Annotated in this window: 108 protein-coding genes, 6 tRNA genes, 3 rRNA genes and 1 pseudogene (2 of these 118 cut by a window edge); 70 read left to right on the top strand and 48 right to left on the bottom strand. The window is 38.3% G+C overall.

Annotation, left to right across the window (positions count from 1 at the left end):
• A protein-coding gene (locus ACY45D_RS03510) for a GGDEF domain-containing protein (protein ID WP_463108462.1) crosses the window boundary here: on the top strand, positions 1-116 show its end. The gene continues 727 nt to the left of window position 1, outside the view; the window shows 116 of its 843 coding nt (coding positions 728-843); its start codon lies off the left edge, out of view; its stop codon occupies positions 114-116.
• A 29-nt stretch (positions 117-145) separates the two neighbouring features.
• Here ACY45D_RS03510 and ACY45D_RS03515 read toward each other — a convergent pair whose 3' ends face one another.
• From ACY45D_RS03515 to ACY45D_RS03540, 6 genes are all read right to left on the bottom strand, one after another.
• Positions 146-559, bottom strand: coding sequence for a roadblock/LC7 domain-containing protein (locus tag ACY45D_RS03515; RefSeq protein ID WP_463108463.1), 414 nt, complete (start codon positions 557-559; stop codon positions 146-148).
• Between the two features lie 8 nt (positions 560-567).
• Entirely contained in the window at positions 568-1,101 is a 534-nt protein-coding gene (locus tag ACY45D_RS03520; RefSeq protein ID WP_463108464.1) for a GTP-binding protein, read from the bottom strand.
• 14 nt (positions 1,102-1,115) lie between these two features.
• Complete coding sequence (locus ACY45D_RS03525; RefSeq protein ID WP_463108465.1) at positions 1,116-2,090, bottom strand: hypothetical protein; 975 nt, start codon at positions 2,088-2,090, stop codon at positions 1,116-1,118.
• Between the two features lie 458 nt (positions 2,091-2,548).
• On the bottom strand, positions 2,549-3,208 hold the full coding sequence (locus ACY45D_RS03530) for a hypothetical protein (RefSeq protein WP_463108466.1): 660 nt from the start codon (positions 3,206-3,208) through the stop codon (positions 2,549-2,551).
• Positions 3,209-3,223: 15 nt separating this feature from the next.
• Positions 3,224-3,664, bottom strand: a complete 441-nt coding sequence (locus ACY45D_RS03535; RefSeq protein WP_463108467.1) for a ClpXP protease specificity-enhancing factor — start codon at positions 3,662-3,664, stop codon at positions 3,224-3,226.
• A 26-nt stretch (positions 3,665-3,690) separates the two neighbouring features.
• Positions 3,691-4,344: a glutathione S-transferase N-terminal domain-containing protein gene (locus ACY45D_RS03540; RefSeq protein ID WP_463108468.1), complete on the bottom strand. Its 654-nt coding sequence runs from the start codon at positions 4,342-4,344 to the stop codon at positions 3,691-3,693.
• Positions 4,345-4,467: 123 nt separating this feature from the next.
• Between ACY45D_RS03540 and ACY45D_RS03545 the strand changes: the two genes are divergently transcribed.
• Positions 4,468-4,908: a hypothetical protein gene (locus ACY45D_RS03545; protein WP_463108469.1), complete on the top strand. Its 441-nt coding sequence runs from the start codon at positions 4,468-4,470 to the stop codon at positions 4,906-4,908.
• A gap of 142 nt (positions 4,909-5,050) precedes the next feature.
• Here the strand turns inward: ACY45D_RS03545 and rpsI are convergent, their stop codons facing one another.
• Together rpsI and rplM are read right to left on the bottom strand one after the other, a co-directional pair.
• Positions 5,051-5,437: a 30S ribosomal protein S9 gene (gene rpsI, locus ACY45D_RS03550; RefSeq protein ID WP_010113617.1), complete on the bottom strand. Its 387-nt coding sequence runs from the start codon at positions 5,435-5,437 to the stop codon at positions 5,051-5,053.
• A gap of 12 nt (positions 5,438-5,449) precedes the next feature.
• On the bottom strand, positions 5,450-5,878 hold the full coding sequence (gene rplM, locus ACY45D_RS03555; RefSeq protein ID WP_002117832.1) for a 50S ribosomal protein L13: 429 nt from the start codon (positions 5,876-5,878) through the stop codon (positions 5,450-5,452).
• 397 nt (positions 5,879-6,275) lie between these two features.
• Between rplM and pdxA the strand changes: the two genes are divergently transcribed.
• The 3 genes from pdxA to ACY45D_RS03570 are packed head-to-tail and all read left to right on the top strand — an operon-like array spanning position 6,276 to position 8,934.
• Positions 6,276-7,244, top strand: a complete 969-nt coding sequence (gene pdxA, locus ACY45D_RS03560) for a 4-hydroxythreonine-4-phosphate dehydrogenase PdxA (RefSeq protein ID WP_463108470.1) — start codon at positions 6,276-6,278, stop codon at positions 7,242-7,244.
• 19 nt (positions 7,245-7,263) lie between these two features.
• Positions 7,264-8,076 (top strand): 16S rRNA (adenine(1518)-N(6)/adenine(1519)-N(6))-dimethyltransferase RsmA, encoded by an 813-nt coding sequence (gene rsmA / locus ACY45D_RS03565; protein ID WP_463108471.1) that lies wholly within the window; start codon positions 7,264-7,266, stop codon positions 8,074-8,076.
• Complete coding sequence (locus ACY45D_RS03570; RefSeq protein WP_463108472.1) at positions 8,077-8,934, top strand: symmetrical bis(5'-nucleosyl)-tetraphosphatase; 858 nt, start codon at positions 8,077-8,079, stop codon at positions 8,932-8,934.
• A gap of 215 nt (positions 8,935-9,149) precedes the next feature.
• On the opposite strand, the gene ACY45D_RS03575 is transcribed toward ACY45D_RS03570, so the two are convergent.
• Positions 9,150-9,602: a DUF2147 domain-containing protein gene (locus ACY45D_RS03575; RefSeq protein WP_463108473.1), complete on the bottom strand. Its 453-nt coding sequence runs from the start codon at positions 9,600-9,602 to the stop codon at positions 9,150-9,152.
• A 221-nt stretch (positions 9,603-9,823) separates the two neighbouring features.
• On the opposite strand from ACY45D_RS03575, the gene ACY45D_RS03580 reads away from it, so the two are divergent.
• Positions 9,824-10,675 (top strand): hypothetical protein, encoded by an 852-nt coding sequence (locus ACY45D_RS03580; protein ID WP_463108474.1) that lies wholly within the window; start codon positions 9,824-9,826, stop codon positions 10,673-10,675.
• A gap of 127 nt (positions 10,676-10,802) precedes the next feature.
• Here ACY45D_RS03580 and ACY45D_RS03585 read toward each other — a convergent pair whose 3' ends face one another.
• The 5 genes from ACY45D_RS03585 to hflX form a co-directional block, all read right to left on the bottom strand.
• Positions 10,803-11,252 (bottom strand): DUF2147 domain-containing protein, encoded by a 450-nt coding sequence (locus tag ACY45D_RS03585; protein ID WP_463108475.1) that lies wholly within the window; start codon positions 11,250-11,252, stop codon positions 10,803-10,805.
• Positions 11,253-11,626: 374 nt separating this feature from the next.
• Positions 11,627-12,073 (bottom strand): DUF2147 domain-containing protein, encoded by a 447-nt coding sequence (locus ACY45D_RS03590; protein ID WP_463108476.1) that lies wholly within the window; start codon positions 12,071-12,073, stop codon positions 11,627-11,629.
• A gap of 90 nt (positions 12,074-12,163) precedes the next feature.
• Positions 12,164-12,832, bottom strand: coding sequence for an LrgB family protein (locus ACY45D_RS03595; RefSeq protein ID WP_463108477.1), 669 nt, complete (start codon positions 12,830-12,832; stop codon positions 12,164-12,166).
• A gap of 9 nt (positions 12,833-12,841) precedes the next feature.
• Positions 12,842-13,213 carry a hypothetical protein gene (locus ACY45D_RS03600; RefSeq protein ID WP_463108478.1) on the bottom strand — a complete coding sequence of 124 codons (372 nt, stop codon included), beginning with the start codon at positions 13,211-13,213 and terminating at the stop codon, positions 12,842-12,844.
• A gap of 43 nt (positions 13,214-13,256) precedes the next feature.
• On the bottom strand, positions 13,257-14,588 hold the full coding sequence (gene hflX, locus ACY45D_RS03605; RefSeq protein ID WP_463108479.1) for a ribosome rescue GTPase HflX: 1,332 nt from the start codon (positions 14,586-14,588) through the stop codon (positions 13,257-13,259).
• 475 nt (positions 14,589-15,063) lie between these two features.
• Between hflX and ACY45D_RS03610 the strand changes: the two genes are divergently transcribed.
• Complete coding sequence (locus ACY45D_RS03610; protein WP_463108480.1) at positions 15,064-15,876, top strand: lysophospholipid acyltransferase family protein; 813 nt, start codon at positions 15,064-15,066, stop codon at positions 15,874-15,876.
• A 23-nt stretch (positions 15,877-15,899) separates the two neighbouring features.
• On the opposite strand, the gene ACY45D_RS03615 is transcribed toward ACY45D_RS03610, so the two are convergent.
• Positions 15,900-17,531 (bottom strand): phospholipase D family protein, encoded by a 1,632-nt coding sequence (locus tag ACY45D_RS03615; protein ID WP_463108481.1) that lies wholly within the window; start codon positions 17,529-17,531, stop codon positions 15,900-15,902.
• A 94-nt stretch (positions 17,532-17,625) separates the two neighbouring features.
• On the opposite strand from ACY45D_RS03615, the gene ACY45D_RS03620 reads away from it, so the two are divergent.
• A complete protein-coding gene (locus ACY45D_RS03620; RefSeq protein WP_463108482.1) occupies positions 17,626-18,636 on the top strand; it encodes a metallophosphoesterase in 1,011 nt (336 codons plus the stop codon).
• 10 nt (positions 18,637-18,646) lie between these two features.
• Here ACY45D_RS03620 and ACY45D_RS03625 read toward each other — a convergent pair whose 3' ends face one another.
• Positions 18,647-19,168, bottom strand: coding sequence for a hypothetical protein (locus ACY45D_RS03625; RefSeq protein ID WP_463108483.1), 522 nt, complete (start codon positions 19,166-19,168; stop codon positions 18,647-18,649).
• A 214-nt stretch (positions 19,169-19,382) separates the two neighbouring features.
• Between ACY45D_RS03625 and ACY45D_RS03630 the strand changes: the two genes are divergently transcribed.
• The 9 genes from ACY45D_RS03630 (at position 19,383) to ACY45D_RS03670 (ending at position 24,698) form a co-directional block, all read left to right on the top strand.
• Positions 19,383-19,751 (top strand): ribonuclease E inhibitor RraB, encoded by a 369-nt coding sequence (locus ACY45D_RS03630; protein WP_463108484.1) that lies wholly within the window; start codon positions 19,383-19,385, stop codon positions 19,749-19,751.
• Positions 19,752-20,210: 459 nt separating this feature from the next.
• Positions 20,211-20,657, top strand: a complete 447-nt coding sequence (locus ACY45D_RS03635) for an SRPBCC family protein (RefSeq protein ID WP_463108485.1) — start codon at positions 20,211-20,213, stop codon at positions 20,655-20,657.
• Positions 20,658-20,793: 136 nt separating this feature from the next.
• Positions 20,794-21,147: a DUF488 domain-containing protein gene (locus tag ACY45D_RS03640; RefSeq protein WP_463108486.1), complete on the top strand. Its 354-nt coding sequence runs from the start codon at positions 20,794-20,796 to the stop codon at positions 21,145-21,147.
• Between the two features lie 89 nt (positions 21,148-21,236).
• Positions 21,237-21,581, top strand: coding sequence for a zinc ribbon domain-containing protein YjdM (locus ACY45D_RS03645; protein ID WP_463108487.1), 345 nt, complete (start codon positions 21,237-21,239; stop codon positions 21,579-21,581).
• Positions 21,582-21,866: 285 nt separating this feature from the next.
• Complete coding sequence (locus ACY45D_RS03650; protein ID WP_463108488.1) at positions 21,867-22,208, top strand: YegP family protein; 342 nt, start codon at positions 21,867-21,869, stop codon at positions 22,206-22,208.
• Between the two features lie 344 nt (positions 22,209-22,552).
• Positions 22,553-22,723 carry a hypothetical protein gene (locus ACY45D_RS03655; RefSeq protein WP_463108489.1) on the top strand — a complete coding sequence of 57 codons (171 nt, stop codon included), beginning with the start codon at positions 22,553-22,555 and terminating at the stop codon, positions 22,721-22,723.
• Positions 22,724-22,728: 5 nt separating this feature from the next.
• The gene (locus ACY45D_RS03660) at positions 22,729-22,926 is read left to right on the top strand and encodes a nuclear transport factor 2 family protein (RefSeq protein WP_463108490.1); all 198 of its coding nucleotides are present in this window, start codon (positions 22,729-22,731) and stop codon (positions 22,924-22,926) included.
• A 192-nt stretch (positions 22,927-23,118) separates the two neighbouring features.
• Positions 23,119-24,288 carry a low temperature requirement protein A gene (locus ACY45D_RS03665; RefSeq protein WP_463108491.1) on the top strand — a complete coding sequence of 390 codons (1,170 nt, stop codon included), beginning with the start codon at positions 23,119-23,121 and terminating at the stop codon, positions 24,286-24,288.
• 5 nt (positions 24,289-24,293) lie between these two features.
• Entirely contained in the window at positions 24,294-24,698 is a 405-nt protein-coding gene (locus ACY45D_RS03670; RefSeq protein ID WP_463108492.1) for an NUDIX hydrolase, read from the top strand.
• Between the two features lie 80 nt (positions 24,699-24,778).
• Here ACY45D_RS03670 and ACY45D_RS03675 read toward each other — a convergent pair whose 3' ends face one another.
• The 3 genes from ACY45D_RS03675 to ACY45D_RS03685 form a co-directional block, all read right to left on the bottom strand.
• Positions 24,779-27,163: a glucose/quinate/shikimate family membrane-bound PQQ-dependent dehydrogenase gene (locus ACY45D_RS03675; protein ID WP_463108493.1), complete on the bottom strand. Its 2,385-nt coding sequence runs from the start codon at positions 27,161-27,163 to the stop codon at positions 24,779-24,781.
• 156 nt (positions 27,164-27,319) lie between these two features.
• Positions 27,320-28,570 carry a carbohydrate porin gene (locus ACY45D_RS03680; RefSeq protein ID WP_463108494.1) on the bottom strand — a complete coding sequence of 417 codons (1,251 nt, stop codon included), beginning with the start codon at positions 28,568-28,570 and terminating at the stop codon, positions 27,320-27,322.
• A 441-nt stretch (positions 28,571-29,011) separates the two neighbouring features.
• Positions 29,012-30,130 (bottom strand): CaiB/BaiF CoA transferase family protein, encoded by a 1,119-nt coding sequence (locus ACY45D_RS03685; protein WP_463108495.1) that lies wholly within the window; start codon positions 30,128-30,130, stop codon positions 29,012-29,014.
• Between the two features lie 210 nt (positions 30,131-30,340).
• Here ACY45D_RS03685 and ACY45D_RS03690 point away from each other — a divergent pair, with 210 nt between their 5' ends.
• From ACY45D_RS03690 to ACY45D_RS03720, 7 genes are all read left to right on the top strand, one after another.
• Positions 30,341-31,351, top strand: coding sequence for an AraC family transcriptional regulator (locus ACY45D_RS03690; protein ID WP_463108496.1), 1,011 nt, complete (start codon positions 30,341-30,343; stop codon positions 31,349-31,351).
• A 182-nt stretch (positions 31,352-31,533) separates the two neighbouring features.
• Positions 31,534-32,001 (top strand): GNAT family N-acetyltransferase, encoded by a 468-nt coding sequence (locus tag ACY45D_RS03695; RefSeq protein ID WP_463108497.1) that lies wholly within the window; start codon positions 31,534-31,536, stop codon positions 31,999-32,001.
• 18 nt (positions 32,002-32,019) lie between these two features.
• Positions 32,020-32,538 (top strand): GNAT family N-acetyltransferase, encoded by a 519-nt coding sequence (locus ACY45D_RS03700; RefSeq protein WP_463108498.1) that lies wholly within the window; start codon positions 32,020-32,022, stop codon positions 32,536-32,538.
• 320 nt (positions 32,539-32,858) lie between these two features.
• The gene (locus tag ACY45D_RS03705; RefSeq protein ID WP_058870228.1) at positions 32,859-34,064 is read left to right on the top strand and encodes an acetyl-CoA C-acetyltransferase; all 1,206 of its coding nucleotides are present in this window, start codon (positions 32,859-32,861) and stop codon (positions 34,062-34,064) included.
• An 11-nt stretch (positions 34,065-34,075) separates the two neighbouring features.
• Positions 34,076-36,208: a 3-hydroxyacyl-CoA dehydrogenase NAD-binding domain-containing protein gene (locus ACY45D_RS03710; RefSeq protein ID WP_463108499.1), complete on the top strand. Its 2,133-nt coding sequence runs from the start codon at positions 34,076-34,078 to the stop codon at positions 36,206-36,208.
• Positions 36,209-36,510: 302 nt separating this feature from the next.
• Positions 36,511-37,413 carry an alpha/beta hydrolase gene (locus ACY45D_RS03715; protein ID WP_463108500.1) on the top strand — a complete coding sequence of 301 codons (903 nt, stop codon included), beginning with the start codon at positions 36,511-36,513 and terminating at the stop codon, positions 37,411-37,413.
• A gap of 539 nt (positions 37,414-37,952) precedes the next feature.
• A complete protein-coding gene (locus tag ACY45D_RS03720; RefSeq protein ID WP_463108501.1) occupies positions 37,953-38,948 on the top strand; it encodes a DUF2804 domain-containing protein in 996 nt (331 codons plus the stop codon).
• 76 nt (positions 38,949-39,024) lie between these two features.
• On the opposite strand, the gene ACY45D_RS03725 is transcribed toward ACY45D_RS03720, so the two are convergent.
• Positions 39,025-39,900, bottom strand: coding sequence for a metal-dependent hydrolase (locus ACY45D_RS03725; protein ID WP_463108502.1), 876 nt, complete (start codon positions 39,898-39,900; stop codon positions 39,025-39,027).
• Positions 39,901-40,213: 313 nt separating this feature from the next.
• Positions 40,214-41,089 (bottom strand): metal-dependent hydrolase, encoded by an 876-nt coding sequence (locus ACY45D_RS03730; protein ID WP_463108503.1) that lies wholly within the window; start codon positions 41,087-41,089, stop codon positions 40,214-40,216.
• Positions 41,090-41,248: 159 nt separating this feature from the next.
• On the opposite strand from ACY45D_RS03730, the gene ACY45D_RS03735 reads away from it, so the two are divergent.
• The gene (locus tag ACY45D_RS03735; protein WP_463108504.1) at positions 41,249-42,283 is read left to right on the top strand and encodes an AraC family transcriptional regulator; all 1,035 of its coding nucleotides are present in this window, start codon (positions 41,249-41,251) and stop codon (positions 42,281-42,283) included.
• Between the two features lie 100 nt (positions 42,284-42,383).
• Here the strand turns inward: ACY45D_RS03735 and ACY45D_RS03740 are convergent, their stop codons facing one another.
• Positions 42,384-43,715 (bottom strand): Na+/H+ antiporter NhaC family protein, encoded by a 1,332-nt coding sequence (locus tag ACY45D_RS03740; RefSeq protein WP_463108505.1) that lies wholly within the window; start codon positions 43,713-43,715, stop codon positions 42,384-42,386.
• Between the two features lie 360 nt (positions 43,716-44,075).
• Between ACY45D_RS03740 and trpA the strand changes: the two genes are divergently transcribed.
• The 4 genes from trpA to ACY45D_RS03760 are packed head-to-tail and all read left to right on the top strand — an operon-like array spanning position 44,076 to position 48,089.
• Positions 44,076-44,879, top strand: coding sequence for a tryptophan synthase subunit alpha (gene trpA / locus ACY45D_RS03745; protein WP_463108506.1), 804 nt, complete (start codon positions 44,076-44,078; stop codon positions 44,877-44,879).
• On the top strand, positions 44,876-45,772 hold the full coding sequence (accD, locus tag ACY45D_RS03750) for an acetyl-CoA carboxylase, carboxyltransferase subunit beta (protein ID WP_463108507.1): 897 nt from the start codon (positions 44,876-44,878) through the stop codon (positions 45,770-45,772). Before trpA ends, accD begins: the two co-directional genes overlap by 4 nt.
• A complete protein-coding gene (gene folC, locus ACY45D_RS03755; protein WP_463108508.1) occupies positions 45,769-47,058 on the top strand; it encodes a bifunctional tetrahydrofolate synthase/dihydrofolate synthase in 1,290 nt (429 codons plus the stop codon). Before accD ends, folC begins: the two co-directional genes overlap by 4 nt.
• On the top strand, positions 47,049-48,089 hold the full coding sequence (locus ACY45D_RS03760) for an SPOR domain-containing protein (protein ID WP_463108509.1): 1,041 nt from the start codon (positions 47,049-47,051) through the stop codon (positions 48,087-48,089). Before folC ends, ACY45D_RS03760 begins: the two co-directional genes overlap by 10 nt.
• A 27-nt stretch (positions 48,090-48,116) precedes the next feature.
• Here the strand turns inward: ACY45D_RS03760 and ACY45D_RS03765 are convergent, their stop codons facing one another.
• The 6 genes from ACY45D_RS03765 to ACY45D_RS03790 all read right to left on the bottom strand — a co-directional run bounded on the left by ACY45D_RS03765 (position 48,117) and on the right by ACY45D_RS03790 (position 52,016).
• Complete coding sequence (locus ACY45D_RS03765; RefSeq protein WP_463108510.1) at positions 48,117-48,707, bottom strand: dual specificity protein phosphatase family protein; 591 nt, start codon at positions 48,705-48,707, stop codon at positions 48,117-48,119.
• 2 nt (positions 48,708-48,709) lie between these two features.
• Positions 48,710-49,519 carry an MBL fold metallo-hydrolase gene (locus ACY45D_RS03770; RefSeq protein ID WP_463108511.1) on the bottom strand — a complete coding sequence of 270 codons (810 nt, stop codon included), beginning with the start codon at positions 49,517-49,519 and terminating at the stop codon, positions 48,710-48,712.
• A 109-nt stretch (positions 49,520-49,628) separates the two neighbouring features.
• Positions 49,629-50,090 carry a hypothetical protein gene (locus tag ACY45D_RS03775; RefSeq protein ID WP_463108512.1) on the bottom strand — a complete coding sequence of 154 codons (462 nt, stop codon included), beginning with the start codon at positions 50,088-50,090 and terminating at the stop codon, positions 49,629-49,631.
• An 18-nt stretch (positions 50,091-50,108) separates the two neighbouring features.
• Complete coding sequence (locus ACY45D_RS03780) at positions 50,109-50,369, bottom strand: hypothetical protein (protein ID WP_463108513.1); 261 nt, start codon at positions 50,367-50,369, stop codon at positions 50,109-50,111.
• A gap of 104 nt (positions 50,370-50,473) precedes the next feature.
• The gene (locus tag ACY45D_RS03785) at positions 50,474-51,091 is read right to left on the bottom strand and encodes an L-threonylcarbamoyladenylate synthase (RefSeq protein ID WP_463108514.1); all 618 of its coding nucleotides are present in this window, start codon (positions 51,089-51,091) and stop codon (positions 50,474-50,476) included.
• A 262-nt stretch (positions 51,092-51,353) separates the two neighbouring features.
• Positions 51,354-52,016, bottom strand: coding sequence for an elongation factor P hydroxylase (locus ACY45D_RS03790; protein WP_463108515.1), 663 nt, complete (start codon positions 52,014-52,016; stop codon positions 51,354-51,356).
• Positions 52,017-52,113: 97 nt separating this feature from the next.
• On the opposite strand from ACY45D_RS03790, the gene ACY45D_RS03795 reads away from it, so the two are divergent.
• The 7 genes from ACY45D_RS03795 to ACY45D_RS03825 all read left to right on the top strand — a co-directional run bounded on the left by ACY45D_RS03795 (position 52,114) and on the right by ACY45D_RS03825 (position 56,709).
• Positions 52,114-52,677 (top strand): YceD family protein, encoded by a 564-nt coding sequence (locus ACY45D_RS03795; RefSeq protein WP_463108516.1) that lies wholly within the window; start codon positions 52,114-52,116, stop codon positions 52,675-52,677.
• Between the two features lie 74 nt (positions 52,678-52,751).
• On the top strand, positions 52,752-52,937 hold the full coding sequence (gene rpmF, locus ACY45D_RS03800) for a 50S ribosomal protein L32 (protein ID WP_004922151.1): 186 nt from the start codon (positions 52,752-52,754) through the stop codon (positions 52,935-52,937).
• A 164-nt stretch (positions 52,938-53,101) separates the two neighbouring features.
• Entirely contained in the window at positions 53,102-54,088 is a 987-nt protein-coding gene (gene fabD / locus ACY45D_RS03805) for an ACP S-malonyltransferase (RefSeq protein ID WP_463108517.1), read from the top strand.
• Positions 54,085-54,819, top strand: coding sequence for a 3-oxoacyl-ACP reductase FabG (fabG, locus tag ACY45D_RS03810; protein ID WP_463108518.1), 735 nt, complete (start codon positions 54,085-54,087; stop codon positions 54,817-54,819). Before fabD ends, fabG begins: the two co-directional genes overlap by 4 nt.
• Positions 54,820-54,906: 87 nt before the next feature.
• Entirely contained in the window at positions 54,907-55,143 is a 237-nt protein-coding gene (gene acpP, locus ACY45D_RS03815; protein WP_004723957.1) for an acyl carrier protein, read from the top strand.
• A 245-nt stretch (positions 55,144-55,388) separates the two neighbouring features.
• On the top strand, positions 55,389-55,862 hold the full coding sequence (gene lysM / locus ACY45D_RS03820; protein ID WP_010113715.1) for a peptidoglycan-binding protein LysM: 474 nt from the start codon (positions 55,389-55,391) through the stop codon (positions 55,860-55,862).
• Between the two features lie 244 nt (positions 55,863-56,106).
• Entirely contained in the window at positions 56,107-56,709 is a 603-nt protein-coding gene (locus tag ACY45D_RS03825) for an OB-fold protein (protein WP_463108519.1), read from the top strand.
• 102 nt (positions 56,710-56,811) lie between these two features.
• On the opposite strand, the gene ACY45D_RS03830 is transcribed toward ACY45D_RS03825, so the two are convergent.
• Both ACY45D_RS03830 and ACY45D_RS03835 read right to left on the bottom strand, forming a co-directional pair.
• Entirely contained in the window at positions 56,812-57,417 is a 606-nt protein-coding gene (locus ACY45D_RS03830; protein WP_463108520.1) for a DUF805 domain-containing protein, read from the bottom strand.
• 260 nt (positions 57,418-57,677) lie between these two features.
• Entirely contained in the window at positions 57,678-58,319 is a 642-nt protein-coding gene (locus ACY45D_RS03835; RefSeq protein WP_463108521.1) for a peroxiredoxin, read from the bottom strand.
• Positions 58,320-58,653: 334 nt separating this feature from the next.
• Here ACY45D_RS03835 and secA point away from each other — a divergent pair, with 334 nt between their 5' ends.
• The 8 genes from secA (at position 58,654) to ACY45D_RS03875 (ending at position 65,082) form a co-directional block, all read left to right on the top strand.
• The gene (gene secA / locus ACY45D_RS03840; RefSeq protein WP_463108522.1) at positions 58,654-61,371 is read left to right on the top strand and encodes a preprotein translocase subunit SecA; all 2,718 of its coding nucleotides are present in this window, start codon (positions 58,654-58,656) and stop codon (positions 61,369-61,371) included.
• Between the two features lie 145 nt (positions 61,372-61,516).
• Entirely contained in the window at positions 61,517-61,906 is a 390-nt protein-coding gene (locus ACY45D_RS03845) for a hypothetical protein (protein WP_463108523.1), read from the top strand.
• A gap of 179 nt (positions 61,907-62,085) precedes the next feature.
• Positions 62,086-63,306, top strand: a complete 1,221-nt coding sequence (argJ, locus tag ACY45D_RS03850; protein ID WP_463108524.1) for a bifunctional glutamate N-acetyltransferase/amino-acid acetyltransferase ArgJ — start codon at positions 62,086-62,088, stop codon at positions 63,304-63,306.
• Positions 63,307-63,450: 144 nt separating this feature from the next.
• Positions 63,451-64,518, top strand: a complete 1,068-nt coding sequence (gene nadA / locus ACY45D_RS03855) for a quinolinate synthase NadA (RefSeq protein WP_463108525.1) — start codon at positions 63,451-63,453, stop codon at positions 64,516-64,518.
• 151 nt (positions 64,519-64,669) lie between these two features.
• Positions 64,670-64,746, top strand: a tRNA-Pro gene (locus ACY45D_RS03860).
• A 48-nt stretch (positions 64,747-64,794) separates the two neighbouring features.
• A tRNA-Arg gene (locus ACY45D_RS03865) sits at positions 64,795-64,871 on the top strand.
• A 42-nt stretch (positions 64,872-64,913) separates the two neighbouring features.
• Positions 64,914-64,989: transfer RNA gene (locus tag ACY45D_RS03870), tRNA-His, on the top strand.
• 16 nt (positions 64,990-65,005) lie between these two features.
• Positions 65,006-65,082 (top strand) — tRNA-Pro (locus tag ACY45D_RS03875).
• A gap of 168 nt (positions 65,083-65,250) precedes the next feature.
• Here the strand turns inward: ACY45D_RS03875 and ACY45D_RS03880 are convergent.
• The 3 genes from ACY45D_RS03880 to ACY45D_RS03890 are packed head-to-tail and all read right to left on the bottom strand — an operon-like array spanning position 65,251 to position 67,389.
• Entirely contained in the window at positions 65,251-65,730 is a 480-nt protein-coding gene (locus ACY45D_RS03880; protein WP_463108526.1) for an OmpA family protein, read from the bottom strand.
• A 26-nt stretch (positions 65,731-65,756) separates the two neighbouring features.
• The gene (locus ACY45D_RS03885; RefSeq protein ID WP_463108527.1) at positions 65,757-66,974 is read right to left on the bottom strand and encodes a sensor domain-containing diguanylate cyclase; all 1,218 of its coding nucleotides are present in this window, start codon (positions 66,972-66,974) and stop codon (positions 65,757-65,759) included.
• 4 nt (positions 66,975-66,978) lie between these two features.
• Positions 66,979-67,389, bottom strand: coding sequence for a YfiR family protein (locus ACY45D_RS03890; RefSeq protein WP_463108528.1), 411 nt, complete (start codon positions 67,387-67,389; stop codon positions 66,979-66,981).
• A 641-nt stretch (positions 67,390-68,030) separates the two neighbouring features.
• Here ACY45D_RS03890 and ACY45D_RS03895 point away from each other — a divergent pair.
• From ACY45D_RS03895 to ACY45D_RS03920, 6 genes are all read left to right on the top strand, one after another.
• A 16S ribosomal RNA gene (locus ACY45D_RS03895) occupies positions 68,031-69,567 on the top strand.
• Positions 69,568-69,626: 59 nt separating this feature from the next.
• Positions 69,627-69,703: transfer RNA gene (locus ACY45D_RS03900), tRNA-Ile, on the top strand.
• A gap of 66 nt (positions 69,704-69,769) precedes the next feature.
• Positions 69,770-69,845 (top strand) — tRNA-Ala (locus ACY45D_RS03905).
• A 379-nt stretch (positions 69,846-70,224) separates the two neighbouring features.
• Positions 70,225-73,115, top strand: a 23S ribosomal RNA gene (locus tag ACY45D_RS03910).
• Between the two features lie 167 nt (positions 73,116-73,282).
• Positions 73,283-73,397: ribosomal RNA gene (rrf, locus tag ACY45D_RS03915) — 5S ribosomal RNA — on the top strand.
• Together the 16S, 23S and 5S rRNA genes with 2 tRNA genes alongside form the textbook arrangement of a ribosomal RNA operon.
• A gap of 228 nt (positions 73,398-73,625) precedes the next feature.
• The gene (locus ACY45D_RS03920) at positions 73,626-74,576 is read left to right on the top strand and encodes a GGDEF domain-containing protein (RefSeq protein WP_463108529.1); all 951 of its coding nucleotides are present in this window, start codon (positions 73,626-73,628) and stop codon (positions 74,574-74,576) included.
• Positions 74,577-74,649: 73 nt separating this feature from the next.
• On the opposite strand, the gene ACY45D_RS03925 is transcribed toward ACY45D_RS03920, so the two are convergent.
• The gene (locus ACY45D_RS03925; RefSeq protein ID WP_463109420.1) at positions 74,650-78,060 is read right to left on the bottom strand and encodes a DEAD/DEAH box helicase; all 3,411 of its coding nucleotides are present in this window, start codon (positions 78,058-78,060) and stop codon (positions 74,650-74,652) included.
• 192 nt (positions 78,061-78,252) lie between these two features.
• Between ACY45D_RS03925 and ACY45D_RS03930 the strand changes: the two genes are divergently transcribed.
• Together ACY45D_RS03930 and ACY45D_RS03935 are read left to right on the top strand one after the other, a co-directional pair.
• The gene (locus ACY45D_RS03930) at positions 78,253-79,416 is read left to right on the top strand and encodes an acyl-CoA dehydrogenase family protein (RefSeq protein ID WP_463108530.1); all 1,164 of its coding nucleotides are present in this window, start codon (positions 78,253-78,255) and stop codon (positions 79,414-79,416) included.
• Positions 79,417-79,495: 79 nt separating this feature from the next.
• On the top strand, positions 79,496-80,665 hold the full coding sequence (locus ACY45D_RS03935; RefSeq protein WP_463108531.1) for an acyl-CoA dehydrogenase family protein: 1,170 nt from the start codon (positions 79,496-79,498) through the stop codon (positions 80,663-80,665).
• A 68-nt stretch (positions 80,666-80,733) separates the two neighbouring features.
• Here the strand turns inward: ACY45D_RS03935 and ACY45D_RS03940 are convergent, their stop codons facing one another.
• From ACY45D_RS03940 to ACY45D_RS03965, 6 genes are all read right to left on the bottom strand, one after another.
• Positions 80,734-81,471 (bottom strand): hypothetical protein, encoded by a 738-nt coding sequence (locus tag ACY45D_RS03940; RefSeq protein WP_463108532.1) that lies wholly within the window; start codon positions 81,469-81,471, stop codon positions 80,734-80,736.
• Between the two features lie 15 nt (positions 81,472-81,486).
• A complete protein-coding gene (locus ACY45D_RS03945; protein ID WP_463108533.1) occupies positions 81,487-82,104 on the bottom strand; it encodes a DUF6915 family protein in 618 nt (205 codons plus the stop codon).
• A 65-nt stretch (positions 82,105-82,169) separates the two neighbouring features.
• The gene (locus ACY45D_RS03950; RefSeq protein ID WP_463108534.1) at positions 82,170-82,571 is read right to left on the bottom strand and encodes a hypothetical protein; all 402 of its coding nucleotides are present in this window, start codon (positions 82,569-82,571) and stop codon (positions 82,170-82,172) included.
• A gap of 44 nt (positions 82,572-82,615) precedes the next feature.
• Positions 82,616-83,104, bottom strand: coding sequence for a GNAT family N-acetyltransferase (locus tag ACY45D_RS03955; RefSeq protein ID WP_463108535.1), 489 nt, complete (start codon positions 83,102-83,104; stop codon positions 82,616-82,618).
• Positions 83,101-83,700, bottom strand: coding sequence for a TetR/AcrR family transcriptional regulator (locus ACY45D_RS03960; RefSeq protein WP_463108536.1), 600 nt, complete (start codon positions 83,698-83,700; stop codon positions 83,101-83,103). Before ACY45D_RS03960 ends, ACY45D_RS03955 begins: the two co-directional genes overlap by 4 nt.
• Positions 83,701-83,736: 36 nt before the next feature.
• Entirely contained in the window at positions 83,737-84,249 is a 513-nt protein-coding gene (locus tag ACY45D_RS03965; protein WP_463108537.1) for a hypothetical protein, read from the bottom strand.
• A 170-nt stretch (positions 84,250-84,419) separates the two neighbouring features.
• Between ACY45D_RS03965 and ACY45D_RS03970 the strand changes: the two genes are divergently transcribed.
• The 7 genes from ACY45D_RS03970 to ACY45D_RS04000 all read left to right on the top strand — a co-directional run bounded on the left by ACY45D_RS03970 (position 84,420) and on the right by ACY45D_RS04000 (position 94,103).
• Entirely contained in the window at positions 84,420-86,207 is a 1,788-nt protein-coding gene (locus ACY45D_RS03970) for an acyclic terpene utilization AtuA family protein (protein WP_463108538.1), read from the top strand.
• Positions 86,208-86,346: 139 nt separating this feature from the next.
• Positions 86,347-87,258 carry an SDR family oxidoreductase gene (locus tag ACY45D_RS03975; RefSeq protein WP_463109421.1) on the top strand — a complete coding sequence of 304 codons (912 nt, stop codon included), beginning with the start codon at positions 86,347-86,349 and terminating at the stop codon, positions 87,256-87,258.
• On the top strand, positions 87,255-88,868 hold the full coding sequence (locus ACY45D_RS03980) for an acyl-CoA carboxylase subunit beta (protein ID WP_463108539.1): 1,614 nt from the start codon (positions 87,255-87,257) through the stop codon (positions 88,866-88,868). The genes ACY45D_RS03975 and ACY45D_RS03980 overlap by 4 nt, the downstream gene beginning before the upstream one ends.
• A gap of 119 nt (positions 88,869-88,987) precedes the next feature.
• Positions 88,988-90,145, top strand: coding sequence for an acyl-CoA dehydrogenase family protein (locus ACY45D_RS03985; protein ID WP_463108540.1), 1,158 nt, complete (start codon positions 88,988-88,990; stop codon positions 90,143-90,145).
• Between the two features lie 13 nt (positions 90,146-90,158).
• Positions 90,159-90,989: an enoyl-CoA hydratase/isomerase family protein gene (locus tag ACY45D_RS03990; RefSeq protein WP_463108541.1), complete on the top strand. Its 831-nt coding sequence runs from the start codon at positions 90,159-90,161 to the stop codon at positions 90,987-90,989.
• A gap of 79 nt (positions 90,990-91,068) precedes the next feature.
• On the top strand, positions 91,069-93,009 hold the full coding sequence (locus tag ACY45D_RS03995; RefSeq protein ID WP_463108542.1) for an acetyl/propionyl/methylcrotonyl-CoA carboxylase subunit alpha: 1,941 nt from the start codon (positions 91,069-91,071) through the stop codon (positions 93,007-93,009).
• Between the two features lie 428 nt (positions 93,010-93,437).
• On the top strand, positions 93,438-94,103 hold the full coding sequence (locus ACY45D_RS04000) for an RluA family pseudouridine synthase (protein ID WP_463108543.1): 666 nt from the start codon (positions 93,438-93,440) through the stop codon (positions 94,101-94,103).
• 76 nt (positions 94,104-94,179) lie between these two features.
• Here ACY45D_RS04000 and ACY45D_RS04005 read toward each other — a convergent pair whose 3' ends face one another.
• A complete protein-coding gene (locus tag ACY45D_RS04005) occupies positions 94,180-95,490 on the bottom strand; it encodes an MFS transporter (protein WP_463108544.1) in 1,311 nt (436 codons plus the stop codon).
• A 137-nt stretch (positions 95,491-95,627) separates the two neighbouring features.
• Positions 95,628-96,272 carry a PAQR family membrane homeostasis protein TrhA gene (gene trhA, locus ACY45D_RS04010; protein ID WP_463108545.1) on the bottom strand — a complete coding sequence of 215 codons (645 nt, stop codon included), beginning with the start codon at positions 96,270-96,272 and terminating at the stop codon, positions 95,628-95,630.
• A 100-nt stretch (positions 96,273-96,372) separates the two neighbouring features.
• Between trhA and ACY45D_RS04015 the strand changes: the two genes are divergently transcribed.
• The 4 genes and pseudogenes from ACY45D_RS04015 (at position 96,373) to ACY45D_RS04030 (ending at position 99,300) form a co-directional block, all read left to right on the top strand.
• Positions 96,373-97,602 (top strand): class I SAM-dependent methyltransferase, encoded by a 1,230-nt coding sequence (locus ACY45D_RS04015; protein WP_463108546.1) that lies wholly within the window; start codon positions 96,373-96,375, stop codon positions 97,600-97,602.
• Between the two features lie 11 nt (positions 97,603-97,613).
• Positions 97,614-98,042: pseudogene (locus tag ACY45D_RS04020) on the top strand (GNAT family N-acetyltransferase).
• A gap of 23 nt (positions 98,043-98,065) precedes the next feature.
• Positions 98,066-98,728, top strand: coding sequence for an HAD family hydrolase (locus ACY45D_RS04025; RefSeq protein ID WP_463108547.1), 663 nt, complete (start codon positions 98,066-98,068; stop codon positions 98,726-98,728).
• Between the two features lie 206 nt (positions 98,729-98,934).
• Positions 98,935-99,300, top strand: a complete 366-nt coding sequence (locus ACY45D_RS04030) for an SseB family protein (protein WP_463108548.1) — start codon at positions 98,935-98,937, stop codon at positions 99,298-99,300.
• 8 nt (positions 99,301-99,308) lie between these two features.
• On the opposite strand, the gene ACY45D_RS04035 is transcribed toward ACY45D_RS04030, so the two are convergent.
• The 4 genes from ACY45D_RS04035 to ACY45D_RS04050 all read right to left on the bottom strand — a co-directional run bounded on the left by ACY45D_RS04035 (position 99,309) and on the right by ACY45D_RS04050 (position 104,191).
• Positions 99,309-100,235 (bottom strand): tRNA dihydrouridine synthase, encoded by a 927-nt coding sequence (locus ACY45D_RS04035; protein ID WP_463108549.1) that lies wholly within the window; start codon positions 100,233-100,235, stop codon positions 99,309-99,311.
• 234 nt (positions 100,236-100,469) lie between these two features.
• Entirely contained in the window at positions 100,470-101,165 is a 696-nt protein-coding gene (locus ACY45D_RS04040; protein ID WP_463108550.1) for a hypothetical protein, read from the bottom strand.
• Positions 101,166-101,506: 341 nt separating this feature from the next.
• Positions 101,507-102,961, bottom strand: a complete 1,455-nt coding sequence (locus tag ACY45D_RS04045) for an aldehyde dehydrogenase family protein (RefSeq protein ID WP_463108551.1) — start codon at positions 102,959-102,961, stop codon at positions 101,507-101,509.
• Between the two features lie 420 nt (positions 102,962-103,381).
• Positions 103,382-104,191: a cytochrome C assembly family protein gene (locus ACY45D_RS04050; protein WP_463108552.1), complete on the bottom strand. Its 810-nt coding sequence runs from the start codon at positions 104,189-104,191 to the stop codon at positions 103,382-103,384.
• Between the two features lie 144 nt (positions 104,192-104,335).
• On the opposite strand from ACY45D_RS04050, the gene ffh reads away from it, so the two are divergent.
• Positions 104,336-105,742 (top strand): signal recognition particle protein, encoded by a 1,407-nt coding sequence (gene ffh, locus ACY45D_RS04055; protein WP_296281169.1) that lies wholly within the window; start codon positions 104,336-104,338, stop codon positions 105,740-105,742.
• 220 nt (positions 105,743-105,962) lie between these two features.
• The gene (locus ACY45D_RS04060) at positions 105,963-106,562 is read left to right on the top strand and encodes an alpha/beta hydrolase (protein WP_463108553.1); all 600 of its coding nucleotides are present in this window, start codon (positions 105,963-105,965) and stop codon (positions 106,560-106,562) included.
• Between the two features lie 49 nt (positions 106,563-106,611).
• On the opposite strand, the gene ACY45D_RS04065 is transcribed toward ACY45D_RS04060, so the two are convergent.
• Entirely contained in the window at positions 106,612-107,346 is a 735-nt protein-coding gene (locus ACY45D_RS04065; RefSeq protein ID WP_463108554.1) for a type III pantothenate kinase, read from the bottom strand.
• Positions 107,347-107,377: 31 nt separating this feature from the next.
• Positions 107,378-108,133 (bottom strand): biotin--[acetyl-CoA-carboxylase] ligase, encoded by a 756-nt coding sequence (locus tag ACY45D_RS04070; protein WP_463108555.1) that lies wholly within the window; start codon positions 108,131-108,133, stop codon positions 107,378-107,380.
• A gap of 29 nt (positions 108,134-108,162) precedes the next feature.
• On the opposite strand from ACY45D_RS04070, the gene ACY45D_RS04075 reads away from it, so the two are divergent.
• The 5 genes from ACY45D_RS04075 to ligA form a co-directional block, all read left to right on the top strand.
• Positions 108,163-108,966 carry a sulfite exporter TauE/SafE family protein gene (locus ACY45D_RS04075; RefSeq protein ID WP_463108556.1) on the top strand — a complete coding sequence of 268 codons (804 nt, stop codon included), beginning with the start codon at positions 108,163-108,165 and terminating at the stop codon, positions 108,964-108,966.
• Between the two features lie 157 nt (positions 108,967-109,123).
• The gene (locus ACY45D_RS04080) at positions 109,124-109,819 is read left to right on the top strand and encodes a GntR family transcriptional regulator (protein WP_463108557.1); all 696 of its coding nucleotides are present in this window, start codon (positions 109,124-109,126) and stop codon (positions 109,817-109,819) included.
• A 27-nt stretch (positions 109,820-109,846) separates the two neighbouring features.
• Positions 109,847-113,299: a chromosome segregation protein SMC gene (smc, locus tag ACY45D_RS04085; RefSeq protein ID WP_463108558.1), complete on the top strand. Its 3,453-nt coding sequence runs from the start codon at positions 109,847-109,849 to the stop codon at positions 113,297-113,299.
• A gap of 1 nt (position 113,300) precedes the next feature.
• Positions 113,301-114,335: a cell division protein ZipA C-terminal FtsZ-binding domain-containing protein gene (locus ACY45D_RS04090; protein WP_463108559.1), complete on the top strand. Its 1,035-nt coding sequence runs from the start codon at positions 113,301-113,303 to the stop codon at positions 114,333-114,335.
• Between the two features lie 83 nt (positions 114,336-114,418).
• Positions 114,419-115,343, top strand: the start of a protein-coding gene (gene ligA, locus ACY45D_RS04095; protein ID WP_463108560.1) for an NAD-dependent DNA ligase LigA. 1,106 nt of this gene lie beyond the right edge of the window; only the first 925 of its 2,031 coding nucleotides appear in the window; the start codon lies at positions 114,419-114,421; its stop codon lies beyond the right edge, outside the window.

Below are 115,343 nucleotides of genomic sequence, written 5' to 3' on the forward strand. Positions count from 1 at the left end.
GTGTTTATGCCGAGCTACCCGATAATCTAGATGAGGCAACCCATCAAGCTGATCAACTGATGTATCAGTCAAAAACTCGAGGTAAGTCTCAGACCACTATTTTTGCGCAAATATAGATCTATTGAAAAAGATTGATATTTGTACTTTACAGGTCTTGTTGAACAATCGCCTGACTGGCTTCTTTTAAATGATACAAAAGCTGTCCTAGCAATACATCTCTTGAACTGAGTGTAACGATGATCATGGGGTGTTTTGTACAAGGAACTGAGGTCAAAATCGCTTTACCATTTTCAGCATCCAAAGTTACACTTTGACAACCTGTTAAATTAATTTCCCCTAGAAAAGCGCTGACCATTGCCAAAATTGAACTACTTACAGCGGCAAGTTTACTGGAGTGGAATTGATGACGCTTACTGATCGAAGCCAATTCAAAACCATCCGTTGAACAGATCATGATGAATTCAATGTTATTCACATTGCTCAAGATTTGTTGAATCTGGTTTTTGGCAAATGCGACCAATGTCGCTGGAGCTGTGCGTGTTTCAAGTGCATTGATCATATAAATTCCTATAAATATTTTGTTTCTAAAGAGATAATGAGTGTTTCTAGGAGTAATAAAACGTCAGTTTTTTTACGTGCATCTACAAAAAAGATAGGAAAATTTAAGTTTCTATTCATTAAAGCTTGTCGATATTGGTGCGTTGATGTGCTAATCGCTTCATCAATATGGGTAATGCCAATGACGATATTTTCACTGTATTGTCTAAAGGTATCTAAATAATAATCTAATTCATCCAAGGGTGCTTTTAGACTATGATCGATCAGCAAAATCGTTCCAATCGCACCTTTACAAATGACACCCCACATAAAATCAAAGCGTCCCTGACCTGGTGTGCCATAGAGTCCGACTTTATTGCCATCGTCTAAAGTAATTTCACCATAATCAATACCAACAGTGGTATTGAGTTTTTTATGGCTATGATCATCCGTATTAAATGCCTCTGTTGCAAGGACTGGAACTTCAGATAATGATTTTATGGCTTCTGTTTTACCTGCTCCCATTGAGCCTGCAAAGACAATTTTGTACTTTTGAATAATCATAATAGATCTCAATATTAGAATTTAAATCTGGTTTTTAATTTCCCAAAAAGACTTTTTAAAAAGCCTTGGTTCTCAGTTTGATTCTCTGTGCTGGATGCTTGATTAAAATGGCAGTCTTTTAATGAAATTAATTCAGCATTATTAATGGCTAAATTTGCAGCAATAAAATGCTGTACGGTATGAATGGGAATATTTAATTTATTTGCAACATGCTGTATTTCTGCACCTAAAATAAAACATGCTGAAAGTTGTAATAAAATCTTTTTATCCGCCATATTGGGTTGAGGCCAAAAATTTAATCGGTAGGCTTCATCTTGTGATGGCGTCGTGATTATATAGGGGTTCTGCCAAATTAAATTAAAGAGCCAGTTTTCTAGATTATGATGTTGCTTACGAGAAACTTTGATAAAGTCGGTTGTTGTTGCAGCAGCATACTGTATAGAAAGATCGGTTTTATAGGCTTCACGTGTGGGTTCTAACCATGCCAAATGAGCATGATGATCGATAATGGCCAAAGTACCAAATTGATCATTGATCAGAATCTTACGGATTTCTTGTTGGTAAATGTCCGTAAAAAAGGCAACATCTTTAATCTCTAAATCCTGCTCAGCAGGGCCGTCATCGTATAGAGCCTGTGGTTTTTGCTCAATTTGGCTAGAACGATTCAGTAATTTAATATTGACCCAATCTTTGAGTGTTAGTTCGTCATGGATCGGTAAGCACAGTAAGTTTTCATCTATGCATCCAGCTTGTTCACTATGTTTTGAAATTTTTAAATACGGTATTTTTTTATTCTGAATAATATTTTGAATATTGTCATGTTCAAAGAAATGCTCATTAATTAAAATGCAGTTTATATTTTGATCCGAAATATTTGTCCAATTTATACCAATATTATTGGGCAAGATTTTTCTTAAGCGCATTTTAAGTTCATCTGAGGTGGTTAAACCTAAGCCCGAGATTGCGATATTGATACATTGATTGTTCATAATACCACTTATCTTTGAATAAAAATTTCAAGGTGTATGTTAACTAAAATGGTTAAGTAAAATTAATTGCAAATCTGCTCGTTTTAATAAAATGTGCTTGCGCCATTTTTGTTTAAGTATTGGAAATATGACTGTTTTGTTACCTCCATCATTATTTTTCTTAAATAAATTATTAATTTAATATTAATAGTTTATCTTTTTTCTTGTCTTAAATTAACATTGCTTATTGTCGAAAATCTATAAGCCAATCACATTAAATTGATAAGTTATTTGATATAATAAAATGCAAATTAAGTTTATTTTAATTTTAATAGGGTGTATTTGTATTTAAATTCTATATTCTTATTATATTGGTGATTTTAATCACGTAATATGATTATATTTACTTAAGTAATTTTATGATGAAAAAAAGCGATCATAAAGATCGCTTTTAATTGTTTATCCATCATATTTCAGTTTTAAGCAAAAATCTTAGTTGCCGCTTCAAAAAGAATATATAACACCACCAATGCAACGATAGGTTCTGCAATTTTTGCCCAATTTGGATTGATGGTTTTGACTTCAACCGCAGCATGGTGATCTATATGTGTATCAGATTTTTGAACATTGACCATTTGATTAAACTCCTTCATCGTTTCCTCTAATGATATCTCTTCTTCGAGCACAGGTTGAGAGCCAATCAGTTCTACAAGTTCATTTGTTGACCAAACCCAATCTTTTGCTTGTCCAGACAAGTGCTCTATTTGGCCAATGACCAGTTCTCGTAAACCTCTTTTGCCTAAACTTCCTGCTGTATCTAACTGTTTTAATTCAGCGATTTGTAATTCGAGAATTTCAGTCGTGGCAGATTCAAGTAAAGATTTATCTAAACTGGATAAATTTTGTTTAGATGTGGTTAGATGTCGAGCAATCTCTTGGGTATAGAGATGATCTTGTGAAAGTATTTCTTGGTAGAGTGCATCATCATTTTGACGCCACAAGCTGATCAGTTTGCCTAAAGTCAACGCATTGATTTCTTCAATATGAATCTTACGCTGTTCAGCATCTAATTGAGATAAGAGCTGAGGCTTTTGAATCTTAATCTGCTCAGCAAAGTATTGTACGAGATCAAAAGCCATTTGGTATTCCTTCTTCTATTCTAAAATTCTTAAACTTGGTTTTTTCTTTGGTGTATCTGTAGTGCTTTCTGATGATTCACTACTATTTGATTTTAAAGCATCTTCATCCATTTGCACATTGGCATATTCGTCAGGATCAAAGAATAAACCTTGTCCATTTTCACGTGCATAGAGTCCTAATACCGCATTCATAGGAACATAAATGTCTTTAGAGACTCCACCAAAACGTGCTGAAAATGTGACTGACTCATTGCTAATATTTAGCATATGCACAGCATGTGGCACGATATTTAAAACAATTTGACCCTCTTGTACAAATTGTTGAGGTACATCTGTATAAGGTTTGGTTGCATCAACCAAAAGATAAGGGGTTAAATTGTTATCGCAAATCCATTCATAAATTGCACGTGCTAAATATGGTCGAGTGGGCGTTACGTTTAGTTCTTGTTCAGACATTGGAAAATACTCTGTTGATTGGCAATCTAGGACTTTGCTAACAATTCACTATATCGGTTCTGTTCTTTTAAAGTCATGGACTTCAAAAAAGCAGGACGGCTAAAAATTCGTTGGCAATATAGCAAGATTGGACGGCATTGCTGTTTAGGTAGCTCAATTCCCATATGCTTTAACCGTATGAAAATTGGCGCTAACATGCAATCTAAAATTGTAAAGTTCTCAGACATAAAATAAGGATAATGCTGAAATAGGGGCGTGAGGGAGATTAAAGTATCTCGTAATTGCTTTTGTGCTTTTTGAGTTGCAACACGGTCTAAAGTATCTGGATGACGCAACATAATGTCTGCAAGTCTTAACCAATCTTGTTCTAAGCGCCAAATATATTGTCTTTGCTCTGCTCGGGGAGCAGGCGCATCTGCATATAACTTATTTTGACGATAACGATCATCTATATATTCAGAAATAATTGCAGTATTGAAAAGTTTTAAATCATTTTCTATCAGCATGGGAAGCTGATTATAGGGATTCAGGCTCGCCAAATCCTCATCATCTTCTTCTACAAGAATTAAGTGATGTTTAATCTGCTTTTCGGTGAGTAAAAATCTAATCCAGTGTGAACGAAAGTCATCCTCATGGCTATACAACGTAATCCCTTGTTGAGGTGCATTTTCGACTGACATATTCCAAAACTTGGTTAAGTGAATAGCGTAGAATACTAAAAATAGACAATAAAATCATCTTAACTTTAAGATGTTTATGATCAGTATCAATCTAAAAATAGAATTCAAAATCGGGGTGTAATCATGAGTTTAGTAAAAAAATTAATGAAATCAGTCATTCTTGTTTTTTTAATGATGAATATTTCAAATAGTTATGCGAAAAAGCAACAATCGGCTGAACGTGTAGAACAAGCTCAGGCTGCTATTTCTGTTGAGGAAGCTGCATGTTTAGTTGATGAGGCTTGTGATGTTGCTACAGCGGTACCAGAAGACGAAATGTATGGAGGCATTAAACAAGAATATGTTGTAAAAGGATGCAAAGTCACGATTTATAATGATGGGCCAGTGAAAATGGTTGATGAAAAAACAGATGAACCGTGTGATGCACCGCTTCCAAAGGATCATCAATTCTCTCAAGAAATACGTACCTATGAAGAGGATGGTTGCATGATAAGTGAACAAGTGACTGTTGATGGCGCTGCTGATGCAACAATGGATTGTTCAAAAAGTACCAAGCGTAAATAATCTTTAAGATAGAAATAACTGCAACGAATCAAGTTTAAACGAATCAAACTAAAAACGAGTTTAAGTAGTAAAAGGTTGATAAAAATAGCGCATAAAAAACCTCGGAAAATTCCGAGGTTTTTTGTCCGATTCGGTAAACGAATTAACGTTTAGAGAATTGAGGACGTTTACGCGCTTTACGTAAACCAAGTTTCTTACGTTCAACTTCACGAGCATCACGAGTAACGAAACCAGCTTGACGAAGAGCAGGTTTTAAAGTTTCGTCAGCAGCGATTAATGCACGAGTAATACCGTGACGGATAGCGCCAGCTTGACCACCGATACCACCACCAGCAACAGTGATGTAAAGGTCATACTTTTCAGTAGCGTCTAAAAGCTCAAGCGGTTGACGAACAACCATACGAGCAGTTTCACGACCGAAGTACTGTTCAAGAGTACGGTTGTTAATTACGAGTTTACCAGTACCAGCTGATAGGAAAACACGTGCAGTTGCGGTCTTACGGCGACCTGTACCATAATTAGTAGCCATGTGCAGTATCCCTTAGATGTCCAAAACTTGTGGCTGTTGCGCAGCATGCGGATGCTCAGTACCAGCATACACTTTCATTTTTTTGATCATTGCATAACCAAGAGGACCTTTTGGCAACATACCTTTAACTGCTTTTTCAAGAACAGCTTCAGGTTTGTGAGCAATTAACTTCTCGAAGTTAGTCTCACGGATACCACCAGGGAAACCAGTATGGCGATAGTATTTCTTATCAAGTGATTTTTTACCAGTCACTTGAACTTGCTCTGCATTGATAACAACGATGTAATCACCAGTGTCAACGTGCGGAGTATAAGAAGTTTTGTGCTTACCGCGTAAACGACGAGCGATTTCAGTCGCAAGGCGACCTAAAGTTTTGCCAGAAGCATCAACAACGTACCAGTCGTGTTGAACTTCAGCAGGCTTAGCGCTGAGAGTTTTCATTAAACCACTACCTATTATAGTTGGTTTGGACTATGGAAGCTGTCCAAACAAAAAGGAGACCGAATTCTATCTGAAAGTGAGAAGAATCACAATCAAAATATAGAATTTCAGGTGCATTATTATATGTGGATTTTGGCTAAATTGAAAGTCACTTATCTTAGTTTATTGCCTGATTAGGAATTACAGCCACTAGAGAGTGTGGTTAGCGTGTTAATTGAGGCTAACTGTATGGACATGGTCTATTGAATGAATACTGATTCGCCCATTCACGAATCTATTGGCATTTTATGGAAATAAGACAGAGATGTAAAATGTTGCGCTTAGCGATCATATTGTTCATAGGATGCCGATGGAATTAGGTATAAAATAGGTCAAAATAAATTTGAAAGTAAGGCACATGCTTCCATTATATGTTACCAGTGGTGAACCCGCAGGAATCGGCCCAGATATTTGTTTAAATCTGGCTGACCGTATAGATGAGCGTCCAATCGTGGTTTTGGCTGATCTCGAGATGCTCAAGCAACGTGCAGAAATTTTGCAAAAGGCGATTAATTTTGTTGAATATAATGGGCAAACCGAATCTTCAATTCAGGGTGAGCTTTATGTGGAGCATGTGCCTTTAAACCAAGCCGTGGTTCTAGGTGAATTAAACCCTCAAAATTCTGCTTATGTTTTAGAGCAATTACGCCGTTCTGCTGATTATGCCATGTCGGGTAAAAGTGTTGGTGTTGCCACTGCACCTGTACAGAAATCAGTGATTAATGATGCTGGCATTCATTTCAGTGGGCATACTGAGTATTATCAAGAGTTTGCTGGTGTAGATCGTGTTGTGATGATGCTGGCAACCAAAACATTAAGAGTTGCATTAGCGACCACACATTTACCTTTACGTGATGTTGCAGATGCGATTACCAAACAACGATTGCACCAAGTCATCGACATTCTCATTCACGATCTAAAAACCAAATTTAAAATCAATCATCCCCGTATCTTGGTTTGTGGCTTAAATCCGCATGCAGGTGAGGGGGGGTATTTAGGACATGAGGAAATCGATACGATTAATCCTGTATTGGAAGATTATCGTGCGCAAGGCATTGATATGAGTTTGAGTATGCCAGCAGATACGCTATTCACCCCTGAAAATTTGAAAAATGCAGATGCAGTTTTAGCGATGTATCACGATCAAGGCTTACCTGTGTTAAAATCCCAAGGATTCGGTGAAGCCATTAATATTACTTTAGGTTTGCCATTTATTCGGACATCAGTCGATCACGGAACAGCGCTCTCCCTCGCAGGTACTGGCCTTGCAAAAGGTTCAAGTTTGCATGTCGCTGTCGATTTAGCACTTGATCTTGCTCGCAATTAATTCACGTTGGAACTTTTTTATGTATCAAATTAATGCCTTAAACCCAAAAGATGAAGGGCATCATACGCGTAAGCGTTTTGGTCAAAACTTTTTACATGACCAACGTGTAATTGCCAAAATTGTACGTTCTGTGGCGCCTCGTTCGGGCGACAATATTGTTGAAATTGGCCCAGGTTTAGCCGCTTTAACATCCCCTTTGATTGGTGAATGTGATGCTTTAACAGTGGTTGAGCTAGATCGTGATTTGGCCGCTGGTTTACCCGGTCGTGTACCTCATCCTGAGCGTTTAACCATTATTGAAACAGATGCATTAAAGTATGATTTTACTGAACTCTTTCAGGAAGGTCGTCCTTTACGTGTTGTAGGTAACTTACCTTATAATATTTCTACGCCATTGTTATTCCACCTTTTGGAATTTGGTGGCAAAGTCAAAGACATGCATTTCATGTTGCAAAAAGAAGTGGTGGATCGAATTACGGCTTCTCCAAATACGAAAGAATATGGTCGTTTATCCGTCATGATCCAGTATTTCTGTAAACCGACTTTTTTATTTGAAGTACCACCAGGTTCATTTAATCCACCGCCAAAAGTAACGTCTGCTGTGTTCCGCTTAGAACCTTATGTTGAGAAGCCAATTGTTGCTAAAAATGAGAAAGCTTTGGCTCGTTTAGTTTCGCATGTCTTTACTCAGCGTCGTAAAACTTTGCGTAATAGTTTAAAAGGCATGTTAGCGGAAGATGGTTTTGAAAAAGCAGGTGTAGATCCGATGGCTCGTCCAGAAACACTTAGCTTGGCTCAGTTTGTTGCATTGTCAGATCAAATGGTGGCTTAAATGACCCATGAGAATATTCGCTATAATTATGTCATTGGGGATGTGCAAGGTTGTTTTGAAGCCCTGAAAGCCTTACTCAAAGAAATCCAGTTCGATGCAGATCAAGACTTTATTTGGTTTGCAGGGGATTTAGTGGCACGTGGTGAAAATTCTGTTGGGGCATTACGTTTTATCAAAAAGCTTGTAGACCGTGGTGTAGCCGCAACAGTTTTGGGCAATCATGACCTGAATTTACTGGCTGTGGCACGTGGTATTAAAAAAGCCAAAGATAAAGACAAAATTGATGATGTGATTCACGCACTTGAAAGTGACGAGTTGATTGATTGGCTACGCAAACAACCGCTATGTCTATTTCCAAATGATCAAACTATTTTGACTCATGCAGGTGTGCCATGTATTTGGAATGCACAGCAAACAGCTGAACTGGCTCAAGAAGTTGAAGCTGTTTTGAGAAGTGATCATTTTGACATTTTAGATGCATTCTTAAAAGCAATGTATGGCACTCAACCTGATCTATGGACGGAAGATTTAACTGGAAATGATCGATTGCGTTGTATTACCAATTATCTGACTCGGATGCGTTTAAGCGATGCACATGGTCGTTTAGAGTTTAGTTTTAAAGATGCTTTGGATGAGCCAATGCCTCAAGGTTTTAAACCTTGGTTTGAATTTGAATCTGAAACAGCGAAAACGCATCAAATTATTTTTGGACATTGGGCTGCCTTAGAAGGTAAAACGATCAATGCTCAAATCCAAAATGTAGATGGTGGCTGTGTTTGGGGGCATCAATTGATTGCTTATAGACTTGAAGATAAAGAAGTTTTCAGTGTAGATAATCCAATGTTTAGCTCGTTTTAAGATCATTCTGTACCTCGTGAAAAATACCCAATGAATTCATTGGGTATTTTGCATTGTGATGATCAAAATACGATTGATCCCCTGCTGTATAGCACTCTTGTGTTAAGTGATTTATATTTCTTTTTATGACACTTTTTAAGTGTGAGATGAATTGATGTTTAAAGCAATATCATCAGTATTTACCTCTTTTTAATGTCCATTTGGCAGATTTTTAGTTACTTTTCTCTAACCCATGTTTGTGTTCTACCGATCGCTTGAATCCCAATATATCCGTGTACTCGAATATTATTACCATTTGAACTCAATTTGATATTCACTTTATAGAGTTTACCCGAAAGTGGATCTACGATTTGCCCATTTCCAAATTGATTTGGTTTGACTTCTTTTACTTTAGAAAAGATCGTCATCCCTAAAATAGGTTTATTTTTCAATGCACCTGTACATTTTGTGCAAAATTCTTGAGGTTTATAACCTGCACTTGGTGTAACTTTAATAATCGTGCCAGAGTATTCACCCAGAGCATCTTTTTTTATTTCAATTAAGGCTTTAGGTGCATTGGTTTTATCGTCAATACTTTGCCAAATACCGACAATATCCTGAGCAAAACTATTTTGTATGAATAAACCAAACATTATGCTAATAGATGCAACTTTTACATCATTATTCATTTTAAGTATCTCTTATGATTTTTGTATAAAAATTAGCATATTTAATTAAAAATGCAAAATAAATCACGATAAAATGCATGTTTTATTAAATTTAATTTACAAATGCTTATTTGGTGGCAAATTACACATTCTTATTGAAAGACTGCTTTGAGATGATGTTGAATCGTTGAATGATTTAGATTAAATTCAGTGGGATATAAAATCATGGAAAATGAGAAAAGATGTTATCTACTGAACAATTAAAAACGATTTATCCACTAATTGTAACGCCCAGCCATGATGGTAAATTTTTTCATAATTATGTCATTTCATTATTAAATTTTTTACATGAAGCGAATCGAATCGGAATGTCGACACAATATTTATTGATGCAAGGTGAAAGCTTAATTACCCGTGCAAGAAATAATTGTGTAGCCACTTTTTTAGAAAATCCTGAATGGACGCATTTGTTTTGGATTGATTCAGATATTGGTTTTACAGCAGATGCTGCCTTGCGCTTATTACAGTCTGATTATGATATTGCAGCAGGTGTCTACCCACTTAAAAGAGAAGATTGGCCTGCTGAAGGTTTGCCACAAGGGATGACTTTCGCCGAGTTTCTAGCGAATTATCAACGATATACTGTAAATGCTCGTGTGCAAGGTGATGCTGATCATCTCGATATTACGATCTTGGACAATGGCTTTATTGAAATGAGTGAAGCACCAACTGGTTTTATGGTGATTAAACGTGCCGTGTTTGAAAAAATGATGCAAGCCTATCCTGAGTTAAAATACACCCCTGATTCGGTTGGTGTTGAAAACAAAGGTCTGCATTATCGTTTATTTGATGTGATGGTTGACCCTGAAACAGGGCGTTATTTATCTGAGGATTATGGTTTCTGCCGCTTGTGGGAAAAACTTGGGGGTAAGATTTTTATCGATGCAACTTCAAACCTAACTCACCAAGGCATGAAAATATATCAGGGGAATTTTGCTGAAAGTTTGCAAACTAATTTTAGTCGAGCCATTCCTGCAAAAGAAGGTTTAGCGATGACACTGAATGGTTTAGCTCACTTAACCAAAGATCATTAACGCAAGACCATTAAAATAAAAATATTAAAATGATCATGTTTATTGAGTAAAAAATTGAATGCAGCTGCAACACATTTGAGGTTACAGCTGCGTTTTATTTAAATCAATTTAGATAGCTTCAGTTAGATTAATATGCGCGAATCCAAGTTTGACTGCGACCCAAGACTGCAATGCCAATGTAGCCTCTGAGTACCAATTTCTTACCATTTGAAGAAAGTTTTGCTTTTAAGCTATAAATTTTTCCTGTGTTAGGGTCTAGAACCTTACCCCCTTCATAATTTTCCGCATCTTTCTGCTTTAGACTGTGAATAACATTGAGTCCTATAATTGGTTTGTTGGTATATGGGGCAGGGCAGTTTACACAAAACTCTTTAGGTTTATAGCCAACTCGAGGTGTGACTTTGGTAATCGTTCCGACATAAGTGCCATTCGATTCTTTACTAATTCTAACAATGCCTTTGGGTGCCCCAGTTTTATCATCAATACTTTGCCATAAGCCTGAAATGTCTTCTGCAAATGCGAATTGACTCAGAGAAAGCATGACAATTGACAGTAAAAATTTAAATTTAGTCCACATTTTATTCCCCTAACTTTTAAGTGGTTACTGGTCATTTTTATTTCTATTGTTATTTCAGTCATTTGTATTTTGAAAAGACTGAAATATTGAACACGAGAATTGCTGTTGTTATCTGTTTTGAATATTTTTACAGGATTTTGATTTGAAATGATAGTTTAAAAATTGTTTTATATTCATAAAAATGATCAACGCAATTTGCAAGCCATCATTTCACAATAGACAATTGTTCCAATTGGAAATGGACGTCGAACAAGGTTCAATTCAAATGGAAGTGCTTGTTTAGCCCTTGTCTAGTCCTGAAATAATAAAGCCCATAAATTCATTATGGGCTTTTAGAATTAACTAAATCATTTATTTAGTCAAAATAAGAAAAATCAGTTTTCTCGAATCCAAATTTGGCTACGTCCAAGTGCTGAAACACCGATGTATCCTCGTAAAGATAAGCGATTTCCGTTGGCACTCAATTTTGCTTTCATCGAGTAGATTTTGCCTGATAACGGATCAATAATTTTCCCACCAGTGTAATTTTCTTCATTGGTTTGTTTTAAGTTTTTTAGAACATCCATGCCTAAAATAGGTTTATTTGTATAAGGTGCTGGGCAGTTTACACAGGTTTCCTTCGGTGTATAGCCTGGCAGTGGTGTGATTTTAATGATTTTCCCAGTGTATGTTCCGTTGGATTCTTTACGAACTTCAAGAACAGCTTTAGATGATCCAGTTTTATCATCGATATTTTTCCAAATACCGGTAATATCCTTCGCCATACTGCTAAAACTTAGCACTGAGCATAAAACACCTAAAATAAATCTATTTGACCACATTTATTCATTCCTTATCAAAATGGGGGTAAGATTTATCTTAATTTGAATAACAATTCTATGCAATCACTTGAAATGTATAGTAAATCACAGTTATTTTATAAAAAGAATAAAGGTTGGCAACCAGATCGCAGTGAATACAGCATTGACTGCCATACCGAAGGCTGCATAGCGACCTGCAACTGCACCACGTTGCCATGCTTGCGCTGTGCCAATTGCATGAGCGGCTAAGCCCAAAGCCAAGCCAGACGCGCGTTCATCATTAATATTGCGTAAAATAATCGATGAGAAAGCAGCCCCAATGACCCCTGATAAAATGACGATTAAAATCACTAAAGTGACTGGTGAGTGCAATAAAGTTGCAATATTAATGGCAATTGGGGTCGTCACAGCACGCGTTGCAAACGCCATGATGGTCGGTTCAGACATATGTAACAGATACGCTAAGCTCATAGGTAAGGCTACAGCGCTGATACTGGCAAAGACGAGAATGCCTATCACCGATTTAAGCGGTAAATCGTCATAGCGCATCGCAGCTAGGGGAATGGCTAGGGCAACAGTGACATAACCGAGAAGATGGCTAAATAAACTATTCATAGCACTATTATATTTTTCATACGGGATTTTTAAAATCATTAAAAGTCCAATCACGAAAAACATTGCAATCACTAACAATGGCACTTGCGGAAATTTTCTATTCACTGGTTTTGCTGCAAGGTACGCAACTAAAGTGATCAGGAAACCAGTCAGAATGCTGAACATATCAATCTCCTATAACCACTTTTTTGCCATTTTGGCGTAAATCCACAAGGGAATCAGTGTGCTAATAAACATCACCACCAGAAATAAGGGAATTTGTTTTCCCATGCTCACCAGCATAATCAGTGAGCCTGCACAGATCGGGAGGAAAGCAAAACCACTTTCTTTCATTAACTTATTATTGGTATCGACTAAACGAGGTGGAATTTTTTTAAATCTACGCCAGATGACCAGTACCAAGAGCAGGCTTAAGAGTCCTGTTAAGTTCCCCAATTCTGGATGATTAAATTGTGACATGACCCAAACCGAGGCTTCACGAAAGAAGACGATAAGTCCAATGGTGAATACCCAAGCTTGCCAATCTATGCGTTTTAACTGATCCATGCGTATTGATATATAAAATTTGACCTTTCACGTTTTAACCGATTTAGCGTTTGATTTCAAACTCTTCTAAAGGCCTTTTAAACTGCTGTGCTTTACTTCCAAGAATTTCGTCAATCGGTAAATGTGCTTGTTTAATGAGTTGTTCCAATTTTTGAGGTGCCATTGCAACCATTAAATGTAAATGACCTTCATCATCATAGTGTTCAGATTGAATAACATTTAAAGCATAAAGTTGGTTACGTAACTTTCCATAGGCAGGCTTTAGCAGCAGTTCAAAATTCTGAATTTGTCCCATTAAACATTCATGGACTGCTTTACGAAGTAAGTCTAAGCCTTGCCCTGTATGAGCTGAGACGTAAACACGTTCAGGTTGATGTGGCTTGGCATAAATAATTTTAGCCTCCTCACCAGACTGATCAATTTTGTTATAAACCCTTAAAGTTGGAATATCTGCACCAATTTCTTTTAACACAGTTTCTACTGCTTCGATCTGTTCCATCATTTCAGGACTACTTGAATCAATCACATGCAGCAGTAATGTTGCTTCTAAAGTTTCTTCCAAGGTTGCTTTAAAGGATTCGACTAAAGAATGAGCGAGATTGCGCACAAAACCAACAGTGTCTGCTAGAACCAGCGTTCCGATACCTTCCCAATCCAAACGTCTGAGCGTCGGGTCAAGTGTGGCAAAAAGTTGATCCGCAGCATAGACATCACTATTTGCTAAAATATTAAATAGGGTTGATTTCCCCGCATTGGTATAACCCACCAAGGAGACTGTTGGAATATTGGCCTTTTGGCGTGCGGCACGTCCTTGTGTACGCGTCTTACGAACCTTTTCAAGACGGTCTTTTAGTTGCTCCATACGGATGCGTAATAAACGACGATCTGTTTCTAACAGTGTTTCACCTGGCCCACGTAAGCCGATTCCGCCTTTTTGACTATCCAAATTGCTACGGCTACGAACCAAACGAGACGATAGGTGATCTAATTGAGCAAGCTCAACTTGAAGTTTTCCTTCATGGGTGCGGGCACGTTGTGCAAAGATATCGAGAATTAACCCTGTACGATCGATCACACGACATTTTAAAATTCTTTCTAAGTTACGCTCTTGCGCAGGAGAGAGTGCTTGATCAAAAATGACCAGCTCAATTTCTTCATTTTCAACACGTTCAGCAATTTCTTCGGCTTTACCTGTACCAATAAAAAATTTAGCATCAGGTTTGACGCGTTGAACGGTTAAATGTTCAAAAATTTCAGCACCTGCGGATTTTGCCAGTAATCGAAACTCCTCAGCGTCCAAATTTTCTAATATTTGTACATTTACACTGATTAAAATGGTTTTTTCACCACCTTGATGCTGATCAAAGTATTCCACAGATCTTAAAACTCAGAAGCATTAGCGAATAACCATTCTAAAGTAAATTGACTGTTAAATCCTAACTGGCTGTTAAAGAATTGCAATAAATAGCTTGGAAACGATAACCAAAGCACCGCAATATAAAATCACATATCCGAGTAGCGTATTGAATTTAATATGCAGCGTTTGAGGGTTTAACCGATTCCACGGTTTTAATGCTTTTTTAAGTCGATCATGTTATTTCTCCTTTGTTGAATATTTTGGTTGATTATGAGGAATATGAGTCATTCAAGCTTTTAGTAAATAGACAACATGTATAGTGCGCAGCTTTGCACACGGATTATTCTTGATTTAATTTTATTGATAGCATCAAATTCATAAAATAGGTATTGAGTAAGTTCTTGCTATGTTTTTATGATCAATGCAACTTTATGTATATACGTATACAATACTGTCGGTTTAATATGAAATATAGTCAGTTTAGTGAGCTTCTATGACTCAACAACAAGTAAGCAAAAAGTCAAATTCATCGAACTTAAGTGTGTTATCTAAACTTTTTTTATATAGTAAAAAAATAGTCACGGGTACAGCGGCTATATCTGAAGGCTTTTATTTGGTTTATCGCCATCAGCTCTATAAAGACCCGAATAATCCGAATAATACTCGTTATGTACAATACTTTTGCCGACGTCTCTGTGAGGTTTTCAATGTCGATGTACGTGTGCACGGTGACATTCCTCGTGAGCCTGCATTGTGGGTCAGTAATCATGTTTCTTGGCTAGATATCGCTGTTTTAGGCTCAGGCGCACGGGTCTTCTTTTTAGCGAAAGCTGAGATTGAAAAATGGCCCATTTTTGGAAAACTTGCAAAGGGTGGTGGAACCTTATTTATCAAACGTGGTTCGGGTGATTCGGTTCGCATTCGTGAGCAAATTGCTGAATTTTTAAGTAAAGACATTCCTGTATTATTTTTCCCAGAAGCGACAACCACTGATGGGACAAAAGTTAAAAAAGTGCATGGTCGTATTTTAGGTGCGGCAATTGAAGCCAATAAACCTGTACAAGTGTGCGTGATTTGCTATGTCAATAAAAATGGTCAATTAGATACCGTTGCGCCATTTATTGGAGACACGACTTTTGTTGCACATATTCAAGCGGTTTTAGAAATGCCAAAAGTCACCGCACATTTGAAGGCTTTTCCTCAGATTTCTACAGAAGGACATAGCGTAGAAAGTCTGACCAAACTGGTTCAGGAAACCATGCAAACAGGCTTGGAAGATTTGCAAAGAGAAGTTTTAGTGGGTTAATGTTTCATTTTCCAATCGAAGGCTTACATAAAGCCTTCGATTGGTAACCATGAAATAACTTTGATGCCAGCTTTTTGCCACCATTTCATTTTGGGTTCTTTGGTAAATGTAATGGTACCTTGCGGTGTGGTACGTAGCCAATTGATATTGTCTTGTGAATCTAAAACCAATTTATAAGCATACTTCTTCAAATTTTCATCCATGGTTTTATGGACAGCATTGGCCAAAGGTGGACTGTTAATAATGACCCCAATTTCTGTATTTAAATTGGCAGAGCGAGGATCAAAATTAAAAGAACCAATAAAGACTTGTTTATTATCAATCGCCATGAGCTTGGCATGTAAACTTGAGCGACTTAATCCTTTTAAACTGACCTTGGTTTTTTTAGAAATTTCTTTGCTATTGGCATATAAATTTTCTTCTGACACTGCAGGTAAAAACTCATAGAGTTCCACGCCATTTTTCAGTAAGTTGTCACGGTATTTTGCATAAAAAGCATGTACTAGTGCGACATCATTGGCTTTGAAAGAGTTGGTTAATACCCGAACTTTCACGTCATCTTTGGCAAGTTCAATCAGCTTATCTTCACCCTTTTTTTGAGGCACAAAATAAGCGGAAATCAGGTCAACAGTTTCAGTTGGGTCTTCCAAACGTTTCACCATTTGGAAATTTAGGTGCTGTTCCTTTTTTGCTTTGGCTTGGATTTTGTCAGGAGAGTCTTTCACGACTTCTGCTTTGACCCAATCTAATTGAATATTATGATTTAGCCACTGGTCAAAATCATGGGTTCGATTACTTAAGTCTAAATAGTTCTGTGTCGTAATTTCTTGGTAATGCTTGGTGAGTTGTTCTTTTAGACCTTCATAACGCAGTGTGTAAGCATTGTGATTGACGATGCTTCTAACAGGATATGCATAGCTATGATTCCAGTACTCATCAAATGAATGGGTAATATCATCTACAGCTTGCCCTGCCAGCATCACATCGACATCGGAAAACTGATAGCTATCACTTACATTGTAATACTGATTACTCATGTTACGCCCACCAATCAAGGAAATTTGATTGTCAGCGGTAAAGGTTTTGTTGTGCATACGACGGTTAATTCGTTTTAAATCGAGCAGTATGTCTAATGGACGCATACCTCTAAAACGATAGGGGTTGAACAGTTTAACCTCAATATTGGCATGTTGATCCAGTGCCAAATACACACCTTCCATCTTGCCTGCATTATTATCATCAATTAATAAACGAATTTTAACACCACGGTCTGCAGCTTCTATCATTTTATAGAGAGCCAATGAACCAATTTTGTCGTTGTCCCAAATATAATATTGTAAATCTAAGGTTTTTTCGGCTTTCTCAATTAAATGAATACGTGCTGCAATGGCTTCCAAAGGGTCATATAAAACGTGATAGCCCGTTAGATCGGGATTTTTTTCTTTTAATGGTGTAATAATTTGAGCAAGAGAAGTATCGTGTGTGTTGATATCATATGCATATTCAGGCTGTACATTTTGTTGTTTGGGGAGTGTTGTACAAGCCGATAAACTTAAGGCTAAACAAGTACTCAGCGCCAATAAACCTTTGGAACGAAGATAACCTATGTAATACTTTTGCTGTATTTGCGTATTGTGATTGAGCATTCGTTCCATAATATTTTCTGCGACTCTCTGAGCTAGAGTATAATTGGCATGGCTGAAAAGATAAATAAGCGATAACAGGTGTTAAATACCTGAGAGATTGAATATGTTCATGACTTTTAATGTTACTTCAATGTTTTATTTGAGCTTTATCTTGCTTGCAATGTGGGGTATTTCTCAAGCATGGTTAAGCCAGTCAAGAACTGAAACCATTCATCCTTTCAAGTCTTTTGTTCATTTATTGGCATTTTACCTATCTTATTTATTAATTCCGTTGTTCTTTTTTAACATTTATGCAGGTTGGATTGGAATTTTTTCCATCCATGAAAGTATTTTTATTTTTTTACTTAGTAGCGTATTGATTTACGCACGATTTATTGAACCACATACTGTACATGTTAAGCGTTTACAGTATCAGTTTGATGCGAGTAAACCCTTTCAGAAGCCAGTAAAAGTGGCATTACTTGCAGATTTGCATATTGGGCTTTTTTCAGGACATGAGCGCCAACTCCGAACAATTGTTAAAAAAGTGAATTTGGAACAGCCTGATTTTGTTGTAGTTGCAGGGGATTGGACGTATGAGCCTGAAAATAAATTGGCAGAAGAATTAGCCATATTAAAAGAGATTCAAGCACCTGTATATTCAGTCAATGGTAACCATGATGAACAGTATCCTGGGCCACCGATTCAGACTTTATTGGCGCATGCTTTAGAGATCAATAATGTAATGGATATTGAAGGACAAATTGTCGAGTTTGATGAATTTCGTCTTATCGGTATTGGTGATTTGTGGGCTGGCAAAGCCGATATGCGCTATATGCCTGAACTCCCACAAGATAAACCATGGCTGATTTTGTCACACAATCCAGATACAGTTGATATGGTTCCGCAGCTTCCTACACGTCCGTTAATGTTGTCGGGTCATACTCACGGTGGACAAGTTGAACTACCTTGGTTGACCAGTTATATCATGAAGAAAGTGTCTATTTTGGGGCATAAACGAGGACTGTATCAACATGAAAATGCAGATGTTTTTGTGAGTGTCGGTACGGGAATGGTGGGTGTGCCTTTCCGTTTTCGAGTCCCGCCAACGATTGATATTATTGAATTGAGCTAATTGATTAGTTCTAGTGACCTATCGTTTGATAAATAACGAACAGGATAATGATAATGAGCAATATAAATAGAGGTGTTCTTCTTTTTTTGCTTAGATCTTCAATACCAATCGGTTGAGTCATTGTTGTATGCCGCGTAGACGTGGATTCATTAGCGCGTGGATGAAGTGCTTTGATATTCTCTAAGCTACTTAAATTATCTAAATTTGGATGGGTTATTAAATTTTCGACAAATTCTTTCGCATCCTTCAAATCTAAGGTCGAGTATTTTTTTACCAGTTTAATTGCTTCAATTTTTCGACCCTGTTGAATGAGTGCATAAATCTCTTGCGCATGCATAGGTGATATGGATGAGTTTGTTAAACTTTGAGTCGTCGCTTCATATGGATTCATCGCCAAACTTTCGACATAATCTTTTGCTTCTTTTAAACCGAGATCTGAGTTATCTATAACCCATTTAATCGCTTCAATCTTACGGTCTTGTTGTAGAAGTAAAACAATATTTTGCTTTTGGCTTTCGGAAAATAACGTCATAACATATGCTCTTAATTGGTAACGGATTATGCTGAATATTCAATAAATTAGCATTTTAGAATTGAGCTTTGATCAATAATAATTACAAAATTAGGCTAAATAAAAGTAGTAATTTGTCCATGAATCATGAATATTCATAAATTGTCATAAAACATTGTTAATCTCAATGAAGTACATCTAAAACAAACGATCAAAACCTAGAGAGGGTGAAACCATGACTCGTGATTATGCAAAATTTCCTGAAGACGATAACGGTAATTTACTTTGGCAAATGCAAGAAGATGGTGATGATCTCGCAGAAATACATGAAGTTGAATTCTCTATGTATTTTAAAACACGACAGGCAGCAGAAACGTGTGCTATCTATCTTTTACATGAAGAGCAAAAAGTTTCTCTTTATTTAGATGAAGATGTGGAACCCAATGAATGGGTGATTACCGTTTATGTTAATTTGCTACCTGAGTACGACGATATTGTTGATTTAGAACAATGGTTTACCAAAATTGCTGAGCAATTTGAAGGCGAATATGACGGTTGGGGCTGTACGGCATATGTTTTTGAAGATTTAGATGAAGAAGAATAGGGTTTTATAAAATAGTCATCGGCTTGATAGCCTAACGTTTAAATGATCAAGCATGATATTGGCGATGGATGGTCGTCAGTATCATGCTAAAAAATAAAGCATTTCATTTATATGATGAACTGAGAATTGTTGTATTAAATTAATAAATATCTATAAATTTCAGTAATATGCTGCAAAATAAAAATAAGTATTAAACATATATTGATGTGTCCAAGTGAAATAGATTTGTCTTTAATTAGATTTTGAGATGATCCTAATTCTTTGAAATAACAGACTATAAGTTGAAAGTAAGAGATTGAATTTTTGAAAATACAATATTTATTAAAGATTTATTAAAGGAGATTTCAGCACTCAATACTCTCATGAGTAAAGCAAGAAGAAATAAAAAATATACAGATAAAATTTGAGCGAGCAGTAAACTGAATGTTCATCAAAAAAATAAAATTCAAGGATTTGAAAATGAGTAATACTGTAAAACTACATCGTGTATTTAGTGCGCCAGCTGAACGTGTCTATCGTGCATTTCTAGACCCAGATGCATGGGTTAAATGGATGCCCCCACATGGGTTTACGGCAAAAGTACATCATAGTGATGTTACAGTGGGCGGTTCTTATAAAATGTCATTCACCAATTTTTCTACAGGTTCAACCCATTCATTTGGGGGGATGTATGAAGAGTTGATCCCTAATCAACTTATCCGTTATTTTGATGAATTTGATAACCCTGAATTAGCAGGAAGAATTGAAGTTATCATTGAATTAAAAGCAGTTTTAGTCGGTACAGAAGTGAATATTACCCAGTCAGGTATTCCAGATGTGATTCCAGTTGAAGCTTGTTATTTAGGATGGCAAGAGTCTTTACAATTATTCGGTTTATTGGTCAATCCAACCATTCCAGATCAGTAAGTAGAATTGTGAGTATTCTATTGTATAAAGGTTTAATTTAAATTTAATATATAAATATATGATTTTTCTCATCAATAAAATGTTTGAGAAAAATCATTTTAAACTTTAAATCATCATTTTTTATCGCGGGGCAGGCATGAGCATCCAAACCAAGAGAGTGTATGACGCAGTATCTGAGTCAGATGGAAAGCGTGTATTGGTCGATCGACTTTGGCCTCGCGGGATAAAAAAAGAACTCGCCCAAATTGATTGGTGGCCGAAGGAAATTACTCCGTCAAATGAGCTACGAAAATGGTATCACGAAGACATAGAAAATCGTTGGGGAGAATTTGAACAAAAATATCAAGCTGAACTTTCCGATGCCACTACAGCATTAGAAACCTTACGGGACATGGTTCAAAAAGAAAATGTGACGTTAATATCTGCTGCGAAAAATATAGGGCATAGCCATGTTACCGTGCTCATTCAGATTTTACAGCAACCGGAATAGTAAAAATTCCCTATAAAAAATATGTGATTTAATGCTGTGAAAAACATAAAAATGTTATGATAGTACCTTTAACTGTCTTTGAGATTTTTATGTCTTTACCTCACTGTCCTAAATGCAATTCGGAATATACCTATGAAGATAATGCTGTATTGATTTGCCCTGAATGTGCGTATGAATGGAAAGAGGCAGACTCAACAGCGATAGAGGAAACCACGACAATCAAAGATGCTGTCGGCAATACGTTGCAGGATGGTGATACAGTGACTGTGATTAAAGACTTAAAAATTAAGGGTTCATCCTCTGTTGTTAAGGTAGGCACCAAAGTAAAAAATATTCGCTTACTTGTAGATTCAAGCGATGGACATGATATCGATTGTAAAATTGAAGGGATCGGTCCTATGAAATTGAAATCTGAATTTGTTAAAAAAGCATAATACGGATCTGTATTTGTACCAAAGCTCAATGTCTTCTAACATTGAGCTTTTATTTTTAAATAAAATAAATATATTTTAAATACTTGAGTGTTTTGTAAGGTTGGAAATTTAAAGCCTAATTTAAACAACAATCACCAGATTGGGTTTATTCAAATTACATTTATAAACAATAAAATATGCTTTAGAAGCTGGATAAATCATTTATATTTTAGCTAAGTGGCGTAACTTATATTCAATACAACGCTGTGAAATACAAAAACTGAAAATAATCAAGAGGTAGTGAGCATGTCGGGATGGTATGAAATTAGTCAAGCAAAAGACGGTCAATATCGTTTTGTATTAAAAGCTGGAAATGGGGAAGTAATCCTGACGAGTGAGTTGTATAAGGCAAAAGCTTCAGCTTCAAACGGGATTGCATCTGTACAGAAAAATAGTGGTGATGATGCACGATATGATCGTTTAGAAGCAAAGAATGGTAAACCCTATTTCAATTTAAAAGCTGCAAATCACCAGATTATTGGAACAAGCCAATTCTATTCAGGTGATGCTGCTCGAGATAATGGCATCGAATCTGTAAAGAAAAATGGACCATCAGAAAAAATTAAAGATCTAACTTTAGAAGCATAACTCACATCGTTGTTACTGAGTTGAACGTAAAGCATGCCAAAGGCATGCTTTTTTAGTTTAAAGCTGAATATAGATCTTGATTTCAGCTTTATTTTTTATCATTTTGTATAAAAACAAAGTCTTAATTGAAGGAATAATCACTGAATTAAAAAACCTTTATATCCTAAAGAATAGGGGGTAATTTCGATAGTTTGTGGTATAAGCATTTGAAAATATTAGCAATGATAATAAGCAAAACGGTAAAATATTTTTTAAAATTATGCTTAAAATAATGTACAAATTAATTCTCATAATGATAATATAGTGTTAAATGAGTCACAAATAACAATAACGGAGTCTTTTGCATGAAAATTAAAATTGACGGCGATCGAGAGATTGTGGATGAAGTATTGTTGCAAATTAAGTTATGGGATGATGCTGTTATTGGTCAGCAGGTAGACTATCTGTTAGGTCAATGTGCAGATGACATTAGCATGTTCGCCGTGATATTAAAATCTATGCTTCAGAAGCATTAGCCGTTTTGCATTGTCACTCTAAAATTGAAAATAATCTATTGAAAGATAAAATAAAAATGCCTTGGTGTCGTACAACACTTTGTCTGAAAAAACAGCAAGGACATTGGTTGGTGGTGCATCAGCATATTTCAATGCCAGTCGATATGATCACAGGAAAAGCCATAGTTTTGAAAGATAATCCAAAATTGAGATTGGTGGTTTAATCTATCGCAGTTCTAACATTTCTCAGGGATAGAATCTAAAAATCTTTGAGATAGGTGATGATATATAATTCACGAGAATTTAAAATAAACACGATAAAATTGATAGGTGAAGTCATTTAAACGTGATTAGGGGCTTGTATGTCGCGCTAAGATTTGAAAAAATCATGATAATAATCTCATAAAGAAAACAAAATGCCAAATTCACAGTTATCAAAGCTCGGATGGCTTAGACCATTAAACGCAAGAAATCCGCATGAATCTCATCGTGCTGCGACACCACTAGAATTATTATTCGATTTAATCTTTGTCGTTGCGATTGCTACTGCAGGGCAACAATTGCACCACAGTATTATTGAAAATCATTTGTCACACGGCCTAACACTTTATTTTGCAGTGTTTTTTGCGTTGTGGTGGGCTTGGATGAATTTTACTTGGTTCGCCTCTGCTTACGATAATGATGATGCGCTTTATCGGGTGATGACCTTTGTCCAAATTAGCGGTTCGTTAGTGGTCGCCGCTGGTATTCCACGTGTTTTCCAGCATCAAAATTTTGACATGATTTTTATTGGTTATGTGATTATGCGATTGGCTTTAGTCACGCAATGGCTGCGAGCCGCCAAGCATGATCCTGAGCGAAAGCAGATCGCATTAAAATATGCGTTTGGTATTATTGCTGTTCAAATGCTTTGGTTATTTTTTCAATTTAGCCCAATTGATTTCACGATTTATTTATTTGTATTGCTTGCATTGGTGGAGTTAAGTATTCCATTTTTTGCTGAAACCAATGATATGACACCGTGGCATCGGCATCATATTGTCGAGCGTTATGGCTTATTAACGATTATTGTATTGGGCGAGTCTATCATTGGTTGCTTTGCTGCAATTTCAGATGCAATGAATAATGCATTATTCAGTAAAGAGCTCTGGTTTCTTACAGCAGGGGGCTTATTGATCATGTTTACTATGTGGTGGGCTTATTTTGATCATAGTGTTGCAGAACATTTAAATAGTAAAAAACGTACATTTATTTGGGGTTATGGTCACTTTTTTATTTTTGTGAGTATTGCGGCTTTAGGTGCGGGTTTAGCCGCAGCTGTCGATGTCATTGCACATAAAGCGGAAGTTTCATCAGAACTGGTCGCCTATTTCATTGCGATTTCTCTCGTTGTTTATAGCGGATGTTTGTGGCTATTGCAGGATATTTATTATCTTAAAGGGATTCGAAAATGGTTCTATCCAATATCTGCAGTTATCGTGTTGTGTATTCCCATGTTTATTCATAGCTTAGGTTATAGTGTGTTTGCAATAGCTGTTGTTTACGCTCTACGCTTAGTTTTTTCAAAATATTTTTTAGCGAAGTAAGCTTTATGGGGTTTCACGATTTTTATCGTTTAAGTTCGCATTCTGTTATTTTCAATGCATATCATCAAGTTTTATTGTTGAAGGCAACTTATGCAGATTGTGCATGGGGCTTACCCGGTGGAGGTTTGGATCAAGGGGAAACCATTCATCAGGCTTTAGTTCGTGAATGTTATGAAGAGTTAGGTTGTGATATTTCCATTGAATATTTATCAGGTGTTTATTTTCATTCAGCGGTAAGTTCGCACGCTTTTATTTTCCGTTGTCAGATTGCTGAAGGGCAAACCATTCAATTGAGTGATGAGCATTCTGAGTACCGATGGTTTGATGTGGCAGAATTATCATCTGTACAAAAAATTCGTGTTGAAGATTGTATGGCTTTTAATGGTCAGGTGCAGAGTCGGGCATTTTAGTCAGAGTGAAAGCTTAAAAGTAACGCAAAAAAAACAGGTCATAAAGACCTGTTTTTTTATTTTAATGATCAGTTTAATGCTTAATCTGGTAATGCATAAGCAACTAAAGAGTCACCCATTTTAGTACCAAATGAACCATGACCACCTGCCATAATGACAACATATTGTTTGCCATTACTTTCATAAGTCATCGGTGTTGCTTGACCACCCGCAGGTAAACGACCTTTCCAAAGCTCATCACCATTGCTGACGTTAATTGCACGAATGTAATTATCTTGTGTACCGCCAAGGAACATTACATTTCCTGCTGTTGAGATAGAACCACCCAACATCGGCACACCCATTTTAAATGGTGGTAATGGAATACCCGGTAAACTGTCACGGATCGTTCCGATACGACGTTTCCAAGCCACATTATGTGTTTTTAAGTCTACACCAGCAACATAGCCCCAAGCAGGTTGTTTACATGGCAAGCCGAAAGGAGATAAGAAAGCACTAATTTCCACGCCATAAGGTACGCCATACATTGGTTGTACCCCAGCTTCTGTACCCGCACCTTTCGCTGTTTTTGCACGATTTGGATCTGCAGGAATTAACTTAGATACAAATGGCAAGCCAATTGGATTCATTACAGCAATTTGACGATCAGGGTTGACCGACATGCCACCCCATTCGAAGACACCTAAGTTACCTGGGAAAACCAGCGTACCGTTTTCAGAAGGTGGCGTATAAATACCATCATAGTTTAGCTTGTGGAATGATACACGACAGATCAATTGGTCAAACATGGTTGCGCCCCACATTTGTTTGTCTGTCAATTTCTCTTTCGGTGCTAAATCAAAATCTGAAAAAGGTTGAGTTGGTGAATAACGTTCACCTTTGGTTTGTGGACCACGTTTTACAGTTTGCGGTACAGGTCTTTCATTGATTGGAACAATGGCTTGACCATTACGACGGTCTAAAACAAAGGCATTACCCGTTTTGGTTAATACGTAAATCGCAGGAACGGTTTGTCCCGTCTTATCTTGAATATCTGCAAGTGTAGGTTGCGAAGGTACATCCATATCCCATAAATCATGATGGGTTGTTTGGAAATGCCAAACCAATTTACCCGTGGTTGCATTGATCGCAAGCATTGAGTTTGCATAACGTTCATGTAATTCAGTACGGTTACCGCCCCAAATATCAGGTGTTCCTACGCCTGTTGGTACATAAACGATGTCCAATTTTGCATCATAAGCCAATGGCGCCCATGCATTTGGTGAGTTTTGTACATAAGTTTGACCAGGTCCAGGAATCTTATTTGGATCTTCTGCGCCTGTATCAAATACCCATAATAACGCACCAGTATTTACATCATAACCACGGATCACACCCGATGGTTCTTCTGTTGAATAGTTATCGGTTGTTGAACCCGCGATAATGATGGTTGTACCTGTCACAACTGGAGGAGAAGTTGGGATATATCCACCCGGATAAGGGAAAGGCATATCTTTTTGTAAATCAACTTCGCCATTGCGACCAAAGTCACTACATGCTTTACCTGTATCGGCATTCACTGCAACGATACGACCATCGTTCACAGGTAGAATGACTTTACGAGGGCATTCTGCTGATGCTGATTTTTTGCTTTGTAAGCTGGCTGCAAAACCTGTGGTATTGGCAGTATCATAATATGAAACACCACGGCAAGTTAAATGCTGGAATGTATGATCCGCTTTTAACTTAGGATCAAATACCCATTTTTCCTTACCTGTTGCTGGGTCAAGTGAAACCAATTTTTGGTGAGTTGTACAAATGTACATACTATTACCAATTTTAATGGGTGTGACTTGATTGGTGGTTTCCCCAGAATCTTTGTCTGTTTTAAAATCTTTGGTGTGATATTCCCAAGCCACTTTTAAGTCTTTTACGTTCTTTTCATTAATTTGAGTTAATGGAGAGTAACGTAGACCAGATTGCGTGCGACCATAAGCAGGCCAGTCACCATCGGCGATACCATCAATAGCAGCAGGTGTGGGTTGATTACTTGATAATGTCCCACGGATTTCTTGCGGATCATTGAAAATCGAATACACCATAACGGCAATGGTAATCGCCAATGTACCTGATAAGGCAATTTTGGCATTCTTTGCGTCAAAACCACGCGTGACTGCTGGAATGAGCAACCACAAACCAAATACACCTAGAATATCTAAACGAGGTGCAAGGGCAAAGAAGTCTGAACCAACTTCCCAAAGTCCCCAAACAACTGTTCCGAGTACCAGTGCTGCATAAACAATTAATGCTGTGCTGTTTAATTTACGCAATAAAATTGCTGTCGCAATAAAGAATAAACCTGCAATGATGTAGTACCAAGACCCACCTAAAACTGCAAGCCATATTCCGCCGATCAATAAGACCAAACCCATGACAATTGCAATCACAATGGTCAAAGTTCTGAGTCCTGAAGATGGAGTTTGCATAATGACCACCTATAATTTCTTAATTGTAAAAATCCTCATCGATCTTTCACAAGTTTGATGAGGAGCTTTGCTTAAATTTCTAGATTTTAAATATCTCAGTTGCAGAAAGTGTGAACATTAAAAAGACAAGCAACTGAAATATTTATTATCTATAAACTAAAATGCGGTTTGGAACTTGATGCCACCAACCCACGCATTTTCACCATTTTTATATGCTCCAACATGATGTATATATTGAATATTTGGGCGAATGGTTAGCCAATTTGTTGCATGAACACCGTAATAGAGTTCAGCATTGTATTCTTCATCTTGTTGAAGGACTTGAGTGTCATTGACGTCATCATTGATACTAATTCGAGCTACACCTAATGCGATTTCATCTTTAGGTCGAGCGTCGAAAGCACCTTTATAGACAAGCCCAATATTTTGCATATTACCAACGTGGTTGGTATCTGAGTCATGCACTGTGACATTGACAAAACCTGTTAGACCACGGTTTTTGTCGTCGTTATGTGTGGTTAATTGCTGTTTAGCAACAACCCAAAGCCCTTGTTTATGTGAGGTTTTATCTGCGTGTAAAATTTCAGGCGCATCTGCTGTGCTGTAGTAATAACCTAGACGATATTCACCAGGAAGTTTGGCAATACCAACGTGAGGTTGCCATACGATTTCAGCAGGAATGATGGCGCCATGTGAACCATCTGTGCTGAGGTTCCAGCCTTTACCACGTTCTAAATTTTCTGGGTTGTATTCATAAGCACCCACTTGTGCATATAAATCAGGTTGGATGTTGTACTTAACGCGAGCAGCCCATTGACTAACTGGCCAGTTGTACCATTGATCACCCACCCAGTTACCGACCTGAGAACCACATAGTGCAAGATTTTGGAAATCACAGTCAAAACTATTGAAGTCTTCGCCTTCACCAAAACGCCCCACTTTAATATCTAACTTTTGATCTAAGAATTTTTTCTTGATCCAAAAATCAGTTAAACGCCAAGTTTGACCACGTCCCCACACTTCTTGAGTTGAGCTGAGATGACCCGCTAAGGCATCTGAGGTTTGAGAGAGCGAGCGACCATTACGTTCAGTGATGGTGATTTGAGCTTCTGTGTCTTGCCAGCCTAAAACTTTTTCTAAATCTAAATGCGCGCCGATAGCAAATTGGTCTGCATATTCAGTGCCATGGCTTGAATGTTGATCTGAATCAAGTAGTGTTGCCAGTTCACCTGTATAGCCTAAGCTAAAATCATAACCCTTTTGCTGCAATTCAGTTCGTTTACCATTCCAGTCACCAAACATCCATGGGCTATTTGCATCAAATGCTTCCGCCGCATGTACGTTAGACAATGAACAACTTAATGATAAAAGGCTGAATGCCCAATAAGAACCTTTAGTTTTATTCATATTTGGTGACCTCGATAACAATTTGTAACTAATTATGTATGATACTCTTGTTTTGTATAAAGATTCATTATTTTTGGATTTATTATGTAACTTTTGTATATATTTTATCGTATATTGATAATATTTGTACTTATATTAAGGTGTGCTAATCATCTTAAGTTATTATTTTTTGGTAATTTTTATAAAATTAGATCATCTTATGAGCACAATGCCTCTTGTTTGGGTTTTGTAATTTTAAGGCTTTTTATTATTGGAAAAAGATCTAAGTGAAAATAGTGTTTTAGTATAAAAATGCACAATTTTGTATGTTTAAAAAGAATATGTGTAATCACTGATTGAGTTGATTACACATATCATTGGCTTAAAAAATGAAGTGAATTATTGGAAATAGAATAAGTTCCAGTCATTTAGATCGGAACATTCATCAACAATGAAATTGAATTACCAATCACCTTCGCCCAGTTCTTGCCCAATATAGTCATAACGCATTTGTGAACGAGAAAACTTAATTGGACATGCCAATTGTGGTTCTTTTTGATCCGAGTTGGCTTTTAACGGAACTTCTACAACCCAATTGCGTTCAGTGGCGAGCGGGGAGGTTAATGCTTCATCGAGGTTTAAAACAGGCTCTACACAATAATCAAGCTGGCTAAAAATTTGGTTCCATTCCGTCCATGTTTTTGTTGCAATCTTATCCTGAATGGCTTGTTTAACTTCTTTGCGATCATCTGAATCAAAAGAAGCACCTTTTGCGAGGAGTAATGGTAAATCTAGGGTCGTGGCTAAACCATTCATAAATTGCGGTTCTAAACTTCCAATTGAAATATAACGTCCATCTTGAGTTTTGTAATAGTCATAAAAAGTACCACCATTCAATTGTTCCGTTTCTACTTTTTGATGCTGTCCACCTGCAAGACTGGCAGCAGCTGCCATATTATTCATGCTGACAACACAGTCAGTCATTGAAATATCAATGTATTGTCCCATGCCACTATTTTGACGTTCTGTAAGCGCAGCTAGGATTCCAATCACAGCATGTAAGGAGCCGCCTGCGACATCTGCAATTTGGATGCCCATGGGTGGGGGGCCACTGTCTTGACGACCGCTATGACCTGCGATACCTGATAAAGCAATATAGTTAATATCGTGCCCAGCTTTGTCTTTGTATAAGCCAGTTTGTCCATAACCCGTGATGGAACAATAAATCAGTCTAGGATTTATTTCTGCAAGTGTGTGATAGTCCAAACCAAGACGTTGCATGACCCCCGGCCTAAATTGTTCAACCACAATGTCAAACTCAGAAATTTTTTGTTTAATCAGTTCAATATTTTTTGGATCTTTTAAATCTAAGGCGACAGATTGTTTATTGCGATTTAGATAACTGTGAGACGTGGCTTGTCCATTGGCGTAGGGAGGAAATAAACGGACTAAATCTGGGCGTGTCGGTGATTCAACATGGATCACTTCTGCCCCCATGTCTGCAAGATACATTGTCGCAAAGGGGCCCGGTAATAATGTTGAAAAATCGAGTATTTTCAATCCCTTTAAAGCTGTTGTCATAATGATTTTTACCAAATTTAGATTGATTTTTACCTTATATTAGAAATATAAAACTCATATAACAATGTCATGTTCAGCCATTTACCTTGATCATTTCGGCAATTTAAGATGTAAAAAGGCGATAAGCAATGTTGTAAATCGCCAATTAAACATTTTTTAGCGTCATTTAGGTCAACTCTAGTGAACATCAAAGAAACTGAAGGATTTAACATGAGCCGTGATACGATCAGTATCCATTTTGTGAATGCAGCCCTAACAGGCGTAAAGCGTCTAGGGATGGATGTTGACACCTTACTTTCACACGTGGGCATAGAGGCAGAGTTACTTCGTCAACCTAAAGCGCGTATTTCTCCAGAGCAATATACACGCTTTGTTAAAATGTTATGGCTTGTAACCCAAGACGAGCATGTTGGTTTTGATATTCAACCAAGACGCTTGGGTTCTTTTGCGATCATGTGCCAATTGATCATTCATGCCAAGACCTTAGGTGAAGCTTTGGAGCTTTCATCGCAATTTTATAAATTATTCGGCGATGAATGGTCGGTTGCTGTTGAACGTGATAAGCATGAAGCGCGTTTGGTTCCATTGATTCCTAAAACCATGGATCCTGATCATTTCATCACAGAAAGTATGCTGATGATTTGGCATGGTTTAGCCTCTTGGTTGATCGAGCGCCGTATTCCTTTAGAGCGTGTGCATTTTGGGTATCCACGTCCAAATCATGCAGATGAATATGATGCTTTGTTCTTTGCACCCGTGATGCAATTTGATATGCCGCGTACAGAAATCACTTTTGCTGCGGATTATCTCGATTTACCGATTCGTCAAAACGAAGCGAGTTTGGAAGAGTTTTTAAAAGCTGCACCAGCTCAGTTGTTGGTGAAATTTAAAAATACCAATTCATTGACTTCACGTATTCGTGATGTTTTAAAGAGTCAAATTGGTGAGGAAATGCCAACCTTGAACGATGTCGCTTCAATGTTGTATTTATCTCCTCAAACTTTACGCCGTCGTTTGGCTGCGGAAGGTAAGAGCTATCAGGGTGTCAAAGATGCTTTACGCCGTGATGCTGCTATTCATTTATTGCTCAATCCTGACTTAACGTTGGAAGATGTCGCGCAACAAGTTGGCTTTAGTGAAACCAGTACATTCCACCGTGCATTTAAGAAATGGACAGGCGTGACACCGGGTCTGTATCGTCAGTTACATGGTTATCACTAAGTTTTGATTGAAGTTCTTAGTTTAGTCTTAGATTTTTAGATATAGTTTTAAGTTTTCTGCCCAAGGCCACTTGGGCTTTTTTATGCTCAATTTTTTGTTGTGTCTCATGGTCAGACGTGTGATATTGAGATAAAGCATCCAATTCAAAAATTAAAAAATCAGAAATAACGGAGAGTGAATCGGTGAGCATCCAATTGGGCGATTTTAATGATTTAGAGGTACAAAATTTACTGCGTATTCATCTACAAGGTATGCATGCAACGTCACCGATTGAAAATAGTTTTGCATTGGATTTAACAGGTTTGCAAAAACCGAATATTCAGTTTTATACCCTTTGGCAAGATGATGTACTTTTAGCCTGCGGTGCAATACAAGAACTTTCTCCCACACATGCTGAATTAAAATCTATGCGAACGCATCCTGAACATTTACGTAAAGGTGCAGCAACTCAAATTTTGCAATATTTATTAGAGATCGCACGACAGAATCATTATCAACAAGTGAGTTTAGAAACAGGCACGCATGTGTCTTTTGAGCCTGCCATTGCATTGTATAAGAAGTTTGGTTTTCACAAAGGTGAGGCATTTTCAGATTATCAAGCTTCTGAGTTTAATCAATTCTTTCATTTAAATTTGGCTACACATCAATAGCGTAAATAGACCTAAAACATGACTTATTCTGTTCGAGCTATAAATCTTTTAGATATTGAAAAACTCATTGAAATAGAGCGGTCTGCGGCTCAAGCATTTCTAAGTGTATCTGAATTCGCATGGATTGCTAAAAGTCCAGTTTTGTCAGCAGATACTCATCTTGAATTGATTGTTAATGCCTACTCATTTGTCATCGTAAATGAGCAAGATCAACCTGTTGGGTTTTTATATGCAAAGAAACAAGAGCAGGATTTTTATATCATCGAAATGGATGTCCATCTTGATTTTCAAAAACAGGGCATTGGTCGTCAACTGATTGAATTTGCAATTGATTATGCTAAGCAGAATGACTTTGTATCGGTGAGTTTAACGACATTTTCCTATGTGGCTTGGAATCGTCCTTTTTATGAAAAGTTGGGTTTTCAAATGATCAGTCAATGTAATTTGCCGATGTATCTTCAAAATGCATTAAACAATGAAGTTGCTTTTGGTTTTTCTCGAGAAAGTCGATGTGCAATGCGATTGGTCATTAAGTAAAATTAGGCATTTGAAAGGTATCACGATTCAACGTTATTCTTTTAGTGATATTGATCCATGATCTTTTATTTTAGTCAGTGCTTCTCTGAAAAAATTTAAATCAATATCGGATTAAATACTCATAATTCACTTATTCTACACATTTTTTATGCAATAAAAATTCTATAAGAGCTTGATTCATTGTATAAATAATCAGGATTTTGAAATGTGCAATTGACAAAAAATATCAATGGACTTTTCCATTCTCGTCATTGCACTCTCAACGTTATAAAGTACACTCGAAACACATAACAATCTAGAAGTCATAAAAAGGAACAGCTATGAGCGAGGCTTATATCATTGACGCCATTCGCACACCACGCGGAAAAGGAAAGAAAGATGGTTCACTGCATGAAGTGAAACCGATTACGCTATTGACCACATTGTTGAATGAGTTGAAAGATCGTCATCATTTAGATACCTCGAAAGTGGATGATATTGTCTTGGGTTGTGTCACGCCTATTGCAGACCAAGGTGGTGATATTGCGAAAACTGCGGCAATTGCTGCGGGTTGGGACAATGATGTTGCGGGTGTACAAATTAACCGTTTCTGTGCATCAGGTTTAGAAGCGGTCAACATGGCGGCGCAAAAAGTACGTTCAGGTTGGGAAGATGTGGTTGTTGCAGGTGGCGTCGAGTCGATGTCACGTATAGCAATGGGTTCGGATGGTGGGCCGTGGGCATTAGACCCTGAAACCAATTTAAAATCACACTTTGTTCCTCAGGGAATTGGAGCTGATCTAATCGCAACCTTGGATGGTTATACCCGTTCAGATGTCGATGCCTTTGCAGCAAATTCTCAACGTAAAGCTGCTGCTGCACAAGCTGCGGGTTATTTCAATCAATCTGTGGTTGCTATCAAAGACAAAGCAGGTGTGACCATTTTAGATCAAGATGAATTTATCAAACCGTCAACAACAGCGGAAGGTTTGGCAAAACTTAATCCAAGTTTTGAAATGATGGGTGCAATGGGTTTTGATGCGATTGCATTACAACAATATCCAGAAGCGCAAAAAATTAATCATGTGCATCATGCAGGCAATTCATCAGGTATTGTCGATGGCGCAGCGCTGGTATTACTTGCATCCGAGAAAGCAGTCAAAGAACAAGGTTTAAAACCACGTGCTAAAGTACTGGCAACGGCGTTGGTGGGTTCAGATCCAACTATTATGCTGACAGGGCCTGCACCTGCTGCACGTAAAGCATTGGCAAAAGCTGGCTTAACCATTGACGATATTGATCTATTTGAAGTGAATGAAGCCTTTGCATCTGTGGTGATGCGTTTTATGACGGAGTTAAAAGTGCCTGCTGAGAAAGTCAATGTGAATGGCGGCGCAATTGCGATGGGTCATCCATTGGGTGCGACAGGTGCAATGATTCTCGGAACATTACTGGATGAATTAGAGCGTCAAGGCAAAAAGCGTGGTTTGGCGACATTATGTGTAGGTGGTGGCATGGGTATTGCGACCATTATTGAGTTGGTATAAGGAGAATAATAATGAGCGCAATTCAATATCTTAAAAATGACGACGGCATTATTATTCTAACTTTAGATTCTCCGAATCAATCAGCAAATACCATGAATGGTGATTTCCGTGTGGCTTTGGAAAATGTTGTTTCTAAACTGAAATCTGAAACATCGATTACGGGAATTATTTTCCGTTCAGCGAAGAAAACCTTTTTTGCAGGCGGTGATTTGGATGAATTGATCCAAGCACGTTTGGAAGATGCCACACCATTTTTTGAAATGATTCAGAAAATGAAAGCAGAGTTTCGTTATATCGAAACTTTAGGTGTCCCTGTGGTTGCAGCATTGAATGGTACGGCTTTAGGTGGTGGTTGGGAAATCGCTTTAGGGTGTCATGCACGTATTGCACTGAATGATCCTAAAACGAAGTTTGGCCTGCCAGAAGTGACTTTAGGTCTGCTACCAGGTGGTGGTGGTATCGTGCGTATGGTACGCCTTTTAGGTCTACAAAATGCTTTTCCATTCTTAATGGAAGGTAAGCAGTTTGGTGTGGATAAAGCAAAATCTCTTGGTTTAATTCAAGATACTGCGGAAACACCTGAAGAGTTGATGGATAAGGCGATTGCTTGGGTAAAAGCTAATCCGAAATCACAACAACCTTTTGATGCCAAAGGTTATAAAATTCCGGGTGGTGATCCTAAAACACCTGCGGTTGCACAAATGCTGGCGATTGCACCAGCGATGCTACGTGATAAAACCAAAGGTTGCTATCCTGCTCCTGAAGCGATCATGGCGGCTGCGGTTGAAGGTGCGCAAGTCGATGTAGATACGGCACTGACCATTGAATCTCGTTATTTTACCTATCTTGCGACAGGTCAAATTTCAAAAAATATGATCGGTACTTTTTGGCATGGATTAAATGCCATTAAAGCGGGCGCAAGCCGTCCTAAAGATGTTGCAAAATGGCAAGCGACCAAAGTTGGTGTGCTTGGTGCAGGGATGATGGGTGCGGGTATTGCTTATTCAACAGCAACCAAAGGCATTCCCGTTGTACTAAAAGATGTTTCTGTTGAAAATGCAGAAAAAGGCAAAGCCTATAGCCAAAAATTACTGGATAAAAAAGTATCACAAGGTCGTATGACGGCTGAAAAACGTGATCAGGTTTTAAGCTTAATTACTGCAACAGCATCTGCGGAAGATTTAAAAGGCTGTGATTTAATTATTGAAGCGGTATTTGAAAATCAAGAGCTCAAAGCGAAAGTCACTCAAGAAGCTGAAGCATTCCTTATCGATGGCGGGGTGATGGCTTCAAATACTTCGACATTACCGATCACAGGTTTGGCAAAGGCCTCGAAAGACCAAGCGAACTTTATTGGTCTGCATTTCTTTAGTCCTGTCGATAAAATGCAATTGGTTGAGATCATTAAAGGTAAAAATACCTCTGCTGAAACTTTGGCAAAAGCGTATGACTATGTACAGCAAATTGGCAAAATTCCGATTGTTGTGAATGATAGCCGTGGCTTCTTCACCAGTCGCGTTTTTGGTACTTTTGTTCAGGAAGGGTTACGTTTACTACATGAAGGTGTACACCCAGCTCGTATTGAAATGGCAGCACTCAAAGCGGGTATGCCAGTTGGCCCATTGGCTATTCAGGACGAAGTCGCATTAACGCTTTCTGAGCATGTTGCCAATGAAACACGTAAAGCACTTCAAGCTGAGGGTAAAGATTTACCACGCTCAGGTGCAGATGATGTCATTCAGACCATGATTCACACTTTTAACCGTAAAGGTAAAGCAGCTGGAGCAGGTTTTTATGATTATCCAGAAGGTGGCAAAAAACATCTTTGGGAGGGTTTGAGCCACTGGAAAAAAGATGTAGATATTTCTGAACAAGAAATGATCGACCGCTTCCTATTTGTGCAAGCATTAGATACATTGCGTTGTTATGAAGAGAACGTCCTTGAGTCGGTGATTGATGCCAATATTGGTTCGATCTTTGGGATTGGTTTTGCGCCGTGGACAGGTGGAGCGATTCAGTTTTTAAATCAATATGGTTTAGACAAAGCTGAACAACGTGCTAATCAACTTGAGGCGAAATATGGTGAGCGTTTTAAAGCACCGCAGTTGCTTAAAGATAAGGTGAGTAGCGGTAAAATTGATTAAATGAATTCATTTTATATGATCATGCTGCGGTATTTATAGCACTGCTGTCATTGTATGTTTTAAAACAAAAACCTGAATTCATTGGATTCAGGTTTTTTACATTAAGAATTATAGATTTAATTTTAGATGTGAATGTTTTACACATTCTTCATCATCGTAAAAATGAAGATAAGTATCAATATCGGATTCAATATTAAATTCTTTGCGTGAGATTTAAAACTTTTAAAAATGGATAGCAAAAATACAAAAAATAAAAATATCGTGATATATATTACATTCTAATAAAAAAGAGGAACTCGAAAATGGATAGTGAGCAAAAACAAATAATCGAAGGGCTAGCGGATTTTTTTGCTAACTCTTATCGTACCCCTGTACTCCGTAGACCTGATGAGTTTGATTTGGAATATGAAGATGTGTTTTTCCCATCTATGGATGGTGTTTCTTTAGAGGGTTGGTTTATTCCAGCGAAAGGATCAAATAAATTAATCATCTGTAATCATTTTATGCCGGGCAATCGTTATGGTTATCCTGGACATCTAGAAGGTTGGCAAAACTTTGGTGGCTTTGAAGTTAATTTTATCCCGCAATACAAAGCATTACATGATGCAGGATACAATATCCTTGCGTATGATTTGAGAAATCATGGCAATAGTAATACAGGCAATGGTGGAAAGGTTGGTATTGGTTTATTTGAATATCGTGATGTGATTGGCTCACTGCGCTATGCCAAAACAAGACCAGATACCAAAGGTATGGAAACCTCATTACTGAGTATCTGTTTAGGATGTAACTCAACGATGGTTGCGATGAATAAGCATCCAGAGGAATTCAGTCATATTAAATCTATGATTGCATTACAGCCCGTATCGGCAAGACCTTTTATTGAAAAAGCATGTGAAAGTGCCAATATTGATCCTCAGCAAGGCACAGAGTATTTCGACTTATGTAGCCAAAGACGTACAGGCTTCCACATTGATGAACTTTCACCGATTGAACATGCCAAAGCAGTTCAAGTCCCAACCTTAGTTGTGCAAGTACATCAAGATATTTTAACTAAGCCGTCTGATGTAGAAACAATTTATGCAAATATTCCTGCTGAAAAAGAATTGTTTTGGATTGAAGGTACGACGCGTCGTTTTGATGGTTATAACTATTTCTCAGAAAACCCAAAGCAAATGCTTGATTGGTTTGGCAAATATATGTGAAACATGTATTTTCTCAATGAAGAAAAGTGATTTTTAGCATTCTCTATTGCTAAATTTAAGTGATCAACCTGAGTTCAAATAGTGAAAATTTAAGCATGAATATATGCTTTAACTATTCTGAGCTCAGGTTTTGTAACAATAGAGCTTTGTATTATTCAAACGTATTTCAAAAACTGATTTGAAAATATAATCAGCACATCAAAGTAAGCCAATAGATAATGATATTAAAAATTGATTGTCCAATTTGAAACAGCCTTGTCAAAATATTTCAGTTCGATCAGCTAAACATCAATCATTTTACTTTTTTTGTATTGGTAACTTTTTAATCTTCTGATTAAAATGGATAAAAGCTAAGTAATATCAATGAGAAACTTGAGGTTGAATCGTTCTAAGCTTTCTGTTTAGAACAGTTTATCTAAAACTTGAATAGAGATTGTTTTGGTCATAGATCATATTGCTAAATCTGCAAAAATAGTAATAATCAAATATTCGACTAAAGTCTTATAACGTCCCTGAGATAAAGGATTGGGAAAAATACAATGGATTTAATACAAAGTAATGGTCAACCACGATATGGACGTTTTAAGGATCTGCCTACAACGATTGATGTGAATCAATATATGTACAAAACACCATACGGGAAAACCTTAACTGGATGGCGTAAACAATTAAAATATAAGAAGTTTAAATTTTGTTCTATACAGCATGAACAATATACCCTTGGTATTGCGATTGCAGATATTGGTTGGGCAGGGCATGGTTTTATCTATATCTATGACCATGCAAGTAATGAGGTTTTAGAATGGAATGCCAATACGATTCTAGGCCGTGGCACTGTTGTCGATGAGCAACCGCTTTATAGTCAAAGTTATTTTACAAAATCACCTTTTGAGTTTGAAATGCAACATGCCAATGGTGTGCGCTATATTCAAGTGACACGGCATGGTGAAGAACAACTCAAAGCACGTATTTTCTGTGCAGGAACTGAACCTTTAAGTTTATGTAGTCCAAATGGAATCAATGGTTGGACGTATACGCAAAAGAAAACAACATTGGCTGTAGAAGGTTTTTTTATTAATAAAAACAAAGAAACCATTCACTTCAATGAAAAAACACTGGCTTCTTTAGATGATACTTGCGGTTTCTTAAGACCTGAAACTGCATGGTTTTGGTTGTCGACTAATTTTTGGGATAAAAATGGACAGCGGATCGGGGTAAATCTTGCATCAGGTGTGAATGAAAGCTTTGGTAATGAAAATTGTCTTTGGGTGAATGGTGTGCTTTACCCACTTTCTGATGTACTTTTTGAAAAATTAGATGAGAATGTTTGGTCAATTCGTTCTTTAAATCAAAAATTACAGTTGGTCGTAGAAACAGGTTGGCGACGTTTCGAAAATTTAAATCTGCGTCTTGTTGGAAGTCAGTTTAGCCAATGGCAGTCCAAAGTCAGTGGTACGATAGAAACAGAAACAGGTGAAATGATTGAATTAGAACATGAGTATGCATTACTCGAACAGCATTATGCCAAATGGTAATGCTGTTGCTTCATTGAGTGACTTGGCAAGTCAATAGCTTAAACAAAAATCTTTTTAGCTGACATCAGGATAAAGATTATGAAGCAGCTTGCCAAAAAGCTTCACCTGCTAAAATAGGGTCATTTGTTTTTGCTAATTCATCTACAAAGGTTTGGTATTGCTGAATAATTGCATGCTGACTTGGATGAAAGTCTGCTGAGTACCAGTCTAGATATTCAGATTTTAAACGACTGAGAATACCTTGTTGTCCTAAAAACCATGGCAATCCTTGACGAGCCATTTTTATACGTTCAAAAATACTAAATCCATCTGCTTTAAGTAAGCCATTGGCGCGTTGCATGGTAAAGCCGAACATCAGTACGGTGACTAAAGCCAGTGCCGCATAACGCAATCTATTTGAAGTCCCAGCAACTTGAGTCATCACATCATAAGCGACATCACGATGCTCCATTTCTTCAATTGAATGCCAAGCAAATAAGGCACGTATAAAAGGGTGAGCATCTTGCATTGTGGCTTTTTCACTAAAGAAAGCATCGGCCATCAATGCAGTTAAATGTTCACATGCTGCTGTAATCGCAATATTGTATTGTTTAGGATAACGTTTTAGCGCATGGCCAAGTCTTTGATTGACATGCTGTGTAAATTTTTGAACGGGCATGCCTTGATCAATGAGGATCTGATTCATTTTGTCATGAGCGATGCCATGTTGAGCCTCTTGTTTAATGAAATCAGCAACTTTTTGCTGTAAATCAGGATTGGTAATATGTTCTCTATATAACCGTACACATTGAATAAAATAACGCTCACCATCTGGAAACGTCAGACTCAGTGCATCAAACATACGCGTTTTAAATGGATCACCACCAAACCAAAAGCGAGGGATTTGCTCAAGCTTGAAGTCTAGATTGGTTCGAACGATAGGATCAACTTGATATTGGGTGAATGCATTCATCTTATTTTGTTTCACATATTCTAATTCGATTGCGATTATGACAAAGATACAGTCTATATATGACGTCATGTCATGCCAATTTTAAGTTTAAAGATGTCAGTTTTAGTCAATCAATTTATCAGCAGATGATTTTACTCAACGATCGTTATTATTTTGAGCTGGTGCAGTGTGTCAAAACGTGAGTTTAAGAACAGGATTCACCTGATATTTTATATGTGAGTCCATGCTTAGCTCCGTACTCAATTCAAACTTAAAATTTTAAGGAGATAAAGGGGATAATTGGTGAATTATCCCCTTAAACAAAGATCAGTTTTTATAAAGCGGCTTGCCAAAAGGCTTCACCCGCCTTGATAGGATCATTGGTTTCAGCCATGGTGTCGACCCAAACTTGATATTGACGAATTACAGGATGTTGACTTGGATGGAAGTCTTTTTTAAACCAATCTAAATACTCACTTTTCATTGCTGTGAGCATCCCTTTTCTACCAAAGAACCAAGGGAGGCCTTTATATGCCATTTTAAAGCGATCAAAACGACTAAACCCATCATGTCCGAGCATAATATTGGCACGATACAACGTGAAGCTAAACATCATCACTGTAATAAAGGCGAGAGAAAAACGTCGTAAACTGTCTGGAACTTCACCAACATCACGCATCACATCAAAAGCAACATCACGGTGTTCCATTTCTTCAATCGCATGCCAAGCTAATAAGGCACGTACGTAGGGATGTGCTTCTGCTAAGGTCTCTTTTTTGCTATAGAAGGTTTCAGCCATCAATGCAGTCAAGTGTTCAGCAGCAGCGGTCATGGCAATGTTGTACTGTGGTGAACGTTGTGTGAGTTCGAATTTAAAAAGTTTATTTAAGAACGTGATAAATTGATCAACAGGCATACCTTGCTGTTTCATCACTTGATTCATTTTGTCATGCGCAATACCGTGTTGCGCTTCCTGACGAATAAAATCTGCAACACGTTGCTGTAAGTCTGGATCTGTGATCTTGTCGCGAAATAAACGAACACTTTCAATAAAGTAACGCTCACCATCAGGAAAGGTCAGACTCAGAGCATCAAATATGCGAGTGCGGAAAGGGTCTCCACCGAACCAAAAACGAGGAACTTCACCTAATTTAAAATCGAGTTTAGTTCGAACGACAGGTTCTACTTGATATTTCACTAATGCATTCATCTTATTTTACTTGCATCACCTTTGATACTTTCAGTATGTCGGTGTTTTTCAACTTTGTTTTGACAGATGTTGACATTTTTTATACATTTTACGACATAATGAAAATTTTAAATGTCAAAGCCAATATCAAAATGACTGATAGGACCAGAGCATAACGCTATGCAGGAATTACAAATACCGAATGGATATTTTCACCTCTGGCAGATGTATTTGTCTGAGCGGGGGATAGATGCTTTGACTGCTGATTTTTTAAAGGAAGAACGTGCATTGTTAAAAGTGATTTTAGCATCGCCAATCGATACTCAATCTTCTTACTTTTTCTTTCAGCAGAATATTGAAAAAACCAAACAGGCTTTAGACTGTCCTCAAATTATTTTTGAAATGGCAGAATATGTACGCCCTGAGCATTTTGGTGTTTTAGGTTATATGGCTTCACGGAGTACGACTATTGCTGAAGCATTACAAAATATTTTACGTTTCAGTCGTTTAGTGATTGATGGCGACCATATTATTCCGATGCAAATGGAGTTCATAGGGCAGCAAGTGCATTTGATTTGGCCATTTCATCATGAAAAATATATTTTAATTAATGAGCTGACCAATGCATTGATGATGCATTTGGCGCGTAAAATCGTACCTGCGAATCAGTTCCTATTACAGGGGGTGAATTTCGCACATCCACCACAAATGGCAATTTACCACTATCAAAAATTTTATGGTTGTCAGGTCACTTTCAATAAAGCTGAATATAGTTTTGTTCTAGGTTTAGAGGGCCTGAATGTAAAAATACAGCAGGCTGATCCTTCATTGATGCAATTGTTGGTCAAGCAAGCGGAGGATGCGATTGCATCTAAACCGCGACATGAGACTTTGCCACAGCATTTGCATTTTATTGTGGCGGAATATTTAAGACTGAAGGAGCAAGCACCTAAAATTGAAGATATTGCACTGGAGTTAAATATTTCAACGAGAACTTTACAACGTCAGTTGAATGATTTTGATACTTCGTTTAAAAAGATTGTTGAAGTAGAGCGCATGAAGCGTTGTGAGTTATTGTTGGGCAGTAATATTCAGTTTACTGAAATCGCAATGCGTTTGGGTTATTCAGATCAGTCAGCATTGGCAAGGGCATATAAAGCGTTTAGTGGGCAGACTTTATTGCAAAAGAAACAACAATTAAAAGATAAGTCATAAAATTGGCAATAGAAATAGCAATAAGCAATTCAATCTGATGGGGCAAAGGTGAGTATAAGCACTCACCCTTTATAGACCTATCTACTAAGAAGATTGTTTTTTATTCGTTTTTAAATTTAGGGTATCTAAAGATAATCGCCAATACCGCAAATATAGCCAAGACCCAACAGTAATAAATAGAACCAATCAATTCTACAGGGGATAATTTTGCAATTGAGCAAGCCAAGAGGAGTTGAGCACCGTAAGGAATCATCCCTTGTACCACACATGAGAAAATATCCATCAATGCAGCAGCACGTTTTGGGTCGACGCCATATTCTTTGGCAACTTCTCTCGCCATATCGCCTGATAAAATAATCGCAACGGTATTATTGGCAACAAAGATATTGGAAAATACCACCAAGAAGCTGATGCCGATTTCACCTGCACGTTGTTTGCCAACTTTAAATAAACGTGTAATGACATAGATCCGTTGGATTAACCATTCTAAGCCGCCTTCTTTTTGCATGATCGCAGAAAGACCACCCAACAGCATAGATAACAAAGCAACCTCAAACATGCCTTCGAAGCCTGAGTAAATTGAGCTATTCAGCTTTAACAGATCGAAGTGAGGTGTTTCAATGAGTCCCATTAAGCCCGAAAATACCACACCGATACTCAGTACAGCTAAGACATGTAGTCGGCTAAAGGCGAGAAAAAATACCGCAAGATAAGGCAGAATCAGCCAAAAATTATAGTCTTTATATTCAATAGACTGTGAATCGTGATTGGTGAATATATAAATTAAAATCGTCACCATTGCGGCAGGTAGTGCAATCCAGACATTGACTCGAAATTTATCTCTTAATTCCACATTTAGACTGCGTGTAGCCGCAATGGTGGTGTCCGAAATCATCGATAAGTTATCACCGAACATTGCACCACTGACCACAGCACCTACTGCATAAATGGCTTGGATATCTGTCGCTTGAGAAAAACCAAAGGCGATTGGCGCGCAAGCGGCGATGGTTCCCATTGAAGTGCCCATAGCCGTTGCAACAAATGCTGAAATCACAAACAGCATAGGAAGCACAAACTCAGGTGCAATGATTGATAAACCAAACTGTACTGTTGCATCGACACTACCTATGGCATTGGAGACACTCGCAAAAGCACCCGCTAACATGAACACCATAAACATCAGAATCAAGTTGGGGTGGCTTGCACCTTGGAGGAATTCTTCAATTGCAGTATTTAATTTGCCACGGTAGAGTAAGATGGCTAAAATAATGGCGGGTAAAGCTGCAACAGGGGCTTTGACTTGATAAAATGCAAATTCAGTTCCAATGAGTGTGTGATAGATACCGCTGCCTAAAAAGATGGCTAAAAATACAATAAGTGGTAATAGCGCAAGCCCATGAGCTTGCACTTTACTGTGTGGGAGAGTGGTCATAACATATGAATAAAAGAGATAAGCCCGTATAGTATAAACAGCTTTTGCTATTTCATTAAAATTAAAATCAGACGATTTTGTATCTCATTATTGTGATATTTGAATGATTTAATTTATGTTTATTAAATTATTTATAAATTTGAAAAAAGCAAAAATTAGGTAGCTTTGATCATTGTCCAAAATTTTAAAATAGCGCTAAATGTAGCACATAGGTTGTTCGTTATTTTGTATAAATATGAGATAACATTGTGCTACTGAGTTACTCTGTTCAATGAGTAAAAAATAGCGCTACAATGTAATGTCTTGTATTTTTACAAAACAAACTCCTCAAGTTTAACAATCCAAGGAATGTACAACCCTATGTCACGTTTAGCCACTCGATTTGCACAGCTTAAATCTCAACAGCGTAAAGCATTGGTTTCTTATGTTATGGCGGGTGATCCTCAACCACATGTAACGGTTCCTTTGTTACATCAAATGGTTGAAGCGGGCGTAGACGTGCTTGAGCTTGGATTGCCATTTTCAGATCCAATGGCAGATGGTCCAGTGATTGCATTGGCTGCTGAACGTGCTTTAGCAGCAGGTACCAATACCTTAGATGCTTTGAATATGGTCAAAGAATTTCGTCAAAAAGATACGACTACACCTGTTGTTTTGATGGGGTATTTAAATCCTGTAGAAGTGATTGGTTATGAAAAATTCGTGGCTTATGCGAATGAGTGTGGTGTCGATGGTTTGCTTTTAGTGGATTTACCACCTGAAGAAGCAAACAAACTAGATGACGTGTTAAAGAAATATGATATGGATCAAATTTTCTTATTGGCACCGACATCTACAGATGAACGAATTCAACATGTCGTAAAGCAAGCAAGTGGCTTTATTTACTATGTGTCACTGAAAGGTGTGACGGGTGCTGCAACTTTAGATACCACTGAAGTTGCAACACGTATTCAAAAAATCAAATCATTTACAGAGATTCCTGTAGGCGTAGGATTTGGTATTAGTGATGCAAGTTCTGCCAAAGCTGTCGGGCAGGTTGCAGACGCTGTGATTGTCGGAAGTGCATTTGTAAAACCTTTTGCAAACTTAGCACCAGAACAAGCCGTGGAAGCAGCGGTGAATAAAGTCAAGGAGCTTCGAGCAGCGCTCGATGAGTTAGTATGAATCAAGAAGTGAAATCAGGGAAAATTCTCAGTCCGACTACCCCATGGACAGATCGTTCGATTCCAGGCATTCATATGCCAGATCAACAACAAACACTCAAAGCGACATTTACAGAACCGACCATTGAGTGCCCTGAGTGTCATGCTTTGGTGACCCGTACCGCGATGTCTTTCAATGCTTATGTTTGCCCATCGTGCGACGAACATTTGAAAATGAAGGCACGAGATCGCTTAAATTGGTTCTTTGACAATGTTACGGCAGAACTCGGTCAAGAGTTTTCTGCGAAAGATCCATTACGTTTTGTCGACAGTAAGCCTTATCCTGAGCGTATGAAAGAAGCACAGGATAAAACAGGCGAGACTGAAGCATTGGTTGTGATGCAAGGTCAGTTAAGAAATATCTCATTGGTTGCTTGTGCATTTGAATTTGACTTTATGGGCGGTTCAATGGGCACAGTGGTGGGAGACCGTTTTGTCCAAGCTGCTGAAAAAGCCATTGCGACGAAGCAACCTTTGATCTGTTTTGCAGCTTCGGGTGGCGCACGTATGCAGGAAGGTATGTTGTCCTTAATGCAAATGGCACGTACATCTGCGGCGATTCAAAAGATGAAAGATGCGCATTTACCTTATATCGTGGTATTAACACATCCTGTGTATGGTGGTGTAACAGCATCATTGGCAATGTTAGGCGATGTACATATTGCTGAACCTAAAGCGATGATTGGTTTTGCGGGTAAGCGTGTGATTGAACAAACTGTTCGTGAGAAATTGGAAGAGCCGTTCCAACGTGCAGAATTTTTGCTTGATCATGGTGTAATCGATCAAATTGTTCATCGTCATGCATTACGTGATACTGTATATAGAATAGTGGCGAAACTGATGAATTTGTCTTGAACAATACAGCACCTTTAAATACTGATGATTTACAAACATGGCTCGATTATTGGAGCCATGTTCACGTTACGGGAATTGATTTAGGCTTAGAACGGGTCATTCCTGTGGCGGAAGCACTTGGTGTAGTCAAACCAAATGCTAAAGTTTTGACTGTCGCAGGAACCAACGGTAAAGGTTCAACGACAACAACGCTTGCTGCAATTTTAAATGCGCAGGGTTTAAATATCGGTTTGTATCAGTCGCCTCATATTTATCGTTTTAATGAACGTGTCAAACTTGCTGGGCAAGAAGTTGACGACCAAACATTGATTGATGCTTTTGTACAAGTTGATCAAGCCCGCCGTGAATGTGATTTAACGTTGTCTTTTTTTGAAGCGACGACCCTAGCAGCATTTGTTATTTTTAAACAAAAACAATGTGATGTGTGGGTACTTGAAGTTGGTTTAGGTGGTCGTTTGGATGTGGTCAATGTGATTGATCCAGATGTTGCTGTGATTACCAATATAGGCTTAGACCATACCGATTGGCTCGGTGATAGTATTGAAAAGATTGCTTTTGAAAAAGCAGGTATTATTCGTCCAAATATTCCAGTGATTTTTGCGGGTCAGCAAGACTTACCACTCGCCATTCAAAATAAAGTAGAACAATGCCAAGCCCAACTTTATGCGGTGAATCGTGATTATTTCTATACGCTTTCAGATCAAGATCAGCAATCATGGAATTTTGCCAGTTCAGGTACGACGTTAAAACTTCCATTGGGTACTTTGGCGTTAGAAAATATTTCGACCGCAGTTGCAGCAATTTTAGTGAGTGGATTAAACATTTCACAAGAGGCGATGGCACGTGGAATTCAAAATGCACAGTTACAAGGTCGTTTTGAAATAAGGCAAATAAACGATAAAACAGTCATTTTTGATGCGGGACACAATCCGCATGGTGTTGATTTTTTGTTAAAGCAATTGCGAAAATTCCTAGAATACAATAAACAGTACACAGAAGTTGTCTCAATTTTTTCAATGCTGTCTGACAAGGATATAAATTCTGTGGTCAAGTCATTGAAAAATACTGTGTTAAAGTGGAAAATTGCACCATTAACTGTGCCTCGTGCAGCATCAATGGAACAATTACAAGCTGCATTGCAGGGTGAAACAGTCGAACAATTCAATTGTGTACAAGCAGCATTTCAATCAGCGCTTGCAGATACAAAAAATAATCAGCTGATTTTGGTGTGCGGTTCGTTTCATACCTTAGAAGCGGTCTGGGAGTATTTAGAAGAATGTCAATGAATAACAAACAACGCTGGATGGGTGGCGTTGTATTATTAAGTGGTGGTGTTTTATTAGCGGCATTACTTCTAAAAGGCAAAGAAGAAATTCATCAAAAACAGGTTGAGACTCAGCCTGTCGAACAAATTCAGCAAAATAAAAATACATCTGTAGGTGAAACTGTTCAATTGCAGCCTTTAACGGTCGATGTTGCGACTGAAAAACGTTTGCTAGAAGAACAGAAACGCGCACGTGAAAAAGCTGTTGCAGAGCAAGAGGCAAAAGCTGCTGAATTTTTACGGATGCAGCAACAAGCCGAGGCTGATGCTGCACGTAAAGCAGCAGAAGAGTATGCTGCAATGAATGCAAGGCGTGGTGCTGCTCAAGAGGGCGCTGATATTCCTCCTGAATTAGTGCAAGATGAAAAAGCCAAAGCTCAGCAAAAAGCGGCTGATCAGAAGCAACTTGAACAGCAAAATGCACAATTAAAACAAAAAGCAGATGCTGAAAAAAAGTTAGCTGAGCAGAAGCGTCAAGCTACCGCAGAAGCAGAGAAGAAAGCCGCAGAAGACAAAAAGCGTTTATTGGATGCAGAGAAAAAAGCAGCTGATGAGAAAAAACGTAAACTAGAAGAGCAACGCAAGATAGAGGAACAACGAAAGGCCGAGGCTGATAAAAAAGCTGCTGCTGATAAAAAGGCAGAAGCAGAGCAAAAAGCAGCTGATGAGAAAAAACGTAAAGCACAAGAAGATGCCAAGAAAAAAGCAGAAGCTGAAAAAGCACGAGACTTATTGGAAAATGGCGATAAGCAATGGATGGTACAGGTTGCACTTGCTGCCAATGAAGCCAATGCAGATGCTGTTGCTGCAAAACTCCGTGCCAAAGGTTATAAGGTCACGAAAAGCCCAACTTCTAAAGGTATTCGTATCATGGTGGGGCCTGCGAAAGACCGTGAAACAGCAGATTCTGCGCGTAAGAAAATTAACTCAGATGCAAGTTTGGGAATGAAGTCTGCTTGGGTCATCGAGTGGGTGCCTTTAGATCGTCGTTAATTGCACCCATAAAGCTTTACTCTTTTTTTAAGATGGATTCGCGAGTTGCTCCCGAATCCATTTTATATTTTCAGGGGTAAATAATTTTTCAATATTTGCCCAAATAGGGTGAAAGCCATAACCGCCATGCTTCATTTCGTTCAAAGCGTCATCTACTGACCAGTTTTCAAAAATGATTCGGTACATTGCAACACTGGCACCTGTACGATCTGATCCATGATAGCAATGAAGCAGAACTTTTTGGTTTTGACGTTCTGCTGTTTGAATCGTCTGCATGACTTCTAATAAATCATTTCGATTGATTGCCCATGTATTGATCGGGATATGTACTAATTTAAAAGGTTGGTTGGCCAGTACAAATTTATCTTTATTACGGCTTCTTAGATTGACCACGATATCGATACGATTTTTTTCAAGCTCTGAAATAGCCTCAGGGCTGGGTTGTTCGCTACGGTATACCGTTTGGCTAATTTGATAGAAATTATGTTGCTTATTCACCAGTTTTCCCCATTGTTGAGGGCGTTCATTTTCAGCAATGGTTGGTGTGGTCATACAAGCTGTCAGTTGTAAACTGATAGCCAATAAAACTGAATATCTTAAACCTTTAGATTTTAACATGGTCAAATATACCGTTCTAATTCAATAGGATCATGTGCACAAATAATTTCAATGCTAGGTTCATTTTGCGCAAGATATTGTAGCTTTGATAATGTTTTTAATCGCAATGTATTATCTGCTGCTAGCAGATATTCCATTTTATCGAGCGCTCGTAATTTGTTATTGGGATTGAGCTCTAGGTGATTGAAATAGGCATCACCACAGAACAATAACCATCCATTTTGTTGTTTGATCGCGATACCACAGTGTCCTACAGTATGTCCCACTAAGGGAATCAGCAAAATTTCATCATTAAAAATACTAAAGCCTTGTACTTTATGGAAGTTAAACCATGCTTCACCATTTTTAGGTTCAAGAAAATTCCAGTAGCGATGACTTTTAAACTGTTGCGGGCGATAACGTAATTTATTCATTACAGAGAGTTTTTGTGCTGCATTAAATTCACTGGATAAGATATGCACTGTTGCATTTGGAAAATCTGAAATACCACCAGCATGATCTAAGTCTAAATGACTGACTAAAATATGCTTAACGTCTGAAGACTTAAAACCCAGTTGTTGAATTTGAGAAATGGCCGTGAGATTAAAATCAGATTGTATGCCACTGATTTTAGTAAAGGCTTTCCCTAAGCGAGTTTGAGGGTGCAGGTAGTCTTGCATACCAAACCCAGTATCGATTAATACTAAACCTTGATCGCTTTCGACCAGTAAGCAATGGCAAATCATTTTGCCATATAAGCCTTTTTGCCCATATAACGGTGCACAAATCGGACACATAGTCCCACAATGAAGATGATGTACGTTGTAAATCATAATTTAAGCATTTGTTTTTAGGATTGTTGTTTCGTTTATAAACTGAATTGAAAGAAATACCAATCTAAAAATGCAACTGTTGTGTAATTGCTATATTGTAAATGACGGTTTATGGAATGGTGATTTTTAAGCGTTTAAGCGTTGAAAAACCAAAACCATTGTTTCCCCACACAGAAACAGTATAAGTTCCTTTTTTTAATAAACATGGTTTTTGCTGAGCATGTTTGGGTGCGATTCCCCAAATACTTTGCTCATCATTGCTACCTTTTTTGAGTTTGATCGCTTGTTTATAATTTTCTCTATGAGTGAATTCTTGAAGGGTATTAACTTGTTGCTGATCTTCAGGATAAATATTGGGGTAATGTTCTATTTCACAAATAACAGCATGATTAGGCAGAGATTGAATTTTTATCTTATCAAATCCTAAATAATATTCACCCAGAAAAATATTTTCTAATAGGATTTCATCTCGTTCTTTATAAACTTGTACTTTGGGTGATTTTACAAAGGGGTAGCAGATGCTGATAAGCAATCCAAGAACAATTGCAGAGGTATAAAGTCGTTTATTCATATTTAAATTTAGAAGATGTTAAATAAGTTTATTTATTTCAATAACATGCTCAATTATCAAATAACAACGATCTCTTAAACATACATTGCGCATTTCGAAACGGAGCAATAATAATCTAAGTTCAGAAATTTTTATAAAATATTTAAAATTCTTTCGATCATTATTTTGAGTTGTCGTTCTGAGCTCAGCTTCTGATTCAGGTGTCCACGGTTGTTCTACAAATAAAATTTGATCATCTTGTAGATTTTCGATGTTTAAGAGTGTTGTGAGTAAATCCATAGCATCCCCTAATCAACATTGAAAACATTATTTAAAAAGCTAAATGATAAGTTTTATAGAAAGCTTTTAAAATCATAATCATATCTATCTAGAGATGTAAGCGCTTATTCAAAAGCGCTTACATCACCAACACCTCGACGAATAATTTCAGGATTTACACCTGACAAATCCACAATACTGGTAGTGGTTAAAGTACCTAAACCACTGTCAATAAACACATCAATACGTTTTTCGAGCTGTTGTTCAATATCATAGGGATCATCCATCGGTGCATCTTGACCAGGAAGAATCAGAGTACTGGTGAGTAAAGGTTCACCTAAAGCTCGAAGTAACATTTGACATACAGGATTGCTCGGAACACGCAGACCAATGGTTTTTTTCTTAGGATGCATCAAGCGGCGAGGGACTTCACTGGTCGCAGGTAGAATGAATGTCGTCACTGCGGGAGTATTGGCTTTCAGTAACCGATACATTGCATTATCGACTTTTGCATAAGTTGCAATATCCGATAAATCTGCACAAATAATGGCGTATTGGTGTTTTGCACCTAAACCACGTATTTGGGCAATGCGTTCCATCGCATTTTTATTTCCAATCTGACAGCCGATGGCATAAGCCGCATCGGTTGGATAGACAATAACATCGCCCGCGCGAATACGCTCAACAGCTTGGTCGATTAATCTGGTTTGAGGATTGTCAGGATGTACTCTTAAATGCAGCATTATTTTTCTCCTGATTCAAATTATCTATAGTGATATGGTATTGAAAATAGATGAAATAAAACACTATTATTTGTAATTAATATTTAAAAATAATGTATATCACAAATGTGAATAGATGATTAGTCCATGATCAAATGAGCCTAATTTAAAATCAATTTAGTATTTTCATCACAATTTAGACCAATTTAACCTTTGGTTTTTTAAGTTGCTTAAAAAATCAGTCAAAGATCAAAAAAGCAGGCTTTTGAAATGATGAGAATCATTAATCTAAATCTTTTCGGTTAAATTCAGAACTGTGTAATGTTTTGCCACTTCTTGTTGATGCGCAGATGCATTCAATAAAATGTTTTGCATCACGAGGAAGTTGGGCTTCACCTGCAAAATAACGCTGTACTTGAGCGAAGACATTGTCCTTAAACGTTGCGCCATTGCCACCTTCACCCGTTAGATTATCCAAAGAAACACGGAATTTCCGACCAAAGGCTTTAGAGAATAACCATTCAATCGCCTGAGGTTTAATTTCCACTTGTTCAAACAAAGCTTGCTGTTCTGCTGTACGACCATCAGGTGCATACCAATAACCCAAATCAGGCAATAGACGGCGCTGTTCACCAGCAATCGACCAATGGCTAATTTCATGTAAGGCACTATTGAAAAAGCCATGAGCAAATTGAATACGTGCAGGCATTTGATCTAATGCAGGAAAATACTCAGGTTCGGAGTCTCCGCGGACGAGTTCAACATTTAGGTGGGAAAACCATTGATTAAAGTGTAAGATAAGCCAGTCGACCTGTTGAACTTCACTCTGCAAATCTACCCACTGTAAACGTTGCACTTGGGCTAAGTTTTCAGCAGAATTTGAAGATAAATGTGTGTTGAACTGTGATGAAGTGGTGACTTCAGGTTGCGGCTGCAACTGATGCATAACTTGTATTACCCAAATGATCTGTCTAAATAAGTACAAAATTGTATCTTAATCTTTGACAGAGTACCGATGAATTTGTAGAATTGCCGCCTTAATTATGTCAGCAAATACCTTTCCGGCACAGATAGAGCCGTTTAAATGGGCTGAACAAGGCTTTAAATGGTCAGGTACACTGCCATTATCTCGCTTTGTTCGTATTTCCCGTGAAGCTGTTGGACCAATTGATGATCAATTGATCACCATAGACTGTAAGCTATCAATGGATGCGTATCATCGTATCGTATGGCTAGATGGTCGTGTAGAAACGAGTGTTCCAATGGAGTGCCAACGTTGTTTGGAATCTGTTGAAATTCCTTTAGTTTCTGACGTGCATATAGCTTTAGTGGATGATGAGTCACTGATAGAGCGCTTGGATGAGGATGCTGATTTCATCGTGCTAGGTGAAAGTGAAGCAACAACAAAAGGGGATTATGTAACCAATACCTCTGCAACTGTTGATTTACTTGCACTTTTAGAAGATGAATTGTTATTGTTGATGCCTTTATCTCCTAAGCATGATGCTTGTGAGCATAAGCATCAACCTGCCGTTCAGGACATTGTCGAAGAAAAACGGGATAATCCGTTTGATGTTTTGGCAAGTTTGAAGGGTAAACTTAACTAAATTTTGTGTTATACTGTTAAGTTAAGACAACCGAATTTGTTCTGATCCATTTTTTCGATTTGTAAGGAGCCATCATGGCCGTTCAGCAAAACCGTAAAAGTCGCTCTCGCCGTGACATGCGCCGTTCACATGACGCTTTAACCGAGAATGCATTAACTGTAGACCAAACTACTGGTGAAACTCATCGTCGTCACCACGTGACTAAAGATGGTATCTACCGTGGTCGCCAATTATTCGCTAAAGCAGCTGATGCTGAATAATTGAGACAGTATTAAGCGTGAGCTTAATGAAAAAATGGGAGCGAAAGCTCCCTTTTTTTGTTTTAGCCGCTGTGTTTTTTGTTGTATTTCGCAATTAAAATAATTTTTTTTTTCTGTAAAATTGCCACATCGGAAACGATCAAGATTAAATAAGGGACTTTTATATGTCTGCTAGACGACTCGAACAAGCAGCTCAAGCGACTAAAACTGCATTTTTGTTTCCTGGTCAAGGATCACAAAAAGTGGGTATGCTCGCCGAACTTGCTGAACAGTTTAGTGGTGTGCAAGAAACTTTTGCCGAAGCTTCGGACGCAATCGGTTTCGATTTATGGCACATCGCACAAAGTGGCGAAGGTTTAGATCAAACTGAAAATACTCAACCTGTTCTTCTCACTGCAAGTATTGCATTGTGGCGTGTGTGGTTGGATTTGGGTGGTGTTGCTCCAAAGTATCTTGCAGGGCATTCATTGGGTGAATACAGCGCATTGGTCGCAGCGAATTCAATGACATTGGCTGATGCTGTAAAACTGGTTCATTTGCGTGGCAAACTTATGCAATCTGCTGTACCACAAGGTCAAGGCGGAATGGCTGCCATTCTTGGTTTAGATGATGCTAAAGTGATTGAGCTTTGCAACCAAGCCAATACTCAAGGTGGTGGTGCAGTTGAAGCAGCAAATTACAATGCACAAGGTCAAGTGGTGATTGCGGGTACTAAGGCATTGGTTGAAGTGGTTATGGCATTTGCAAAAGAAAATGGTGGTAAAGCAATTGCATTACCTGTTTCTGTGCCATCGCATTGTTCTTTGATGAAACCAGCAGCAGAACAGTTTGCCGAAGCTTTGGAACATACTGCCATTGAGCTACCTAGCATTCCTGTAATACAAAATGTCAACGCAGAAATTGCGGCAGATACAGTGCAATTACGTCAAGCATTAACTGCGCAGTTGTATCAATCAGTACAGTGGACCAAAACGATGCAATTCCTTCAAGATCAAGGAATTCAATATGTTGCAGAGTGTGGCCCAGGTAATGTATTGGCAAACTTAGCAAAACGCTTACCCAATATTGAAAAAGCATTTCCACTCGATACGCAAAGTCGTATGGAAGATGCACTGAATGCTATATTAGTGGCTGAAGGGAAAATTGCATGACACAAGAAAGAAAAGTTGCACTAGTAACAGGTGCAAGTAGAGGGATTGGTGCAGCCATCGCTCAACAACTCATTCAAGACGGTTTTTTTGTAGTCGGTACAGCAACTTCAGAGGCAGGTGCAGAAAAACTTTCTGCTACATTTGCTGAAAATGGTGCAGGCGCTGTTCTAGATGTACGTGATGCTACCGCAATTGATACATTGGTCTCAGACATTGAACAAAAATATGGTTCAGTGATGGTACTTGTAAATAATGCAGGCATTACCAAAGATAATCTTTTACTGCGTATGTCAGAAGATGACTGGGATGATATTTTGAATATTCATCTTAAAGCAGTATTCCGTTTGTCTAAACGCGTATTGAAAGGTATGACTAAAGCTCGCTTTGGTCGCATTATCAATATTAGTTCGGTGGTTGCGCATTTTGCCAACCCAGGTCAAGCCAACTATTCTGCTGCAAAAGCGGGAATGGAAGCATTTGGTCGTAGTCTTGCAAAAGAGATGGGAAGTCGTCAGATTACTGTAAATGCGATTGCACCAGGCTTTATTGCAACTGAAATGACAGAACAATTAAGCGAAGATATTCGTAAAAAAATGAGCGATCAAGTTGCGTTAAACCGTTTTGGTGAGCCGCAAGATATTGCAAATGCAGTGAGTTTTTTGGCTTCTGATAAAGCCAGTTACATCACTGGTACAGTAATACACGTAAATGGTGGTTTATACATGGCTTAATGCGATGTATAAACTTTGAAAAAACTCAATATTCAATTAAACTATCAGGCAATTAAAACGCCGCCACAAGCAATGAGGAGAATTCCTGTGAGCGATATCGAACAACGCATTAAACAAGCTGTTGCAGAACAATTAGGTATCAAGGCTGAAGAAATCAAAAACGAAGCATCTTTCATGGATGACTTAGGTGCTGATTCTTTAGACTTAGTAGAACTTGTTATGTCTTTCGAAAATGATTTTGACATCACTATTCCTGATGAAGATTCTAACGAAATCACGACTGTTCAATCAGCGATCGACTATGTAACTAAGAAACTTGGTTAATTAGTTGACTGTGTAACAGACTGCTGTTACGCGTAAAAGCCACCGTTATGGTGGCTTTTTTATATTTTGTGGACATGGATTTGTTTTTGAAGAAAAATGTGAGTTACATAACGTTACGTTTATGTCACCAATGACAACGTTATTTAGTATGTTTTTTAGCTATAAGAATAAGGTTTATAAATTTTTATAACACAATAGAAATCATTCACAGTAAAACAAGTTCACTATTTATATGGAGTAGTCACATGGGTCTTTTTGATTTTATTAAAGGAATTGGTAAAAAGAATACTGCACCTGCTGAACCTCAAGCAGCACCAGCGACACCTTCTGAGCCATCTGCTCAGGAAATTGCAAATAAATTATTAGGTCATATTAAAGCGCTTGGATTACCTGTAACAGGTCTTTCGGTGAGCTATAATGGCGCAACGGATCTAGCAACTATTCAAGGTCAAGTGCAGACACAGGCAGATAAAGAAAAAATCATTCTTGCTGTAGGTAATATTGATCATGTTGCTCAGGTTGATGACCAAATGACAGTAGTTACTCCTGAACCTGAAAGTAAGTTCTATACGGTTAAATCAGGTGATAACTTATCTAAAATTGCCAAAGAAGTTTATGGTGATGCCAATAAATATCCTAAAATTTTTGAAGCAAATAAACCAATGCTTAAAGATCCTGATGAAATTTTCCCAGGGCAAGTTTTGCGTATTCCTGCGTAAAGACTGAGTTAGAGTAGAAAAGACACGAAAGTGTCTTTTTTGCGTTACTGTTGTTATGTTTTGTCCTATCTTGAAATTAGTTAACCATTAAGGGGTTTTTATTTATAAACTAAAATCAATGAATTAAATGTTTATAATCTAATTGAGACCTTGCCTTATTTGAGAATAAAAATGTTGATTTATATTGTTATATATTTTTTAATGTTATTTTATTGAAATAATATATTTACTTTATAAGGTCTTTATGGATAACTCAATTAATAATACTAATTCACTTCCTCAAGCTCAGAAAAAATCTGTCTCATTTCTTTTGGGAATAGGTATTTTGTTTTTTCCAATAATTTTCGCTTGGTTCACGCTAAAAAGTGGATACAGTGTATTGGCAAGAATTGTGAGTTTTGGTTGGTTAATCTTAGGGCTTATATTTGTCTTTTCAGGTGGACATGATACTAACACTTCAAATTCTTATACAGATTCTTCAGCAACACAAATAGCTGAGCCACCAAATGGGCAAAGTCAACAACCTGTTCAAGTTATGCAAATTTCGGCGAATCAATTGTTAGCTGCATATAAAGCAAATGAAGTAAATGCTGATAGAAATTTCAAAGGGCAAATATTAGAAGTATCAGGTACTGTAGATGCTATTGATAGTGGAATTTCCGATGGTGCTAATGTTCAATTTAAAGTCGGCGATGAGTATAGCATTGATTCTGTAACAGCAACTGGTGATGAAAATTTTGATAATTTTGCAGCAAATTTATCAAAAGGACAAAAAATTACATTACAGTGTGAAGGTGGTGGTGAGGTTATTGGCTCTCCAATGTTAAATAATTGTAAGCCTGTTTAAAGTAAGGTTGGTTATAGATTTATTTGAGAAGTAGATCATTATCTATATCTATTCATTTAAAAATTAAGGGCCTAACAGCCCTTAATTTTATTTCAAGACCAATTAGCGTGCAGGTGGCCCATATTCATTTTGTTCTTGCTTAGTATCTGTCGCCCACCATACGATAAGAAGAATAAGACCAATCCCTGTCAATCCAATCAGTTGCCACCAACCAGAACGGCCGACATCATGTAAGCGACGAGCACCGACAGCAAGGCTTGGTAAAAATAACGCTAGATTTAATAAACCATTGAGTAGTGGTGTGGTGCCAACAATTCCATCTATTATTCGCGCTACTATACCTAAACCAATGCATACCAATATAAAAAACCAAAACTCTTTACGACGAGCACGACCATCAAAAGTTACATATTGTTTTAAACATTTTACAAACCAATCGATCGGGTTGTATTGTTCTTCATCTTGGTTGAGGTTAGAAATTTGATCTAATTGTTTACTAATGCTTTGAAGCGTATTATTAGTCCTAAGTTCAGTATAGATCTGTAAAGCATTGCCCATGCTGTCTACGTCAAAATCAATACGCATGCCACGATTTGGTGGTACATCGGCTTTCCATTCTGCTCCTGTAAAAGGATAACGGATTTGATCATCTCCGCTAATCACGCCAGAGTTACTTTGTATACTGTAATCTAAAATCGTACCTTTCATATTTTTCTCAATGTTTGTTGTTAATAAAAGAACATTTGTTATTGAAAAAGATATTAACAGAGTTGCATGTATTTTGTTCTATAGTGAAGAAACTTTTTTGTAAATAGTGGTTTAACTTTAATTTTTATTCTAATTTTCATAAAAACTTAGGAAAATTTCCAATAAAAAAGCTTATTACGATGTCCGAACTCTTGGCTTAAGCTAAGGGGTATTGTAATAAGCTGTTTCAATACAAACTAGGATAATTGAGTACAACACTTTTAGTCTTTATTAGGTTGTGGCGTTAAACGTAAATAGGGCTTAACTGCTGTATAACCTTTAGGAAAGCGCTGTTTTAATTCAGTCTCATCTTTGAGCGAAGGTACAATCACGACATCTTCACCATCTTGCCAATTGGCAGGCGTTGCTACTTTAAATTTATCTGTCAGTTGCAGTGAATCCACAACACGTAAAATTTCTTTAAAGTTTCGTCCAGTAGATGCGGGATAGGTAATAATTAATCGTACTTTTTTATTTGGATCGATAATGACTAAAGAACGTACTGTGAGTGTTTCACTGGCATTGGGATGAATAAAGTCATAGAGTGTTGAAACCTTGCGGTCTTTATCAGCAATGATTGGAAAATTGACTTGCGTCACTTGTGTCTCATTGATATCGTCAATCCAGCCCTTATGTGATTCAACATCATCTACAGACAATGCGATGGCTTTCACGCCTCTTTTTTCAAATTCATCTTTTAATTTTGCAGTGTAGCCAAGTTCAGTTGTACAAACAGGTGTGTAATCGGCAGGATGTGAAAATAAGATTCCCCAGTGATTATCCAAATAATCATAAAACTGGATTGTACCTTGGCTTGATTCTTGTTTAAAGTCGGGGGCGATATCGCCTAATCGTAAAGTCATTTTAAAACCTCAAAATTTAGAAAAGTAGGTGGCTATTTGCTCGTCATAAATACTATTGCGTAGATTTTTTATAATTAAAAATAGTGTTTTTATATTTCTTTATCAGGAAAATGGATATTGTAAAATCAAAGCACAAAAAAAATCGTGTAATTGATCTGTTCTTCGCTGTAAATATCGATCAAATTTGCTACATTAATGCGCTTTAGCTCATATACGCTAGAACTGGTTGTCAGATTTTTTTTATTGGTTTTGTGCAAAACCCTTGTACTTCAAATTTCTAGCACCATAATATCGTTTGAGAAAAAATTATTTCACAAAGATTTAGAGAGTTTATATGTTGGCAAGTCTGATCGGAGGTATCTTCGGTACAAAAAATGAGCGCGAACTCAAACGGATGCGTAAAATTGTCGATAAGATCAATGCGCTCGAGCCGACGATATCAGCTTTAAGCGATGCGGACTTATCTGCAAAAACTGAAGAATTCAAACAGCGATATAACAAAGGCGAAAGTCTAGATCAGTTGTTAGCGGAAGCATTTGCGGTTTGTCGTGAAGCCGGTAAACGTGTCATGGGGATGCGTCACTACGATGTTCAGCTGATCGGCGGTATTACTTTGCATGAAGGTAAAATTGCTGAAATGCGTACAGGTGAAGGTAAAACCCTTATGGGTACTTTGGCTGTATATCTGAATGCGATTAGTGGGCAAGGCGTACACGTGATTACCGTGAACGATTATTTAGCGCAACGTGATGCTGAACTTAACCGTCCATTGTATGAATTTTTAGGCCTAACAGTAGGCGTGATTTATTCAATGCAATCACCTGTTGAAAAAGCTGAAGCTTATCGTGCCGATATTACTTACGGTACAAACAACGAGTTCGGTTTTGACTATTTGCGTGACAACATGGTTTTCTCTATGGCAGAGAAAAAACAGCGTGGTCTCACTTATGCAATTATCGATGAGGTCGATTCGATCTTGATTGATGAAGCACGTACACCGTTGATTATTTCTGGTCAAAGTGATGATTCTTCTCAGCTTTATGTTGCAATCAACAGTATTCCTCCAAAGTTAAAAGCTCAGAAAGAAGAAAAAGTTGCTGATGGTGGTCATTTCTGGATCGATGAAAAGCAACGTTCTGTTGAAATGACTGAAGTTGGTTTTGAAACAGTTGAAAATGAACTGATTGAAATGGGGTTATTGGCTGAGGGTGAAAGTTTATATTCTCCGTCAAACTTAAATCTTGTGCATCATGTGACCGCTGCAATTCGCGCGCGTTTTTTATATCAACGTAATGTTCACTATATTATTCATGAAAATGAAGTGGTAATCGTTGATGAAAATACTGGTCGTACCATGCCAGGGCGTCGTTGGTCAGAAGGCTTGCATCAAGCCGTTGAAGCCAAAGAAGGTTTAGACGTTCAACCTGAAAACCAAACTTTAGCAACGACAACATTCCAAAATTATTTCCGTTTATATAAAAAGCTTTCAGGTATGACAGGTACTGCTGATACTGAAGCGGCGGAAATGAAAGAAATTTATGGCTTAGATGTGGTACTTATTCCGACCCATCGCCCAATGATTCGTAATGATCAGAACGATTTAATTTATTTAAATCGTAATGGTAAATACAACGCAATCATTGAAGAAATTCAAAAAATCCACGAAGCAGGCGTTGCGCCAATTTTGATTGGTACAGCAACGATTGAAGCATCTGAGATTTTGTCCGATAAGTTGAAAGAAGCGGGAATTGCTCACGAAGTTTTGAATGCGAAACAACATGAGCGCGAAGCGGATATCATTGCTCAAGCAGGTTCACCACGTGCAGTAACGATTGCGACCAACATGGCGGGTCGTGGTACAGATATTTTACTGGGTGGCAACTGGAAAGCTAAACTTGCCAAAATTGAAAACCCAACAGCTGAAGATGAAGCTGAGCTCAAAGCGGAATGGGATCGTAACAATGAAATGGTGATCAGCTCAGGTGGTTTACATATCATCGGTTCGGAACGTCACGAGTCGCGTCGTATTGATAACCAGTTACGTGGTCGTTCAGGTCGTCAAGGCGATCCGGGCGTGTCTCGTTTCTTCTTATCTTTAGAAGATGATTTGATGCGTATTTTCGCGGGTGATCGTGTTGTTGGCATGATGCGAGCAATGGGTTTACAAGAAAATGAAGCCATTGAACATAAAATGGTGTCACGTTCGATTGAAAATGCACAACGTAAAGTAGAAGCACGTAACTTCGATATTCGTAAAAACTTATTGAAATACGATGATGTAAATAACGAACAACGTAAAATTATTTATTCTCAACGTGATGAAATTCTTCAAGAAAGTACATTGCAAGATTATATTGAAGAAATGCATCGTGAAGTTGTGAAAGGCTTGATTGAGAATTATATTCCACCAGAGTCTATTCATGATCAATGGGATATCAACGGTTTAGAAGTTGCTTTAAGAGATGATTTAGGTATCGACCTTTCTGTAAATCAATGGTTGGAAGAAGATCGTCGCTTAGATGAAGAAGCTTTGGTTGAGCGTATCTCTGATGACGTTGTCGCTCGTTATAGAAGCCGTCGTGAACAAATGGGAGATGACTCTGCTGCAACACTAGAGCGTCATTTCATGTTGGGTGCTTTAGATCGTCATTGGAAAGACCATTTGGCTGCGATGGATTACTTACGTCAAGGGATTCATTTACGTGGTTATGCGCAGAAAAACCCTGAGCAAGAATATAAAAAAGAAGCATTTAACTTATTTGTAAACATGTTGGGTGTCATCAAATCTGATGTGGTGATGGATCTTTCTCGTGTACATATTCCTACACCTAAAGAATTGGCTGAAATGGAAGCACAGCAACAAGCTCAAGCTGAGTCGATGCGTTTAAACTTTGCGCATGATGAAGTAGATGGTTTAACGGGCGAATTAAACAATGTGGTTGTAGATGCACAATTTACTGAAGAAAAGAAAATTGTAGCACCAGAAAGCCGTAATGCACCTTGTCCATGTGGTTCTGGTTTGAAGTATAAACAATGTCATGGCAAACTCTAATTTGCGCTGACCTTTGAAGTTAATGAAAAAAGCAGGACAATTGTTCTGCTTTTTTTACAAGTTATTACCGAAAGTTAATTTTGATTGCAGGAATGCCAATTAAATGCTATTAACTTGCTGGATTGGATCGTTCTGTGGAAAGACAATGAAAAAATTATTACAACCTTTATTTTTTGTAAGTTTAGCCATTCCAGTATTGGCATTTGCAGATACAGCACCGCAAACAACAACTGTTGAAAAAGTACAGGCTGCAACAGGTGTAACGACTGCACAAACTGTAGTAAAAAATGAAACGACGACTGTGATTAGTCCGCGTACAGGTATTCGCTATACCTTAGGAAATACTGGCGGACGTCCGATTATTCTTAAAACTGCAGCGATTGCAGCGGTAACACCTGCTACCATTAACCGTGTTGTCGCTTCAAATCCTGCTTTATCTGCAAGTAGTCAAGAAAAAGTAAAACAGGCTTTATTGGCTGTTGATACAACAAGTGCCAATGCAACAGCGGTCACAGCAGCACCTGTTCAACAATAAGCATTTATTGATATTCAAGACGACGAAAGCCAGTACCTATTTACTGGCTTTTTCAATTTTATATTTAAATCAAGAATAATTTCTGATAGTAAAAATAGATAAGCATTTTAATAGGCTCGATTTTTATTAAAATTTCTAATAAGCTGTGCTCTTATTCTATTTCATATGGACATTTAAAAATGGCTGTTGGTGACGTGTCTATGCCGCATATGCATGTGGTACAAGGGGTAAAAATTGGCTCTGCTGAGGCGTATGTACGTTATCCTAATCGACGAGATTTAGTTATTTTTGAATTTGCGCAAGGAAGTAATGTTGCAGGTGTATTCACCCAAAATGCTTTTTGTGCAGCTCCAGTACATGTTTCAAAATTACATTTAGCACAAGCTAATCCACGCTACTTAGTCATCAATACTGGTAATGCCAATGCGGGAACAGGTAAGTTGGGTATGGAAAATGCACAACTGACTTGTTTGAAACTCGCTGAGTTTGCTCACGTTGAAGAATTTGAAGTGCTACCATTTTCAACAGGTGTGATTGGTGAGCAACTACCAATCGAAAGGTTAGTACAAGGTTTACAACCTGCATTAAACACTTTGAATGAAAATTCGTGGGTAGATGCTGCTACGGGTATTATGACCACGGATACCACGCCTAAAGGTGCTTCTGAACAGTTTGAGCTTGATGGTGTGACTTATACCATGACGGGTATATCTAAAGGTGCAGGCATGATTCGCCCGAATATGGCAACCATGTTGAGCTTTGTCGCAACAGATGTTCCGATCGCACGTTCTCTTGTTCAGCAAATGTTAAAAATTAGTGTTGATCAATCATTTAACCGTATTACAGTCGATGGTGATACTTCGACAAATGATTCATGTATTTTCGCTGCAACAGGTTTAGCAGGTGGTACAGAAATTAGTTCAGTTGATGACCCACGCTATGCAATTGTATTGGATGTTTTATCACGTGTAATGAAGCGCTTAGCACAGTTGATCATCCGTGATGGTGAAGGTGCAACAAAATTCATTACGGTGACTGTTGAAGGCGGAAATGACACGCAAGAATGTTGTGATATTGCCTATAGCATTGCGCATTCTCCATTGGTAAAAACAGCAATTTTTGCATCAGATCCAAACTGGGGACGTATTCTTGCTGCGATTGGATATGCAGGCGTTCAAGATTTAGATGTTGAAAAAATCCAAGTATGGCTGGACGATGTGCAAATCTGTAAAGATGGTGGCGTTGCGGCTGACTATACAGAAGAAGCTGGTGCGCGTGTGATGTCACAAACTGAAATGACGATTCGTGTTGATTTAGGGCGAGGTCAGGCAAAAGATACGGTTTATACTTGTGATTTATCATATGATTACGTCAAGATTAATGCAGATTACCGTTCTTAATTAAAAATTTAAATAAAGCCTCATTTATGAGGCTTTTTTATAACAAAACATTTTTCGTGGTGAATTTCTGTGCGGTAGAACGTACAATTCACAAATGTGTAAACGCTAGCATGACGCCAGCGACAAGGAAAGAGAAGACCTCTTATGAATGATGCGAATAATTTAATTGCCAACGAAGCAAAATCGATTGTGCAAGCGCATTTAGATCGTTTAGGTGAGCCGAAGGACAACAGTTTAAGTCCTGAGTTAAAGCAACAAAAGTTTGAGCAAATTAAAGCAGAATTGCAAAAACGTAATGCGGTATTGGTTGCACATTACTATTGTGATCCTGAAGTGCAAGAGCTTGCAGAAGCGACAGGTGGCTGTGTTTCTGATTCATTGGAAATGGCGCGTTTCGGACGTGATCATGAAGCGTCTACGTTGGTGGTTGCTGGTGTGAAATTTATGGGAGAAACAGCAAAAATTCTTTCTCCTGAAAAAACCATTCTCATGCCAACACTCGAAGCGACCTGTTCATTAGATTTGGGCTGTCCTGTAGATGAATTCACAGCATTCTGTGATGCGCATCCTGATTATACTGTCGTGGTTTATGCAAATACATCAGCAGCAGTGAAAGCACGTGCAGATTGGGTTGTAACATCAAGTTGTGCGGTTGAAATTATTGAGCATTTGGATAGCTTGGGTGAAAAGATTATTTGGGCACCTGATCAGCATTTAGGGCGTTACATCCAAAAGAAAACTGGTGCAGAAATGTTGTTATGGGATGGTTCGTGCATTGTGCATGAAGAGTTCCGTGCACGTGGTATTGGCAATATGAAGGCGCTGTATCCGAATGCAGCTGTATTGGTTCATCCTGAGTCACCTGAATCTGTAATTGATATTGCGGATGCAGTCGGAAGTACATCGCAATTAATCAAAGCAGCTCAGACGCTTCCACAAGATACTTTAATCGTGGCTACGGATCGCGGAATTTTTTATAAAATGCAGCAAGCTGTGCCGCATAAAACATTGATTGAAGCGCCAACAGCAGGTGAAGGGGCAACATGTCGTTCATGTGCACATTGCCCATGGATGGCCATGAATGAGTTAGATGGTATTTTGGATGTATTACAAAAAGGTGATCAAGAAATTTTTGTAGATCCTGCGCTTGCAGAGCGTGCTAAATTACCTTTAGATCGTATGTTGAACTTCAGTGCTCAATTAAAACGCTAAGAATTGTATAAAAAATATCTGAAATGCTTGATTAATATACATTTGGAGTGTTTTTTTAATTTTTTTTCAAGATAGGTGTTGACGTCTTCGGGCGTCACGCCTAGAATGCACACCGTACCGCACGATGTGTGATACAAAAAGCTGAGATGAACGGAGCATAGCACAGCCTGGTAGTGCACCTGGTTTGGGACCAGGGGGTCGTAGGTTCGAATCCTACTGCTCCGACCAATTCTTCAAGGCAAGGTAATCATGTGATATTTTAGTATCATTGGTCATGCGCCTGTAGCTCAGTTGGATAGAGCATCCGCCTTCTAAGCGGATGGTCACAGGTTCGAATCCTGTCAGGCGCACCATTTATGGTAGTTTGATATTATAGATCCTGAAATGCTGTTATGGTGGTTGTAGCTCAGTTGGTAGAGCCCCGGATTGTGATTCCGGTTGTCGAGGGTTCGAGCCCCTTCATCCACCCCAATCTCTTATGAGAAATCGGAGCATAGCACAGCCTGGTAGTGCACCTGGTTTGGGACCAGGGGGTCGTAGGTTCGAATCCTACTGCTCCGACCAATTTAAGTGAAAGCTTAGATATAAATTATCCGCTAACAAGCGGTTTTTTTATGCCTGAAATTTGGTATTTAAAATAGAACTAAACATTAAATACAATTAAAAACGGTGGGTATAAAAAAGACCTCCGAAGAGATCTATTCTAAAAGTTAGATGATTGGAAGCTATAAATTAAGGAATAATAATCACAGTGACACGACGATTTTCAGCACGATGTTCTTCTGTTTCGTTATCGTGAATAGGTTGAGTAGAGCCCTTACCAACAACTTTTAAATTTTGTGGATCAAATTTTTGTGTAATAAACACGTTGGCAACGCTCTGCGCGCGTTCTTCAGAAAGCTTTAAATTATAATCAGGATTTCCAACATTATCTGTATGCCCCACGATTCTGAGCTTATCTAAACTATATTTATTGAGCTGTGTTGCTAAACGAGCGATATCAGTTTGATTTTCAGGCTTAATGGTGGATTCATTAAAACCAAAAAGTAAACGCTCAGGTAGCCCTAAGCTCCAACCTTCATCTGTAAGAGTAAAGCCTTCCTGTTTTACAACACGAGCTTGTTTGTAGCTTAAACCGCCTAGATTCATACATCCAGAAAGTGCTAAACAGAACACAGCGAGGATCGCAAGCTGTAAATTTCTAAGTGACATATTAAATACTCTACATTTTAAATAAATTACGAATGATAAATAAACCAATGATGTTGCAAAGATTTTGCTTTATACATTGCTTGATCCGCTTGAGAAATTAAATCTTCTGGGGTAGCAGCATGCTTGGAAAGCGCAATACCTAAACTGAAACTAAACGAAATAGATTGCCCTTTATAAATCAAAGGTTCCTCGCAACATTTTATCAAATTTTCTGCAATTGAGATTAAATGTTCAACTTTAACAACAGATTGTAAAATGATAGCGAACTCATCACCCGCAAGTCGTGCTACAAAATCATTTTGGCGAATATTATCTTTAAGTCGATTGGACATTTCTTTCAGTACTTCATCACCAACTAAATGTCCGTACTGATCATTAATCGCTTTAAAATTATTATTGTCGATAAACAATAGTGCAAGATTGTTACGTTGTTTTGAATCTTCGAATAAATTACATAAAACTTGGAAAAAATAATTGCGATTTGGGAGTTGAGTTAAATGATCATGCTGGACCTGATATGAAAGTTCATGGTTCTCATTTTGCAGATGCGTGTGCCAAGATTGTATTTCATCCAATAATTGGTTGAAAACGGTGTTTAGCTCTTGAAACTCTTTTATATCATTTTGTGGGAATCTTAAATTGTAAGCCTTTTGGCTTTTTAATAATTGTGCAATCTGAATAAGCGGTGAAAAAGAATGCATAATATGGCGATAGGTCAGATTGACTGACCACCATAATGCAAAAATCATAAACAACATTCCAAAAGCAAGACCCACGAAAATTTTGAAAATAAACATTAAAATTTCGTTGGAACTACCATAAAGAACAACATTACCCACATGTTGACCTTGATGTTGCACATTAAGCTTAATCGCTTCTTTTAGGAAAATATGATCAAAAAAATTCTGAATATAAGAATAATGCTCAACCGTTTTTAAGCTCTTTGCAATTTCATTGCCTTGAGCATCGTAAACTTGAATTGAACGAACAGAATGCTGAAGTGTAAATTCATCAATAATTTGAGAAATTGCATATTTATCAGAGAATACTAAAGCTGGTTGAATACGTTCAGAAACAGTTCTACTGATTAAGAGCAAATTTTGTTTAGCATAAGATTCAACAGTAAAGATAGAAATACTGACAAATGTAGATGTACAAATCAGAAGAGTGATCGCAAAGATCGTAAATTGAGATTTACGGAATAAAGTTTGTAATGAAGTCGATTTAAAAAAACTGTTGATCATTATTTTAATCCGATTTCTTAGCAAGTAGTAAAACACGTGGATCAATATGTATTTTAGACTGCGCCAAACTATCTAAATTTACTTTAAAGAAGGTATTTCCTGATTTATTGCTAAATAAACAAAAAGTGCTACCGATATCGCATTCAGTATTACTGGTACTAAAAGTTAGCACTGAAGGATTAAAAGACTTGTTAATAAAAGCTTGTTCAGCTTGAGCAGTGGTGTTGGAAAAAAAAGCGACATCACAGTGACGAGTTTTTAATTCGGTTGCATGAATTGCCAATGCCGAAAATGGCGATTTAGTGGTTTTGATATAACTACTAAACTGAGTTGCATAATCGGGATTATCAACAACACATAATTGAGGATTCGGAGTATTCCATTTCGCATAACTTAATATGGATAATGTCATCATAAAAAAATTGTGTGGCGAATTGGCATGGGAATAGTTGCCAAATAATAGCAAGATTCCTAAACATAATGTTTTTCTATTTATTAAATAGGCCATATTCGAATTAATTTTAAAGATAAAAACCGTCCAGTACAGTTTAAAGAAAAATAACAAATATAAATAGCTCAAAATTTAGTTAAATTTATAGCGATTTAGACGGTTTTGAATAATAATTATACAAACAACCCGAAAAACCAAAAAAAATTACTGAAAGGGGTTGTGTTGGTTTAGGAATGGTGTAGAATGCACATCCATCGGCGGTGATGTTAAATAAAACTTCTGATAAATCAATAGCTTGAAAGGTTTAGATAGATTTCTAAAGGAAATTTGTTGAATTGATTAAAGAATGATTTGTTAGAAAAAAGATTAACATTAACGATTGACTTTTAAGAGATTGAGAGTAATATAGCCGACCTAGCTTGATGCTGACGAAGCATTGAGAAGATCATTAAGAGAATATGAAGAACAACTTGTGTGGATTTTTACTGATTGATTGATCGAAAATATTTCATTGATTGAAAGGTTTAAATTACTCGAAGTTTATTTGAGAGAATTTGTCAGGAAATTGATGAGCCAGAATTGTGACCTTAAGTCACTAATGATTTTAACTGAAGAGTTTGATCATGGCTCAGATTGAACGCTGGCGGCAGGCTTAACACATGCAAGTCGAGCGGGGGATGTAGCTTCGGTTATATCTCTAGCGGCGGACGGGTGAGTAATGCTTAGGAATCTGCCATTTAGTGGGGGACAACATTCCGAAAGGAATGCTAATACCGCATACGTCCTACGGGAGAAAGCAGGGGATCTTCGGACCTTGCGCTAAATGATGAGCCTAAGTCGGATTAGCTAGTTGGTGGGGTAAAGGCCTACCAAGGCGACGATCTGTAGCGGGTCTGAGAGGATGATCCGCCACACTGGGACTGAGACACGGCCCAGACTCCTACGGGAGGCAGCAGTGGGGAATATTGGACAATGGGGGGAACCCTGATCCAGCCATGCCGCGTGTGTGAAGAAGGCCTTATGGTTGTAAAGCACTTTAAGCGAGGAGGAGGAGCTCTAGGCTAATATCCTAGATGCTTGGACGTTACTCGCAGAATAAGCACCGGCTAACTCTGTGCCAGCAGCCGCGGTAATACAGAGGGTGCGAGCGTTAATCGGATTTACTGGGCGTAAAGCGTACGTAGGCGGCTTTTTAAGTCGGATGTGAAATCCCTGAGCTTAACTTAGGAATTGCATTCGATACTGGGAAGCTAGAGTATGGGAGAGGATGGTAGAATTCCAGGTGTAGCGGTGAAATGCGTAGAGATCTGGAGGAATACCGATGGCGAAGGCAGCCATCTGGCCTAATACTGACGCTGAGGTACGAAAGCATGGGGAGCAAACAGGATTAGATACCCTGGTAGTCCATGCCGTAAACGATGTCTACTAGCCGTTGGGGCCTTTGAGGCTTTAGTGGCGCAGCTAACGCGATAAGTAGACCGCCTGGGGAGTACGGTCGCAAGACTAAAACTCAAATGAATTGACGGGGGCCCGCACAAGCGGTGGAGCATGTGGTTTAATTCGATGCAACGCGAAGAACCTTACCTGGTCTTGACATAGTAAGAACTTTCCAGAGATGGATTGGTGCCTTCGGGAACTTACATACAGGTGCTGCATGGCTGTCGTCAGCTCGTGTCGTGAGATGTTGGGTTAAGTCCCGCAACGAGCGCAACCCTTTTCCTTATTTGCCAGCACTTCGGGTGGGAACTTTAAGGATACTGCCAGTGACAAACTGGAGGAAGGCGGGGACGACGTCAAGTCATCATGGCCCTTACGACCAGGGCTACACACGTGCTACAATGGTCGGTACAAAGGGTTGCTACCTAGCGATAGGATGCTAATCTCAAAAAGCCGATCGTAGTCCGGATTGGAGTCTGCAACTCGACTCCATGAAGTCGGAATCGCTAGTAATCGCGGATCAGAATGCCGCGGTGAATACGTTCCCGGGCCTTGTACACACCGCCCGTCACACCATGGGAGTTTGTTGCACCAGAAGTAGGTAGTCTAACCTTAGGGAGGACGCTTACCACGGTGTGGCCGACGACTGGGGTGAAGTCGTAACAAGGTAGCCGTAGGGGAACCTGCGGCTGGATCACCTCCTTAACGAAAGATTGGTTATTGGTAAGAATCCACAACAAGTTGTTCTTCATTGATGTATCTGAGGGTCTGTAGCTCAGTTGGTTAGAGCACACGCTTGATAAGCGTGGGGTCACAAGTTCAAGTCTTGTCAGACCCACCAAGTCTACTGATTGAAATTGAAGAAATTCAAGATTACAGAGAAACAGATATATTAAGATCTTAAGCTGGGGACTTAGCTTAGTTGGTAGAGCGCCTGCTTTGCACGCAGGAGGTCAGGAGTTCGACTCTCCTAGTCTCCACCATACATTACGAAGTAATGTGAAAACGAAAGTTAAATCCTAAAGATAGTTTATAGAAATTAATGAATAAGAAGATCACATGGTCTTGATTTATTAACTTCTGTGATTTATCACAGTGAACTACTTGCTGACGAGGCGGTAGTGAATCATTAACAGAATAAATTTGAGTTGAAATAATTGTTTAACTCGTTTCAAGCAAATTAACAAGCAATTGTTAATGTTGAATGAAATGAGCACTAGCGATAAAACTGAATCAAGCGTTTTGGTATATGAATTAAATTGAAGCTGTACAGTGCTTAAGTGCACGAACAACAGATAGTAGCAATTAAGTTTGCAACGATAACACTCACTTGTATGTGTTAGCGACTGTTTGGGGTTGTATAGTCAAGTAATTAAGTGCATGTGGTGGATGCCTTGGCAGTCAGAGGCGAAGAAAGACGTAATAGCCTGCGATAAGCTTCGGGGAGGCGGCAAATATCCTGTGATCCGGAGATTTCTGAATGGGGAAACCCACTTACCATAAGGTAGGTATCGCATGATGAATACATAGTCATGCGAGGCGAACGAGGGGAAGTGAAACATCTCAGTACCCTTAGGAAAAGAAATCAATTGAGATTCCGTCAGTAGCGGCGAGCGAACGCGGATCAGCCCATTAAGTTATATGTGTATTAGCGGAACGCTCTGGGAAGTGCGACCGTAGAGGGTGATAGTCCCGTACACGAAAGTGCACATATAATGATGACGAGTAGGGCGAGGCACGTGAAACCTTGTCTGAATATGGGGGGACCATCCTCCAAGGCTAAATACTCCTGACTGACCGATAGTGAACCAGTACCGTGAGGGAAAGGCGAAAAGAACCCCTGTGAGGGGAGTGAAATAGATCCTGAAACCGCATGCATACAAGCAGTGGGAGCCGACTTGTTCGGTGACTGCGTACCTTTTGTATAATGGGTCAGCGACTTATATTCAGTAGCAAGGTTAACCGTATAGGGGAGCCGTAGAGAAATCGAGTCTTAATAGGGCGTTTAGTTGCTGGGTATAGACCCGAAACCGGGTGATCTATCCATGAGCAGGTTGAAGGTTGGGTAACACTAACTGGAGGACCGAACCCACTGTCGTTGAAAAGCCAGGGGATGACTTGTGGATAGGGGTGAAAGGCTAATCAAACTCGGTGATAGCTGGTTCTCCCCGAAAGCTATTTAGGTAGCGCCTCGGACGAATACCATAGGGGGTAGAGCACTGTTTCGGCTAGGGGGTCATCCCGACTTACCAAACCGATGCAAACTCCGAATACCTATGAGTACTATCCGGGAGACAGACTGCGGGTGCTAACGTCCGTAGTCAAGAGGAAAACAATCCAGACCGCCAGCTAAGGCCCCAAAATTATAGTTAAGTGGGAAACGATGTGGGAAGGCATAGACAGCTAGGAGGTTGGCTTAGAAGCAGCCACCCTTTAAAGAAAGCGTAATAGCTCACTAGTCGAGTCGGCCTGCGCGGAAGATGTAACGGGGCTAAAACTATATGCCGAAGCTGCGGATGTGCACTAAGTGCACGTGGTAGGGGAGCGTTCTGTAAGCCGATGAAGGTGTGTTGAGAAGCATGCTGGAGGTATCAGAAGTGCGAATGCTGACGTGAGTAACGACAAAACGGGTGAAAAACCCGTTCGCTGAAAGACCAAGGGTTCCAGTCCAACGTTAATCGGGGCTGGGTGAGTCGACCCCTAAGGCGAGGCCGAGAGGCGTAGTCGATGGGAAATTGGTTAATATTCCAATACTTCTGTGTAATGCGATGAGAGGACGGAGAAGGTTAAGTCAGCCTGGCGTTGGTTGTCCAGGTGAAAGGTTGTAGGCATGTATCTTAGGCAAATCCGGGGTACTCTATGCTGAGAACTGATAACAAGCTAGTTTACTAGCGAAGTGGCTGATACCAAGCTTCCAGGAAAAGTCTCTAAGCTTCAGTTACACAGGAATCGTACCCGAAACCGACACAGGTGGTCAGGTCGAGTAGACCAAAGCGCTTGAGAGAACTCTGCTGAAGGAACTAGGCAAAATGGTACCGTAACTTCGGGAGAAGGTACGCTGCTGACGGTGATAGGACTTGCTCCTTGAGCTATTGGCAGCCACAGAAACCAGGCCCCTGCAACTGTTTATTAAAAACATAGCACTCTGCAAACACGAAAGTGGACGTATAGGGTGTGATGCCTGCCCGGTGCTGGAAGGTTAATTGATGGGGTTAGCGTAAGCGAAGCTCTTGATCGAAGCCCCAGTAAACGGCGGCCGTAACTATAACGGTCCTAAGGTAGCGAAATTCCTTGTCGGGTAAGTTCCGACCTGCACGAATGGCATAATGATGGGGGCGCTGTCTCCAGCAGAGGCTCAGTGAAATCGAAATCGCCGTGAAGATGCGGTGTACCCGCGGCTAGACGGAAAGACCCCGTGAACCTTTACTGCAGCTTGACATTGAACTTTGATCTTACTTGTGTAGGATAGGTGGGAGGCTATGAAATTGGGACGCCAGTTCCAATGGAGCCATCCTTGAAATACCACCCTGGTAATATTGAGGTTCTAACTCTGTCCCGTTATCCGGGACGAGGACCATGTCTGGTGGGTAGTTTGACTGGGGCGGTCTCCTCCTAAAGAGTAACGGAGGAGTACGAAGGTGCGCTCAGCGTGGTCGGAAATCACGCGTAGAGTATAAAGGCAAAAGCGCGCTTAACTGCGAGACCCACAAGTCGAGCAGGTACGAAAGTAGGTCTTAGTGATCCGGTGGTTCTGTATGGAAGGGCCATCGCTCAACGGATAAAAGGTACTCTGGGGATAACAGGCTGATACCGCCCAAGAGTTCATATCGACGGCGGTGTTTGGCACCTCGATGTCGGCTCATCTCATCCTGGGGCTGAAGCAGGTCCCAAGGGTATGGCTGTTCGCCATTTAAAGAGGTACGCGAGCTGGGTTTAGAACGTCGTGAGACAGTTCGGTCCCTATCTACCGTGGGCGTTGGAAATTTGAGAGGATCTGCTCCTAGTACGAGAGGACCAGAGTGGACGAACCTCTGGTGTACCGGTTGTGACGCCAGTCGCATCGCCGGGTAGCTATGTTCGGAAGGGATAACCGCTGAAAGCATCTAAGCGGGAAGCCTACCTCAAGATAAGATTTCCCCGAGGCTTTATGCCTCCTAAAGAGCCGTTGAAGACTACGACGTTGATAGGTTGGATGTGGAAGTACGGTGACGTATGAAGCTGACCAATACTAATTGCTCGTGAGGCTTGACTATACAACACCCAAACAGTTGTATATAGAGCATCATTTGATTCATAAAAGATCAATCATACTTGATTTAGTTGTAAAGCTAGTTACAATACCCAACTCAAATGTTCTGTTAAACTCATTTGGTACCAAGTAAGGCATTTAAATAAGACCCGAACAAGTCCATAACAGTTTGCTGGCGACAATAGCAAGAGTGAACCACCTGATCCCTTCCCGAACTCAGAAGTGAAACCTCTTAGCGCTGATGGTAGTGTGGGGTTACCCATGTGAGAGTAAGTCATCGCCAGCTTTTAAATTCAAAACACCCCCAACTCGATAGTTGGGGGTGTTTTTTTTTGCTTGGGGGTTGTCGACAAAATAGAGTTATCTAGTTTATCTTTACTTATTAAATACAATTTTATATATTGCCTTGATTATCTACTTATTAAATCTGATTAAATGGATTTGTTGAAAGATTTTAAATATCTATATTTTGATTAGTCTAGCTGGCATATATCAAAAGCTTAAAGGGATAAATATGAGTGATCGAAAGCAGGATGCTTTAAAAAGTACATTAAAAATTAATGATACATTTTATAAAACTCTTTTAGAATCAACAAAAGCAATTCCTTGGCGAATTGATTGGGCGACAATGCAATTTACCTATATCGGTCCACAAATCCAAGCATTATTGGGTTGGTCTACTGATAGTTGGACGAGTGCAAATGATTGGGCCGAGCGTATCCATCCTGATGATAGGGAAAAGGTTGTTGGTTTCTGTATTTCACAATCAAAGGATGGCGTTGATCATGAAATGGATTATCGAGCTTTAACGATTGATGGTGACTATATTTGGATACGTGATGTCGTACATGTCATTCGTGATGATAATGGTGTAACAGAAACCTTAGTTGGTTTTATGTTTGATATTAACGAGCGTAAGAAAAATGAAGAAGAATTATTGAGGTTACAAAAAGAATTAGAAGCCTTATCTTATCAAGATACATTGACAGAAATTGCAAACAGACGCTCATATAATATTTTCCTAGAATCTGAGTGGGATATTGCTATTCGCAATCAAACTCAAATTTCTGCAATTTTGGTTGATATTGATTTCTTTAAGAAATATAACGATAGCTATGGTCATAATGCGGGTGATGTTGCATTAAGGAAAATTGCACAGATCTTAAAATCTGAAGTACGTTCTAGAGATTTAGTGGCACGATTAGGCGGTGAAGAGTTTATTATTATATTGCCTGCAACTTCTCAGATAGATGCAAAGATGATCGCTGAACGTATACGTTTGCGTATTGCTACAACTTCAATAAAGCATGATGCTTCATCTACTTTTTTAACGGCTAGTTTAGGCGTTGGAACTGTTCTCCCTAAACTCGGTGATAATTCTGAGTATTTTATTGAAATCATTGATAAACAACTTTATAGAGCGAAAGAAGAAGGGCGAAATAAAGTCATCGAACTCGGATGCTGAATTAATTCATTACAATGAATTCAAAATAAAGAAGTTAAACTAAAATCACGTGGTGGTTTGCGGCCATTTAAGCTTAATCCAATAGTTTCATCACATCATCTTCAGACAGTTTCACCTCATTCTCATGATCAATGCTGAGTATAGATTTGGCTAGGTTGGCTTTATTTTTTTGTAAAGTTAAGATCTTTTCTTCGATACTTTGATTGGTAATCAATTTATAAACGAATACAGGTTTGTCTTGTCCAATACGCCATGCACGATCAGAGGCTTGATCTTCAGCAGCAGGATTCCACCAAGGATCGTAATGAATCACTGTATCAGCAGCAGTAAGGTTTAAACCTACGCCACCTGCTTTTAAACTGATGAGGAACACGGGAATATCACCTGATTGAAAAGCAGTTATGACCTCATCACGTTTTTTAGTTCGACCTGTAAGTTTTACATTTTGAATTTTCAATATATTTAGTTGATCTTCAATCAGTTGTAACATGGTCGTGAATTGTGAAAAAATCAGAATCTTACGACCTTCTTCAACCATGTCTTGCACCATCTGCAATAAATAATCTAGTTTTGCAGATTCAACATTCTGATTTTTAATATGTTCAAGTTGTAATAGGCTTGGGTGACAACACACTTGGCGCAGTTTAAGTAAAGCACTCAAGATTTGAATTTGACTACGATGGAAGCCTTTCGCTGCAATTATCTCTCGAATATTTTTTTGCATGGTGGCACGTACAGCTTCATACAGTTTAGATTGCTGTTCGTTCATGTCAATATTGACTTCAATCGTGGTTTTTTCAGGGAGTTCTTTGGCAACTTCTGTTTTTAAACGTCGCAACATAAAGGGTTTAATTCGGGATATCAGTTTGTTTTTTGAAGCAATATCCGCATTTTTCTCAATAGGATTTCGATATTGCTTATTGAAAACTTCCTGATTGTATAAAAATCCTGGCATTAAAAAGTGAAATAAAGACCAAAGCTCTCCAAGGTGATTCTCCATTGGTGTACCTGTTAAGCACAGCCGATGTCGAGCTTTTATTTGGCGGACAATTTGTGAAGCTTTTGCTTTTGGATTTTTAATATTTTGAGCTTCATCCAAAATGAGTAAATGATATTCATAGGCCAGCAAGTACTCTTCATCACGCCCTAAAAGTGGGTAAGTACTGAGAATGACATCCGCATTTTTAATCTCCTGAAAATGCTCTAATCGATCATGGCCTTGTAAAACCAAAACTTTTAATTCTGGAGTGAATTTCTCTGCTTCTTTGCGCCAATTATGCATTAATGAAGTTGGAGCAATAATCAAAGCTGGGTGTTGTTCTAAGCGTCCAGCGTGTTTCTCTATAAGTAGATGTGCCAATGTTTGGGCTGTTTTTCCTAGTCCCATATCATCAGCAAGAATGCCACCATGTTCAGTTTCACGTAAGAACTGTAGCCAAGCTAAGCCTTGTTGTTGATACGGGCGTAGTTCACCTTGAAAGCCTAGAGGAGTTGGAATTTGATTTTGATAGCTTTGTTGTAGTTTTTCTGCAAATTGTTTGAGTCGGTCATTGCCTTGCCAAGGCATGCCTAAATGATGTTGTAAGTCGAAAAAATGAACCGCATCGTAACGGTCAAATTCGGTTGTTTCTGGGTGTTGTAAGATTTCTTTTAAGTAAATAAAGATCGGTTTGATCTCTGCAACTTTTAAGGCAAGTTGAGGATGGTTATGACCTAAATCAACCATAAAATAGCCTTGCTCATCTAATTGTTCAAGAAATTCAGGCTCTAAGATGATCGGCATACGTGCAACGAGATTGCCTAACAGTTCAATCAAATTATAGGTCTGACCTTGCATATCCTGAATGGTTGCACCGACATTAAACCAGTCTTGTCTTTTTTCAGATTCAGTGAATGAAAATTCAAGATTTTGTGCAGCTGTTAAATGAAATAAACTCTGTGAAGTATGTTCAACTTTCCAACCTATTTTTTCTAGTTGGTTGTCTGGGAGGAGTTGGTTAATCCAATCTGTTGGATTTGCACAAACAACTGAATTTTCAGTGATATCATCAAATGCAGGGCGTTTATTCTTATTCATTTGCTTGATCCATTGCAATGATGGAACTGCATTTTTTAAGTGTTCAATTTGAGCGTTTTCTGCATTTAAATCGCGTTGCTGTTTAACAGTTTGCTTATTAAAAAAGGTAATAAAACTTTCGTCTGGAAATCCAGCTTTTATACGTCCAGTAGGATATTCAAATTCTATTTCAGCCATCGCATAGTGATGCATTTGACCTAGACGATCATATTGTGGAAATGTACCAAAACGCAAAATAGCCAAAGGCTGTCCCTTGATGATTTCTATATTTTGGGCAGATTGAGCTTGAGGTAAATCTTCAAAAATAGAATAAGGCTGAATGACTTGCTCAAATTCAGCCAGAAGCTCAACAGGCATTTGTGGCATATTCAACAATTCTTCAATCATTTCACTTGAATATGGAGATTCCAGTACGCCAATTTGATTTCTTAATGTATCTAAATAGCTCAGTGGGTGAGAGTGAATAATATAAATTTGTTTAGAATGTTCAGCATCAAGCTTTTGATTATATTGATCAAAAAATTGAGCTTTTAATTTTTCAGTCTGTTGTTCAGGGCGTGTTTGCCAATTAAATTCAATTCGATAGTTTTCATCTGACCATGACAAAGCAGATTGTAAAACATTTAAACTATAACAATCCCCACTGGCAATCGCTGTTTTTAATTGCTCTTGATAGATTCCAGAAATATCCCATGCGGAAGGATAATAATGCGCATTGTTAAAATTTAATTTGGCAAAAAAGTATAAGTGATTAAAAATTTTCTTTTCTTCGTTGCTGACTTTTAAGCGACCATTCAACACATTGTCATAACTGGTATACGGTGTGGTATCCCGAATTTTCCCATCTTTATTACGACGAACCTTATATACACTGAGTTGTAATTTAGCTGAATTTTTTTTAGGCTGAAAAATATAGATCAATTGATGATTCGATATCGTACTCGATGATTTAATTTGCGCAAGTTGTTGTCGAAATTGATTGAGCCAAGTTTTAGCAGTGTGATGCGTTGGACTACTGGAAGCAGTAGAAAATTGACGTGTTGAAGATGTTGTGAGGATTGAATCTGATTGCTGAGTAGTGTTGGTGGTCGTTTGATTAAGATTTAAGTACTGTCTAAATGGCTTTTCATATTGATGATCATAAAAATATCGAGCCAGTGCGGCAGCATGTTTGCAGTTATAACCTACAGGACAACTACACTCAGTATCTGTAATTTTATTTTTTGAAAGATGAAATTGAATGGCTGTTTCGTAAAAATCAGTGCCTTCAATTTCTGCACTGATAAAAAGATAATCACTTCTGAGGTGAATTTCTAAAGTTGTTAAATCAATTTTTTTGACATAACTCATACTACGTTGAATCGTTGTTGCGTTAAAACGTGATAAAAATTGAGTTAGGCTTACCATCATTAAAAAATAAAATTTAGATTAAAGAGGGGGTGATTGTAGCGGATTTTAGAGAAAGAATTACTTTTTTATCAAAAGACATTTGCTGAAAGTATCATGATCTTCAATATAAATTGATCATTTTTGCAACGTGAAAATACTTAAAATCTGTCAGTATGAGCTTTGAAAATAAGACAGGAATGCAAATAAGAAATGATAGCCAATCCAATTTATTATACAGATCAACATTTTGCATTTGCCGATTCAGTTCGTAAATTTGTTCAAAAAGAATTAGTGCCACATATAAATGAATGGGAAGAAGCAGAAACTTTTCCCAAAGAACTGTATAGAAAGGCAGCTGAAATTGGATTACTCGGTATTGGTTTTGATGAAAATTATGGGGGAATTGCTGACACAGATGCATTCCATATACTTTTATCTTCAATCGAATTGGCGAAAACTGGATCGGGTGGTTTATGTGCTTCATTGCTTTCGCATTCTATTGGTGCACCACCCATCAATCATTTTGCATCACCTGAAATCAAAGAAACGGTATTAACTCAAATTTTAGCAGGTGACAAAATATCTGCTTTAGCAATCACTGAACCGAGTGGTGGTTCAGATGTTGCAGCATTAAAAACCAAAGCGGTACGTGATGGTGATGACTACATTATCAGTGGAGAAAAGACCTTTATCACATCTGGTATGCGTGCAGATTATTACACCGTTGCTGTCCGTACCGATCCTGATGCGAAAGGCCCGAATGGTATTTCGATGATATTGGTCGATGCACACAGTCAAGGGATTACAAAAAGTAAATTGGACAAGATGGGATGGTGGGCTTCGGATACAGCTCATTTACATTTTGATGAAGTACGTGTTTCTGCAAAGCATTTGTTAGGTGCAGAAAACATGGGCTTTCTTGTGATTATGAATAATTTCAATATGGAGCGCTTTTTCTTAGCTGCGAGTAGTTATGGCTTTGCATTAACGTGTTATGAAGAAGCTTTGGAATGGGCAAAAGAGCGTAAAACTTTTGGGAAACGGTTAGTCGATCATCAAGTCGTTCGACATAAGCTGGTGGATATGGCGACTCGTTTGACGACGACACGTGCATTATTAGAAGACACAGCTTATCGCTTAAATAAACCTGAAATGCAAGGCAATGAAATGATTGCACAAATCTGTATGCTTAAAAATATCGCAACGCAAACCATGCAATTTTGTGCAGATGCTGCGGTGCAGACTTTAGGTGGCATGGGTTTTATGCGAGGAACCAAGTCTGAACGGATTTATCGAGATGTTAAAGTCAATATGATTGGTGGTGGTGCCGAAGAAATTATGAAAGATCTTGCAAGTCGCCAATTGGGCTATTAATGTTTTAATACAGCGTTATTATGAATAAAAGCTAGATTTTTAAAGAACAAACGATAGGAAAAATAGGGAATAACAAAATATGGATCATTTAAATAACCCGATTTATTACACCGCAGAGCACCGCGCATTTGCGGATAGTGTGAAGAAGTTTGTTGAAAAGGAAATTTCTCCCTTTGTGAATGAATGGGATGAGGCTGGAACATTTCCACGAGAACTGTATCGAAAAGCGGCGGATATTGGGTTACTGGGTTTAGGTTTTGATGATGAGCATGGCGGTATTTCAGATGCTGATGCTTTTCATGTGTTTTTAGCTGCTGTAGAAACAGCCAAAGCTGGCTCAGGCGGTGTACATATTTCATTGATGATTCATACGATTGGGACGCCACCCATTCATCATTTTGCTCAACCACATATTCGTGACCAAGTGATGCCGCAAATCATTTCAGGAGAAAAAATTTCAGCGTTAGCCATTACTGAGCCGAGTGGTGGTTCTGACGTTGCTGCCTTGCAGACGAAAGCTATCCGAGATGGTGATTACTATCTAGTGAGTGGTGAAAAAACTTTTATTACATCTGGAATGCGGGCGGATTATTACACGGTTGCGGTGCGTACTAATCCTGAAATTAGAGGTGCAAATGGTATTTCGATGTTATTGGTTGATGCACATAGCGAGGGGATTACCAAATCATCTTTGAAAAAGATGGGATGGTGGGCATCGGACACAGCACATCTGCATTTTGATCAAGTAAAAGTCCCTGTAGAAAATCTATTAGGTGAGGAAAACTCTGGTTTTAAAGTGATTATGAAAAACTTTAATATGGAGCGCTTTTGGTTAGCATCCATGGCTTATGGTTATGCATTGGTCTGTTATCAAGAGGCTTTAGAATGGTCGAAAGAGCGTAAAACCTTTGGAAAGCGCTTGGTTGACCATCAAGTAGTACATCACAAATTAGTCGATATGGCGACTCGTTTAACTGCAACACGTGCTTTGCTCGAAGATACTGCTTATCGTATGGGGCAGGCTGAATTACAAGGTAGTGATTTAATTGCGCAAATTTGTATGGCGAAGAATGTTGCTACGCAAACCATGCAGTTCTGTGCGGATGCGGCTGTACAGACTTTAGGTGGCATGGGCTTTATGCGAGGCACTAAGTCTGAGCGTATTTATCGTGAAGTTAAAGTGAATATGATTGGTGGTGGCGCTGAAGAAATTATGAAGGATTTAATTAGTAAGCAACTGGGGTATTGATTGTTTGATCAGTTTAAGCGAGTACACATAAAAAGTGCGGTTAATTGCCGCACTTTTCATTTTGTTATTTATTCTAGTTCAGCCAATTCTTCTAAGGAGATTTGACGAACTTCAAAAATAGGTTGTTTTAGAAAAGCGTTTAGCGCTTTTATATGAATAAACTTGATATTGTCTAAGGCAATGCCTTCAATGCAGTCTTTTTCAGCATCGTAACGAATGTCTGCGGTTTGCTCGACAAACTGTTTCAATAACAATGGACTATCACTTAATTCAGCGAGTGGTTTGTCCATCAAGGCCTCGAATTCATAGTCCATGGCATAGATATTGGATTCCCATGAAACATCACTAAAGTTCTCATCTTGGCTCGAAATGATGCTGCCAGTTTCATATCCAGTGAAATAGCTTTCTTCTGAATTGATCCAAAGGACATAACATGGTTGACTTGCATCAACTTCGAGTAATTGATACCACACGATCCCTGAAAGTTTGGCAAATTCAAAGGCATCATTTTCATTGAGTTTGGGGATTTCTCCATCGTCTATGTTAAAAGTTTCTCCAGTTTTTTCTAAAATAAAAGCCTCAAGCTTTTCATAGACTTCGTCATCTGCTTCACCATTACCAATATCATAATTGCAGAGTTCATCATAATATAGGCCTTTAACGACCAATGCTTTGTATGCCTTTTCAGCTTCGGCTTTGTCTGTGTATATTTCCTTGATTGCGCCAGTTGAAACATGGTTGGTAAGATGCCACTCATCATTGTAAGCAAAGTCATTTTGACGAATAACGTATTGGATATTGCTCATAATATTCCCCTTGAATTAAGCAATTTTAATTTTTAAGTCTTGTAATTTAGCTGCACTCGGTGGTACGGCCATACCATTGTCCATCCAAAGTTCGAAACGCATTGGATTAAAGAAAAAATCGGGGCTAATATCAAAGTCGATAAATTTAGCTTCACTTTTGCCCATCATGGGTAAAATGGTGTTGATAAACCAACTATTATGCGTAATCAATAATGATTTTAATTGTCCTGTCACGGCTAATGGTGAAAGCAGGGTTGCAGATATTTTAGGGTCATCAATCACATTGCAGTGGAATTTTTCTAATCTTTTTGCTAACCCATCTGTAGGAATATCTTGCATTGCTGCCACAAAATCACCTAGGGTCGGAATAAAGCGATGGTGAAAATCGACCAGTAGATGATCTTTTTCACACAAGTCTTTGACCTCAATACTTTGACCCGCGCTATTTTCAAAATAATGTCCAAAAATAGGAATAATGACTTCCTGAACACCCCAAAAAGTATGCAGAATACGATGGCGATTATCAGTACAAAGCATTTTAGTACTGTCGATTAAAGCATGGATATCAATATAATCTTCGAGTTCGCCACCTCGGCGTTTGACTGAAATATGGGCATGTTGTACTGGGTTCATATTTATTTAGAATTATTTAGATTACAAGAGATTAGCAGAACTTTATGGAAATAAAAATATGTAAATTATTCTATAGTTTTTAAATGGTTTTGAATTCTGATTTCACGTAAATAAGGTGTTACTGTCCAACATAAATCATAAGTAGTATTACCACATGCCCAGTAGCATATAGTTGTTGCATGAAGTTCTATATTATTTTCTAAGAGTTTGAGTAAACATTGCCAATCAATATCTTGTGCTAAATTTCGATCTGAATCATCAAAAGATTGTATCAATATTTCCATCAAGACAAATTTTTCATCTTCAGTTAACGGTTCTTCAATGTAGGCTTTCAAGAATTCATTAATTCGATTTGAATCAGCAACTATATATTCCCAATCTTGCATTGTCGGTATATTGGGTAAATTAAATCGCTTTGCTAAGGTTTGTATAGCAAATTGAGTTGGGTAACGTATTTGATATTGCATTGATAAATCCTTAATAATGATTTCAATATAAAACTTAAGAAATATTAACTCGCCCAATCCTCATTAATAATCGCCCAGCGTTCATGGTCTTTCCATTCACCACCTATATTTAAGTATTGTTTAGAAAAGCCTTCTTTCACAAAACCAGCTCTCGCAACCAAGTGGATAGATGCAAGATTTTCAGGCTGAATATTCGCTTCAATACGATGTAAATTTAGAACATGAAATGCTTCATGTAATAGTAGGTTTAGACCCAAACGCATATAACCATGTGCTTGATAAGGATAGAAAACTTCATAGCCTAAATATGCGGAATGAAAAAGCCCTCTGACAATATTGGAAATATTAAAAGTTCCAATGATTTGATGTGTTTCTGAAAGGCAAAGAAAATAGCGTCCTTCTTGCTGTAAATAATTTTGAAAATTAGAGGGTGGATATGTCCAAGGTTGATGTAAAGATTCACTCTTTTTATAAGCATTTTCAACTTCTAGGAGATCAGAATCTTGGGGTTTTCGTAAGTAAACTATGCTCATTTCAAAGCCATTTCCCATATCATATCGGTAAGTTCATCGACACCGACTTTGCCGTTGGGTTTATACCATGTGACTGTCCACGAGATTGAACCACCCAATAAACGTCGCCAGATAAAAGCATCATGTTGAATCTTGCCTGCATCACGTAATTTTTGAATCACAGCCAACCAAATATTTTCATAATCATTGCGCAGTTTTAATAGTTCTTCTTGTTTTTCAATCGAAAGCGCAAACCATTCATGGACTAAAACAGCCATGGCAGAACCTGTATCTCCACTAATTGAAATCAGTTCAGCTTTGATTAAATGTTTTAACTGTTGCTCAGGATCATCAGACTTTTGAATCGCATCCAGTAGGCGAGCATGGTTATAAATGATGGTTTGTTCCATGACATTGGCGAGAATGTCATCTTTACTTTTAAAATGATGAAATAGGCTACCTGATTGAATTCCAATAAAATTTGCTAATTCACGAACCGTGGTTTTGGCATAACCTTGCTTATGAAACAGATAAGCCGCACCCAATAACAAACGTCCTTTCGGACTGTCATCGAAACAGGCAATTTTAGGTACTTTTTCAATTGAGGTCGCGATCATATTTTGGGCTCTAGTAAGGAACAGCGGTATAATAGGTCAATCATGATTTTCAACCAAATCGTAAACTTCAATTTTTTTATAGAACAAAAAGTTAAATTGTAAATAGCGCACTGGGTAACATATGTTCGAGTTCATAAGAGTATTAAAATCATTAATTTGCTTAGTTATTGGTAAATTTTCACCTCGAATATAAACCTCAGTAAAGGAATGATTAATAATAAAATAGTCACGGTATGAAAAGTCTTTTGAATTTTTAGGTTTGTATTTGGTTGTTGCATAATATGTCATACATCCATAATGAAAATTTTCTTTTATTCGTTCTTTATTAAAATGATTAGGAATGATTATTATTTGAAAGTAGAAAAAATATATAAGAAAACCTAATAAACTACCAATACTAACAAATAAACCTAAACATTCTTTTTTAAAGACTCTTATTAATAAAAATCCTCCAATTAATCCTGATGTAAATAATATTTGGGTGAAATTTACATATAGAAAAAAAGAAATTTCTAAATAATGTTTTTGTATAAAATTGATAAAAATCATAATTTAAGAAATTCCTTTTTATTTAGAATTGTAATAAACCTTGAATAATTAGAAAAATAATTACTTTTGCCAATTCAGCATAACATTTTGCACTTTACAAACCAAGCGCTTGCTTGGTAGATTAAAGTATAAATTTTATTCAGAACAATGAGAAGAAGATAGGTGTGAAAATGGAAGATCAGCGAATAGTTAAAATTGGATGTGCCTCAGGATTTTGGGGGGACACCAATACGGCCGCATTTCAATTGGTACATTTATCTGATATTGATTATTTAGTTTTTGACTACCTTTCAGAAATCACCATGTCGATTATGGCGAAAGCGATGATGACTGATCCAAACCATGGCTATGCTTTGGATTTTGTCAGTCGTGTGATGACGCCATTACTCAAAAAGATCAGTGATAAAAAAATTAAAGTCATTAGCAATGCAGGTGGGGTAAATCCTTTGGCATGCCGTGATGCATTACAAAAAGTTATTGAGTCACAAGGTTTAGATTTAAAAATTGCGGTGGTCTTGGGCGACGATTTATTAAACCAACAAGCTGAATTACAAAAGCAAAATATCAAAGAAATGTTTAGTGGTGAAGATTTTCCAGTACATCTAGCCAGTTGCAATGCCTACCTTGGTGCTATTCCGATTCGAGATGCTTTAGACCAAGGCGCTGATATTGTGATTACAGGTCGTGTGGTTGATTCTGCTGTGGTACTTGCACCATTACTACATGAATATCAATGGGCTATCGATGATTATGACAAACTTGCACAAGGCTCTTTGGCAGGGCATATCATCGAATGCGGTGCACAATGCACAGGTGGTAATTTTACCGATTGGCGTTTAGTCAAAGGCTTCGACAATATGGGCTTTCCGATTGTAGAAGTAAAAGCTGATGCTTCATTTATTGTCACCAAACCCAATGCTACTGGTGGGCTTGTGACTACAGCAACAGTTGCTGAACAAATTGTTTATGAAATTGGTGATCCGCAAACGTATCTATTACCCGATGTGACCGCTGATTTTAGCCAAGTCAAACTTGAACAAATTGCAGAGGATCGAGTCTTGGTGACAGGTGCAAAAGGACGTGCGCCAACGGAGCAGTATAAAGTCAGTGCAACGTATCCCGATGGTTATCGTGTTCTAGTTAGTTTTTTAATTGCAGGGCGTGAAGCACCGCAAAAAGCCCAAGTGATTGCCAATGCGATTTTAACCAAATGTGAACGTGTTTTAGCATTACGATCAGTTCCGCCATTTTCAGAAAAATCTGTAGAAATTCTCGGTATTGAAAGTACTTATGGTGAAAATGCAATTCATACACAAAGTCGTGAAGTTGTGGTCAAAATTGCCGTAAAGCATGCGTTTAAAGAAGCATGTATGTTTTTTGCTTCTGAAATTGCACAAGCTTCAACAGGTATGGCACCCGCATTGGCTGGTATCGTTGGAGGGCGTCCTAAAGCTTCGCCAGTCGTTAAATTGTTCTCTTTCTTGGTGGATAAAACCAAACTTGATGTGGAAATAGACATTAACGGTCAACGTCAAAAAGTTGTAATTCCGCAAGGTTCTTCAGATCAATCCTTGCATCAACATACAACAGGTGAGGTTGCTCAATTTACAGGTCAAGAAATCGAAGTTCCGTTGATTGAAATTGCCCATGCCCGAAGTGGTGATAAAGGCAACCATAGCAATATCGGTGTGATTGCACGTAAAGCTGAGTATTTACCGTGGATTCGTGCCAATTTGACAGCGCAAAATGTCGCGAAATATATGCAACATCTGTTGAACCCTGAAACCAGTCAAGTGATTCGATATGAAATTGAAGGTTTTAATGCGTTAAATTTCATGCTGGAAAATGCACTAGGAGGCGGCGGTATTGCCAGTTTACGAATTGATCCACAAGGTAAAGCTTTTGCGCAACAACTGTTGGATATGCCTGTGAAAGTACCAAAGGATTTGGTGGAATAAAGACTCCTTCCTCATCCTCCTTTTGAAGAAGGTGGTGGATAAGAGGATTATTAAGAATTTATGAAATGGACTTCTCGCTAACCCTCTCCTAGAAAGAGAGGGAGCTATGGAAATTAAAGAAAACAATGTGGAAATAAAAATGCAATATCACTCAATATTTAGACCAGATGCTTTTAAAGATAAAGTCATCATTGTGACAGGTGGAGGCTCAGGGATCGGACGTTGTACTGCTCATGAGCTGGCAGCGTTGGGCGCGCAAGTGGTGATTACAGGACGTAAAATTGAAAAATTAGAAAATGTCAGCAGAGAAATTACCGAAGATCATGGCAAAGTGCATTTTATTGTCTGTGATAATCGTGAAGAACAACAAGTCCAAAGCATGATTGCTGAAGTCATTGCAAAGTTTGGTCGTTTGGATGGTTTGGTCAACAATGCAGGCGGGCAATTTCCGTCTAATTTAGAAGGGATCTCTGCTAACGGCTTTGATGCAGTGGTGCGAAATAACTTGCATTCAACTTTCTATTTAATGAAAGAAGCTTATAACCAATGGATGGCAAAACATGGGGGCAGTATTGTCAATATGGCTGCTGACATGTGGGGAGGAATGCCAGGTATGGGACATTCAGGTGCAGCACGTTCAGGGGTGGATAATTTAACCAAAACAGCAGCAGTGGAATGGGGACGTTCAGGTGTTCGAGTCAATTGTGTTGCGCCAGGATGGATAATTTCATCGGGTATGGATAATTACACAGGTGATTTTGCAAAATTCATCATTCCGAGCTTGGCAGGGAATGTACCGCTAAAACGTATGGGAACGGAGTCTGAAATTTCATCTGCGATTTGTTATTTACTGTCCGAAGCAGCAGGATTTATTTCAGGAATGACCATTCGTATTGATGGCGCAGCCTCTTTAGGGACACGTATGTATCCATTGGCTGATGCAAATAATAGCGAGTCATTTAATGGATTCCACCGAGCTTTTATTCCAGATGTACTCAAACAACAATTGAATAATCAAACGAATAACCAAAATGCAGGAGAAAACGCATGACTATTCTCCAATCCGAAATTGCAGTAGGAAGCGAGCAATATCAACAGAATCGGGATGCTTTACTGGCACAAATTGCAGAAGTGAGAGCCGTTCAAAATAAAAATATTGAAAAGTCTTATGCAGCAAAACCTAAGTTTGATAAGAAAGGCAAAATTTTACCGCATGAACGCGTACGTTTAGCTTTAGATGCCGATTCACCTTTTGTCGAACTTTGCGGTTTAGTGGGTTATGCGATGCATGACGATAAAGATGGCTCAGATGCAGGCGGTGGAATCATCGCTGGAATGGGTTTTGTCAGTGGTGTGCGCTGCATCATCTCGGCAAGTAATAGTGCTATCAAAGGTGGAACGATGTCACCGATGGGCGTGCAGAAGACTTTACGCTTACAAAAAATTGCTTTTGAACAAAAGTTACCCATGCTGACGCTCACTGAAAGTGGTGGGGCAAATTTAAATTATGCTGCGGAAGTATTTACTTATGGCGGAATGACCTTTGCCAATCAGGCACGAATGTCAGCAACAGGTTTACCTCAAGTGTCCGTGGTCCATGGAAATGCAACAGCGGGTGGGGCTTATCAACCGGGTTTATCGGATTATGTGATTGCTGTTCGAAAACAAACAGAAATGCTACTGGCAGGGCCGCCTTTACTTTTAGCGGCAACAGGTGAAGTGGCGACTGCAGAAGAGTTGGGTGGTGCAGAAATGCATGCTCAAGTTGCGGGTACAGCAGAATTTTTAGCGGAAAATGATGCAGATGGTATTCGTATCGCACGTGACGTTTTTGAGCATCTCAATTGGAAAGAACAAACTCAGCAATCAAATTTGACTTATAAAGAACCACGTTATTCTGCTGAAGAGTTGTTAGGTGTTATTCCTGCAAGCCCTAAACAACCTTTTGATATGAAAGAAGTCATTGCTCGTATAGTGGATGATTCTGATTTTTTTGAAGTCAAGCAAGAATATGATGCATTAACCGTGTGTGGTTGGGCAAAGATTGGTGGCTTACATATTGGCATTATTACCAACAATGGGCCGATTACACCGCAAGGTGCGACCAAGGCCGCACAGTTTATTCATCTGTGTGAGCAGACTCAACGTCCTTTATTGTTCCTACATAACACCACAGGTTTTATGGTGGGAACAGATGCTGAACAAAACGGCATTATCAAACATGGTTCAAAACTCATTCAAGCCGTTGCTAATACCACCGTTCCTAAAATATCGATTGTGGTCGCAGGTTCTTATGGTGCAGGCAACTACGCTATGTGTGGGCGCCCATTATCACCACAATTTATTTTTGCATGGCCAAATTCGCATGTGGCAGTAATGGGCTCAGCTCAGGCAGGTAAAGTTTTACGTATCGTTGCGGAAGGTAAGCAAAAAGCTTCGGGCATGGAACCGAATGAGCAGATGCTTGATTTCTTAGAACAAAGCACCACTGCAAAATTAGAGCAACAGTCTACAGCTTTATTTAATACGGCGATGTTACATGATGATGGAATTATCGATCCACGTGATACACGTAAGGTTTTGATTTTCTTGCTAGAAACGATTTATGAAGCAGAACATCGTGAGCTTAATCCAATTCGATTTGGGGTGTCGAGGCTTTAAGAAAACTCCCTTGCACTGTTAGCCACAGTTCACCCAGTCTTTGAAAAGGTAGAAGAAATACCCTCTCCTTGGGGAGAGGGATGGGTGAGGGGGATCAATTAAAATTTTAAGGAAAAACAATGAAATTTACATCAGAGCATGAAGCTTTACGCCGCACCACTCGCCAGTTTGTTGAAACAGAATTAGATCCTTTTATTCCTGAATGGGAAGCAGCGGGGCGTTTCCCGATCCATGAAGTATTTAAAAAGATGGCAGATTTAGGATTACTCGGCATTTGTAAACCTGAAGAAAATGGTGGTTTGGCTTTAGATTATTCCTACAATCTTGTGGTTGCAGAAGAGTTAGGGCGTGCTGCATGTGGCGGTGTGCCTTTGGCAATTGGTGTGCAAACCGATATGGCAACCCCTGCATTGGCTCGTTTTGGTAGCAAAGAATTACGTGATGAATTTTTAACACCTGCGATTGCAGGGGAATATGTAGCGTCGATTGCTGTTTCAGAAGTTCATGCAGGTTCAGATGTTGCTGCAATCAAAACCACAGCTAAAAAAGATGGTGATGATTATGTGATCAATGGCAGTAAGATGTGGATTACTAACTCATTACAAGCTGATTTCTTTTGTTTATTGGCTAATACTTCTGACGATAAACCGCATGTCAATAAATCCATGATTATTGTCCCTGCAAAAAGTAAAGGGATTTCATTTTCAGAACCTCTCAATAAGCTAGGCATGCGCTCAACGACCACGGCTGAAGTGTATTTTGACAATGTTCGTGTACCACAGCGTAATTTGGTTGGTGCAGAAGGCATGGGTTTTATGATGCAAATGATGCAGTTCCAAGAAGAACGCATGTGGGCTGCAGCCAATGCGATTGGTGGTTTAGAGACTGTGATCAAAAAAACCATTCAATACACCAAAGAACGTACAACTTTTGGGCAACCCCTCATCAATAACCAATATGTACATTTCCGTTTTGCTGAGTTAATGACAGAAGTAGAGGCATTACGTGCTTTGACTTATCGCGCATGTGAAATTCATGTGGATGGTGGTAATGCCACAGAAATTGCATCTATGGCGAAATTGAAAGCAGGACGTTTAACCCGTGAAGTTGCAGACAGTTGCCTACAATTTTGGGGTGGTAATGGTTTTATGTGGGATAACCCAGCTTCTCAACTGTATCGTGATGGTCGTTTAGGCTCAATTGGCGGTGGAGCAGATGAAATCATGTTGGGCATTATTTGTAAGTTGATGGATATTCTTCCATCAAAGCGCAATTAAGTGGAGTTTGAATATGACACTTTCACAATCACTGACGGTTCAACAATTTGATGACAGTCTTGAACTTGAACAACAAGGTAGCATTTTAACGCTTTGGTTGAATCGACCTGAAAGCCGAAATGCCATGAGTTTGAATATGGTCAAAGCGATTCGGCAGGTATTCAAAAGTATTGAAAATGATATGTCGATTCGTGGGGTGATCCTACGTGGCAAAGGTGGGCATTTTTGTGCAGGTGGTGATATCAAAGACATGGCGCAGTTGCGTGGTGAGGCTTTGAGTGTCGGTACAAATCAACCCTATGTCGATTTTAATCGTCAGTTTGGCTACATGATTGAACAAGTCGATCAAGCACCTCAAACCGTGGTTGCCATTCTTGAAGGTGCTGTATTGGGTGGTGGATTTGGCTTGGCTTGTGTATCGGATATTGCAATAAGTCGGATAGATGCAAAATTTGGTTTACCTGAAACGGGCTTAGGTGTGATTCCTGCACAAATTGCCCCCTTTGTCGTGAAACGTATTGGTTTGACTCAAGCTCGTCGTTTGGCACTATTGGGCAGTCGTTTTGAAGGAGACACTGCACTTAAAATGGGTGTAGTACATGAAGTTGTCGAAAACGATGATGCTTTAAATGCATTGTTGGAAGACACTATTCAGCAGATCAAACGAGCTGCACCGCATGCTTCGCGTGTCACCAAAGCCTTATTACACAGAACTTTAAATGAACCATTAAATAGCCTTTTGGATGATGCAGCACAGCAGTTTGCCAATGCAGTCGGTAGTGAGGAAGGCATAGAAGGGACAACAGCCTTTATCCAGAAACGTTTACCAAGTTGGAATAATTAATCCCCTAAATCCTTCACTGAAAGAAGAAATTTCCCCATAACAAAGGGGGATTTAAGGGAATTTTAAAATAGGGAAAAACATGAAATTCTCAAAAGTTTTAGTTGCAAACCGTGGTGAAATTGCTGTTCGTGTGATGAAAACAGCAAAAGCAATGGGCTACCAAACAGTTGCTGTTTATTCAGATGCAGACCGTCATGCACGTCATGTACAAGTTGCGGACGAGGCGGTTTATATCGGGGCTTCAAAAGTATCGGAGTCCTATTTATCAATTCAGAATATTATTGAAGCATGTAAAAAAACAGGGGCAGACGCTGTCCATCCCGGTTATGGCTTTCTTTCTGAAAATACTGATTTTGCAGCAGCTTGTGCTGAAAATGGTATAACCTTTATAGGCCCACCCGCATCAGCCATCGAGTTAATGGGCAGTAAGCGCTTATCTAAAATTGCCATGATTCAAGCTGGTGTGCCTTGCATACCCGGTTATGAAGGTGAGCAACAAGACATTGATTATTTGGCACAGCAAGCGGATAAAATTGGCTATCCCTTAATGGTGAAAGCTTCCGCAGGTGGCGGTGGACGTGGTATGCGTCTGGTTCATCAAGCTGCTGATATCGTTGAGTCATTAAAAACAGCACGTTCTGAAGCTGAAAATGCATTTGGTTCAGGGGAACTGATTTTAGAAAAAGCGGTGATTGCACCACGTCATGTCGAAATCCAAGTTTTTGGCGATACGCATGGTAATTACGTTTATCTATTTGAGCGTGATTGTTCGATTCAACGCCGTCATCAAAAAGTCGTTGAAGAAGCACCGTGTCCTGTGATGACGGAAAGTCTACGTCAACAGATGGGTGAAGCTGCAGTTGCAGCAGCAAAATCGTGTGCCTATGTCGGAGCAGGAACGGTTGAATTCTTATTAGACCAATCAGGTGAATTTTATTTCTTGGAAATGAATACTCGTTTACAAGTTGAACATCCTGTAACCGAGTTAATTACTGGATTAGATCTAGTTGAATGGCAGTTACGAGTTGCCAATGGTGAAGTATTACCTTTAAAACAATCAGAACTTACTTTAAATGGTCATGCAATAGAAGTGCGGTTGTATGCGGAAGATCCTCGTCAAGACTTTTTGCCACAAACAGGTAAGGTTTTACAATGGAAAGCTGCTGAGTTAGAGCATGTTCGTATAGATCATGGTTTATTAGCACAGGATAAAATTAGTCCTTTTTACGACCCTATGGTGGCGAAAGTGATTGCTTATGGCAAGACTCGTCAGGATGCAATTCGTCTATTGGCTCGTGCTGTGGATGATTGCGTTTTATTGGGACTAAATAGTAATAAGCAATTCTTGGTGAATTTACTCAAGCATCCAATTATCGTTGCAGGGGATACCAATACGGCATTTATTCAAGAGCATTTTCAAACAGATCTGAGTCTGCATAAACAAACCACCAATTTAGAATATCTTGCAGTTGCAGCAGCTTTATTCACCAATGCATCGAATAATAGCAGTTGGAATACAGGTATTGCATTATCATTGCCTTTAAAGCTAAAAATAGATGATCAACACATTCAAATTGCAGCGAAACGTGCTGAGCAAGTTGTTACTGTTGAAGTTTGTGGGCAGGCTCAACAACTCACAATTTTGCAAAATACAGCAGACCAATTGGTTTATGAAATGGATGGAATACGCCGTTCTATTCATTATGCGTTGGATGGTAATCGTCTATATTTGGATGCCATGAATGGTAATCTAAGTATTGAAAATACAACCTATGCAGCACCTGAAACCGCTGATGTTGCAGGTGATGGGAAGATTCGCGCACCGATGGATGGTGCGATTATCAATATTCTTGTCAATGCAGGTGATACGGTGACTAAGGGGCAAACTTTACTGATTCTTGAAGCAATGAAAATTCAGCAACAAATCAAGTCAGATGTAGATGGTGTGGTTGATGAGATCATTGGGCAGGTGGGGCAGCAGGTGAAAAAGCGCCAATTGGTATTGAATATTCAGGCTTGAGTAATATTGAATCAATTTGAATGATCATTTTGTGAAAGTGATTTTTTATATCGATATAGCATGCAAGCTACACTTTGCATTTAAAATTGAAATAGGTTTGCGTAGGCGATGTTTCACTTTTCAGAGATGAAAAGTGACAAAAATCTTCTGTTGGGTGAGGGGTACGTCCTGTACCCCCACACAACGACGACATCCATGTCGTCTCATGATAGAACCACCATCTAGGATTCAATCATATAAAAAGTGAATGAGTTGAAATGATGATCATGAGGCAGTGTGGTATTGAATCCCCATCCTTTGAAGAACACTAGACGTTTATCGAATTGAAGTCCTCATCAAAATAATCCGCTTGTTGTTCTCTTTTGTTCCCTTGACAGCATTTCAGTCAGTTGTTATTTTTCGGCAATTCTTCTCATAGCCCGACTCACATGCCGATAGATGATGGTTTTGTATATCAGCCACCTTTAGAACCCTTAAATATTATTTTTGAAGATGATGATTTTATTGCCATCAATAAACCTGCGGGTTTGCTTTCAGTTCCGGGGCGTTTAGCTGAACACCACGACAGTGCTTATTTTCGTGTATTAGCACTTTATCCTCATGCCAAGATTACCCATCGCTTGGATATGGCGACGTCAGGTATTTTATTATTCGCAAAACATCGTGAAGCTGAAGTCGCTGCGAGTAAAATGTTTCAGGCACGTACGATTAAGAAAAATTATATTGCTTTGGTACAAGGTCAGATTGCGATCAATGGTCAAGTCGATGTTCCATTAATTACGGATTGGGAAAATCGCCCACGACAGATTGTACATTTTGATTTGGGTAAGCCAGCTCAAACTTTATTTGAATGCTTAAGTTATGATGCAATAAAAGATACGAGTAGGGTGTTATTGACACCGATCACAGGGCGATCACATCAGCTTCGGGTACACATGCAATATATTGGGCATCCTATTCTCCGAGATAAGCTTTATCATCCTGAACCGTTTAAAACTGATTTAACACGAATGGCTTTGCATGCGAGTTATTTGTCTTTTATACAACCTTTTAGTAATCAGTTGATTGAAATTTTCAGTGAGCCTGAGTTTTAGATTTTTAAGATTTACAGCATAAAAAGCCTGCAATCTTGCAGGCTTTCGATCATCTACTGTAGGGTGAGGTAGAGGATTAAACTTGGTTATTTACATCAACATTTTTTGTTTCACGTATAGCCAAGAAAGCAAGCAGTGAAAGAATCGATGCAGCTGTTAGGTAGTATCCTACGGCTTGTAGGCCATAAGCTGTTGCAAGTTTAGTTGCAATCAATGGTGCAAATGATGCACCTAAAATGCCAGCCAAATTAAAGGTTAATGCTGAGCCTGTATAACGTACAGATGTTGGGAATATTTCAGATAATACCGTGCCAATTGGCCCATAGGTCATTCCCATTAAGCCCAAACCCAAACACAAGAATAAGAAGACAATGATTGTGCTACCTGATTCAAGCATATTTGCAAAGACTAGACCGAAAAGTGCAGATGCGACACAAACACCTATAGAGGTTGTTCTACGTCCAAATTTTTCAGCCAATATAGCGGAAAGTGGAATAAATGCTGCAAAGCAGAAAGTCGCAACAAGCTGCATTTCAAGGAATTCTGCACGACTATAACCGAGTTTTGTGGTGCCCCAATTGAGCGCAAATACGGTGGTTAGATAGAACACCACGAATGTACATACCGCTGCAATTGTGCCTAAAAACAACATTTTATAGTGTTTTGTCACAACTTCTTTAAAAGGAACATTCACTTCTTTTTGTTTATCTAAAACTTTTTGGAATGCTGGTGTTTCATGGAGTTTTAATCGGATCCATAAACCCACAATCACCAATGCTGCACTTGCTAGGAATGGAATACGCCACCCCCATTGCATAAAGTCTTGCTCAGACATCAATGCACCAAGTGTTAAAAATGAACCTGTTGCTAAAATAAAGCCGATTGGCGCACCCAGTTGAGGGAACATACCATACCAAGCACGTTTACCTTCAGGTGCATTTTCTGTTGCAAGTAAGACTGCACCAGACCATTCACCACCTAGACCTAAACCTTGTCCTAAACGGCAAAGCGCAAGTAATAATGGTGCTGCGATACCAATTTGCGCATAGGTTGGAAGTAAGCCAATACAAACCGTTGAAATCCCCATCGTCAGTAAAGCGGCAACAAGTGTTGCTTTACGTCCGATACGATCCCCCAAATGACCAAAGACCGCTGCACCAATTGGACGGGCAATAAATGCAATCGCAAATGTCGCTAAAGATTGGATAATGGCTGTCGTTGGATCTGTACTTGCAGGGAAGAACAAATGCGGAAAAATAAGTACAGCAGCTGTTGCGTAGATATAAAAATCAAAAAATTCGATGGTTGTTCCGACAAGGCTCGCAAAAAGAACGCGAGTCTTCGAGTTTGTCTGAACTTCAGATGTAGCTGTAGATAATGACGCCATGATGTACCTTACACTTTTAAAAGTAAAACGAATCTCTAAAGCGTAATCTTTTTAAAAAAGGCGTAATTTCTTAAAAAAACAACGAGATCAAACCAAAGTCACTCATTCAGGGTTACTGAAATTCGAGTATCTATGGATTAAATAACGTAAAGATAAATTGCAAGGAAATGTGATCCTGCCCCTATCAAAACAAAAATATGCCAAATTGCATGCGTGTATCTTACTCTTTTTAAGGCATAAAACAATGCACCAATCGTATAAGCTAAACCGCCTATGATTAATAATTTTAATGCTTCAGGCTTTAGAAAGCGTTGCATATCATCCATCACAAGGACAGCAAGCCATCCCATAACCAAATATGCAATGAGCGATATTTTTTCAAAACGATGAATGAATATTAACTTGAATAGTGTTCCAATTGCAGCAATGATCCAAAGAGCAATAAGCAAGTAGTGTGCTTTTGTCGTTGGAATCGCGATTGCTAAAAATGGGGTATAGGTACCAGCGATTAGATAGTAAATAGCGGTATGATCAAGTTTTTTATACCATTGGCGTTTTTTTTCATCGACTGAAAAATGATAAACTGCTGAACTTGCAAATAATAAAATCATGCTTAGGCCGTAAATGGCGAGTCCAAAAAATTGCCAGTCATTAAGATCACTGCCTTTGATCAACATGAAAATTGTTGCAATTGCAGCCAAAATAGCACCAAACGCATGGCTTAATGCATTAATCCGTTCTTCTAATGGTGCGTAAACATGAATCAATTGATTGGTTGACATTGGCTTCAACTTATTAAAAGTACATTTGTATAGTAATGCAGTTTTACCTTTAAAGTAAGACGTTTTAAAATAACCGACTTAATGAATATGAGTTTTGATTATGTCAGCAGTCGTTTCCCTATCTGAGCAGGAACAACAATTTTTCGATAGTGTACAGCAAGCTATTGATAATCAAAACTTAGATCGTCTGATTTTAAGTCAGTACAAGGGTGAATTAGCAGCTTTAGAGAAGCTGACTTTTAGAGTCATTCAATTACAAAATGAAACTGTTTTGAGCTGTTTGTATCATTATAAAACTAAGGATATGACAAAGAATTATCCATTAAGTGAAGCATTATCCATCATTCAGGAACAGGCTTTACACTGTAAACAAGCCAATTTGTTTACCGATGAGGCGGAAATTCAACTCAAGAAAAATAAAAAGAAAGCCATGTTGACGGTCAGTAAAACTAAACCCAATGTCAAAACTCAGAAAAATGAGCAACAGGGACATGATCGAACAAAACATCGTTTTGTAGACCAAGAAAGCTATTTTTTACAAGCGCTTGGTATCACCGATGCAAATGCAAAAATAATTCCAAGCATGGCACGCAAGTGGAAGCAGATTAATAAATTTATTGAAATATTTTCAGGTGCTTTAACGCATATTCATCAACAAGACAAAAATCATGCTTTAAAAGTGGTTGATTTTGGCTCGGGCAAAGGCTATCTCACTTTTGCACTGTATGATTATTTAGTAAAGCATTTGCAAACGCCTGATGTGACTGGGGTAGAACTCAATGAAAATATGGTGAAGTTTTGCCAAGATGTTGCTGTGCGTTCTGAGTTTAGTCAATTGGATTTTTTCCAAGGTGATGTCAGAACTTACCATCCTGATCATTTAGATGTCATGATCGCATTGCATGCTTGTGATGTTGCGACTGATTTTGCGATTCATACAGGCATTCGCCTAAATGCACAAATGATCATGTGCGCGCCGTGTTGTCATAAAGAATTACGCCCACAAATGCGAAGTCCTAAAGTGCTACAACCGATGTTGCAATTTGGTATTCATGCAGGACAACAAGCTGAAATGTTAACAGATACCATTCGTGCTTTACTGTTAAAAGCCTATGGTTATGAAACCAAGGTTTTTGAATTTGTTGCTTTAGAACATACCAGTAAAAATAAAATGATTTTGGCAACAAAACGCAAAGATTTTGAAAGCCCAGATCAGGCTGTTTTGGATCAAATTCAAGCTTTAAAAGACATGTATGGTATTCAAAAACAATCTTTAGAGTTATTGTTAAATAATCAATGGGATCAACAAGATATTGGTTGTAAATGTTAATGGTAAAGCAAATGGCAGATTTTCAAATCCAATCAGGTGATTGGAATACGTTACAACAAGATGCACAATTCATTCGCCGTAGTGTTTTTGTTCAAGAACAAAATATTTCTGAAGATGAAGAATGAGATGAGCAAGATCCAATTTCTCTACACTTTGTCGTTTATGATCAAAATCAAGCGATTGCGACAGCTCGATTATTGGAAGACCATAGTATTGGTCGAGTCGCTGTACTCAAACAATATCGTGGTAAAAGTATCGGTCAGTTATTGATGCAACACATTATTCAAGTGGCTACTGAACAAAAACGTGAATTTTTAAAATTGTCTGCACAAGTTTATGCTACTGGTTTCTATGAAAATTTAGGCTTTGTGGTTGAGGGTGATGAATATTTAGATTGTGGTATTCCACATATTGATATGAGCATGTCATTGAATCGCTAAATAAAACTAAAAGGGAAGTTACGATGCAATCGATTCAAGCGGTGTTATTCGATCTTGATCAAACACTTTTGGATCGAACCGCATCCTTAAAACGTTTTCTAAGTTGGCAGGTGAATGCTCTGCCATTGGTTGCGAATTCTGAAAAACAGTCGTTTATTGAAAGTTTTATTGAACTTGATGCCAATGGTACAGTGTGGAAAGATGTGGTTTATCGCCAACTTATTCAAAAATTTAAAATTTCGAAATTTACCGAGCAGCAATTATTAACCAGTTATATTCAAGATTTTAATCAATTTTGTGTTGCTTTTGCGGGTGTAGATACTGTTCTTCAGCGCTTATTTGAAGCAGGTTATGCACTGGGGTTGATCTCGAATGGTAAAACACCATTTCAGGAAAATAATTTCCAAGCTTTGGGATTAAACCGATATTTTTCGAGTGTGATTATTTCAGACGCGGTTGGACTGCGTAAACCTCAAGCTGAAATTTTTCAGTTGGCATGTCAGCAAATGAATGTACAACCTGAGCAATGTGTGATGGTTGGAGATAATGAAATTGCGGATATTCAAGGTGCAAAGAATCTAGGGATGCAAACGATACTTTTTGATCCTGAACAGAAAATGCTTATTACTCAGGCTGATCATCGAGTGCAGCATTTTGAAGATATTTTAGCTATAATTGAAAAGTAAGATTTTGAATAATAATATTTTAAAATTTGAATTCGAAAAGTCTTTTTTGTTAAACACGGTGTTTAGTTGTGATCATTGATATACATGGTTAATAACAATGGGGCTTAGGAAGTAAACCTATTTAAATTAAAGTATCTATTTAAGTGACACATCTGTAAAGATATAATCTCGCTGTACAAATTTAACAATCAATAGAAGATAATAATATGACTAATTTACAACAACTATTTACTCAAACCCAAGACGACTACACATTGATTCCTGATTTTATAGAGCAGTTGTTAATCTCCGATATTTATTGTTTGGCGACACAAGATCACAGTCAAAAAGTTGAGTTCCGTGTTTTAGAAACCCCAGAAGGTGAGCAAGCAATACCTTTCTTTTTGTCGCTAGACATCATCCAACGTGATATTGCTGAAAATGCGGAATACATCAAGATCAATGCAAAACAGTTTTTTGAAATGACCCAAGGGGCGACATTAGTACTCAATCCAACTTCTGAATTGTCTAAAGAGTTTCAACCAGAAGAAATTAAAGCAATTCTAGAAATAGCTTCAGAGGAATCGAATTAAAGATGATTTTATGCTTTTAATTTTTCAAGCACTTCATCAATTCGTTTAAGACGTTTGACTTCATCCCATAAGGCTTTGGCTTCAGGATAATGCTTTGACATCATGCCTAGCCATTGCTTATAACGTCCAACCATATTCATTTCTTTTTTATAAGTTCCGTTAAGGAAACGAATTTGTAAGCCTAATAATTCATGCCAAGTGATCAGTGCTTGGTCGGTATTTTGTCGAATGCATTGGGTTAAATCAGGTGTAGTCACTGCGCCACGACCAATCATCAAATCTTCACAGCCTGATTCCAATTGGCATTGTTTTGCATCAGCATTGGTCCAAATTTCACCATTGGCGATCACATTAATTTTCAGCTTTTCACGAATCGGTTGTAAGGTGTCCCAAAAAGCAGGAGGCGTATAACCATCTGCTTTGGTACGTGCATGCACGGTCACCCAAGCTGCACCTGCATCTTCAATCGCAAGCGCATTTTCCATGGTGAAGTTTCGATCCATATAACCTAGGCGCATTTTTGCTGAAACTGGAATATGCGTAGGTACTGCATCACGAACAGCCTTAACCAATTCATAAACAACTTCGGGTTCATCTAAAAGCACTGAACCACCACGATGACGGTTGACTGTTTTTGCAGGACAGCCAAAATTCATATCAATTGCAGGCGCACCAAGTTCGACAGCTCGAACAGCGTTGGCGGCGAGCATGTCAGGATTATTTCCCAAAAATTGTACATGAACAGGTGTGCCCGCAGCAGTTTTGCCATCGGTTTGTAATTCAGGGCAATAGTTGTGATAGACATGGTCAGGTAAGACTGAATCGGTCACACGAATAAACTCAGTCACACACCAGTCAAAGCTTCCTACAGACGTGAGTACATCACGCATGATTGGATCGGTTAAGCCTTCCATGGGTGCAAGGATGAGTTTCAATGTGTGTTACCTATTGCAAAAAAACAACTGCGTTATACGTTTTTTTAGTAGATTTGTCTAGAAAAGCCTTTGAAAGGTTGTGAGTGACATAGGCTTGAGTCGTTGGAGTTCATTTAAGAAGCTTTCTGTTATAGCCCCTTTTTTTAAGGGGCTTATATTGGGGTTGAGTATAAATATAAATTTTAGGAGAACTACAAATCATCCAAAAACAAAAGCCTTATTTCATACCTTAAATCAATCTCTAGTTTCAAAATATCCTATCATTTTTCTAAACTGATTATTTTGAATTCTATTTAGGAATTGAGCGACAATGATTGTTATTTCAGCAATATCATCATCTGTGCTTCTTATTACATGATGTGAATCAATTTTGCTTCGCCAATTAGTTATTTGTATAGAGTTTTCATTTCCTGCTGATAATAATGGTAAATTTAAATAAACAATTTCTCCCAAATAGTCCCAAGAGCAATATATTTGACCATTATCTCTGTGTAAAAAGTTTTTAGCACTTGTAAGCGCTAAATATTTTTCTCCATTTTTTTCTACTTTTTTTAAAATGATATAATTAATTTGTTCATTAAAATTTTTAGGATTTTGATGGTCTTGTATTAAGGTGCAATAAGATAAAACAGAAGTTTCTCCTAAAAGAATAGTAGGCTTTAGTTTTTGTTTGCCATAGTCAAAGATTGTTCCTTGAGCATTTTCATAAACACCATTAATAGGTAAATTATAGAAATCATATTTGCCTGATAAACCTTGAAGAATAAACTCCAGTGCTGGATAGACCCCAAGAAATTCACATTCCGCTAACTTATTGTCCGGGTAACTTTGTATATCAGCAAGAACATTATTACTAAAATTTAAAAAGCTAGCCCACAATTCTTTTTCTTCAAAAGCATTTTTATCAATCATGATCGTTTGTGTATTCATTAATTTTTATCCTGAAAATAACTTTGAATTTACATATTTAAATATGCTAAATCAAATAATTATTTTTATTTTTTTGATTTAATATTTACTTAATATAATAAGCGTTATCTGCAAATAAAAAATCGGAATTTTAAACCACTATTTTATGCTGTATAAATTTAAAGCATTATCAATTGTGAATTTTCAAGCTAAAGCGCTTACTGCTCAATTAATTGTGTTAGTACGAGTTATTTTGCCTTTGAACTTATCTGCCTTATCGCTAATTTTGATGCAAAATAAAAAGGATAAATATATGAGTTCAAACTATATTTATCCTAAATAAAATATTTAATTTCAGCGTATTAGCTTGTTTTTGCTAAGCTATTGGATAAGAGCTGTGCTGCTTTAAGTTTTACGAAGTTATAAGGTGGGACAACAAAAGGGCGTTTCAGCTGAATCTGCCCTGCAAGCACAGCACGTTCATGTGAGAAAGCCTTAAAACCGAAAAAGCCATGTGAATTACCAAGACCAGAGTTATTAACACCTCCAAACGGTAAATTGTTTTGCGCATATTGCGTCATACAATCATTCACACAAACACTGCCCGAGCTCGTATTCAACAAAATATGTTCAATTTGCGACTGTTGGCGACTCCATACGTACATTGCTAAAGGCTTGTCACGTTGATTGATATAATGAATGACTTCATCAATATGTTCATAAACCAATACAGGTAAAACAGGTCCAAAAATTTCTTCTTTGAGAATGATGGCGTCCATAGGGAGGTCGCTTAGAATTGTCGGATCAATGAAGCGCTCTGCACGATCACCTGTTCCCCCGATCACTGTTTTAGCACCTTTATCTACAGCATCATTGATCAGGTCTTCAATACGATTAAAGTGTCGCTCTGAAATAATACGTGCCAAGTCTGGGCTGGTTCTACGACTTTCAGGTTGCTCTCCAAAACGTTTGGTAATGATTTCTTTACTTTTTTCGATAAAAGCTGAATAGACATTTTTATGCACAAAACAATAGTCTGGAGCAATACAGGATTGTCCTGCATTGATCAACTTACCCCACCAAATCGTAGAAGCCGCATCTGAAATATTGGCACTTTCATCAATGATCACTGGAGATTTTCCGCCAAGCTCAAGTGTTATAGAGCTTAGGTTTTCAGCTGCAGCACGCATGACGACTTTGCCAATCGTCGGTGAACCTGTAAAAAAGATATGATTAAAAGGTAAAGCCAGTAAAGTTGTTGCAACGTGTTGATCGCCCGTTACAACTGCAACTTCATTCGGATTGAAGACAGCTTCAATCAGATCAATCATGACTTTATTGACTGCAGGTACAAATTCCGACGGTTTAATGATGACGGTATTTCCAGCTGCTACAGCAGAAACAAGCGGGCACAATACGGTATTTAATGGATAGTTCCAAGGCCCTAAAATGAGACAGCGCCCTTTGGGTTGATACTGCACATGACTGGATGAACCTAAAGTAGAAATCGTAGTTGCCACTTTGACTGGTGCCATCCATTCATTTAAATGTTGGATCGCATGGCGAATTTCATCAATCACTGTTAAAAGCTCAGTCAGCTCGACCTCAATATTGGGTTTATGAAAGTCAGATTGAAATGCGTTATAAAATTGTGATCTACGTTTGAGTAATTCATTTTGGAATTTCTTTAATTTTTCAATACGCTGCTGGGCACTGCTTTGTCTTAAAGCAAAAGAAACAGGTAATTGTTGCGCAAATAACTCAGCAATATATTGATCATCAAAGGACTTTGTTTGAAGTGCTTGTAGTTCTTTCATAGAATTTTTCAATTTTAGAGTAATTACTCTAAAATATACTTTAAATGAATTTTTTCAAGTGAAAATTTGCAAAATGATAAAATTGTGTGATTTTATTCAAATTTAAAATCATTGGAAAAACAGAAGTAATTTCTTATAGGATGAAACTGATTTTAAATATTGATCCATTAATTTTATGTTTTTTATGAATGGGATAGAGATTATTCTCTGTGTTGACTTTTAGAAAATCAGAATATAGGTTATTTATTTGGGACGGTGTTTGATGCCTTAAATCATTCTCTAAGGCAATATTCAAAATTCATTCAGACTATTGAATGATTTACATCTTTTGTGATGTATTTACCTGCAATATTTTCCAGATAAAGCAACCTATTGAATAGATTGCTTAAATAGGTTTAAAAGCTAAGCATTGTTTGAATATTAGCGATGTAAAATCATCTCTAATACAAATTTAGAACCAATAAATCCAATTGCCAATAAAAAGAATCCAATCATGGTAAAGCGAATGGCTTTTTGACCACGCCAACCAAATTTATAATGACCGATCAGCAATGCACCATAGACAAACCAAGACACGATACTGAATGCTGTTTTATGAGCCAAGTGTTGTGCAAAGAAGTTATCAATGGTGAAGAAACCAAAACTTAAAGCGACGGTAAGCAGTAAAAAACCTGTAATTAACATATCAAACAACAATGATTCCATGGCTTGATAAGCGGGTAAGAAATTGACCCAAATACGCTTTTTTTGCTTCTTTTTCAGTTCACGATTTTGAAACCAAATCAATACCGCCTGTATGGTTGCCATGAGTAAAACGGCATAGGCTGATAATGATAAAATAATATGAATGTCTAAACCAAAAGAATGCTGCTCCATAAATTGATCGGGTTTACTAAAACAAAAACCTAAAATCAGACCAAATGCAGCGACAGGGATTCCAATCAAATTGAGAGACAATACAGGACGATAAGTACTGTACAGCATACTCAGTAATAACATTAAACCAGAAGTGAACGACATCAAATTAAAGACATCGTAGTTAATCCCTTGTGGTGTAACGACATCGTTATACAGTACACTTGCATGTAAGATCAGTCCTAAACCTGACATGACACCAATAAACCATGGATTTGCAGGACGTTTTGACATTAAGTGCATAAACAGATACCAAAATGAAGAGGTATAGGCAATTAATGCTAAAATCGTATAAACCAAGGGTAGGCTAATCATGTCAAACCTTTTTCAGGATGATGAATATTCATGTTATAAGATATAAATTCCATGTGAACTACAGTATCCTATAGCATCTTGGGCATAAATTTTCTATTTTAAGAAAGATTTTTTTGCTACTAGCTATTTTAAGCGGATTTTGCAATGTTTGATACCTTAACAGAACGACTCACGCAGAGTTTAAGAAATGTTACTGGCTCAGGGCAGCTAACCGAAGACAATATTAAAGATACGTTACGTGAAGTACGTATGGCACTTCTTGAAGCAGATGTTGCCTTACCTGTAACTCGTGAGTTTATTGCGAAAGTTAAGGAAGAGGCATTAGGTCAAGAAGTGATGACACAGCTATCACCTGGTCAGGCTTTTGTGAAAATCGTCTATGACGAACTCACAAAGATGATGGGTGCGGCGAATGAAAGTCTTGATTTGGCTGCAAAACCTCCAGTTGTTGTACTTTTAGCAGGCTTGCAAGGTGCGGGTAAAACCACAACTGCTGCAAAACTTGCTCGCTTTTTAAAAGAGCGTCAAAAGAAAAAAGTAGCCATGGTTTCTGCCGATGTTTACCGTCCAGCAGCGATCAAGCAGCTACAAACAGTTGCAGCAGAAGTTGGTGTTGATTTTATCGAATCTGATGCGTCAGAAGACCCGATCAAAATTGCACAACGTGCGATTGGTCAAGCGAAAATCAACTTCAATGATGTCTTGATTGTCGATACAGCAGGTCGTTTGCATGTCGATGATGACATGATGGACGAAATCAAAGCATTACATGCTGCGATTAATCCGACTGAAACATTATTTGTTGTCGATGCGATGACAGGTCAGGATGCTGCAAATACTGCAAAAGCATTCAATGATGCATTACCGCTGACAGGTGTGATTCTCACCAAAACTGATGGTGATGCACGTGGTGGTGCTGCACTTTCTGTACGTGCAATCACAGGTAAACCAATCAAATTCTTAGGTATGGGCGAAAAGCTTGATGCCTTAGAGCCATTCCATCCTGAGCGTGTTGCACAACGTATTTTGGGTATGGGTGACGTACTTTCTTTAGTCGAAGAAGTTGAACGCAAGATCGACAAAGAAAAAGCCGAAAAAATGGCAAAAAAATTGCAAAAAGGCGGAAGCTTCAACTTTGAAGACATGCTCATGCAATTTGAACAAATGAATAAGATGGGCGGCATGATGGGCTTCTTGGATAAGTTGCCTGGCATGAGCAATTCGGGCATTCAAGATGCAATTGCGCAGGCGAATCCTGAAAAGCAAGTGAAAAAAATGGAAGCGATTATCCAATCGATGACCATTAAAGAACGCCGTAACCCAGACTTGATGAATCCTAGCCGTAAAAAACGTATTGCAGCGGGTTGTGGTATGGATGTTGTGGAAGTGAATAAACTCATCAAACAACATGCGCAAATGGCGAAAATGATGAAGAAGTTTGCGAATCCATCGGGCATGGCGAAAATGATGCGTTCATTGAGCGGTATGCAAAAGCAATTCGGCGGTGGCGGCGGTATGGGACCATTGTTTGGAAACAATGATAAAAAATAATAGATCAGTATGATTTATAAATAAAAAAAGATGCTTCGGCATCTTTTTTTATTATGTAGAAATAATGAATTAAATCATGTTTTATTGTGATTTTATGGGTGTATTGTGTAATAAATGTTAATTAATTTGCAAATATTGCTGATCTAGATTTAATTTAGCTTAATAAGTTCATCAACTGATGAATCTAATTTTTTATATTTATATTGATAAGAAGAAAATAATGAAAGTATACATAATTTATGGAAAGACCTCGTCTTCTCACAACCATTGGTATGCATGGTTAGCAGATAAAATCACTGCATGTGGTGCTGAGTGTATGCATATCGCTTTACCTAATCCTGAAAATCCAGATTATATACAATGCAAACAAACTTTGATAAATCATCAAGTTCAGTGTGATGAAGACAGTATTTTCATTGCACATGAGTTTGGCGTGCTATCAACATTAGATTTGCTTTCGGCACATTTACAACAAGGACAACAAGTTAAAGCGCTTTTTGTTATTTCTGCTTTTAATAAAATGTTAAATGCTAAACCCGAATATCATCAATTTATTCAACAAATTGATATTGTTGATGAAATTATTAGAAGTAATATCGAGCAACGGTTTTTGTTTTTATCAAATAATGATTTGGATATTCCTGCGCCCGTTAGTATTCAACTGGGACATTTATTGAATGCGCAAATGTTTGAGGTCAAACAAGCAGGGCAATTTCGGGCTCAAGATGGGTTTGAAGAGTTTCCACAGTTATGGGAAAAAGTTGAAATTTTATTAAAACCTGCACGGGCAACATTTGTGAGAGCTTCTTCTTTGTTTTAATGATGCCTAGATGAGGCTATTGGTGATGTATTCATTATTTAGCCATTCATCATGATACTTTTTCTTGATCTAAGTAAATTTGTAATCCTTGTAAAAGTAAATCAGGACAAATGATAGGGGCAAACTCTTCAAGAAATTGCGCAAATAAGGGTGCGTCACCGCCTGTGAGCACTAATTTTCGAGGGGATTGTTGCATCACTTGACGGATGGTACTGAGTAATCCAAGTAGAATGCCATGGTGTACAGCATCAATCGTATTGCGACCAGGTGTTAATTCTGAGAATGCGGCATCTGGAATTTTAATGCCTTTGGTTTTTTGAATGAGTGAGTCTCGTTGTAGGTACAAGTTCGGTAGAATATAACCGCCAAGATGTTGTAAACCCTGCGTTAAATCAATCGTGAGCGCTGTACCGCAACTCACTACACACAAATCTTGTTCTGCTTTTGCAACAGCTAAAACTTGTAACCAGCGGTCTATGCCCAATTGTTCGATGTGGTCATAACCACAGCGTAAACCTGCATATTCAGCATGAACTTTGGCAAAACTCACAGGAACATCAAGCATTTTAAGTATTTTGACAATTCGCTCATTGTTGGTTTTATCTTGAACAGATGAAATACCTACTTTATCGAGCCCTAAGCCACGAAAGTGTTGAATTAATCCGAGTAATAGGTCTGAAGGTGATTGTAGATGTAGCTCTGCCGCTTGTTCGACGATCTGATCATCTTGTGTGATCCAATATTTAAGACGAGTGTTTCCAATATCTAACCAAAGTGCTTTCATTGTCTTGCCTAATTTTATTTGTGTTGTTTCTTTATTCCGTCACTAAACGTAAACGTCCTTGATAAACATTTACAAAACCTTGCTGTGTCAATAAATTCACCGAACCATCATCATGGATACCTTTGAAAATGCCTTCAACCGAATCATTGATCTGTTCGAAATGGACATTCTGATCTATAAAGGCCGCATAATGATTAAATCGTGCCGCAAGATTATAACAACCATGGTTAAACCATTGTCCAGCCTGTTGAATGGCTAAATATAACTCACTGATCATTTGAATTCGATTTGGATATTCAACACCAAGCTGAACTACGGAAGTTGCTTGTTGGCTAATTTGTTCTTTTGGAATAGGAAGAAGATTGATTCCAACACCAATAATCGCTTGAGTTGGCGAAATAGGTTCTACCAAAATTCCGCCCCATTTACCTTGAGCACTATACAAATCATTTGGCCATTTGATTTGCAAATTGGCTAAGCTTTTAAAAGTTGGTATTTGTAAGATATTTAAAGCAACTTCAAGTGCTAAACGACCATCTAAGGGTGTTCGTGTCTCAAGCAATGTGCTTAAATAAATATTACCGTTAGGGGATACCCATTCCCTTTGATGCTGACCTCGCCCTTGAGTCTGTGTTTCACTACAGACCAAAACTGTCTTTACTCCGCTAAGCGCAATTTCTCGCACATCATCATTCGTCGATGTGGTTGTCTGTTTCAAAAGCAGCACTTCGGGGAGCTGATTTGCTTGTGTCAGGAGTTGTCTAAGATGACGAGTCTCTAAATCCATGTTGAATCTGAGAAAATGGAGGAACATTTATGGAGTTAATCATATATTTAGGTATTGGTGCAATCGCAGGATTTACTGCAGGCCTATTTGGTGTGGGTGGTGGGTTAATAATTGTACCAATTCTATACGTCGTGTTTACTCAAATGGGTTATGACCCATCTGTCATTATGCATATGGCACTGGGAACTTCATTGGCGACGATTATTGTGACCTCCATTAGTTCAGTGACAGCACATCATAAAAAGGGCGCAGTGCTTTGGAATGTATTTAAAAACTTAGCACCAGGCTTAGTGATTGGTTCTTTCATCGGTGCAGGAATTGCCGACATTTTATCAGGACAACATTTGCAGTTGATCATTGGTGCGTTTGCAATTTGGGTGGCATTTAAAATGTTTAGTGGTGCCAATGTACACGTTGATTCGTCTAAACCATTACCGTCAGCATCTAGGCAAATGCTTGCAGGCGGCGGAATTGGGGTTGCTTCAGCAATCTTTGGCATCGGCGGCGGAAGTTTGACTGTGCCTTATTTAAATAAAAATGGGGTGGTAATGCAGAAAGCGGTCGCGACTTCAGCCGCTTGTGGATTACCGATTGCGGTTGCAGGTGCTTTGGGTTTTATGTTCTTTGGTTCACAAGAACAGACTGAGATTAAAAATGCGGTAGGCTATGTGCATATTTATGCATTTATTGGTATTAGTATCATGAGTTTTATGACTGCCAAAGTCGGTGCAAAGGTGGCACATGCATTATCTCCAGCGATGTTGAAAAAGTGCTTTGCATGCTTATTAACTGTTGTAGGTCTTTATTTTATTTATCAGGGGATTACAAAATAGTATCCGATCAACGGTACTATGTATGAAACTTGAGTTGACTTAAAATGCATAAAAATTGTCGGACAATGTCATAGAATTTAACTTTGAAAATCAGTTAAAAGTGAAAACAATCAGAATTGACATTGTCCAAGAATAATAACGCCGAGATAGGAATTATATGCATTTGGAAGAAGCAGAAAGCCTTTCAGAACAAATTGCCAAGCATATTAGTGAACAGATCATTAGCGGGGAATTGGTTGAAGGGGAAAGAATACAAGAGCTACGTATCGCCAAAGAACTGGATGTCAGTCGAGGCTCGGTGCGTGAAGCACTGTTGCTTTTAGAAAGAACTCATTTAATCGAAATCTTTCCTCGTCGTGGTGCAATCGTTTCTGAAATGTCAGCCCAACAAGTCCGTGCTTTGTTTGATACCAGTGCTTTGTTATTGGGACAAATCGTACAGCGTATGAGTGAAACTTGGCGTAACCATGAGGCTGAAGCGATTCAACAACTTCTCAATCATTTGGTTGAGCAAGTCAAACAAGGCAATACTGAAAAATTTTATGATGGTGTTTTTCAATTCTTATCTGAACAGCAAGCAATGGTCGGCAATCCATACTTGATGAAATTTTATAAAGAATTGTTACCATCACTGCGTAGAAGTTATTTTTTAACCTTAAATACTTCAAGACGTGAGCTTCAAGAAGCTTTAGAATTGTTGAAGTTAGTGATTGATGCAATTTTAATCCGAAAATCACAACAAGCTACTTTATTTATGGAAGATTTTTGTCGACACTTGCGTAACTTAGTGTTGGAATCTCTGACACGGATGAAACAAATCGAACTTGCTTGGGCGCGGAGATCGCGTCGCTAAGTGGCGTTGATAAGTAATTAGGACATTATGCGTTTAAGCAGCTTAAAACTTTCTGGCTTTAAATCTTTTGCCGATAGTACGACATTACAATTCAAAGATAACCGCACAGCGGTAGTGGGCCCGAATGGTTGTGGTAAATCCAATGTGATTGACGCAATCCGTTGGGTGATGGGAGAGTCTAGCGCTCGCCAGTTACGTGGTGGGAGCATGCAAGATGTTATTTTTACAGGAACTGCAAAACGTAAACCTGTGGGAATGGCAAGTGTAGAACTACGTTTTGAAAATACTTATGGCAAATTGGGTGGGGCATACAATGCTTATGCTGAACTCGCAGTACGCCGTCAGGTCAACCGTGATGGTAAGTCTGAATATTTTCTGAATGGAACCAAGTGTCGCCGTCGTGATATTACTGATATTTTTCTTGGGACAGGTTTAGGGCCACGTTCATACGCCATTATTGAACAGGGGATGATTAACCGTTTGGTTGATGCAAAACCTGAAGAAATGCGTGTATTTATTGAAGAAGCCGCAGGTGTATCGCGCTATCAAGCACGTCGTCGTGAGACTTTACAGCATCTCGAACACACCACTCAAAATTTAGACCGTCTTGAAGATATTGCTTCTGAATTAAAATCACAGCTTAAAACCTTAAAACGTCAGTCTGAAACAGCGGTTCAATATAAAACGTTAGAAACAGAAATTCGTACTTTAAAAATTGAAATTCTGTCTTTCCAATGTGAGCGCAGTAGCCGTTTACAAGAGGAATATACGGTTGAAATGGATCAACTCGGGGAACATTTTAAACTCGTTCGTTCAGACATGAGTACATTGGAGCATGATTTAACATCAACCAATGAATTGTTTCAACGTTTGATTCAGCAATCGACGCCTTTGCAAAATGAATGGCAACACGCTGAAAAGAAACTTTCTGAATTGAAAATGACTTTGGAACAGAAGCAAACATTGTTTCAACAAAATTCAGAAGCTTTAGGACAATTAGAACAGCAAAAAATTCAGAATAAAGAGAAAATTCAATTGATGGAATTGCAATTGGAAACATTGCAAGCGCAGTTGGAACAGCAGTCTGAAAATCTACAACGTTCAGAAGCAGATACACAGCAACGTAGTCATGCTTTTAGCGATTTAAAAGCGCAACAACTCCAAGCACAGCAACAGTATGAACAAGTTAAAGTGCAAGTTGAAAAACAGCAACAGCAAAAAGCCCAGATGCAAGCGCAGATTGAACAGCTTGCAAAAAATGTTGCACGAATTGAGCAGCAAAAAGATACCTTAAAGACCCAAGCAACACAGATTCAAAATCAGTTCCAAACTGAAGATTTAACGCAATTGGAGCAGAATAAAGCTTCAACTCAAGAGACGATTGCGCAGTTAGAACAAAAACTGATTGAATCAAAATCTGAACTTGAGCAAGTTCAAGAACAGATGAATCTACAAAAAACTCAGATTTCAAATTTAAAATCTGAGTTACAAGTATTGCAGTCTGAGCAGAAAAACTTAAATCAATTGGTTGCGAAAAGTGCGGTAAAAACAGATCATAATGCGACCCAATTGATGCAAGTGCTCAAACTGAATGAGCAGGGTAAAGTACATGCGCATTTAGTTGAAAAGTTTTTAGCCAAATGGCTTTCTGCTCAGCTTGTCGATGAGCATGCAGACTTCACTGAAAGTATTGCACGTCAGCTTAAAGTTTCTACTTCTTTGGATAAAATTCAATTCAATCAATTGCGATGTTTAGCAGATTGGATTGATTCACCACAATATTCATTGTGGAATCAAGTTGCGATCGCCGAAACGCTGAGCCATGCATTAACTTTACAAAGCCAGTTGAACAATGGACAAAGTATTCTGACACTGGATGGCTATCATCTTGGTCAAGATTGGGTGATTGGTCTGTTCTTTGATGAATCTAGTCAAGCTGCGCAAGGTGCACTCAGTCATCGAATTCGTTTAGAAGAAATTGAACAACAACTTGCTGATTTACAACCTAAAGTGATTGAAGCTGAAGCCTTATTGCCTAACTTTAATCAGCAAATCAGTGATTTACAAAAGCAGATTCAAATTGACCAAGAGGCCTTAAAAAATCAGCAAAAATTGTTACAGCAGTTTGATGTGCAAATTGCCAAACAACAAAGTGCTGCTCAAGCATTTGAAGTCCAAAAAGTTCAATTAAATAGTCAGTTACAACAGCTCGATGAGCAGCTTGAAGAAGATGCGATGCAAAAGGATGATCTTGAAATAGACATGCATTCGGTCATTCTTAAGCTTGAGCAAAATCTACCTGAATTTAAAACATTGCAATATAAGTTGGATGAGTTAAATGAGCAGGTTGAACAACAACAACAACAGTTGCAACTTAAACAGCAAGATTTTGAAACAACACGTCGTTTAGCTGAACAGAATAAACAACAAATTGAATTGCTTGAAAAAGATGTCACCTTTACCAAAGCGCAATATCAACAAATATTGGCGCAAATGGAACAAGCTAAGAAATTTGTAGATCCAATCCAATTGGAATTACCAAGTTTAGAATCACAATATTCTGAGCAAGCGCTGCAAACTGAAAAGTTGCAAAAAACTTGGCAAGAATGGCAAGTTGAATTGAATAATATTCAGTCTAAGCAGCAAAAACTGACCGAAATGCGTCATTTACATCAGCAAAATGATGAGCAATTACGGACTAAGTTAGAAGAAAAACGTTTGGCATGGCAATCAGCAAAATCTGATTTGCAACATTATTCAGATCAACTCAAAGAGATGAATGCGACGATTAAACAAGGTGTGCTGATTGACTTACCTGTACATCAAGAAAAGTTTGAAAAAGCACAACGCCAATTTGAAAAACTGGGTGCTGTGAATTTGGCGGCTTCCGAAGAATATGAAGAAGTGTCTAAACGTTTTGATGAATTAACCCATCAGATGCAGGATTTGGAAAATACGGTTGAGCAGCTTAAAGATGCCATGAAGAGTATTGACCAAGAAACCAAAAAACTCTTTATGGGAACTTTTGATCGGGTTAATAATGAACTAAAAGTCTTATTCCCTAAAGTTTTCGATGGTGGTGAAGCAAGTTTAAGCCTTGAAGATGATTGGCAGTCTGGTGTTAAACTGATGGCTCGCCCACCAGGAAAGAAAAATAGCTCATTGGCGTTATTATCAGGTGGTGAAAAAGCACTGACCGCTTTGGCATTGGTTTTTGCAATCTTCCGTTTAAATCCTGCGCCATTCTGCGTTTTGGATGAAGTTGATGCACCTTTAGATGATGCAAACGTCGGTCGGTTTTGTAATTTGGTAAAAGAGCTTTCTGATCAGGTTCAATTCATTTACATTACACATAATAAAGTTGCAATGACGATGGCAACCGATTTGCTGGGCGTGACGATGCCAGAACCAGGAACATCAAAACTCGTCACTGTGAATTTGGAAGAGGCAAGAGAATACGGTTTAGCCGCGGAGTCGTAGTATGGAAGTCACCACAATTGTTGGGATTGTTGTTGCAGTAATCATCATCTTAGTGGGTTTAAGAATGGTGCTACGAAAACCAAATGATGCTGCACCATCGTTAGAATCTGAATTGCATATCAATGAAGAATGTAATCAGCCTGTAATTCCGCGTCATGTACGTGACCAATTACAAGCTGATCGATTGCCTGAAGACAAAGCACGTGTTGAACCGAGTTTAGATGCGTTGGATTCTGTTGACGTGGCAGAAGAAAAATCGCAACAGCTTTCTGTTCAAGCTGTAGATAAAGAAGAAGTGAAACTTGAGGTTGAGCATTCACCTTCAACCAATCTGGTCAAAGCAGAAGAACAAACTGACTCAGCAGAGACTTCGACTGAGAATATTCAGGATGCAACTATTTTATCAACGAAGATCGATACGCAATCTTCTGAAAATGAGCAGTCCACTGTTGTCGTTGAAGAAACGAAACCAGTTGCTCAAGTTGAAGCGTTTCAGTTAAATGAACATGTAGAAACTGCTGAAATCAAAGAATTTGATGAAGAAAGTAGTATTTTAGATGTCCATTTAAACCAACAGCAACGCCATGATGATGAATGCGTGTTGTCAAATGCTGAAAGCATTATTGCGCTAAATGTTTATCCAAATCCACGTAAAGCTTTATCTGGTGATAAAACGTTAAAAGTGCTTTTAAAATATGGATTACGTTTTGGTGAGCTGATGTGTTTTCACCGTTATGAAAATCCTGAAGAAGAAAGTCCACTTTTATTTTCAGTGTTACGTGTGACTGAAAATGGCCCAGAAGGTTTTGATTTAGAATCATTATCGACTGAACAAGTTCAAGGCTTAGCCTTCTTCCTTGCTTTACCACATCCAAATGTGCAAAAAGGCTTTGATACCATGGTGAGTATTGCAGGCTTAATTGCACGTGAGATTGATGGTACTGTTTATGATGAGAATAATCTTGAATTTACACCACAGTTAAAAGAGCATTGGCGTCATACCGCGATTGATTATCGCTCAGGGCAAGAAGCTTAGTGTTCGATCACGAGTAAAACTGTTTTATAATAGATACAAAATTTTGGGCGGATTTCCGCCCTTTTATTATGGTGAAATGATTTATGGAAAATAATGCTGTCGTGGCACAAATGCGTCAATTGATTCAACTCATTGCAAAGCACAATCATGCCTATTATGTGATGGATCAACCTACGATTGAAGACAGTGAATATGATCAGTTATTTCATCAACTCAAAGCTTTAGAACAGCAATATCCTGATTTAGTACAAGCAGATACGCCAACCCATAAAGTCGGTGGAAAAGCATTATCCAAGTTTGAAACCATTACCCATACCGTCCCAATGCTGTCTTTGGGTAATGTATTCAATCAAGAGGAATTGTTTGCTTTTGCACGACGTATTGAAGAACGCTTACCTAACCAAAAAATTGAATATGATGTTGAGCTTAAATTTGATGGCTTAGCCATTTCGCTTTGGTATGAAAATGGTGAATTGATTCGTGGAGTAACCCGTGGTGATGGCGAAACGGGCGAAGTCATTACCCAAAATGTCAAAACCATTCGTAACTTACCTAAAGTTTTATCTTCAGACAAAATTCAAGTACCACGTTTATTGGAAGTTCGTGGTGAAGTGTTAATGCCGAAAGCAGGTTTTGAAAAACTTAACCTTGAAAATGAAGCCAAAGGAGAAAAGACTTTTGCAAACCCACGTAATGCCGCGGCTGGAAGTCTGCGCCAACTAGATCCAAGTATTGCAGCTTCACGTCCATTAGCATTCTATGCTTACGGCATAGCGCAATGTGAGCCGAATCATGGCATTAACTCTATGTCAGCAAGTTTAGAATGGTTAAGCAATTTTGGTTTTGCTGTCGGTGAGCGTCATTTTATTTGCGACAGCATTCAAGATGTTCAAGAAAAATATGAGCAAATCAATCGCGAACGTCCTGATTTAGCTGTTGAAATTGATGGCATGGTAGTTAAAGTTGATGATCTACAACAACAACAAAAGTTAGGCTTTCTAAGCCGTG

The organism is Acinetobacter sp. BZX-2, from assembly GCF_055179795.1.

Excerpts from the sequence above, each read along its gene's own strand:
- ACY45D_RS03540 (WP_463108468.1), bottom strand. The coding sequence starts at position 4,344 with ATGTCAGTCGAAAATGCACCTCAACAAGGGATTACGTTGTATAGCCAT.
- ACY45D_RS04060 (WP_463108553.1), top strand. The coding sequence starts at position 105,963 with ATGAAAGTATACATAATTTATGGAAAGACCTCGTCTTCTCACAACCAT.
- ACY45D_RS03665 (WP_463108491.1), top strand. The coding sequence starts at position 23,119 with ATGCCAAATTCACAGTTATCAAAGCTCGGATGGCTTAGACCATTAAAC.
- ACY45D_RS03975 (WP_463109421.1), top strand. The coding sequence starts at position 86,347 with ATGCAATATCACTCAATATTTAGACCAGATGCTTTTAAAGATAAAGTC.
- nadA (WP_463108525.1), top strand. The coding sequence starts at position 63,451 with ATGAATGATGCGAATAATTTAATTGCCAACGAAGCAAAATCGATTGTG.
- ACY45D_RS04070 (WP_463108555.1), bottom strand. The coding sequence starts at position 108,133 with ATGGATTTAGAGACTCGTCATCTTAGACAACTCCTGACACAAGCAAAT.
- lysM (WP_010113715.1), top strand. The coding sequence starts at position 55,389 with ATGGGTCTTTTTGATTTTATTAAAGGAATTGGTAAAAAGAATACTGCA.
- ACY45D_RS03880 (WP_463108526.1), bottom strand. The coding sequence starts at position 65,730 with ATGTCACTTAGAAATTTACAGCTTGCGATCCTCGCTGTGTTCTGTTTA.
- ACY45D_RS03635 (WP_463108485.1), top strand. The coding sequence starts at position 20,211 with ATGAGTAATACTGTAAAACTACATCGTGTATTTAGTGCGCCAGCTGAA.
- ACY45D_RS03535 (WP_463108467.1), bottom strand. The coding sequence starts at position 3,664 with ATGTCTGAACAAGAACTAAACGTAACGCCCACTCGACCATATTTAGCA.
- ACY45D_RS03995 (WP_463108542.1), top strand. The coding sequence starts at position 91,069 with ATGAAATTCTCAAAAGTTTTAGTTGCAAACCGTGGTGAAATTGCTGTT.
- ACY45D_RS04005 (WP_463108544.1), bottom strand. The coding sequence starts at position 95,490 with ATGGCGTCATTATCTACAGCTACATCTGAAGTTCAGACAAACTCGAAG.
- ACY45D_RS03765 (WP_463108510.1), bottom strand. The coding sequence starts at position 48,707 with ATGTTAAAATCTAAAGGTTTAAGATATTCAGTTTTATTGGCTATCAGT.
- ACY45D_RS03720 (WP_463108501.1), top strand. The coding sequence starts at position 37,953 with ATGGATTTAATACAAAGTAATGGTCAACCACGATATGGACGTTTTAAG.
- ACY45D_RS03595 (WP_463108477.1), bottom strand. The coding sequence starts at position 12,832 with ATGTTCAGCATTCTGACTGGTTTCCTGATCACTTTAGTTGCGTACCTT.
- ACY45D_RS03670 (WP_463108492.1), top strand. The coding sequence starts at position 24,294 with ATGGGGTTTCACGATTTTTATCGTTTAAGTTCGCATTCTGTTATTTTC.
- ACY45D_RS03525 (WP_463108465.1), bottom strand. The coding sequence starts at position 2,090 with ATGAACAATCAATGTATCAATATCGCAATCTCGGGCTTAGGTTTAACC.
- ACY45D_RS03930 (WP_463108530.1), top strand. The coding sequence starts at position 78,253 with ATGATAGCCAATCCAATTTATTATACAGATCAACATTTTGCATTTGCC.
- ACY45D_RS03570 (WP_463108472.1), top strand. The coding sequence starts at position 8,077 with ATGACCCATGAGAATATTCGCTATAATTATGTCATTGGGGATGTGCAA.
- ACY45D_RS03640 (WP_463108486.1), top strand. The coding sequence starts at position 20,794 with ATGAGCATCCAAACCAAGAGAGTGTATGACGCAGTATCTGAGTCAGAT.
- ACY45D_RS03620 (WP_463108482.1), top strand. The coding sequence starts at position 17,626 with ATGTTCATGACTTTTAATGTTACTTCAATGTTTTATTTGAGCTTTATC.
- ACY45D_RS03725 (WP_463108502.1), bottom strand. The coding sequence starts at position 39,900 with ATGAATGCATTCACCCAATATCAAGTTGATCCTATCGTTCGAACCAAT.
- ACY45D_RS03790 (WP_463108515.1), bottom strand. The coding sequence starts at position 52,016 with ATGCATCAGTTGCAGCCGCAACCTGAAGTCACCACTTCATCACAGTTC.
- ACY45D_RS03630 (WP_463108484.1), top strand. The coding sequence starts at position 19,383 with ATGACTCGTGATTATGCAAAATTTCCTGAAGACGATAACGGTAATTTA.
- ffh (WP_296281169.1), top strand. The coding sequence starts at position 104,336 with ATGTTTGATACCTTAACAGAACGACTCACGCAGAGTTTAAGAAATGTT.
- ACY45D_RS03625 (WP_463108483.1), bottom strand. The coding sequence starts at position 19,168 with ATGACGTTATTTTCCGAAAGCCAAAAGCAAAATATTGTTTTACTTCTA.
- ACY45D_RS03645 (WP_463108487.1), top strand. The coding sequence starts at position 21,237 with ATGTCTTTACCTCACTGTCCTAAATGCAATTCGGAATATACCTATGAA.
- argJ (WP_463108524.1), top strand. The coding sequence starts at position 62,086 with ATGGCTGTTGGTGACGTGTCTATGCCGCATATGCATGTGGTACAAGGG.
- ACY45D_RS03705 (WP_058870228.1), top strand. The coding sequence starts at position 32,859 with ATGAGCGAGGCTTATATCATTGACGCCATTCGCACACCACGCGGAAAA.
- rplM (WP_002117832.1), bottom strand. The coding sequence starts at position 5,878 with ATGAAAACTCTCAGCGCTAAGCCTGCTGAAGTTCAACACGACTGGTAC.
- ACY45D_RS03970 (WP_463108538.1), top strand. The coding sequence starts at position 84,420 with ATGGAAGATCAGCGAATAGTTAAAATTGGATGTGCCTCAGGATTTTGG.
- ACY45D_RS03955 (WP_463108535.1), bottom strand. The coding sequence starts at position 83,104 with ATGAGCATAGTTTACTTACGAAAACCCCAAGATTCTGATCTCCTAGAA.
- ACY45D_RS04030 (WP_463108548.1), top strand. The coding sequence starts at position 98,935 with ATGACTAATTTACAACAACTATTTACTCAAACCCAAGACGACTACACA.
- ACY45D_RS03925 (WP_463109420.1), bottom strand. The coding sequence starts at position 78,060 with ATGGTAAGCCTAACTCAATTTTTATCACGTTTTAACGCAACAACGATT.
- ACY45D_RS04050 (WP_463108552.1), bottom strand. The coding sequence starts at position 104,191 with ATGATTAGCCTACCCTTGGTTTATACGATTTTAGCATTAATTGCCTAT.
- ACY45D_RS03710 (WP_463108499.1), top strand. The coding sequence starts at position 34,076 with ATGAGCGCAATTCAATATCTTAAAAATGACGACGGCATTATTATTCTA.
- ACY45D_RS03515 (WP_463108463.1), bottom strand. The coding sequence starts at position 559 with ATGATCAATGCACTTGAAACACGCACAGCTCCAGCGACATTGGTCGCA.
- ACY45D_RS03770 (WP_463108511.1), bottom strand. The coding sequence starts at position 49,519 with ATGATTTACAACGTACATCATCTTCATTGTGGGACTATGTGTCCGATT.
- ACY45D_RS03700 (WP_463108498.1), top strand. The coding sequence starts at position 32,020 with ATGACTTATTCTGTTCGAGCTATAAATCTTTTAGATATTGAAAAACTC.
- ACY45D_RS03885 (WP_463108527.1), bottom strand. The coding sequence starts at position 66,974 with ATGATCAACAGTTTTTTTAAATCGACTTCATTACAAACTTTATTCCGT.
- ACY45D_RS04045 (WP_463108551.1), bottom strand. The coding sequence starts at position 102,961 with ATGAAAGAACTACAAGCACTTCAAACAAAGTCCTTTGATGATCAATAT.
- ACY45D_RS03960 (WP_463108536.1), bottom strand. The coding sequence starts at position 83,700 with ATGATCGCGACCTCAATTGAAAAAGTACCTAAAATTGCCTGTTTCGAT.
- ACY45D_RS03730 (WP_463108503.1), bottom strand. The coding sequence starts at position 41,089 with ATGAATGCATTAGTGAAATATCAAGTAGAACCTGTCGTTCGAACTAAA.
- ACY45D_RS03615 (WP_463108481.1), bottom strand. The coding sequence starts at position 17,531 with ATGGAACGAATGCTCAATCACAATACGCAAATACAGCAAAAGTATTAC.
- ACY45D_RS03650 (WP_463108488.1), top strand. The coding sequence starts at position 21,867 with ATGTCGGGATGGTATGAAATTAGTCAAGCAAAAGACGGTCAATATCGT.
- ACY45D_RS03775 (WP_463108512.1), bottom strand. The coding sequence starts at position 50,090 with ATGAATAAACGACTTTATACCTCTGCAATTGTTCTTGGATTGCTTATC.
- ACY45D_RS03590 (WP_463108476.1), bottom strand. The coding sequence starts at position 12,073 with ATGTGGTCAAATAGATTTATTTTAGGTGTTTTATGCTCAGTGCTAAGT.
- ACY45D_RS03825 (WP_463108519.1), top strand. The coding sequence starts at position 56,107 with ATGGATAACTCAATTAATAATACTAATTCACTTCCTCAAGCTCAGAAA.
- ACY45D_RS04000 (WP_463108543.1), top strand. The coding sequence starts at position 93,438 with ATGCCGATAGATGATGGTTTTGTATATCAGCCACCTTTAGAACCCTTA.
- ACY45D_RS03920 (WP_463108529.1), top strand. The coding sequence starts at position 73,626 with ATGAGTGATCGAAAGCAGGATGCTTTAAAAAGTACATTAAAAATTAAT.
- ACY45D_RS03675 (WP_463108493.1), bottom strand. The coding sequence starts at position 27,163 with ATGCAAACTCCATCTTCAGGACTCAGAACTTTGACCATTGTGATTGCA.
- ACY45D_RS03600 (WP_463108478.1), bottom strand. The coding sequence starts at position 13,213 with ATGGATCAGTTAAAACGCATAGATTGGCAAGCTTGGGTATTCACCATT.
- ACY45D_RS03940 (WP_463108532.1), bottom strand. The coding sequence starts at position 81,471 with ATGAGCAATATCCAATACGTTATTCGTCAAAATGACTTTGCTTACAAT.
- ACY45D_RS03830 (WP_463108520.1), bottom strand. The coding sequence starts at position 57,417 with ATGAAAGGTACGATTTTAGATTACAGTATACAAAGTAACTCTGGCGTG.
- pdxA (WP_463108470.1), top strand. The coding sequence starts at position 6,276 with ATGCTTCCATTATATGTTACCAGTGGTGAACCCGCAGGAATCGGCCCA.
- ACY45D_RS03890 (WP_463108528.1), bottom strand. The coding sequence starts at position 67,389 with ATGATGACATTATCCATATTAAGTTATGCGAAATGGAATACTCCGAAT.
- ACY45D_RS03950 (WP_463108534.1), bottom strand. The coding sequence starts at position 82,571 with ATGCAATATCAAATACGTTACCCAACTCAATTTGCTATACAAACCTTA.
- ACY45D_RS03795 (WP_463108516.1), top strand. The coding sequence starts at position 52,114 with ATGTCAGCAAATACCTTTCCGGCACAGATAGAGCCGTTTAAATGGGCT.
- ACY45D_RS03945 (WP_463108533.1), bottom strand. The coding sequence starts at position 82,104 with ATGAACCCAGTACAACATGCCCATATTTCAGTCAAACGCCGAGGTGGC.
- ACY45D_RS03785 (WP_463108514.1), bottom strand. The coding sequence starts at position 51,091 with ATGCTGCATTTAAGAGTACATCCTGACAATCCTCAAACCAGATTAATC.
- ACY45D_RS03610 (WP_463108480.1), top strand. The coding sequence starts at position 15,064 with ATGACTCAACAACAAGTAAGCAAAAAGTCAAATTCATCGAACTTAAGT.
- smc (WP_463108558.1), top strand. The coding sequence starts at position 109,847 with ATGCGTTTAAGCAGCTTAAAACTTTCTGGCTTTAAATCTTTTGCCGAT.
- ACY45D_RS03655 (WP_463108489.1), top strand. The coding sequence starts at position 22,553 with ATGAAAATTAAAATTGACGGCGATCGAGAGATTGTGGATGAAGTATTG.
- ACY45D_RS04065 (WP_463108554.1), bottom strand. The coding sequence starts at position 107,346 with ATGAAAGCACTTTGGTTAGATATTGGAAACACTCGTCTTAAATATTGG.
- ACY45D_RS03715 (WP_463108500.1), top strand. The coding sequence starts at position 36,511 with ATGGATAGTGAGCAAAAACAAATAATCGAAGGGCTAGCGGATTTTTTT.
- ACY45D_RS03575 (WP_463108473.1), bottom strand. The coding sequence starts at position 9,602 with ATGAATAATGATGTAAAAGTTGCATCTATTAGCATAATGTTTGGTTTA.
- ACY45D_RS03780 (WP_463108513.1), bottom strand. The coding sequence starts at position 50,369 with ATGGATTTACTCACAACACTCTTAAACATCGAAAATCTACAAGATGAT.
- ACY45D_RS03965 (WP_463108537.1), bottom strand. The coding sequence starts at position 84,249 with ATGATTTTTATCAATTTTATACAAAAACATTATTTAGAAATTTCTTTT.
- trhA (WP_463108545.1), bottom strand. The coding sequence starts at position 96,272 with ATGTCAACCAATCAATTGATTCATGTTTACGCACCATTAGAAGAACGG.
- ACY45D_RS03690 (WP_463108496.1), top strand. The coding sequence starts at position 30,341 with ATGAGCCGTGATACGATCAGTATCCATTTTGTGAATGCAGCCCTAACA.
- ACY45D_RS03520 (WP_463108464.1), bottom strand. The coding sequence starts at position 1,101 with ATGATTATTCAAAAGTACAAAATTGTCTTTGCAGGCTCAATGGGAGCA.
- rsmA (WP_463108471.1), top strand. The coding sequence starts at position 7,264 with ATGTATCAAATTAATGCCTTAAACCCAAAAGATGAAGGGCATCATACG.
- ACY45D_RS03935 (WP_463108531.1), top strand. The coding sequence starts at position 79,496 with ATGGATCATTTAAATAACCCGATTTATTACACCGCAGAGCACCGCGCA.
- ACY45D_RS04015 (WP_463108546.1), top strand. The coding sequence starts at position 96,373 with ATGTCAGCAGTCGTTTCCCTATCTGAGCAGGAACAACAATTTTTCGAT.
- ACY45D_RS03735 (WP_463108504.1), top strand. The coding sequence starts at position 41,249 with ATGCAGGAATTACAAATACCGAATGGATATTTTCACCTCTGGCAGATG.
- ACY45D_RS03985 (WP_463108540.1), top strand. The coding sequence starts at position 88,988 with ATGAAATTTACATCAGAGCATGAAGCTTTACGCCGCACCACTCGCCAG.
- trpA (WP_463108506.1), top strand. The coding sequence starts at position 44,076 with ATGTCACGTTTAGCCACTCGATTTGCACAGCTTAAATCTCAACAGCGT.
- ACY45D_RS03545 (WP_463108469.1), top strand. The coding sequence starts at position 4,468 with ATGAGTTTAGTAAAAAAATTAATGAAATCAGTCATTCTTGTTTTTTTA.
- fabG (WP_463108518.1), top strand. The coding sequence starts at position 54,085 with ATGACACAAGAAAGAAAAGTTGCACTAGTAACAGGTGCAAGTAGAGGG.
- fabD (WP_463108517.1), top strand. The coding sequence starts at position 53,102 with ATGTCTGCTAGACGACTCGAACAAGCAGCTCAAGCGACTAAAACTGCA.
- ACY45D_RS03760 (WP_463108509.1), top strand. The coding sequence starts at position 47,049 with ATGTCAATGAATAACAAACAACGCTGGATGGGTGGCGTTGTATTATTA.
- ACY45D_RS03585 (WP_463108475.1), bottom strand. The coding sequence starts at position 11,252 with ATGTGGACTAAATTTAAATTTTTACTGTCAATTGTCATGCTTTCTCTG.
- ACY45D_RS04080 (WP_463108557.1), top strand. The coding sequence starts at position 109,124 with ATGCATTTGGAAGAAGCAGAAAGCCTTTCAGAACAAATTGCCAAGCAT.
- rpsI (WP_010113617.1), bottom strand. The coding sequence starts at position 5,437 with ATGGCTACTAATTATGGTACAGGTCGCCGTAAGACCGCAACTGCACGT.
- accD (WP_463108507.1), top strand. The coding sequence starts at position 44,876 with ATGAATCAAGAAGTGAAATCAGGGAAAATTCTCAGTCCGACTACCCCA.
- ACY45D_RS03980 (WP_463108539.1), top strand. The coding sequence starts at position 87,255 with ATGACTATTCTCCAATCCGAAATTGCAGTAGGAAGCGAGCAATATCAA.
- ACY45D_RS03740 (WP_463108505.1), bottom strand. The coding sequence starts at position 43,715 with ATGACCACTCTCCCACACAGTAAAGTGCAAGCTCATGGGCTTGCGCTA.
- ACY45D_RS03835 (WP_463108521.1), bottom strand. The coding sequence starts at position 58,319 with ATGACTTTACGATTAGGCGATATCGCCCCCGACTTTAAACAAGAATCA.
- ACY45D_RS03685 (WP_463108495.1), bottom strand. The coding sequence starts at position 30,130 with ATGACAACAGCTTTAAAGGGATTGAAAATACTCGATTTTTCAACATTA.
- ACY45D_RS04090 (WP_463108559.1), top strand. The coding sequence starts at position 113,301 with ATGGAAGTCACCACAATTGTTGGGATTGTTGTTGCAGTAATCATCATC.
- ACY45D_RS03680 (WP_463108494.1), bottom strand. The coding sequence starts at position 28,570 with ATGAATAAAACTAAAGGTTCTTATTGGGCATTCAGCCTTTTATCATTA.
- ACY45D_RS03530 (WP_463108466.1), bottom strand. The coding sequence starts at position 3,208 with ATGGCTTTTGATCTCGTACAATACTTTGCTGAGCAGATTAAGATTCAA.
- ACY45D_RS03580 (WP_463108474.1), top strand. The coding sequence starts at position 9,824 with ATGTTATCTACTGAACAATTAAAAACGATTTATCCACTAATTGTAACG.
- secA (WP_463108522.1), top strand. The coding sequence starts at position 58,654 with ATGTTGGCAAGTCTGATCGGAGGTATCTTCGGTACAAAAAATGAGCGC.
- ACY45D_RS03990 (WP_463108541.1), top strand. The coding sequence starts at position 90,159 with ATGACACTTTCACAATCACTGACGGTTCAACAATTTGATGACAGTCTT.
- rpmF (WP_004922151.1), top strand. The coding sequence starts at position 52,752 with ATGGCCGTTCAGCAAAACCGTAAAAGTCGCTCTCGCCGTGACATGCGC.
- ACY45D_RS03845 (WP_463108523.1), top strand. The coding sequence starts at position 61,517 with ATGAAAAAATTATTACAACCTTTATTTTTTGTAAGTTTAGCCATTCCA.
- ACY45D_RS04025 (WP_463108547.1), top strand. The coding sequence starts at position 98,066 with ATGCAATCGATTCAAGCGGTGTTATTCGATCTTGATCAAACACTTTTG.
- ACY45D_RS04075 (WP_463108556.1), top strand. The coding sequence starts at position 108,163 with ATGGAGTTAATCATATATTTAGGTATTGGTGCAATCGCAGGATTTACT.
- ACY45D_RS04040 (WP_463108550.1), bottom strand. The coding sequence starts at position 101,165 with ATGAATACACAAACGATCATGATTGATAAAAATGCTTTTGAAGAAAAA.